This is a genomic window from Butyrivibrio proteoclasticus P6B7, assembly GCF_000622085.1.
GTDB classification, from domain to species: domain Bacteria; phylum Bacillota; class Clostridia; order Lachnospirales; family Lachnospiraceae; genus Butyrivibrio; species Butyrivibrio proteoclasticus_A.
Genome location: NZ_JHWL01000003.1, coordinates 56104 through 171446, shown reverse-complemented (window position 1 = coordinate 171446; position 115343 = coordinate 56104). Strand labels below are relative to the sequence as shown.

The following is a 115343-nucleotide window of genomic DNA, read 5'->3' as shown; positions in this document are numbered from 1 at the left end:
GCCCTGACATTCTTAAGCGCCACAACGGTGTGGTCACCAACGTTATAAGCGTGATGTGGGTTATTCTGCGGAGTCTCCATGCATCTGTCAAATTCAGGCAGAATAACGCTGGTAATTCCCAGCTCATAGGCATCCTTTATCTTCTCTGGATGAGCAGAAACCAGGAGTTTAACAAGCTCTGTCTGGACTCTCTCTGCGCTTATCTTCTTAAGTGTTGGCGCCAGCTCGCTGATGGCAGCCTTTGTCTCCTCTTCAATATCGTAGTCAAGCTGTGCTGAGAATCTTACCGCCCTCATTATCCTGAGAGCATCCTCAGAAAACCTCTCCTTCGCATTTCCAACACATCGTATAAGCTTATTATTTAGATCTTTTACCCCGTCAAAATTGTCGATAAGGCCCTCTTCATCGTTGTAGGCCATGGCATTTATGGTGAAATCTCTTCGCCTCATATCCTCCTTGAGGCTCTTGGTAAAGGTTACGTCCTTGGGATGTCTGCTGTCTTCGTATTTACCGTCAATTCTATAGGTGGTTACCTCGTAGCCCTCTTTTCCCATCATTATTGTGACGGTTCCGTGCTCTATACCGGTATCTATAGTTCTTTTAAAAAGAGCTTTCGTCTCCATCGGAAGTGCATTGGTGGTAATGTCCCAATCCTCTGGCTCTCGCCCTAAAAGCGCGTCTCTAACGCAGCCTCCCACAACGTAGGCTTCGTATCCTGCCTCGTGAAGGACGCTTAAAATCTTTTTTGCATTATCTGGAATATTTATCTTCATACCTAAATAATATCCTATCACATAGTAATTGTGAAGAATTCGCTGGGATTTTTCTTTACTTAGTTATATACTTAATATATGTAATTGAGGAGATAAAAATATGAAATATTGGCAAAATAGAAAAATACAGATCCCCCTCATTATATTGATTTTATTATTTCTAGTTCTTGGGCTCTTTAAACTGTCATCCTTTGCTCTTGTCAAAGTTCCGGATATTATTGACCTCGATGAGGGCTGGACCATTATGGTTAACGGTCAGACTTTGGAAGAAACTTCTCTTTCCAGGTCTGATGTTGGTGTCATTGATGAAAACGAAAGCGTCTCCATAATTCAAAGGCTTGACGACTTTGGCATAGATAATCCTTGTCTTGAGATCTACACTATTCAATCTGCCATTTATGTTTATCTTGATAGCAGTCTGATCTATTCCTTCGGCGATGAAGAATATAAAAATGATCATTTCGTTCCCAAAAAATACAACTTTATTCCTCTTGGGGATGATTATGCCGGCAAAATCCTTAAAATAAAGCTCTACGGATCCACCAATTCTTCCTTTTCAGGAATCAGCAAGGTTACTATAGGTGATAGAAGATCAATGTTTATCTCCCATATAGCCTTTTTGAGAATTCCTATGTTCTCTGGGGCATTCATGATCACTCTGGGAATTATCCTGATGATCCTGTCTCCTTATCTTGCAATCTATCACAACAATGACCTGCGCCTCTTCTTTTCAGGTCTTATTTCACTTTTACTTGGTGTTTATATCGCCGGCTTCTACGGCGTTCTGGACTTCTTTATCAATGCTCCAATGATCAATACCTACAGTGAATATATGGCCTTCTACAACATTCCAACGGCTATTTTGGGATATCTTTTCTGCGTTTATCAGGATAAGATAAAAAGGATATTCAGAGGCATGTTCCTTATGAATTTAGTTCTTTTTGCCTCTATCGTTATCATGGTTGTGCTTGATATATTTGATATTTCCGCCTTTGTTCCTCTCCTTCATGCGCTGGCTGGAGCGGAATGTCTTAGCGCCATCGTGATAATGATCTATGACTTCGTTAAAAAGAGAAAAGAAAATGGAGCAACAATTATTTCTGCAGACAATATATTCCTTATCGGACTTATTCTCTACATGATATGCTCCCTTTACGATGTAATCAGCTATAACTACATCAAATATACGACACCTCTTGGCGAATCCTATGCAAGACTAAACGGTTTTGCTATCGGTTCACTTATTTTCATTTCATCACTTTTGGTTAGTTACCTTATTTACAACATTTCCAGTCCGCTCTACGATTCACTTCAAAGTACCATCAAGAGTCTTGCCTATACAGATCCACTTACAGGCCTTGCCAACCGAGCCCGCTGTGAGCAGATGTTTGAGACTCTGACTGAAGAACACGGCACATACACCATCATAAGTTTGGATCTTAATAAACTAAAACAGGTCAATGATACTCTGGGCCATCACGAGGGCGATCGTCTTCTCACCGGCTTTTCCACAATCCTTACCGATTGCTTCTGGGATGCTACCCTGGTTGGAAGAATGGGTGGTGATGAGTTTGTTGTAATTCTTCTTGAAGACGGTGCCAGCAGCTGTACAAAGCGCATCCATGAGCTCTATGCCATGATCAGCGACTGGAACAAGAAAGAACAGCATTTCCAGTACAGCGCTTCTTACGGCTATGCTTACAGTTATGAAGTTCCTTCTGGTTCTGCCAGTGAAGTCTATATGCTGGCCGACAGCAGGATGTATGAGATGAAAAAGGAGCACAGGAGCACTGATTCTGAGAAGGAGGTGATAGAAAATGCGTAAACTACTCACTTTCCTTGGAAGTTCCACAACCATTCTCCTTCTTATCATGATCGCTTTATCCAGATTCTTTTCTTTTAACGCCGAATACCCGATGCTCACATTAGAAAAGGGCTGGACCGTAACCTATCAGAACCAGCAATTTATTAACACTAATCTCGAAGAACTAAACCGCCAGGTAGGATCTAGCTTTAATAGAGGTGAGTCCATTACACTTAGCTACGCCAAACCGCTTCCTCGCTTAGATTGTCCTTTCCCATATCTCTTTTTCAAAACGCAATTCTGCGCATATGAAATATTTATAGATGATGAGCTTATCAGTTCCAAATACGTTAACTACATCGATAATAACGACTTTATCGGTTTAGGCTACGACGCCGTTCCTCTCCCCAAGGAATGCTTTGGTAAAAAGCTTAAGATCAAGCTATACGTAACAGAGAACAACACAAAGGCCGATATCATCAATCCTATTGTGGGCAATTTCGATGACCTATACAGATATTTTTATCACAAGGTCATCTTCCCATTGTTCATTGGCATATTCCTGATTGTCTTTGGTCAGGTTTTCCTTATTATCTCAGGCATCTTATACTTTAAGACCAGCGGCGTTCTTACTCAGGTAATTTGCTCAATCATCAATATACTATTGGGCATCTGGGTCCTTACAATTTACGATGTCACCAACTTTATCATCAGTAAGCCCCTTGGAACCCTGGCGGAATACATGTCGATATACCTGCTGATTCCAATGCTTTATGCACTTATCCACAACCTGCACAAAAAACAGAACAACAAGGTTCTTATATTCACAGGCTATGGAACGCTTTTCTTTAGCATCAGTTTTATTGCATTACATATGATCAATCTTGTACATGTAAACCATTTTCAGATTCCTTTCTACTTGCTATCTTTCGTAGGAATCATGGTGCTTGTACTGTACATATATATGGACATCAAGAACAAGGTAAGGTCCTCTTCCGTTCAGATTCTTATGCTTGGACTTTCAGTTCTGGCCCTGGCCCTCACTATATATGCGATCATAGGAATCACTCTTCCTATCGTGGATTACAGACAGCTCCCAATCATGATATATCTTTTACCTGGCGGAAGCGTATTCTTCGTGGTTGCTCAGCTCCTTAACTACTTTATCTTTATGACCCACTCCTTTGCCCAGAAGCAGGAGTATGCATCCCTTAAACAGGTTGCCTACGAAGACAATCTTACAGGCCTTCCTAACAGAGTCAGCTGTGATAAAGAACTTGCCAAACTGAATGAATCCGAAGAAGAGTTCTGCCTTCTTAGCCTTGACCTTAACGGACTTAAGGAAGTTAATGATAACTCCGGACACCCGGCAGGTGACAGACTTCTTAAGTCCTTTGCAGAGACTCTTTCTGACGTATTCTCAGAAAAGGGAATGTGCTGCAGAATTGGCGGCGATGAATTCCTGGTATTGTTAAAAGATATCCCGTCTGATGAGCTGGATCACATGCTTAAGATATTGGATCTTCGGTTAAAAGAGCTGGATAAAAAAGATCCGGAAGCTAACCACAGCGTATCCTACGGTTACGCCTACAGATCTGAAACCAAAGAGCATGATACCCACTCAGTTTTCATGCTGGCGGATAAACGAATGTATGAATACAAGAGAAAATACTATAGCGACATGATGAAGAGATAAAAAACAGCTATCTGTCATAAAGGCAGATAGCTGTATTATTTTGATATTAATAAGCGCGGCCCCAATAAACCATCTTAGTTGCTGGCTTACCACAAACAACGCACTTATCAGAGATATTCTCCTGCTCGAATGGGATACAACGGCTTGTTACGTTGAACTCTTCCTTGATCTTGTCCTCACACTCGCGGCATCCACACCACATAGCCTTAACAAAACCTTTTGTCTCCTTGAAGTCCTCTGCGAACTCATCCTTATCATGAGCAACAAATGTATGTGCCTCAAGGTGCTTCTTAGCTCTGTCGTACATATCCTTCTGGATCTGATCAAGAAGCTCAGCCATCTTAGCTTGAACCTCATCAATAGCGCATTCAATCTTCTCTCTTGTATCACGGCGGCAAAGTACGCACTTGCCAGCCTCAAGATCCTTAGGTCCAATCTCAACACGAACTGGGATTCCTCTCATCTCCTGCTCAGCGAACTTAAATCCAGGTGTTCTGTCTGTATCATCAACCTTTACCCTGAAGTCTGAAAGGCTCTCTGCAATCTTATTAGCTGCCTCAAGAACGCCTTCCTTCTTCTGCTGAATAGGAATAACCACAACCTGAGTTGGAGCAATCTTAGGAGGAAGCACGAGACCTGAATTGTCTCCGTGAACCATGATCATAGCTCCGATCATACGTGTTGTAACACCCCATGATGTCTGGAATACATAGTGAAGCTGATTGTCCTTACCTGCATACTGAATGCCAAATGCCTTAGCAAAGCCATCACCGAAGTTGTGGCTGGTTCCGCTCTGAAGAGCACGACCATCATGCATAAGAGCCTCAACTGTGTATGTTGACTCAGCACCAGCAAATTTCTCTTTGTCAGTCTTCTGCCCCTTGATAACAGGAATAGCCATGTCATTCTCAAGGAAATCAGCATAAACATTAAGCATCTGCTGTGTACGCTCCTCAGCCTCTTCGAAGGTTGCGTGAGCTGTGTGACCTTCCTGCCAGAGGAACTCTCTACTTCTGAGGAAAGGTCTTGTCTCCTTCTCCCAACGAACAACGCTGCACCACTGGTTAAGAACCTGTGGAAGATCCTTGTAAGAGTGAATCTCACCCTTGTAATAATCACAGAAAAGAGTCTCAGATGTAGGACGAACGCAGTATCTCTCTGCAAGTGGCTCAAGTCCGCCGTGTGTTACCCAAGCAACCTCTGGCGCAAAGCCTTCTACATGATCCTTCTCCTTCTGAAGAAGTGACTCTGGAATAAACATTGGAAGATAAACGTTCTGAACGCCTGTCTTTTTGAATCTTGCATCAAGGTGCTTCTGAATAAGCTCCCAGATTGCATAGCCTGCTGGCTTAATAACCATACAGCCCTTAATGTTGGAATAGCTGATAAGATCAGCCTTAAGGCACACGTCTGTGTACCACTGTGTGAAATCCTCATCCATAGATGTGATCTCTGCAACAAGTTTCTTGTCTGCCATTTTCTTTCTCCTTTTCCCGAAAAACAAACTGTTTTAGGATCAAAAAATGCATTAAAAAAGCCGATGCACTTTGACCCCTGTAACAGGGACCGAAGATCATCGGCGGTACCACCCTATTTAAACCCATACGGAAAAGAACTATGGATTTCTCTTAATTACCCCTTAACGCGGGAAACGCTGTGCTTACGCGACTAATCGCTTTCGTACAGGACTCCAAGGCAGGTTCACCACTTGGTCGTAAGAGCTCTCACCAGCCGCTCTCTCTCTGAAACGCTTACGCAGTTACTATTCCTCTTCAACGTCTGTTTATTTATATAAAAGAGATTTTATTCACTATTTTGACACTTGTCAACCCATCACACCGACACGTCAAAGGAGCCACTAATTGTTGGAGCAACCATTTCTCCACCTGCTGCCGCCCCGGGCATAGCCACTCTCACTGTTACATCAGGCTTTGATGTTCCACCAAATAATGCTGATTGTGATGGGGTTCCGCCAGTTATTGCTCCCGCGCTGGCACCATCAGCTTTAGCCTTCTCGTGTTCCATGATACCCTTCAGATACTCTTTATCCGCCTCCGCGATCTCCTTGAGCTCTTTGTATCTGTGCTTGATCTTCAGCATCTTAAGGTCATCCTCAGACATATTTGGATCTGGCGCAAATGTGGACTCAGCCAGCTCAGACAGGTCCATATCTTCCAGCATCTGTGTCATCTCATCTGAGAGTTCCTGCATGAAATCTTCCATGGCCAGACTCTGCTGATCTGCAACCTCCATAGACTGTTCAGCTATTTCCTGCATCTGCTCCATCATTTCCTGTAGCTGGATCTGCATTTCATATTCTGCTTCTGCTATGGCCTGCTGAATCTCATACTGTATATCTGATTCTGGGAGGTACTCATCGTCTACATCCCAGTTATCTTCATCTGTTAAAAGAGCTTCCTCCTCACTATCCTCGGGTTCCTGCTCCTCTTTCTCCTCTTCAATCTCTTCAAGGGCTGCTCCAAAGCCATGTTGGTGCCTTTCCACCATCTCTTCCTGCTCAAGGTGGCTTACTTTCTTCTTGGCAACCTTCTCCATGGACTTAGCATGATCGATAGCCAGCTGAATCTCTTCTTCATCGTACTCACCGCTTCCCTTAAGGCGTTTTAAGCGGTTAATCTCTCGCTTGGCAGCCTGAACGGCCTTTCTTGCGCTTACACTATCTTTACTTCTCACTATCAGAGAAGAAATCTTCTTAAAGCTATACTGAACCTTCTTTTTTTCAAGAGCTGTATCCTTAGCCTTAGTCCTGGATGCCCGTAGCTGCTGAGCATAGCTGATGCTGGATTCCACAACACTATTCTTCTGAGCAGTTCTTTGCTCATACTCCATTTTGCGAACTGCTCCAATACTGTTAGAAGCTTCTTTTTCACTTTTTTTATTGTTCTGGGAAAAGAGCACAGAATTAGACTGGGAAGATTTTTGACTTCTCATATATGAATAATAATCATTCTTATTATTCAATACTTTCATGGAAACCGCATCCTCCTTGACGCTATGAACAAATCCGTTTACATATACTTCCTCATTTTGTATATCGACAAATAACTTTATATCTTTAGAGGGAAAAAAATTTATGAATTATTTATTTTTTGATAACACCATTAAAAGAATTATAGTGTATGATAATTAAAACAGTTGGTAAATCGTTTAAGTAAAGGGGGAGAGGGAGTTATGGACATGAGTAATAGCGAGACTTTTAAGAAAAATGAAGTAGTTATTGATGCTGTTAACTATAACGGCAAATACATTGAGTCTTCCGTCTTTAAAAAGAAAATTGTTTCCACTGTGCTGTGTGTTTTAGCAGCTGTTTGTGTTGGAATTTTAATCGTAGCTCTTTAAAACTGAATTAACTGAATAAAAAAATAACTCACACATATCTGTATGATATGTGTGAGTTTTTATTTGTCATAATCTTGATGTATCCTTGGAATTATATGGTGAAAGAACTATCTCACCTGTCTTAAGCGTCTCTTTTACATCGATGATCCTCTGGTTCTCTGATCCTCTGAATCGAAGCATCAGATTCTTTTTATCCAGCATAAATTCGCCATCCACCAGAATATCTGTCATTGAAAGGATCGCATCTGTATCCTCGCTGTGACAACGCTTATTGTCAGGATCTGTTAATTCTTCCCACAAATAGCCTGAATAAATCCAGACTGTGGCTCTTGGGACCTCTTTCTTAACCCGTTCAAGAAGTGGTCTAATCTCCTTCTGATTGACAACTTCCATTGGTTCTCCGCCAAGAATCGTAAGCCCCGCTATATATTCCGGCTTGAGAGATTCAATGATCTCATCCTCAACAGCCTTGGTGTATGGTTCTCCATAATTGAAGTCCCAGGTCATCTCGTTAAAGCAGCCTTTGCAGTGATGCGTGCATCCGCTGACAAAAAGAGCCGTTCTACACCCTATTCCATTTGCTACATCGTTATAATAAACCTGTCCGTAGTTCATAATTTCTCTCTCGTATAGAACAAGCCGGGAAATAATCCCGGCTTATATCTAATTCATAATTTCTCCCTTATACAAAAGATCAAAGCTTTGGATTACTCATATGGAGTACTCTCTCCTTAATTTCCTGAGTACGTCCCTGATTCCAGAACTGTGTTCCGATATATCCACATGTACGTCTTGCAACGTTCATCTTGTTCTGGTCTCTGTTACCGCAGTTAGGGCATTCCCAAATGAGCTTGCCGTCTGTATCAGTAACGATCTTGATCTCTCCATCATATCCGCAGCACTGACAGTAGTCAGACTTAGTATTAAGCTCTGCGTACATGATATTGTCGTAAATGTACTTCATTACAGAGATAACAGCTTCAATGTTGTTGTTCATATCAGGAACCTCAACATAGCTGATTGCTCCTCCTGGAGAAAGAGCCTGGAACTCAGATTCGAATTTAAGCTTTGTAAATGCATCGATCTGCTCTGTAACGTGTACGTGATAGCTGTTAGTAATATAGTTCTTATCTGTAACCTCAGGAATGATACCAAATCTCTTCTGAAGGCACTTAGCAAACTTGTAGGTTGTTGACTCAAGAGGTGTTCCATAAAGTGAGAAGGAGATATTAGTCTCTGCTCTCCACTTAGCACACTTATCATTAAGGAACTGCATTACCTTAAGCGCAAACTCTTTTCCTTTTGCATCTGTGTGAGATACACCCTTCATGTACTTAGTACACTCGCAAAGTCCTGCATATCCAAGAGAAATTGTTGAGTAGTTACCAAAAAGAAGTGGATCAATAGCTTCACCCTTGGCAAGTCTTGCAAGAGCTCCGTTCTGCCAAAGGATTGGTGCTACATCTGAAGGTGTTCCAAGGAGTCTGTTGTGTCTGCACATAAGTGCTCTCTTACAGAGCTCTGTTCTCTCTTCGAGAATCTCCCAGAACTTCTCCTCATCCTTGTATGAAGAACAAGCTACATCTACAAGGTTAAGAGTTACGACACCCTGGTTGAAACGGCCATAGTACTTGTGGTCACCCTCTTTGAAGTTAAGAGCATGAGCCTTATTGCCCTGGTTGCAAAGTCCCTCTGCGTTATCCTCACTATCTGGTGTAAGGAATGATCTGCATCCCATACATGGATATACATCACCCTTCTTAAGCTCTCTCATCTTCTTAGCTGAGATGTAGTCAGGAACAAGTCTCTTAGCTGTACACTTAGCTGCAAGCTCAGTAAGATACCAGTACTTGGAATCCTCATGGATATTGTCCTCATCAAGAACATAGATGAGCTTAGGGAATGCTGGTGTGATCAGCTGACCCTTCTCATTCTTAACGCCAAGGATTCTCTGCTTAAGCATCTCCTCGATAACCATGGCAAGATCATCTCTTGTCTGGCCATCCTCAACCTCGTCAAGATACATATATACTGTGATAAAAGGAGCCTGTCCATTAGTAGTCATAAGTGTTATGACCTGATACTGGATAACCTGGCATCCTCTCTCAATCTCTTTTCTTACACGCATCTCTGCGATCTCGTTAACCTGCTTCTTGTTGATCTTCATTCCAGCAGTCTCAAACTCAAGAGCAACTTCCTTACGGAACTTCTGTCTGCTGACATCAACAAAAGGAACAAGATGTGAAAGAGTAATACTCTGTCCACCATACTGTGAGCTTGCGATCTGGGCAATTGCCTGAGTTGCAATGTTGCAGGCTGTAGCAAAGCTGTGTGGTGTCTCGATCATTGTCTCAGAAATAACTGTGCCATTCTGAAGCATATCTTCAAGGTTTACAAGACAGCAGTTATGCATATGCTGAGCAAAGTAATCAGAGTCATGGAAGTGGATAAGACCATCTTCGTGAGCCTTAACTACATCCTCTGGTAAAAGAAATCTTCTGGTAATATCCTTAGATACCTCACCAGCCATGTAATCTCTCTGAACGCTGTTAACAGTAGGATTCTTGTTAGAATTCTCCTGCTTAACTTCCTCGTTATTGCACTCAATAAGAGACATAATCTGCTCATCTGTTGTGTTAGACTTTCTAACAAGAGCGTGCTTATAACGATATGTGATATATTTTCTGGCAACATCAAATTTGCCGGCTCTCATGAGGCCATCCTCAACCATATCCTGGATTTCCTCAACGCTTGCTGCACGAGTAAGAGTAGCGCACTGCTTTTCAACACTTGAGGCGATATCACTGATCTGGCCTTTAGTAAGCCTCTTTTCCTCAGTAACTTCGTTGTTAGCCTTCTCTATAGCTGCAGAAATCTTGCTAACGTCAAAAGCGACCTCTTTTCCGCTTCTCTTAATGATTTTCATAAGTAACCCCCTTCACATAAATCACATTTATAGACATATGTAACCACAAGAAAACTATATCTTGTGGTTACAATAAAATAATAATACAATATTTTGTTTAATTCAAGGCTAAAAGTATTAAAACTTTCTAACCTCTTCAAGACGATTATGCAGTCTTTTCAAGTGTTCAAGCGTCTTTTCGTCTTTTATAGATTTTTTAGAAAAATAATATTCCGTATTGTTATCATACAACATATTGTGCACGGTTTCAAAATAAACTTCTTTATCTTGTACCAGAGGAATACTTAATACATCTGCCAAGTGATGAATGGTACCATAATTGCCATCAACTAGCAAGATATCTTCTCCAAAATATTCTCTATATGCAGGCTTAAAATAGTTGAAATGCGTGCAACCAAGCACGATAGCACAATATTCATCTTTATTAAACTGTGAAAACTGCTGTCTTAAATACTCATGAACATCTTCTGAATCGAATTCTTCTCTCTCAGCAAACTCCACCAGCTTTGGCATAGCCAGAAGATCAACCCTGTGCTCACCATCAACCCTGTGTAAAAGATCTTTAAGCTTATCCTCCCTGATTGTGACAGGCGTTGCTATTACCATTATTCTCTTCCTGGAGGTTTCCTCAACAGCAGGTTTAACAGCCGGCTCCATTCCCAGAATCGGGATACTGTATCTTTTTCTAAGCTCCTTAATTGCAACACTTGTGGCTGTATTACAAGCTACAACTATAGCCTCAACATCTTTTTCCACAAGGAAATCCGCTATGTCTGTGGCATAGTCTATGATCTGCTCCGGAGTCTTAGTCCCATAGGGCACATGCTCTGTATCCGCATAGAATATATAGTTTTGCTGGGGAAGCATATGATAGGCCTCGTGTAATAAAGAAAGGCCGCCTATTCCCGAATCAAAAATACCGATTTTCATTTTGTATCCTTAGTCTCAGCCGTGCTATACTTAATTTATGGGTGAGATAAAAATTGATGAACTTCAAAAACTTTATGACAACAAAAAAGTAGGATCTCTTGTTCAAGAGATCTGTGAATACTATGCCACTAAAGAGGATTACGAGGACAACTCCTATCAGGACGAAATCGAACCTCCGGAAGTGGTAGAGTCTGTCTATATCCTGTTCTGCCTCCAATCAAGAGAGCAGATATTGGACGAGTTTGCCCTCATCCAAAAGAAATATCCCAACCTCTATGAATCTGTTAATCCAATCCACAACACAATTCTTATAAATATGGATTACAGACTCCTTGAAAACCAGTGCGCAGAAAAGCTCATGGGCCATGTTACAGACACTTCTCTCGAAGAAATCCTTGCCCATGTGGATTCTTTTACCCGCTCTAGTAATACTCTGTCAGAGGCTGTGGATAAATTCTATAGCTGGCTCCATTCAAGGAGCAGATAATCTTATTCCTTAAGATACTTCATGGATGCATAGACCTGCTGGCCTTCGTATTCTACGAGAGCCCAGGAACCATCCTCTGCTACAGCGATTCTCTTAAGCTGAGTTCCCTCATCTACTTTACCCATAATAGCACTGTCTGTGCCTGGGCCAGAGCGCAGGTTAAGTGATGATGCGCCTGAAACTGTGACAGTATCATTCTTTTCAACAAATCCTGCAGGGATTGCAGTAACTACTGTCTCCTGCTCGTCTGGATCTGGTGCCAGAACCTTATCAACCACCTTCACCTTAACTATAAAAGCGATGCATATCAGGATTATCAAACCTGTAATAATAGAGGCAATTCTTACAAGATGCTCTGGATTAAAGCCGCCTCTTGCTGGCTCCTCATCCTGGTAATAATCATCCTGATAATCACCGTAGTCGTCATCGTCATAATCAGCATCATACTGACCGTTGTACTGGTTATTATACTGATCAGCATACTGATTGTTGTATTGGTTATCATACTGGCCATTATACTGATTGCCATATTGATCATTGTACTGATAGCCATTTTGCCCGTTGTACTGTGCATTCTGGTTCATATACTGACCATTGTATTGCCCATAGCCCTGATTGTAATTGGGACCATATGACTGGTTATTGTTCTGGGTATAATTCTGGGCGTAGTTCTGATTATAATTTGGATTATTATTCTGAACTTGATTCTGTGCTGGTTTCTGGGCAGGTTTAACAGGCTGAGCAGGCTGTGGTCTATTTTCCTGTTCCTTCTGTCTTAGCTCTTTTTGCTGCTCTTTCTGCCTTTCGCGGAAGTATTCTTCTCTTTCCTCAGCATTAAAAAAGTTGTATGGATCCTCGATCTGGATGTCAATATCCGTTGTATCCCCGGGTTCTTTTTTCCTGTAGTCTTCAAATTTAGTAATCTTATCCGCCAACGTTTATCTCCTCAAATTAAAGTGCTGGCTATTAAGCCAGCACCTTATCTATAATCCCTTGTAATTTAGCCTTGTTAAGAGCTCCAACTGCTGTCTCAACAACCTCTCCGTTCTTAAAGAAAGCAAACATTGGAATCGACATAACATTGTACTTCTGAGCTACATCAGGTGACTGATCTACATTGATTTTACCGACTTTTAACTCGCCTTCATACTCTTCAGCGAATTCATCGATTATTGGCGCCATCATCTTGCATGGTCCGCACCAATCAGCTGAGAAATCTACCAAAACTGGTAATTTGCTCTTCAAAACTTCTTCTTCAAAATTCTGACTGCTTAAGTTGTAATCCATTATTTACTCCCCTTTCTGCTTACAATATATTTGTATATTGGGTTGCCAAGTGATGAGAACTTCTCTTCATACTCCGTCATCACATTGCCTTCGTTCATCTTGGCATCGTGGTGAAGATCGTATGTGACTGCATCCAGATCCCAGCCAGCTGGCTCAACCTCTTCGAGGGCGAACTGGAAAAGATCTTTGTTATCAGTCTTAAACTCTACACGGCCGTCAGCTTTAAGGATCTTGTCATACCTTCCAAGGAATTCCCTTGAGGGAAGCCTTCTCTTGGCATGTCTGTCCTTGGGCCATGGGTCCGAGAAGTTAAGGTAAATCCTATCCACTTCAGATGGTGCAAACACATCACAAATGTTCTCAGCATCCATGCGGATAAAGATTACATTGGGAAGGAGTCTTTGTTCCTGCTTTTGTATCGCACGAAGAAGTACACTTGAGTATTTCTCAATTCCTACATAGTTAATGTCCGGATTAAGCTCTGCCAGATCCATTAAAAATCTTCCCTTGCCCATTCCGATCTCAATATGGATTGGCTTGTCGTTGCCAAATACCTCTTTCTTCCAGAGGCCTTTTTTCTTCTCAGGATCCTTCACTGTAAACTTGCTATCAGCAATTACTTCTCTGGATCCGGCGATATTTCTTAAACGCATTTCTCTTCCTACCTAATGATACTTATACTAGAATTTTACAACATTTGTCATGAATTGGAAAGTCGGGAAATTTCTTTGCTATTGTCTAGGCTGCGCAGCTATTGTATTATTGTCATGTCATGAGAATTTCGAATTTCATTAATATAAGAAACTTCATATATAGATGTGGATCTCTTTTTCTCGTTGCATCATTGATTCTTGCTACTCCTATGACCGCCAGCGCGGAAACTGTAGATTATCAGGCACAGGCTCTTTTACAAAAAGAGCTACCTATTCAGTCCAACAAGATCTCCGGATGGCCGGAAGGTCCCGCAATAACTGCTCAGTCCGCCATTCTTATGGAGGCTGATACAGGTACCATCCTCTATGCCAAGAACATACACGAGGAGCATTATCCAGCCAGTACCACCAAGATAATGACATGTCTTTTGGCTGTAGAGAATGCCAGCCTTGATGATACCATTACCTTTTCCCACGATGCGGTTTTCTCTGTCCCAAGTGATGGATCAAGCATCGGAATGGATGTAGGCGAGTCAATTACTCTTGAGCAGGGTCTTTACGGGATCATGGTTGGTAGTGCCAACGAGGTTGCTAACGCTGTGGCAGAGCATGTCAGTGGAAGCATTGATGGCTTTATAGACCTTATGAACACTAGGGCCAAAGAGCTTGGTTGTACCAACACACATTTTGCCAACACCAACGGTCTTCAGGATGACAACCACTACACCAGCGTTTACGACCTGGCCCTTATTTCAAGACAGTTCTTTGAAAATGAGCTACTGTGTAAGATCGGTAATACACCTAGATACCACTTCACACCAACAGCGACTCAGCCAGATGACTTCTACCTTAATAACAAGCACAAGCTTATTACTGGTGAGATCAGCTACGAAGGCATCATTGGAGGCAAGACCGGTTATACAGATCAGGCAAGAGAGACCCTTGTAACCTGCGCAGAAAAGGATGGAATGCGTCTTATCTGCGTTGTATTTATGGAAGAGTCTCCAGCCCAGTTTACAGACACAGTTACTCTTTTTGATTACGGCTTTAACAACTTCCACTCAGTGAATGTCGCTGATAATGAGACCAGATATATGCCTAATGACTCCCTTTTCTTTGAGTCAGAGAACGATGTATTTGGAACTTCAGGCAATATCCTTAGGCTCGATGATGACTCCAAAGTGATCCTTCCTAAGACATCCACCATGGAAGATTCATCCTATGAGATCAGCTACGACTTAACTGACGAGGAAAAGGAAGACTACAAGGGTGCCATCGCCAAAGTAAGCTACTTCTTTAGCGGAGCAGCAATCGGAAATGCCTATGTCTGTTACACAGCCACTTCCAATAGTCAGGCCGATACATCAGGAAGCTCTCAGATAATCTACATCAACGTTAAGCACCTTTTCCTTGGCGCCATTATCCTTGTGATACTGATCACGCTTTCGGGCTTTGTAGCAACCCACGCCCACGCCAACAGGAAATTCGTTAGTAAGAGCGACAGGATCCGATACAACAGGCGTAAAAAAGATTTCAAAAAGAACAAGCTCAAAAAAGGCAAACGATAAAGAAAAAAGGCAAAGCCCTTATCCTGGGTTTTGCCTTTTCTTAACTTTCCTCTGTTTAGCCTTCATCTCCTCCATATCCTCCGGGGATATGAATCTGCAGGTCTTTACTACATACAACCTTCCGTTTTCAGCCTTCTTGATCCTGACCTTAGCCTTCATAAAGCCATGCTTTTCACAATAGGCCACTGCGTAGTAATGCTTACCATTTGGTGTAAACCACTTAACCTTTCTCCTTAGGTTCTTGTGGCAGTGATAACACCTGGTGCTCATTATCTCAATATTTTCAAGAATATCTTCCTTAGTATCAAACTCCCTTGAGATGTACTTCTCATAGGTATCAAATAAAATGCGGATCTCCTGCTTCTTGGTCTTAGGGGTCACGTAGGTATCAAAGGATACCTTCTGCATGATCCTTTCATTAAAGCCTCTGAAGACCTCAGCAGTATATATGGCATCTGATAACGCTCTGTGGAAAGGAATATCCATCTTTATACCAAGCTCATCTACAGCCGATGCCAGCGCTTTTCTGGACTTACCATCGTCGTAGGCTATGCTGAAAAGCTTCTGAACATCATAAAAGGCAATTGGCCTGTCTGATAAAAGAGGCATTCCAAAGAAATCCAAATTCCTCTGAAACTCTGTAAGATCTAGAGGTCCCCAGCTACAAAACTTAGGATCCTCACCGCACCACTCAAGGAAATCCCTGGCCACCTCCTGAAATGTATCTCCATTTTCAAGATCATCCATACTAAGGTGAATAAGCTTACCTGTAATATAGTGCATATGCTGATGAATCTGAGGCTTGATCAGTCTGGAAAACTCACCGACCTTCTGCCTTTTTTCATTTAGTTTGACAGCACCAATCTCTACAATCTCAAAGGTTAAAGTCTTACCGTTTCGCTCTGCCGGCGCATCACCCTGATTCCACTCAAGGTCAAAAACTATATAATCACCCATAAAATGTGTCTTTCTCCTATTAGAAGAATCTGTACATCCTTGTAAAGCGTCTTTCTTACTAAAACTATAAGGTGCAGAAAAAATTTTTGCAATAGGTATTGACATTTTAGATTGTGCACAATATAATTACGTTAAATCAAATGACATTAGCACTCGTAAATATAAATGAAACGGAGGTACATACAATGGGATTTTATGATTACACAGTAACTGATACAAATGGCAACGAAGTTTCTATGGCAGACTTCAAGGGCAAGGTTGTTCTCGTAGTTAATACAGCAACAGGATGTGGCTTCACTCCTCACTATAAGGACATCGAGGATATGTATGAGAAGTTCCACGATCAGGGCTTTGAAGTAGTTGATATTCCTTGCAACCAGTTTGCAGGCCAGACACCTGGTTCTGACGAAGAGATCCACGAATTCTGTCAACTTCACTATAACACCAAGTTCCCTCAGATGAAGAAGTCTGACGTTAACGGCGAGAACGCTCTTCCACTCTTTACTTATCTCAAGGAGCAGAAGAGATTCGAAGGCTTTGGTAAAGGCCCTGCTGCCCTTGCCATGAACGTAATGCTCAAAAAGATCGACAAGGATTACAAGAATAACCCAGACATCAAGTGGAACTTCACTAAATTTATCGTAGACAGAGACGGCAACGTTGTAGCACGTTTTGAGCCAACTCAGAAGATGGAAGACGTGGCTGACTGCGTAAGCAAGCTTATTTAAGTTTTCTCCATAATATTTTCATTCATATCATATCAAAATGGCTTCCCGGAGCATTATTCGGGAAGCCATTTTATTTGTAATTATGTCAAAAGAACTATCTCTTTTACCATTAGAATCTAAGAGCGTTAGTCCAATACTTCTGGCTATAGATATCTGTGAAGCAGTAGGTTTCAAGAACTTCTCCATCACCTACACTTACATTGCTGATAACCATCTCGGACATAGCCTTATTAACTGTCACCTGTTCTCCAAGATAATAGCTATCCTGATATTCCATATCGTAGGTGTAGTAATCGCAGATATAATCAATTGTGTCACCCTCTTGAAGCTCTGTCAGGTTCTTGGCAATTGTCTCTGTCTCGCCTTCCTTGTAATCATAGCATGCGCCAGCTACGTAGCCGTCTTCATTCTCTGAATCAAATACAAGGATAAGCTCAGCTCTTTCACCATTGATGTAACAAGGAACTCTTCCAGTTATTGCATAACTGTCATTGTCGCCCTGAACATCCACTACATAATAAGCAACCACCTGTCCGTCTATAGCTAGCCAGGTCTTATCTGTCTGAGCCTTTAGATTTCCTTCATCGTCAAACTCAAATACATTATCCATACCAAGATCTACATATCCTTCTCCGTCATCATAGAACATGTTAAGAGAAAGGTTCTGAACCTTGGACCACTGATCTTCTGAAAGAATGATCACTGCATCGTTTGCAGCGTTTGATGTCCAAACAAGAGCTGATGGATCAAAGTTATTGCTAGCAATATAATTTGCAGCCTGATCAACATCAAGTCCCTTACCAAGGAACTGTGTATTGGACGCATCAAGTCCAGAGATACTGCTAAAGTCACTGGATAAGAATGTTCCAAGAAGCTGTGTGATCATGTCTGCTGATGAGGCAGTTGACTGTGGTGATCCTCCAAGAAGTGAAGGAATAGGACTACTCTGTCCACCACCTGCTACCTGACCTGCGACCTCCAGGGAAGCAAAGTTCTGAATACACTTAGCATACTCCTCATCCATTCCAATATCTTCATAGGTGTCCACCATTGAATCAACTTTACTTGCCTTCTTGTATGGGAAGTAAATAGAAAGACCATAAGCATTAGTCATGTTCTGACTTGTTCTGTTATACTTGATGGCTCCCTTAAGAGCATCAGCAAGCTGCAATGACTCTTCGGTTCCCATTCTTGTAGCAAAGTCGATAAGATCTACCTGATCAATCTTAGCTCCGGCAAACTCTCTTGTACTGCTGCGGGCATTTGATACTGTAGCAAACTCATTGCCCTTTATCATCTCAGAGGTATCCTTTGAGAACTCTGCAAGCTCCTCTGGAACAGTCTCTGAAAGCTCTGCCAGGTCAATAAGAGAAAGTGTTGTCTTCTGACCAGGACAGGACTGCGCACAGGCCTCTGTAAAGGAATCTATGATGTTCTTACCAATCTGGATTGTCTCCATTGAAGTGTTCTGACCAAGAGCTGTAAGCCAGTCTGTGTAATACCAGCCAACACCTGGTTCTGTCTCTTCTGAAGCCACCAGATAATCACTATACTTAGATACTACAAGGGCATTCTCAACTGTTGCCATAAGGCAGGTATCAAAGCCTACAAAGTCAAATTCTACTCCGCCGTCCTTAAGAGCCTGATTAATTCCACCAAGGGACATAGCTCCTGCATTTGTAAACTTCTCATCATAGCCATATCCGCCTGTTGATCCTCCGCCGTGATCCCAGAAGATAAGGTCATATCTGTCAGCTGGGAAATTGTCTTTAGTCCAGCTGATAAATCCAGAAAGTGTTGATGGCTTAGTCATGGCTACACTTCCAAGGTCCTTCTGAAGAGCAATAAGCTGACCATTCTTAACCTGATAGATCTGGTTAGTCTGACTAGAAATCACGTTGTTCTGCCACTGCTTAGCACCACCGGTATATACGATAAGATTGATCTTATCTCCAAGCTTGGCATTAAGCATTTCCTGAAGATCTCTTGAAGCCATTCCGCTTCTGGACTCAAGGTCTGCTCCGCACATGTATACCATGATAGTAATGACATCTTCACCATTACCCTTTATGACAGTTCTTTTTGCTCTTGCCTTGTCAGATACGGTCTCATCAAACTTACCGATATTAGATTCGCCGCTCCAAGCTGCAGAAGTTGCACTTCCGCCTGAATAGTAGCTGCTTCCACCAAGGAGCTGGCCAAGCATAGAAAGACCTGACCCTGTGCTGCTACCAGAGTTAACTCCTGTACTTGTGGTCTGTGTTCCAACGTTCTGCGTAGGCACCGTTGTTGTGCCTGTGCCGCCACCTCCAAGAAGAGATGTAAGTCCTCCGCTACCTCCAAGAATCAGTACGAGAAGTACAAGGATCATGAACAGTGGGCTCTTTCCACCTGAGGAACGCTGTCCGCCTCCGTTTCCACCTCCGCCAGAGGAATAGCCTGAGCCGCCTCCTACTGGACCAGTGCCAAGACCTTCTCCTCTTTTGTGAACACCGGATCCGCCTTCTGTGACATTTTTCTTTCTTCCAACCGGCCTATTGTCCATAACTACCTCCAGTTTTACTTAATAATATAAGTTGTTATAGAGCTGCCCTTCATCACTGCGGTAAAAGAGCCAGCGCTCTCATCAAATACTATTCCATCACTGTCTGTAACATCTGCCCAGTTCTCACCATCTTCCATGGCTCCACTGGTCCTGATAGCTGTGATACTCTTTCCACTTACATCAAGATCAGAAAGATCAAATTCCCACTTAAGATCGTCGCTGTTAGTGTTGATAGCAACAATAACGATTGAACCATCCTCAGGATTATAAGCTGCTACCGAAGTATCGCTTGATTCAATTATGCAATAGCCTGGTCTGATATATCTTGAGAACTGGCCGTAGGCATAATATTTCTTGGTTAAAAGAAGTTCCTCTGTATCATGGTCAGCAATGGCAATTCCCCAGAAAGGTTCGCCGCTACTAACTATCTCATCGGCCTGCTGCCTTGTGCAGGTATCAAATCTATTATTGGAATCCACATGGACATCTACCGCATCCCACATGATCCATGCTGCTGGCTTAAGTCCGTTAAGGTCCTGAATGATTGCATCTGCAAAGCCAAGTGCCGCCTGCATTCCAGTTTCTTTTTTTCCAATTGAAAAGGTTCCGTCAACTTCACTCATCCACAGGTTCATGCCGTTTTCTTCAGCAAGTTGCCTTAGCATTTGACGTTCTGTTCCCTGATAGGTATGGGTGTCTATTCTTGTAACTACGCCCTTTGCTTCATCTGTAAGGCTCTTGTAACCCATGATCGCAGCTGAAAGGCTGGTCTCATCAGAAGCCGAGATGATCATGTCGATTCCCTTGTTCTGAAGCTCTTTGTTAAGCTCCACAAGGATCCTTGACTGTGACTCTCCCTGGGAGAAATGACATCCCTCCTGCTTCTCACTCCTTGCCTGCCAGTAGCTGGTTGCTGGCTCGTTCATTGGGTCAACACTCTGGAAGGTTACCACATTTTCTTTTGCCCAATGCTCGATTACATCTGCCATATACCAGGCAAAGGCTGTGTAGGAATCTTCACGTAAGTTATCCACAGAAGGGTCCTCTCCTCCTGATGAGCATCCACTAACTGTCATAAAGTATGGTGGAGAATTGGAAAAAGCCTCAGGAATGAATTCATCTCCTGCCTGCTCCATAGCCTTTGTAAGAACATTCATCTGGTTAACATCTGCATCCCAGTTATAGTTCCACGCAAAGCCGCATTCAAAGTTAGCTCTTTCAAAATTCTCTTCATAGTATTCCTTGGTATTAGTACTAAGATCGATCTTGGTAACGTCGGTGCAATAGCCTGGAACAACTGAGTCGGAACGTCTTATGTGTGACTCGTGGAGAAAAGGATTGTTCTCTCTGTCCTTGTCTGTGACAGTTCCCTCTGCCACGTTATCTCCGCCGCCCACGTTGTATCTTCCGATGTTCATTCCAAGGCCTGTATCCTTGTTAAAAAAGGCCTCTGCAGCTGCAGTAGTTAACTTATCGCTGTAGCCAACTCTGTTGGCCCACCAGCAAAGGCTTGTTCCCCAGCCCTCGAATTCGCCGTACCCATCGCCATTGGTGTCGTTTACCTTTTGAACATCCTCAAGGGATATTTTTATTGTTCTGGAAATCTCCATATTTGCTGCCTCGTTATCTATAGTCTCGCTTGTGGTCCCTGCATCTGCGGAATTAGATGATCCACTATTGTCAGGAGAACCCTGTGATCCACACCCCGCAATTGATGTCATTAACATAACCCCGGCAAGAGCTTTAGATAATAGACTTACATTTCTCTTTTTCATGTAAAAAAGCCTATCCTCCTTGGTCTTACTCCATCTAATTTTATCATATTGTCAGTATAATCAAATATTTAATAGAATTTTTTATTTTGTTTATAATAGTCCCAATAAGTTTATACATTGACAGATTTTTTATTGATAGAATGTAAGTGGATGCTGTACGTAATTACGTTTACTTAGAGGCAATATATGGATACCTTGAATTTAGTAGATGTTTTCGATAATATATTGTGCTTACTGCCACTTGGCGTCTTCTGGAAAGATAAGGAGAGGCGTTTTTTGGGTGCCAATCAGATGTTCCTGGATTACTATGGCCTTAGCTCTGTTGATGATATCATTGGTAAAACTGATGAAGACATGGGATGGCACATTGATCCTGAACCCTATAGAAGCGTAGAGCTTAAGGTTATTAATAACGGCGAGTCCGTGATGGATGTTCCCGGTCAGTGTATCGTAAAGGGCAAGGTCCGAGATATCACTGCTTCTAAAAAGCCTCTTTATTCTAACGGCGAGATTGTCGGTCTTGTTGGTTACTTTGTGGATGTGACAGAACAGCTTGCAGATCATAACAGACTTAATACCCTTTCCCTTACAGATGAACTTACCGGAGTCCTTAACAGGCGTGCCTTTAGTGACATCGTAGTTAAGTATGAGGAGCAATTTCACAAGGATGGTTCTGACTTTGCACTGTTCATGATCGATCTGGATGACTTTAAATCCATCAACGACAGCTATGGTCACGAGTTTGGTAACATCGTCCTTCAGTCAATCTGTAAGACTCTTACTGTGACTGCCGCTGACAACAGCGTATTATTTAGATATGGCGGCGATGAATTTGTAATTCTTCATCAGATAAAAGATATGTCTGATGTAGAGAAAACATCTAAGAGAATCATGGCAGCCATCGATTCTCCAAGAAATATAGAAGGAAGTAATATCTCAATACATGCTTCAATTGGATATGCACTATTCTCCGAGACCACATATCTGTCCTCCCTTATTGAAACGGCAGATATGCGAATGTATGAAATGAAAAAGAGACATAAAGCAAACAAACACCTGCCTTAAATGAACATAGGCAGGTGTTATATTTTTGTTTGATATTACGTTTAGTCGTTCCAGTTAAGTTTCACTCTAAGATAATGAGTTAGCTCTTTTGTAGCATTCTCATGGGACTTAAGTCCTGGATGCATGTGGGCTCCATAGGTTTCCATTGTGGTGTTTGGAAGCTGGAAGAAGGATACATTCTGATCTCCACTCTTACTTCTGTAGTTGTTAATTCCCTCTGTTATAGCCAGGTTAAGGTCTGATCCAAGCATTCCGTAGGCCCATACGATGTGGGCCTTTGGGCTGTGCTTTCTAAGCATGGTAAGGAAGTTCTCAACAGCTCCAACTATCTTAAGCTCATCCTCTCTGTTATATGAACCGTCTTCGTTAAGCCTCATCTTATAGGTCTTATCTTCCTCTGGAATATAGAGAGGTGGCTGGTTAAAAGAGGTAGCGTCATTAGTTCCAAGGTTGACGACAATAGCATCTGGCTGCCAGCTGTCAAAATCATATGGCTCCAGTGTTCCAAGCTCTGTAGCCACAGGATCTCCAAAGGCAAGACCGCAGACCTTCTCATAAACTGATGGGATGTTATGTCTTACATCGTTGTCCCATCCGCAGTAAACTCCCCATCCTCCCTGAGAGAAAATGTGGTAGTCAGCCTTTAGCTCTTTTGCCGTCATGGTTGCATAGTTGACGGAAGCACTCATGTACATTGCAAGCCAGTCCACATCAGTAACTGCGCCGTAGCTGCCTTCACCGGATGTTATGCTGTCTCCGATAAATTCAAGCTTTCTTGTATACTTTGGCACCTCACAGAATTCGCCGTCCAGTCTAAAGCCCTTAACAAGAACCTTACATCTGTTGGCTTCGCTCATGGCCTGAAGCTCTCTGTAGAATCTAACTCTCTTTGGAGTTGATGGTTCCATATTTCTAAAAAGACATATGCTGTGCTCACCAGGTAGCATCATCTGTCTGGACATGAATGCGCCATTTAGTTCATAGGCAATCCATGGCTCATGAAAATCTGAATCTGTCTCAATGTCGATCCAAAGATCTGACCCAGTAACTACGATTTCCACTCCACTTCCGTTAAAAAGAAGTGGCAGTGGCTGTCTTACTTTTCCAAGTCTTCCGAAGATGTTGATCTCCTTTGAAGGAATGTCTTTGATTTCTACTACTCTTAAGTTTTCCATTTTTATAATCCTTTTGCCTGATAATCTGATGGGGATTTGCCCGCCAGTTTTTTAAATGTATTTGAAAAGTAAGCTATGTCCTGATAGCCCACTTTATCAGCAACTTCGTAGACCTTAACGTTTACATCCTTAAGAAAGTCCATGGCCTTCCTGATACGATATCTGGTCACATAGTTGTTGATGCTGATATCGCACTCGGACTTAAAGAGTCTGCTGATATGTCCCTCGCTCACTGCAAGGGCCTCGGAAAGCCCACCAACACTAAAGTCTTTGCTTGCGTAGTTGTTCTCTATGTATTCTATAGCATTCTGAACGTATTTGTTAGTGATTTCTTCTTTTTTCTTAAGAGGAATCAGTTCGTTTTCAAGTTCATTCTCTTCAATTGATCCGTTGGGGTGAAGATGTAAAAGCTTTTGTATCGCCCCCTCAAGTTCGCCGTCCTGGAAGGGTTTTAAAAGATAATCCGACACTCCGATTCGAATCGCCTGTCTTGCGTACTCGAATTCGTTATAGGCTGTAAGGAAGATCACCTTAATGTTGGGATATTTATCTATGAGCTTTTCTGCCAGCTCTATGCCATCCATCTTGGGCATCTTGATATCAGAGATAACAAGATCAGGATGAACCTCCTCCGCCACCTTAAGAGCCTCTTCGCCGTTAGATGCTTCTCCAACAACCTCGCACCCTATCAGGGACCAGTCGGTCTCTCCCTTTATTCCCATTCTTACGTATTTTTCATCATCAACAATTAGAACTTTAATCATTTTTCACTCCCTGAGTCGGTTCTAACCGGCTCCTTTTCTGAGTATGGCAGCGTCACGATCATGACAGTTCCGCCTTCGCTTGGCCTGAACGCCATAACTCCATAATCCTTACCATAGTATAGCCTTATGATCGTATTTACATTGTTAAGACCAAGGTGTCCCTTAAGTGTCTCCACATCGTCGTTGTTAAGGGCCTGCATCATCTCATCGCTAATGCCCTTTCCATCATCCTGAATTGAGATCTTAAGAACATCCTGTCCCAGCAGCGTATTCTTAACAGCTGCCACGTAGATATGTCCATTTTCTGTTTCGTCCATTCCATGGATAATGGCGTTTTCTACAATGGGCTGCAATATCAGCTTAGGAATCACAGCTTCTTTTATTTCCTCAGGAACATCTATAGTAAGATCAAACTTATCTTCGAATCTGATCTTCTGAATCTCGCAATAATTCTCGATTAGCTCCAGCTCTTTTGACAGCCTACAGAACTGGTGCTCAGAGATACTGGTCCTAAGGATTCCAGCAAGGGATGCCGACATGGTGGCAACCTCCGGCACGTTGTTGGCCTTAGCCACCCACTTGATGGTATCTAAAGTGTTGTATAGGAAATGTGGATTGAGCTGAGCCTGCATCATCTGAATTCTGGTCTCGTTGATGGTGCGCTCTGCCTGAACTCGCTCATCCATGGTCTGCTTAAGCTGGGATGTCATCTTGTTAAAGCCAACAGCCAGCTGCTCGAATTCGTCGTCTCTGTTAAGCTCTATCTTGGTGTCAAAGTCACCCTTTCTAAATCGCTTCATTCCAAGAGCCAGCGTGTTTATGGGCTTTGAAAAATATACGCTAAGTCTGGATGCCACAATAAGACATATCACAACACTGAATATGATCTCGATGAAAAGAATCTGGTAACTGACTGTGGCTGCAGCTTCGCCCAGGGCTGGCGGTGTGATATAGATTCCAATAAGGCCTGTTGATCCGATTTCATCCATATAGACATTGTTGCTGATGTTGGCGTTGTAGGGTTGTCCGTTAAAGAGGTTGTCTCTTATTACATCCAGCTCATTACCATCCTCCGCAGTGCCAATGAGGCAGAAAGGCCTCAGGTACTTGTCTGTCAGCATGAATCCATCCTTGGCATTTATGTTTGTACGAAGTCTTTTTTCCAGTTCGCTCTTCTCAAATCTGATGATAACAAAGCCCGGTGTTTCGCCGCCCACGATCTGCTTTACCATCAAAAGAGCTGCTCCTGTCTCCGAAGATGTGGTTGGATCCAGAGAGTACACTATCTGAGAGCTGTTGGCACTTGCCTCCCTAAGTACTGAGTAGTTAAGAGGTAGCTCTTTTGACACAGACTTAGTATTGGTGCTGTACTTGCACTCGCTACCCTGGTAGATATCTACCGTAGCAAAGTCCCTGATCTCTCGAAGGGCCTTGTACAGCTCGGTGTAGATGGCAAGCGAATTATTCTTGGACGTAGTAAGGGCTTCTATTATTGTCTGGTTCCCCGACAGAGATAAAAGAGCTGTCTCTGCGATCTCCAGGTCGCTTTCCAGGTTCTGATCTATGGTCTGATTCTGCTCAATGTCTTTTTTCTCATAGTCGTACTTAAGACGAGCCTGGAATCCCTGGATGGTGGTGATACCGGTTATGGCCAGTAATATAAGTGTGACTGTAAGGAAGATTGCAAAGATCTGTCTTTTGAAGGACTGTCTGATAATGTTCATATCCTAGTCCTCCTTATTGGTCAGATCATTCCACAGGGAAAAGATCTGGGGCTCTTCTACGGCAGATTTCTTATAATCAAACTTGATAAGCTTAGCTATCTCATAATTGTTCGAAAGTGTGATGTCCGTCCTTACGGGTCTTCTATAGAAGTTCTCCATTGCGTAGTCCTGGGTATCGTAACCCACCACGAAGTCTATAAACTTACCCGCGTTGTATGAGTGGGGCGCATTCTTTACCATGGCGATTCCATCAGGTACTGCGCTGGTTCCATCTGACGGGTAGATCATTGATATGTCGTAGCCCATGGCAATGTACTTCTTAGCGGTCTCTTCAAGAGTTATTCCCACAAGATATGTGCCGTCTGATACTTCAGGAATTACAGAGCCTGAGGATGACAGGACATTTCCATCAAGCTGCTGGTAGAACCTTGGAAGCAGGGTGTCGTAGGATTCGCTAAATACCTGCTCCATGGTTGATATGATGGTATAGCTGGTTCCAGAATTATTGATGTCTGCAAAGGCAATCTTGCCCTTTAGATCAGGGTCAAAAAGATCGCTCCAGCTCCTAGGCGCCTTGGCTGGTGACAAAAGCTTTTTATTATAGATGAATACGATTGGAAGTTCTGTGAATGCAGTCCAGGTGCCTTCCTTGGAAACATAGGTGGTATCCAGGTTCTTGATCTCGCTACATACGTATGGCAAAAAGAGATCACTCTGGGCTTCATAGCTCTCAATACCACCACCAAACATGATGTCACACTTAGCCTCTTCTGAGGCCTCCCTTGCTTTCTGCATCATCTCGGCAGTTCCGCCAGCGTGGATCTCTACAAGGATTCCTGTTCTATTCTCGAATTCTCTTATTATGGGAAGATATACTTCCTCTTTATGGGATGTATAGACGATAAGCTGATTATCGGATGGTACGCTGTACTTCTCCGATATATAGTTAATTGATTCCTGTCTGGGACTTCCCTGACAGGCTGTAAGCAATAGCATAAGTGCCATTACCACAAAAGAGGTAACCCTTTTTTTCATCCCCAAAACCCTCACAAAACTTCTGCATTTTACTACATACTATCAAGTTTACTATCCTCTTGCCCCTTTTGTAAAATGATGTTAATATACTATTTGTCATGTTTCCGTAGCTCAGCAGGATAGAGCGTTCGCCTCCTAAGCGAAAGGTCGTGCGTTCGAATCGCATCGGGAACATTCGTAAAGGCTACAAGCCATGCAAAAAATGATACATAAAGCTCGTCGGGAGTTTACTCACGAAAGAACTTTATGTATCATTTTTTTATAGGGCGCCAGCCCGCGACGAAGGAAGCTCTGCTTCCTAGTTCGCGCATGGCTACAATGAATGGTCTCATGGGACGGGGTTAGTGTATCAGTCTTTAAATAATCTATTTGGGGGTAATAATCTATGCAATTCAAATTCTGTGCTGAATGCGGACATAAGCTTGATGACATCAAATGTGGAGATGATGATTGTAAGATATGTCCTTCTTGTAAAAGAATCTATGGAAGAAATCCAATTCCCGTTGTTGAAGTTTTAGTTGTAAATGAATTTAATGAGATACTTCTTTTGAAACAGAACTATATATCTAACGATAAGTGGACCGTTGTGTCAGGATATATGGTTGAGGGCGAGACAATTGAAGAAGCTGTCGCTAGAGAGGTAAAAGAAGAAACTGGACAGATAGTTACAAAGTGTCAGTACGTTTCCAGTTATTACTTTGAGCCAAAGCAGCTGATCATGATAGGATTCATCGCCTATGTGAATAAGGCTGAGTTCGCTGATTGCATCGAGGTGGATGACCATAAGTGGTACAAGATAGATGAAGTGGACGATGTAATTGCCAGAGTAAATAACTGCTCCGGAATGCACTTTGATAAGTGTAGGGAGTATTTGAAATAAGAACCTGAATGCAAGGAGTATTAACTAATGACTAAACCCAAGATGATACTTTTCGATTATGGTCAGACGCTTGTAGCAGAAGAACGGTTTGATGGCATCAAAGGAACTGCGGCAGTTATTAGCCATGCGGTAGAGAATAAATATAATCTCACTGCTGCAGAAGTTCAAAAAGAAGCTGAGGCTATCAACAAAGAACTTAAGCGCTTCGATCCGATTATGAGAGCTAAGAATACAGTTGAGATTCCAAACCACATGTTTACTAAATATCTATATGAATCTCAAGGTATTAAGCTTGATCTTTCTGCCGAAGAAATTGACCGTATCTTTTGGGACGCAGCTTCTCCAGGAAAACCATCCGATGGAATTCAAGAGTTCCTTGATTATCTTTGGGAAAATGATATAAGAACTGCGGTGCTTAGTAATATCACCTATGCTGGATCTGTTGTAGAAGAAAGAATCAACAGGTTGTTCCCAGATAATGTGTTATTCAGCTGTAATGTAAGTGTAGCAAAGAACAATGCCTAGTTACATATCAGGTTGAGAGAAAGATTATTCTCATTTTACAATAGGTATAGTTCTATTATAACGATTCTCTCTATTTGCTTACACTGTGGCTACTGCTATCATCATAATTGTAAAAGCGCTGATACGAAAGACACTACAAACATTACACAAGACAATTAGATGAGGACAACAACATGAATAGAGACATTTTTATTAGAAATCTTACAAAAGAAAAAATAGAGATGAGCCCAAAGGGCAGAAATGCAAATGAGCTTTCGCCTGAGGAATTTGAGAAGTGCTATGAAAGCTTTTTTGATATGATCTTCGAGATTGCAGCTACAGATGTATCTGAAGTTGATGGCTATGGCGAGTTTGATGAGAATAACAAGGCTCCATACAAAACTGTAGAAGCATTCATTCGCGCAGATATGGTGGATGAGCCAGAGGATGGCTACTGGAAGAACTGGAAGCAGATGTTTGGAACAACTTTCCTTAAGGAAGATTACTACAACGAGATCGCTAATAAGGCTTTTAAGTATGTTCCATTCTGCGAAGGCCAGAGATTCCTTGCAAACAACAATACCTTCTTTTGCAATATGATCGTAGGCGATGATGGAAAGACCTACTGTGCAGATTGGGGAAGAGCCGGAATCATGGATTTCATGATGGATTTTGCAATCCTTGATCTCAACAAGCCATATCTTTTAGTTCCAGAAAAGCTCTATGAGTATGCAAAGAAAAAGAATATAAAGATCGAGAATTTCAAAGAGCGTTTCCTGTGCATGGCTTACTATAAGGGAATCGTTACCCTTAGATGGCACGCATCAATTGATGATCTTGAGTCCTGCGAGTCAATCGTTAAATCTCTTAATGCCTTAGAAGGACGCATGGCAAAACTATAAGAAAAGCGTGGAATTTATTAGATGAAATATGAAAACGCCAAGAATATACTACCTGAAAAACTATTAAAAGAAGTTCAAAAGTATGCAGAAGGAAAAGTGATATATATCCCAAAGCAGGAATCTGCCAAGGGATGGGGTGAAGCATCCGGCTATCGTGACAGACTAAATAAGCGAAACGCCATGATTTGCAATCGCTACTCTGCCGGTCACTCAATCATGGAAATAGCTGAAGAGTTCTACCTTTCACCAGAAACCATCAAGAAGCTTGTTTACGGTAAGAAAGTGAATCTTCCGATGTTCTCCCCCACCATCACTTCTGCGGAACAATATGCGTCACAGGGGCTTGGAGAAGAATGGGTACGAACCTACTTAAGTTCTATGGATGAAGAGGTTCCTGATTACTCTGAATACTTCATGTCTGAGCTTGTCAGGATTCCACTAAGGCTCATCAAGAAAGAGAGCGATAAACCAGTGAATTTCGTTGCTGAAGAGCCCATAACGACTAACGCCGAGGATTATTCTGATCTTCCGTTGATAGTAATTTACGAAAACCACACATTTTCCACACCCTATCAGAATGAATGCTTACAATTCCTTAAACAGGAAAAAAGAAATTCTCATTATGCCTTTGTATTTGCAAGAAATGAAGAGTATGGATTTTTCTGGAATAACTTCGGAAAGAACTTCCAGCGATAAGCCTGTTGACAGATAATTCATCGTACTGTATAGTGACTTCAATACAATTTCAAGGAAGTAAAAATATGAATTTATTACTTACAAACAGCTTAAGACGCAGAGAAAGAAGACATAAGTTCTTGTAACTATCGTATTTATCCGCATGGTTACAGGAACGTATGTCTTGTTTCCTTGCGGTGCTGTTGATAAGTATTATATACAGAACCGTAATTGATTTAGCAGATTGCTTAAAATCCATTGCGGTTCTTTTTTTTATCCAAAAATAAAAATGTAAATGAAAGGATGCAAAAATGAAAGAAGAAATTAGTAAAGCTGTTGTAGAAGCATTGGGGTTATCGGAGGCGGAAGCCAGCGTCATTATCGAAACTCCACCGGATAGTAAGATGGGTGATCTGGCAATCCCCTGTTTTGGATTCGCCAAGGCCCTACATAAGAATCCGGCACTTATAGCTACTGAGTTAAAAGAGCTATTGGATCAGAAAAAGTCTTCTCTTGGCGTAGATGAAGTCATCTGCGTAGGTGGATACTGTAACCTTTTTGTTAATCGAGCTCATTATGTTAAGACCGCTCTAACGCAAATAAATACTGACAATCTTGGCGTTCAGAAGATTGGCACTGGCAAGACTATTTGCATGGACTACTCCTCTCCCAACATCGCCAAGAACTTCCACGTAGGGCACCTTCGCACCACAGTAATCGGGAATTCACTCTATAAGATTCATGACAAACTTGGCTATAACGTTGTTCGTATCAATCACTTGGGGGATTGGGGAACTCAGTTCGGAAAGCTGATCGTGGCATACAAGAACTGGAGTAGCAAGGAAGCTGTTGAGAAGAACGGAATTCAGGAGCTACTTGATATCTATGTTAAATTCAACAAAGAAAAAGATGACCATCCAGAGCTCATGGACGAGGCCCGCGCTTGGTTTGTAAAGATGGAGCAAGGCGACGAAGAGGCCCTTTCCATCTGGGAGTGGTTTAAGGATATCAGCATGGTAGAGTTCGAGCGGGTCTACAAGATGCTTGGTATCTCTTTTGACTCCTACACTGGCGAGAGCTTCTACCGCGAGAAGGTACCTGATCTTGCAGAGCTGTTAAAAGAGAAAAACCTCCTGGTAGAAAGTCAGGGTGCCAACGTTATCGACCTTTCCGAATATGGCATGCCACCATGCATGATCACTAAGACCGACGGCAGTTCTATCTACCATTCCCGTGATATAGCCGCCATCCTTTATCGTAAGGAAAAGTATCACTTCGACAAATGCCTGTATGTGACTGGCCTCGAGCAGTCCCTTCATTTCAAGCAGGTGTTTAAAGCTATTGAGCTCATGGGCTACGACTACTATACAGGACTAGTGCATGTTCCCTACGGTCTTGTAAGTCTCGATGGTGAGAAGCTTTCAACTCGAACCGGAAATATCATATACGCTGAGGATATTCTTAATGAAGCAGTGAAACGGGCTCTGGAACTTATTGAGGAGAAGAATCCTTCCCTTGAGAACAAGGAAGATGTCGCAGCAAAGGTTGGAATCGGCGCAGTTATCTTCCATGATCTATTCAACCAGCGAATTAAGAACATCAACTTCTCCTGGAAGGAAGTCCTTAGCTTTGATGGCACTACAGGTCCTTATGTTCAGTACACTTACGCTCGTGCTAAGAGTGTTCTTCGCAAGTACGGAAAAGAGCTGGATAATTCAGCGATAGACTATAATGCACTTACAGATGATAGCTCTTTTACCCTGGCCAAAACCATAGGCGGATATGAAAAGGCTGTATACTCAGCTGCAGAAAGCTATGAGCCATCTATAATTGCGCGTTATTTGATAAACCTGTGCACCGACTTCAATAAGTTCTATCAGGAATGTCCAATATTAAAGGAAGAAAATGACGCCGTAAAAGAAGCAAGGCTCCAGCTGGTCAATGTAACCTCTCAGATAATTTCAGACGCATGCAGTCTTCTCGGAATGGAATGTCCTGAAGAGATGTGATTTCATTTCTTGCCATATGCAAAAAGAGTGGACAAATTTGCCCACTCTTTTATCTATAGATACGCGTTATTTCTTTTCTTTCCTCATGGAGATTATAAGTGCAGTTGCTACAGCCAATGCAATTATGATCACAGCTGCTCTAGCAAATGGGTTTGCCTCGTCTCCTGTTCCAGCGTTTCTGCCTCCTAATGGAATATATCCATCATCTGCGGTTTCATCACCTAAGTACACACCCAGTACTTCTGGAAGATCCAAGTCGGAATTACCATTTGGATCTGCTACTGCTGCACTATCTGTGCTCTGTGAACCAGTTCCGCTGTAGTCTGATGCATTGTTGTTATTTCCAGATGCCTGTCCAGAGTTGTTGCCTGAACCGCTTCCGCTATTATTGTTATTATTGCCGCTGCCGTTATTATTACTACCATTACCAGTGTTACTGCCACTGCCATTTGTAGCTTCAGTACTGCCTGTTTCTGAACTATCTGATTCAGTGCTTTCTGTACTTCCAATATCTGAATCGTCGCTACCAATCTTCTCGTTATAAACGATCTCCGCATTATTCTTAGCAGTCGTAAGGCCCTTTCCTACAGCAGTAACTCTGATTCCCTTGCCTTCCTTAAGCTCATCCGGAATCACATAACCCTCAGGAGCCTTGGTCTCAACAAGAATATAATCCTTTCCATCTGTAAGATTTCCAACGAAGGTGATCTGTCCATTCTTACCTGTGATTTTCTCGCCCACAACCTCTGTTGTATCTGCATCAATTAGCTTGAATTCGCCGCCTTCAAGAACTTTTTCATCAACCTTATCTCGTAGCTCAGCGATCAGATATGTGTACTTACTAAAGCTTACATTAGAAAACTGGCTCTGCTTAAAGCTATGAGTTGCCTGATTGTTATCGGCACTTCCATAACCCACAAGTGACGCGCTGTTAGAAAGATCATTAGCAGAAAGATCCACCACATCAGCTGAATACTTAAGTACAAAAGCATTTCCATCCTGAGCCTTAGGAATCACAACTTCAAGGATAGTCTTTCCTCCCTCGGAAGTTACCTTAGTCTCTACGCCGGTAATCTCAGTTGTTGCACTAATCTTTCCATCCTTAGTTACTTCGCCGATGTACAGCTTAACGGATGTTGTATCAAGAACAAAGCTGGCTCCTAAAACATCCTTAATCTTTACTTCCTTTGTGTTACCTGTATAAAGCGTTTGCTTAGCCTGGTTGACACGTACTGTATAGCTTACTCTTCCGTCTTCGCCAGCTGAACCTTCCTTAGCAAGAACAGTATTCTTGATTGTTGTGTTTACAGGTGCTGTCTGCACACTCTCAGGATACTCAGCACTGGTAATAGAAGCCTTATTGCTGATTGTAAAGTTTCCAGTTGAGCTAAACTGCTCACCTTCTTTGAGTTTAACTGTAATCTTGATAGTTACAGGCCCACCAATTTTTTCAAAATAAAGCTCCAGGTTATTTCCCTTTGTCTTATCACTAAATCCAGACACATCTCCAGAAACATCAACGTCCCCAGCAAGTTCCAGCCTGTCGTCGAGAACATCGCTCACTGTGACCTTATTCATTTCCATGCCGTTCTTGTTAACAGTAAGTGTGTACTGAATTGTCTGAGTACTGTAGTCGTAGGAAGTAGCTTTTTTCTCAAGAACAGTACTCTTATACGCCTTGCTTACACTATCGCTTACAGGATCATTTCCATAGGAATTCATTGTGACTTCGTTCTCGTATGTAACGGTTTTGTTATTGGCCCACACATTGTTCTGGGTATCATCAAGCTTAGTCACAATGGTAAATGAAGCAGCCTTGCCATCAAGGGCATCACCAAAGTCAACGGTAACTGTGCCGTTTGTGGTATCTACACTTATCTTATCGTCTGCTATGGTAAAAGAGCTATCTCCTACCTTAACATCTTCAATTCTTACAAACTCATGTCCCTTTGGAAGTGTATCTGTTATTGTCACCTTCTTAAGTGGCTGAGCAGACTTGTTTGCCGTTACCTTCCAGGTCATTGTATGGTCTTTTGTATTGACTTCACCTGCAGTCTTCTCAATAGCAGCCTTGGAATGAATTCCTGTAAATGGCTTGTCCACTCCAGGTCCAACAACCGCTACAGCTGGTCCAACTCCTGTTGGGGTGTACTCATAAGTCATCCATGCTTTGTTCTTTGGAATCTCATGGTTGGTCTTAAGGTACTTTTCAAAATCTTCTATCTTTGTCTTGTAGGTTACTGTATAGACAGCATCCCCTGCCATATCGCCAAATACAAACTGGCTCTCAGCACCTTTTTCGCCCTTAACATACTTATAAGAAACAGCATTGCCATTCTGATCAACTACAGAAATATCTTTTACAGTTATTTTAGTTGATGAATCCACGCTGATCTGGTCATGAAGTACTACGTTACTTAAGTTAAATCCATTGTTTCTGATAGTAACGGTCCAGGTAGCCTCGCCTGTGACAGGATCCACATCTGTTCCGGTTTTGGCTGTCCACTCATCAATGTTTCTTGACGCGCTGGTCTTAGCAGATGCGCTTTCTGACAGGTTTCCGTATGTCTCGTCTTCAGCAGTAACACTTATCTTGTTTGAGATATCTTTTTTAACAGTCCTAGATTCGTTTGTATCCTTGGTAAGTGCCAGGAAATCCACATGAGTCTTATATGTAAATGTGGTAACTGCGCCAGCTGTATTGTCTTTGTAATTCCAGCTTACAGTATTACCGCTGACAGCCACTTCTGTATCCGCGCTGGAGCTTCCATTTATTTTAAAAGAGCCATCAACAAAAGTTTGTCCATCGCTGAATGAATCAGTAAATGAATAACCGTTTTCATACTCAATAGGCTTACCATTATTGGTAACTGTTACAGTCCAGGTTATATCGCCGTTCTCATCCACATCTGAGGAAGCTTTCTCAACCTTTGGTCCCTTAGGCATAAAGTCTGCAATCTTTACAGGAACCTTAGTATCACCTATTGAAAGTTCAAATTCCTCTTTGCCGCCGTTATCAATGCCATCAAAGTTCACTTCAAAATCATAAAAGAAGTACGCATCTTCTGCATTCTGAGGTTCTGTAAAACTGCTATCTACTGTGAATTTCGCAGAACCGTCCTCAGAAAATGTGGCGTTTCCCAGTACTACGCCGCCATTCTTAACTGTAATTGTGTCTCCACTTGTCCTTACACCATATGCTGGAACACCTGGAATAGAGTACTCATGGCCAGCTACAACATTGTAGGAAATATCAGCATACTGATTATCATCAGGAACAATTACTAACGGACTCTCAAATTCATACTTAGCTGAGATAACATCTCCGCTACTGATCACATCAGTTCCATCGCCTTTAAGCTGGATTCTTTCTCCATTTACAACCTTGTACAAAGTTATGCTCTTGATTATAGAGGAGCTCTTTTCCTCCAGACTTCCGCTAAGGCTAACTTTGTTTGAGGAAGTATTTGTCTGAACATTACTTACAGTAATCTGATCTTCAGAATATGGATCTGTTACATCATCATCTTCTTCAGTATCGCCCTCTGCAGCCTTCTCTGCTTCGGTTTCTTTCTCTTTTTCTTCTTTATCCTCTGTATCTTTATCAGAGGCCTCTTCGTTAGGAGACTCTTCGTTCTCCGACTCTTCAATAGGGATATCACTCTCGGCATAAGACACAAAACCGGGAGTTACAGACGTTACAAGAAATAAAAACCCCACTAACCCACTCAACAAACGCTTTTTCATCTTTTCCTCCGGACTGATAGTTTTGTCTTTTTGCAATTTATAAAATTTTTATAAACTGCATAACACATGATAACACCTAGGTTTTGGCGGGTAAATGGAGTTCACAATATCTTCACACGTTTTTACGTGCTCGTCTTTCTTCTTTAATTTAAGTCAGAAATGTCTTTTTTAAATTGTCGGAATTTTACAAATAATATCAGAATTGTCTGCTCAAATTTTTTATAAAGTTTTTCTAAAATGAAGTTATAAAAGCAAAGAACTGCTTGATACCCGCATTTCGCAGGTATTGGGGAAATGTAAAAAGGAGGAAAGAACGTGAAAAAGAAAGTATTATCATCAATCTTAACTTTCACAATGGTAGTTATGGCCCTCGCTGGTTGTGGTGGAAATAACGCAGGCCAGACTACTACAGACAACACACAGTCTACAGATCAGACACAGACTCAGACAGCTACAACTGACAATCAGACAGCAGCTGAGCCAGCAGCCGAGCTTACTGGCATCGACGCTATCATTGCAGAAGCTGAAGGTATGACAATGGAAGAACTTGCACAGAAGGCTATCGAAGAGTCTAACGGCAAGACATTCTACGGCGTAGGTAACTCAAGCCGTGGTAAATCAGCTCTTCCACTTTTCATCGAGTACTTACAGACAATTGATCCATCCTACACAATGGAATTTGAGTGGCAGCAGCCAAAGAACAATAAGATCTTCGAGCAGCTTCAGTCTGACTCACTTAAGAGCGAAGGCACATTTGCCATGACTCTTATCCAGGATGGTAACCAGATTCAGACCAAGATGGTTGATACAGATATTTTAAAGACCTTCATTCCTAAGGAGTGGGCAGAGGCTAACGGAACAACTGCAGATGCTTATACAGGATTCCTTCCTCTTCAGACACTTAACAAGGTATTCATGTACAACAACACAGGTAGTGCTGAGTTCACTAACTGCTGGGATTTCGTATATGAAGGTTCACATCCTCTTTTCATGGGTGTTGATTCTGAGATCGTAGGAAAGAACTTCCTTATGATGCTTACAGAAGATAAGTATGCTACATGGCTTAAAGAAGCTTACGATGCACTTGATGACACAAAGAAGGCTTACTTCGAGCCTACAATCAAGGAAATGCAGACAGATGCTAATGACCTTGGCCTTGGAGCAAACGGCGCTTACGCTCTTGCTTGGATCAAGCTTTGGGTTAACAACTACAACGAGCAGACTGATGATGGTCCTATCTGCAACACTCTTGTAGATGCTTCAGCTACAGATCAGTCAGGACTTCTTGTTTATTCTAAGCTTCGTTCCGTTGAGGAATCAGCTACAGTATCAGTTAACAACATCAACGTTGCAGCATATCAGGATGGCTACACAGGAATCGGCGGATATGGATATTGCCATTATCTCTTCTTAACAAAGAACAGTCCTCTTCCTTGGACAGCATGCGCATTCATCGCTTACATGACTTGCACAGAGCAGGGCTTCGAAGCTTGGGGTAAGGACATGGGCGGATATTCATCAAATCCTCAGGTTGCAGCAGAGATCGAAGAAACATTCCATCACTCACAGGGTGGCGGAGATGAGTTCCCAGCTAAGAACGACCGTGGATATGACTGGTGGACAACAGAGGGTCAGCTGGTTCTTGAAGATCCTGCTTACTGCTCAGAGGTTTCCTTCACAGTTGGTAGCTGGATTGATATCCTTGATCACTATTCACCTGGCGAATAACTTTATAACTCTTCATTTTAATAACGGGGACGCCGGTCAATCCGGTGTCCCCAATTCATAAGAAATATAAGAAAAGAGGATTAACATGGAAACAATCGCAAAACCAGACAAAAGTGCGATTTTTAAAAACAAGGTTAAGACTTGGTTCTCCCAGCCTCAGAACATAATACTTTTGCTGTTTGGGATTGTTCTTACCTTTAGTACCGTCGCACCAATTGTTGCTATCGTAAAAGATACCTTTGCTATCCATCCAGGTACCATCGACCAGCACTTAACTGGTAAAGCTACCGGATACTCTATAGTTAATTACACAGATCTTTTTACCAGCAGACTTGCTAAGACCAATCTCTGGTCTCCGCTTCTTAACACAGTTATCCTTTCTGTTCTGACCTGTGTAATATCAATCTTATTTGGTGGTCTGTTCGCATTCCTTGTAACCAGAACAGACATGAGATTCAAAAAATATTTAAGTTCAATTTTCATTTTCCCATACATCATGCCTCAGTGGACTTTGGCTGTTGTATGGCAGCACATGTTCTATTCAAACAAAGTAACTGGAACATCTGATGGACTTTTAGCAGCTATTTTTCATTTTTATTTTCCACACTGGTGGTGTCAGGGAGTATTCCCAAGTGCCGTTGTTCTCGGCCTTCACTATGCACCATTTGCTTACATCCTGATCGGTGGCATTTTCAAAAACATGGACGCCAACCTTGAGGAAGCCGCAACAATTCTTGATACTCCAAAATGGAAAATAATGTTTAAGGTTACTCTTCCAATGATCAAGCCAGCAATTCTTTCTACTATCCTTCTTGTATTTGGAAGTGCCATGGGTAGCTACCCTGTTCCACATTACTTAAACCTTACAACTCTTTCCACCAAGTACATTTCAATGAACAGTAAGTACACAGGTGAAGCAAGTATTCTTGCCATCATCATGATGATCTTTGGTGTACTGATCCTTGGAATGAACCAGCTTAGTTTAAAGAGCCGCAAGAACTACACCACAGTTACTGGTAAGTCAGGTCAGCTCACAAAGCTTTCAATTGGTAAGGCTGGCAAATATGTAGTAGGTATCATTTTTATCATCATTACTTTCTTCACAAGTATCTGGCCTATTATCTTATTTGCACTTGAGACATTCCTTCCTAACCCTGGTGACTACAGCTTCCTGTACAGCGGAAACCTTGCACATCTTACAACCAAGTGGTGGGTAACTAACGAAAACATAACAGAGAACGGAATGTATGGACAGTCCGGAATTCTGTACAACAAGACAATCTGGCATGCCTTCTTCGGAACATTGTTCCTGGCTGTTGTCTGCGCCCTTATTGCAGGTACCATCGGTACTCTCATCGGATACGCAGTTGCCAAAAAGAGAAGGAACAAATGGGCTAACTACGTTAACAACGTAGCCTTCCTTCCTTACCTTATGCCATCTATTGCCGTTGGTGCAGCCTTCTTTATCCTGTTCTCCAACGAATACGTAAATCTGTTTAATACTTATACTCTTCTGATAATCGCAGGTGTTGTTAAATACATACCTTTCGCTTCAAGAAGTTCACTGAACTCCATGCTTCAGATCAGTAACGAGCTTGAAGAAGCAGCAATTATTCAGAACACTTCCTGGATTAAGAGAATGACAAGAATCATCATTCCAATCCAGAAATCATCAATCATAAGTGGATATCTTCTTCCATTTATGACCTGCTTAAGAGAGCTTTCACTGTTCCTGCTTCTCTGTACTCAGGGCTTTATTCTTTCAACAACATTGGACTACTTCGATGAGATGGGCTTGTACGCATTCTCAAGTGCCATCAACCTGATCCTCATCGTAACAATTCTTGTATTTAACACATTAGTAAACAAGCTGACAGGCGCAAGTCTTGACAGTGGCATAGGAGGAAAGTAATCATGCCAGAAATCATTTTAGAAAATATAACAAAGCGTTGGGGTAAGTTTTTTGGCGTTGATAACGTTAGCCTTCGAATCCCCGATAATTCTTTTATCACACTTCTTGGACCTTCCGGATGCGGAAAGACAACAATCCTTAGAATGATTGCTGGTCTCGAAACTCCTACAGAAGGAAGAATCACAATCGGCGATAAAGTCGTATTTGACTCAAATGCAGGAATCAACGTTCCTGCCAATAAGCGTAAAGTTGGATTCCTTTTCCAGAACTATGCTCTTTGGCCTAACATGACCGTTTACGAGAATATTTCTTTTGGTCTTAAGAACATTCACGAGGAGATGCCTGTTATCGACGTTGCAGCCAAGCAGACTTCCGATATTATCAGAGCCCTCCAGAATGGTTCTAAGGTAAAAGAGCTTGTGGAGGAATGCCGCGACAAGAATGGAAAGCTTGACGAGAACAAGGCCTGCATCAAGCTTATTGATAACTATTCTCTTTCAATTTATAGCGCTAAGGAGCTCTTTGGTCTCAAGATTCATGAGGCTTCTGATCCTGACAATGCAGCTAAGACCAAGCTTTCAGAGTATGAAGCTAAGCTTTCTAATATCAAATCCAAGCTTCAGTCTGAGGGAAAAGAGCTAAATGATAAGAACCAGGTTACTAAGAACGGTCAGGTAATTCTTGAAAACAGAAAGCTCACAAAGGAAGAGATTGATTCCAGAGTACGTGCTTGCTCTCGTATCGTTAAAATTGGTATGTTCATGGACAGATATCCAGCAGAGCTTTCTGGTGGACAGCAGCAGAGAGTTGCTATCGCAAGAACTCTTGCCCCAGAGCCACAGGTTCTTTTCATGGATGAGCCTTTATCCAACCTTGATGCCAAGCTTAGACTTGAGATGAGATATGAGCTCCAGAGACTCCATGTTGAGACTGGTTCAACCTTCGTATACGTTACACATGATCAGATGGAAGCTATGACCCTGGCTACAAGGATCTGCCTTGTTAATAACGGTGTCCTTCAGCAGTACGCAGCTCCTCTTGATGTTTATAACAGGCCTGCAAACCTCTTTGTTGCTGACTTTGTAGGAAATCCTTCCATGAACTTTGTAGATGCTAAGGGCTCTCAGAATGATGACGGAAGCATTAGTCTTGGTATTCTTGGGGATTACAAGGCAAAGTTCGTTCCAACAGAAGAGATAACTCTTTCAAAATGGCGTGAAGAACTTGCTAAGGAAGAAGCTGACAAGCAAGAATATGAGCGTCAAAGACTTATGAAAAAGGGCGCTGTTGAAAAGAGCAATAAGGATGAGGTCTTCAAATATCATGTTCAGAAGGTTGAAGAACAGGATGACAGCCTTTTAGATGATCCTGTTATCACTGATGAGGATTTCGTACTTGGTATCAGACCTGAAGCTATTGATATAGAGCCAACTGGTAAGATTAACACTAAAATTTATGGCGCGATGCCTACTGGTATGGAATCTACTCTTAAGCTTAAGGTCGGAGAATTCCTTCTTACCAGCGTTATTTTCGGAAACTCAATTTATCTGATTGGCCAGGATGCCAGCATAGATATCAAGGGAAAAGATATTCTTCTCTTCGATCGCCGCTCAGGTAAGTTGATCACTGCAGGCACAATCGAAATTATCTAAACTTGCCCTTCTATTCATTTTCTATAAAAAATGATTCTCTAAAAAGAGCCCTCAGGTTTAATACCTGGGGGCTCTTGCTTTTAAATATGATCATGTTGAATTATTTTATATCAAATAATTCATGCAAATGATATGTGTTTCACGTTTTACAACTGGATTGCTGTCTTAAGTGCGATCTCCATCATATCTGTGAAGCTGTTCTGTCTCTGCTCTGCGCTAAGCTCCTCTGACTTGTAGAGGTGATCAGAAACTGTGAGAATTGTAAGTGCGTTCTTTCCTGCCTCTGCAGCGTTCATGTAAAGAGCTACTGTCTCCATCTCAACTGCGAGAGTCCCAAGGTTTCTATATCTGTCTGCTTCGTCACAGTTCTTTTTATAGAAAGCGTCTGAAGCAAGAACGTTACCTACGTGATATCTTACACCCTTATCCTTAGCGATATTAACAGCCTTCTCAAGGATATTGTAAGTTGCTGTAGGACAGAATGTGCCCTGAAGGCCAAACTGGAAGCCATAATTAGAATCTGTATGTGCTCCCATTGCAAAGATAATGTCTCTAACATTGACATAGTCCTGCATTCCACCTGCGCTACCAACTCTGATGATGTTATCCACATCATAGAAGTTGAAAAGCTCGTAAGTGTAAATTCCGATTGAAGGAATTCCCATTCCGTGTCCCATTACAGAGACCTCTTTTCCTTCATACTTACCTGTAAAGCCAAGCATTCCTCTAACTTCATTGAAGCATTTAACGTCTGTCAAAAAATTCTCTGCTATAAATTTAGCTCTAAGTGGATCTCCTGGCATAAGGACGGTCTTAGCGATATCGCCTTTTTCTGCACTATTGTGTGGTGTTGCCATAGATTATTCTCCTTTCATAATTAGGCCTGAGGGTAATTGATCATTCCCTGCATCCATATGTTTCCTTTAAATCTTCTTCCAACGGCTGGCTCTCCTAAAAGATCAGCTTCGTTGATACAAATATCAAACTCCAGGTCGTTACAATTGATTCTAATAATGTGGATTTTTTCACCAGTAAGGGAATTTGTAACTATCTTGGTCTGTGTGATCTCACCAAGAACCGAATACTGATCGCACTCTACTCCGTATGGCATAAAGTATGAATCAACAAGTGAGTACACATCCTGCTTTCTTATCTTACGTGACAATGTTGTGTAAAGATCCATGTCATCAAGGGTTAGTGACTCTATCGCGGTCTCATCTCCCTTTCTGGCATTATCGATCAGCTTGTTTCTGTAGTTGGTCTTTTTTCTGGCTACTTTCTTTTCTTCCTCAGTCTTGGCTATTGGCATCATTATCTGACCTTTTATAGACAAGCCTGATAAGCTAAGTGTGGTTCCTCTTATTGGGAAATTTTTCTCGTTTTCATATTTGATATACGGAACAATATCGTGAAGATAAAAAATCAGTGTTACTCCGACTCTGTTCTCGTTAACAACACCAGCATATGAATACTGGGCAGCATGTCTTTCAACACTGATATCTTCCTCAGTACTAATACCCGTAGGAACAAGATAAGGATAATAATATTCATATATGAATTTATCATCCTCATCGAATTCGCCGCAAACTGATAGACCTATTCCCTCAGCATAATCCTTCATGAACTCCGCCAGCATGATGTTGTCACCTGTTGTGACGTAACTTCTTTTGGTGGAGTTCTGAATGGATGCTGTGATTAGTTCTGTTAGTTCTCTTCTATTTTTAATTTTTGAAAATCCAACTGCTCTTAAAAACTTGTGCAATGAGATTTTACTCCTTTATTTTTCTTTTGGAACAAGTACTTCCTTGCCACCCATGTATGGACGAAGAACTTCTGGAATTCTTACGCTTCCATCAGCCTGAAGGTTGTTCTCAAGGAATGCGATAAGCATTCTTGGTGGAGCAACAACAGTATTGTTAAGGGTGTGAGCAAGGTAGTTACCATCCTTACCTTTAATTCTGATCTTAAGTCTTCTAGCCTGAGCGTCTCCAAGGTTAGAGCAGCTACCAACTTCGAAGTACTTCTTCTGTCTTGGTGACCAAGCCTCAACGTCGCAAGACTTGCACTTAAGATCTGCAAGATCTCCTGAGCAGCACTCAAGTGTTCTTACAGGAATATCAAGAGATCTGAAAAGATCTACTGTATTCTTCCAAAGCTTGTCATACCATTCCTTAGACTCTTCTGGTTTACATATAACAACCATTTCCTGCTTCTCGAACTGGTGTATTCTATATACGCCTCTCTCTTCGATTCCGTGAGCACCCTTCTCTTTTCTAAAGCAAGGTGAATAGCTTGTAAGAGCCTTAGGTACTTCATCCTCAGGAATGATCTGATCAATGAACTTACCGATCATTGAGTGCTCACTTGTACCGATAAGGTAAAGATCCTCGCCCTCAATCTTGTACATCATTGCTTCCATTTCTGGGAAACTCATAACGCCTGCTACAACATTTCCATGAATCATGAAAGGAGGTACGCAATATGTGAAGCCTCTGTCGATCATGAAATCTCTAGCATAAGAAATTACTGCAGAGTGAAGTCTTGCGATATCACCCATGAGATAATAGAATCCGTTACCTGCAACTCTTCTAGCTGCGTCAAGATCGATACCATCAAACTTCTCCATGATATCTGTGTGATAAGGGATTTCGAATTCAGGAACTACAGGCTCACCAAACTTCTCAATCTCAACGTTCTGTGAATCATCCTTACCGATTGGAACAGACTCATCGATAATCTGTGGGATGATCATCATCTTATTTGTTACTTCTTCATCAAGTCTCTTCTGGTTTTCTTCAAGCTCCTCAAGTCTCTTGGCTTCCTTGGCAACTTCATCCTTAAGGGTCATAGCCTCGTCCTTCTTACCCTGAGCCATAAGTCCACCGATTTCTTTTGAAATCTTATTCTTGTGAGCACGGATCTCATCAGCTTCCTGCTGGTTAGATCTTCTCTCTTCATCGAGCTTAATCACTTCATCAACAAGAGGAAGTTTCTCGTCCTGGAATTTTTTCTTGATGTTCTCTCTTACAACATCTGGGTTCTCACGTAAAAATTTAATGTCGATCATTTTGATCACTCCTCCAAATTTATATAAATATATTTTTTATCTTGATAATGCCTGGTCTAATGCCTTCTTTTCCTCAGCACCAAGCTCTGCGTCAGCAATTCCTGCTTTGATTTCTTTTGCATAGGAATAATTAAGTCCATCAGAGCTAAGAACAGAATTAAGAAGGAATCCGTTATTGTTCTGATCAAGGAGACAAAGAGCAAAACTAAGCTTTCCTCCCATCTGATTAAATGCATCGTACTTAACAAATCCAATTTTCTGGAAAGCAGAAAGCATTCTTCTATTAATATCCTGAATGTCCTTCCTATTCTTATCGTTGTCACTTCTGATAAGTCTGTTATCATGGAAAAGACCTACAATCTCATCCTCTAAGGATTCGGCCTCTTTTCCCTGCATGAACTTTTCATATTTCTTTTGAAGTTTACTAATCTTTCTGGATTGAACTATCAAAAGAACTATGCTGATAAGTAACAAAACTAAAACTGCGATAAAAAGAATTCCTGGATCAAGATTTCCAAGTCCAAGTGAATTAAAAATGTTGCTGTTCATTTATTCGTTCCGCCTTATTATATTATTCTTTGCAAAGTCTGTCAGTAATCTTTTCAAGATCATCGTTACTATAGAATTCAATTTCTATTTTGCCGACGCCATCTGATTTGCTACTGATCTCAACCTTTGTTCCAAGAGCCTGCTTACATTTCTCAGCAACGCTTGCATAAATCACATCAAGGCTCTCGCTTGTCTTGGAAGTCTTTTTAGGCTTGGATGTTTTACCAAGGTTCTTAACCAGCTTCTCAGTTTCTCTAACACTTAAATTCTCATCAACAATTTTCTGAGCGATTTCTTCCTGAGTAGCTTCGTTTTCTATGGAAATCAATGCTCTTGCATGTCCAGCTGAAATGAGTTCCTGAATAACCATCTCCTGAACCTTTTTGCAAAGCTTTAATAATCTGAGTGAATTAGTTACATAAACACGGCTCTTTGAAACTATGTTTGCAACCTGATCCTGCGTATATGAGAAAGCATCTATCAACTGCTTAAATGCAAATGCTTCTTCAATTGAATTGATGTCCTGTCTCTGTAAGTTATCTATGATTGATAACTCAGCAATTTCTTCATCAGAAAGTTCCTTGATGATTACTGGCACTTCCTTCAGCTTTAAGTTCATTGCTGCGCGCCATCTTCTCTCACCAGCAACGATCATGTATCCTTCATCTCTCTTAGTTACAATAAGAGGATTGATCATACCATGCTGTTTGATAGAATCTGCAAGTTCTAACAAAGCATCTTCATCAAATGTCTTTCTTGGCTGATTCTTATTTGGAAAAACTTCTGTGATCTTAACCTGAACTATCTGACCATCAACATGTTTCTCCTCAATTACTTCTTTCTTTGTAGAGGTTACCTTGGCTGGAATAATTGAATCCAAACCTTTTCCCAATCCTCTTTTTCCACCTTTTACTGCCATTTTCCCCTCCGATTAATCAAATTTCCTAGCGATTACTTCATCAGCCAATAATCTATATGCTTCAGCACCAGCTGACTTTGGTTCATAAAGATTGATAGGCAAACCATAACTTGGTGCCTCAGCTAAACGAATATTTCTTGGGATAATTGTCTTGTAGACATTCTCCTGAATGTGTTCCTTAACATTCTCTACTACCTGAAGTGAAAGATTTGTTCTGGAATCAAACATTGTAAATACAACACCTTCCATTTCAAGTTCAGGGTTAAGTCTGTCCTTTACCAAATTAACAGTATGAACCAACTGGCTTAATCCTTCAAGTGCATAATACTCACACTGAATTGGAACCAATACTGTATTTGCTGTTGTCATAGCATTTACTGTTAACATACTAAGAGATGGTGGACAATCTATCACGATAAAATCATAGTTATCTTTCACCTTGCTGATAGCATTTCTCAGAATATACTCTTTATTATCAGCATCAATAAGTTCTATTTCTACTGCGGCCAAATCTACATTAGAAGGAATAATATCTACTCCGTCTACAATGTCCTTGTTGATGACATCTTCTATAGCAGATTCTCCTATTAATAACTCATAGATGGTATTATCTAATTCATTTTTATCAAGTCCAAAGCCACTAGTTGTATTTCCCTGGGGATCTGTATCGATTACTAATACTTTTTTTCCTTTTTCAGCAAGAGCTGCTGACAGATTGATGGAAGTTGTAGTCTTACCTACACCTCCCTTTTGGTTTGCGATTGCAATTACTCTTCCCATTTCTCCTCCACTTTTCAAAACGCTAATTTGATTTTATCACAAATTAGCAACACGGATTATATATTTTACTCTTTCTTCAGTAAAAAATTTACGAATTACTATATCTTGTATTACAAATTGTCGGGTTTCACAGCGCAATTCAACGCTATATATTAATGTTTCACGATTTTGATACTAGATATAGATATTAATGTTTCACGTGAAACAATTCTTTGTATTTGGAATATACAAACAAATTAATGTTTCACGTGAAACAATTCATAATCAAAAATATTCAGACACAATATCTATGAAAGAGGTTGTTTAGAAGGCACACCCGCTTTTCGAGGATACTTTTTGGAAGTGTTTTCTACCTTATCAACAATACAAATTGTTCTGCTGATATCAGTATTAGGCAAAACAAATTCATTTACAGAATTAAGCTTTCCACCAAGAAGATGAATTGCACCCTTTGATGCTTTTAGCTCATCACTAGTCTTTTCACTTTTATAAGCAATAAACTTACCACCAACTTTAACATATGGAAGACAGTACTCAGATAATGTTGCCATATTTGCAACTGCTCTGGAAGTTGCAATATCAAAGTACTCTCTGTAGGTTCCATTTTTTCCAGAAGAAAAATCTTCTGCTCTTCCATGAAGGGTTAAAATACTACCCTCTTCATTAAGTCCAAGTTTTTCGATTACTTCATTAAGGAAGTTGAGTCTCTTGTTAAGAGAATCAAGTAATGTAATCTGAAGATGAGGGAACATAATCTTAAGAGGAATTCCAGGAAAACCTGCACCTGTTCCAACATCAATTAACTTATAATCTTTTTCTGTATAATTGAAATAATTACATGAAGAAATACTATCAACAAAATGAAGCTTACATACATCTTTAAATTCTGTGATAGCTGTAAGATTCATAACTTCATTCCACTTGATCAGAAGTTCATAATAATCATTAAATTGCTGGAGCTGTTTATCAGATAATTCAATACCTATAGTATTAAGATCATCAATAAACAAACTATACTTTTCTCTCATAGGATAATCCTCAATAATTATTTCTTATAAACAGTATCAAGATAAATAAGTAGTACTGAAACATCAGCTGGATTAACTCCACCAATTCTTGATGCCTGTCCAATATTTGTTGGTCTAAACTTTTCAAGCTTCTGTCTAGCTTCTAATCGAAGACTAGAAACATCATCATAATTTATATCAGCAGGAATTAGTTTCTTCTCCAACTTCTTAAACTGTTCCACCTGTCTTTCCTGACGTAAAATATATCCCTCATATCTGATAGTAATCTCAACCTGTTCAATCACATCTTTAGGAAGCTCTTTTCTATCAGGATCAATAGGAGCTAATGATTCATATGAAAACTCTGGTCGACATATTAATTCAGAAAGTGAAGTGGCAGTCTTTAAAGGTGAGCTGCCATTATCCTCCATAAATTTCTGGATATCTTTATTAGCACCAACCGTAGTATTCTTTAAACGAATAACCTCTTTTTCTATAGAATCTATCTTACTAAGAAGTCTATCATATCTTTCCTGATCTATCAGACCTACTTCATAACCTTTACTTCTAAGTCTAATATCAGCATTATCCTGACGGAGCAAAAGTCTATACTCAGCTCTGGATGTCATCATACGATATGGTTCAAGATTTTCTTTTGTAACAAGGTCATCAACAAGAACTCCAATATATCCTTCAGATCTATCAATGAAAAGATATGGCTTATTCATAATCTGCATTGCAGCATTAATACCAGCATAAAGTCCCTGAGCAGCAGCTTCTTCGTAGCCACTACTTCCATTAAACTGACCAGCACTGAACAATCCCTTAATATGTTTGATTTCAAGAAAAGGAGTAAGCTGCCCCGGACATAAGCAGTCATATTCAATGGCATATGCACTTTTTACAATCTTACAGTTTTCGAGACCAGGAACAGTTCTATACATCTGGATCTGTACATCCTCTGGAAGAGAAGATGACATTCCATCAATATACATCTCATTAGTAAAAGTTCCCTCAGGCTCTACAAACACCTGGTGTCTCTCATGATCTGGGAACTTAACTACTTTATCTTCTATAGATGGACAATATCTAGGACCTACACCCTCGATGATTCCAGCATATATAGGTGATCTATCTATGTTATTGCGTATTATTTCATGCGTTTTATCATTGGTATATGTCAACCAGCAAGACACCTGTGGCCTTTGAACGTCCTGTGGATCAGTGTCAAAAGAAAACGGAATTACAGGATCATCACCAAATTGCTCAGACATCTTGGAATAATCAATTGAATTACCATCCATTCTGGCTGGTGTTCCAGTTTTAAATCTTCTAAGTTCAATTCCAGCTTTAATCAGTGACTCTGATAATATGTTAGAAGGCTGAAGTCCATTTGGACCACTATAAGTAATAGCTTCACCAGTAAGACATCTACTCTTTAGATATGTTCCGGTACAAAGAATTACTTCTTTTGCTTCATAAACAATTCCGGAAAAAATCTTAACACCAGTTATCCTCTTAGTGTAATCGTCTTCACTATAGTCTTCAAAAAGAATCTCTGTTACTTCTGCCTGTTTGATTGTCAGATGTTCCTGATTCTCCAGAACCTTCTTCATAGCTTTAGAGTATTCCATCTTGTCAGCCTGGCAGCGAAGAGAATGAACAGCAGGTCCCTTAGAGGTGTTGAGCATCTTAGACTGCAAAAAAGTCTTATCAATATTTTTGCCCATCTCTCCACCAAGTGCATCTATTTCTCTAACAAGATGTCCCTTGGAAGAGCCACCAATATGAGGGTTACAAGGCATGAATGCAATATTGTCAGCACTCATAGTAAAAATAACAGTCTCAAGACCAAGTCTGGCGCAGGCAAGAGCAGCTTCGCAGCCAGCATGACCAGCACCTATTACAACAACATCAACTTTTTCAACGTAAGTATTCATATTATTTTCCCATACAGAACTTGGAGAAAATTTCCTCTACCAAGTCGTCACCAATTTCTTCACCAATTATTTCGCCTAAGAATTCATAGGCGCTTGTAAGATCAATTGTATAAAAATCTTCAGATATATTTTTAGAAATACTATCCTTAACAAGACTTAAACTTTCCAAAGCCTTCTCTAAAAGATCCTTGTGTCTGAGGTTAGTAATATATATTTCCTGCTTAGGCGCAATCTCTCCATTAAGGAAAAGATCTGACACTGCAGCTTTCAAATCATCAAGTCCATCTCCTTTAAGAAGAGAAGTACTTATGATAGGTAATTCCTTATCATCAGGCTCTGAAAAATGCATACGAACAATATCATCTGTTATCTTAATATCATTTTCCAGATCATTCTTATTTAAAAGAACTATCGTCTTCTTATCCTTGCAAAGTGATGCAATCTCTTTATCTTCATCAGAGAAAACATCAGTAGAATCAAGAATATAAAGAACCAGCTCCGCTTCCTCTACCGCCTTCTTGGCTTTATCCACACCAATTTTCTCAATAACATCATCAGTATCTCTGATACCGGCAGTATCTATAACATGTAAGATAATATCTCCAAGTCTCACAGTCTCTTCAATAATATCTCTTGTAGTGCCGGCAATATTAGTTACTATCGCTCTCTCATCACCAGTAAGTGCATTTAAAAGAGAAGATTTTCCGGCGTTAGGTTTTCCAACAATAACTGTTCGAATACCATCTTTTCGAATTTTACCCTCATTAGCAGAATCTACTAACTTTCTTATTTCTTCAGAAAGGTTATCCACAATTCCATCTAACTTTTCCGGGTATCCAGTAAGATCATAATTTTCAGGATCATCTAAAGCTGACTCTATAAAAGCCATCTCATAAATTATTTTTTTACGTATGTCTTTTATACAATCAGAGATCTTACCCTGAAGCTGCATACGGGAACTTTCAAGTGCGAAATTATTCTGGGCACTTATAATATCCATGATAGCTTCAGCTTTAGTCAAATCAATTCGGCCATTTAAGAAAGCTCTTTTTGTAAATTCTCCAGGTTCAGCTAATCGACAACCATTCTTAATAAGAAGCTCCATGATCTGATTCATGATCAGCATACCGCCATGAGAATTAATCTCGATAACATCTTCCCTGGTATAACTGTAAGGACCTTTCATAAAAGAAATCATGACTTCATCTATGATAGTATCTCCATCACAAACAAATCCATACTTAATAGTATTGGCTTCATGATCTTTTAACGTATGCTGTTTCTTAGGAGAAACAAAAATCTTGTCACAGATATCTACAGCATCGCTACCACTTACACGAATGATACCAATACCGGCATCAGACATTGCAGTAGCAATTGCACATATAGTATCTGAACTGTAATTGTTATAAATACTAGCCATGATCGATCCTCAAATAGTAATGAATAAAAAACTACCCCTCAAGACACGCTTAAGGGGTACAGTTAATTATTTCTTTAAAGTTACAACTACTCTTCTGAATGGTTCCTCACCCTCACTGTGAGTAGTTACAAATCTGTCGTTCTGAAGAGCTGAATGAATAATTCTTCTTTCATAAGGATTCATTGGCTCTAAAGCAACAGACTGTCTTGTCTTTCTAACCTTGTAAGAAATATTCTTGGCAAGATTTTCAAGAGTAGCTTTTCTTCTGTCTCTATAATTCTCAGTGTCAACCTTAACATGAATATACTCTGATGAATCGCGGTTAACTACTAAAGAAATAAGATACTGAAGAGAATCAAGTGTCTGACCTCTCTTACCAATAAGTACACCCATTTCAGCACCACTAAGTTCTACATTAAGTACATTATCCTTATCATTGAACTTAGCATCAACAACAACTTCCATCTTCATTGCATCGAAGACATCCTTAAGGAAAGCCTTTGCCTTTGCAATCATCTCATCAGAATTGATTTCTGACTTGGAAGAAGCGATTTCTTCTTTTACTTCCTTAACTTCTTTTTCTGATTTAACAGGCTTATCTTCCTTTACAGAAGAAATCTCTTCAACCTTCTCTTCAGGCTTATCTTCCTTAATTCTAGCCTTGATAACTGCTGGCTTAGACATAAGACCAAGAAGACCTGCAGATCCGTTTGAAACTACCTCATAATCTAATCTATCACTTGTTACGCAGAATGTCTCGCATGCTTCTGTAATAGCATCGTCTACATTCTTAGCTGTAAACTCTCTATACTCCATTTCATCCTCCCAATATTACTGCTTATCATTATATTCGTTATAGTCTCTGACCATATTAGCTTTTGCTAAAAGAGAATCCTTACGGATTTCATTGTTAAGATAAACGTCTCTGGAATGCTGAAGCTTCTCTTCTATCTCTTCTTCTGATAACTCTGATGACTTAGCAATGTTACTAATGTTCTTAGTAGACATGTTAGCATAAACATTAAGAGACTTAGAAGACTTCATCTTTTCCATCTTCTTCTGATACTTCTCAGAGTTCTTAGCAATCTCTGAATCAATATCAATCTTATCAATGTGCTTATTGATAAGAATCTGCTGAATAGATCTGATAACAGCACCGGCAATCCAGTAAAGACCCATACCTGCAGGAAGCTGTAAGCAGAAGATAGCTGACATGATAGGCATCATGATATTCATTGTCTTCATTGACTGTGCCATCTGAGCTGTTGGATCATCTGGATCTGGCTTTTCACCATTATTAGGCTGTGGCATAAGCTTAGTATTGATCCACTGAGTAAATGCAGCAAGGAAAGGAACAGCGATTCCTCCAATAAGGAGAAGGAAATTCTTGTCTGCAAATGCAGTTGTGATCATGTACTTTGGTGAGTTAGCAATATTAAGTCCAAGGAAAAAGTTATATGTATTGAGCTTCTCATGTGTTGATGCAATAAATGTAGAAAGATCTGGGAACTGAGAAGTAAGTGCATCCCAGTCTGCAGTATTAGCTTTATTTAATACATCAATAAAAGTGTTCTCAACATAGGTCTGGTCACCAGCTGTAAATAAAGCATTATTAAACTGACCTGAATAGCTCTTTGCACTTGAAATTGAATTCTGGATAAAATCTGTTGCGCCTGCTGTCTCTCTTAATTGCTCAACAAGAGGATAAAAGGCATTTTTAACAGTTCCAACATAAGCTGGAATAGAATAAATAACACGATAAAGTGAAAAAAGAATAGGCATCTGTATCAAAAGCTGAATACAACTACCTGTCTGTGAAACTCCATACTTAGCATAAAGCTCTTTGATTTCCTGATTCTGAGCAAGCATGGAATCCTGGTCTTTTTTGCCCTTATACTTAGCCTGAATAGCCTTAAGTTCAGGACTCATCTTAGACTGAAGTTTAGAAAACTTCTGCTGCTTGTAAGTTAAAGGCAACAAACATAAATAAATAACCAAAGTAAAGATAATAATTGCAAGACCAATGTTAGGAATGCCAATAGCATTGAGAACATTGAATATACCTTCCATAAGGTATCCAAGAAGTTTTGCAATAAGGGTAAACAATTTAAACTTACTCTGATACTGAGTTAAAACAACTCCACTCAAACTATACCTCCTCCAAAAGTTCACGGAACCGGATCATATCCCCCACTGGAAAAAGGATTACATCTAAGAATCCTCCATAGCGCCAAAAGTCCCCCTTTTAGTGCTCCGTACTTTTCTATTGCTTCTAGTCCATATTCTGAACAAGTTGGAATATATGGACATTTTGTTCTTTTCATTGGTGACAAATATTTCCTATATAATTTAATAAGGAAGATAAATATTTGTTTCATACTTCACCGCCATTTTTCGTTATGCGGGCCTTCCCTGCCAGGCGCATTATTGAATCTTCAATATCGAAATAACTTGCATCTCTTGCACAGGCTCTGGCAACGATTACTATGTTCAAACCACTATTGAACACATTTTCATGTAATCGGTACGTTTCTCGAACAAGTCTCGCAAATCTGTGCCTTACGACACTGTTCCCTATTTTTTTACTACATGATATTCCAAGTTTGTTAAAAGAACTCTGATTTTCCCACACATACAAAACTACATACTTATTAGCATAGCTTTTTCCGTTCTTATAAACATTCTGGAAATCACTTGTCTTTTTCATTGATTCTGAAAAAAGCATTTTTACATCCTTTTTAATTAAGAAGAAAAAAGGCCACATTAATTGCGGCCTTTAAATCATGCTGATAATCTCTTTCTTCCCTTTGCTCTTCTAGCAGCAAGTACTTTTCTGCCGCCCTTAGTAGCCATTCTTGCTCTGAAACCGTGAACTCTGGCTCTCTGGAGCTTATGAGGCTGGAATGTCATCTTCATATTGGAAACACCTCCTTCTTATACAAACTAACCTGATCAAGGTCTGTCAAATGAGATACATGTATCTCATAAATTTCAATTGATTACATCCTGTGTGGAAAAAATCTTTATAATTATAATAAATAAAAATACGTCAGTCAAGCCATAAAAGACCATAAATTATCGCTATTTAATTATAAAAAAAAATTGAAAAAATTATTAACTATATATGGTATTGAAAAAAGTTATCCACATCAAAATGTAGATTTTGTGGATAACATGTTGAAAATTATTTTTTTCCTACTTCTATCCACAATTTTTTCTATTTTTGTGGATAACATAGTTAATTAATGGTTGAAAAATATTAATAAATACCGTAATCAAGCCATTTATAACTGTAGATACCTTAAAGTGGATAAATAGGTGGTTATCCACAGGCTATTTTTTGAAGTCCTTTTTTGACCAAAATAAAAAAAGTTATCCACAAAATCACTAAGTTTGATATTTAAGTTCTTTTAATATAAAATAGTTAAAGTCTAAAATTATGCATTGTTGGGGAGTTTTTCATGGAATCATCTACAGAAATCACCAAAAGATTAAAAGAAAATTGGGAATCAATCAAGAATACTATTAAGAATGAGTCTGGAATTACTGACATTTCTTACAGAACCTGGATAGATCCTTTATCAGTTTATGAGTATAACGATAGAACAGCTACTGTTACTATTCTTATTCCATCTGATAATTCATTTGCTCTTACTTATATAACAAATCATTATCTTGATTTCTTTAAAGTTTCAGTGTCTGAATTTTTAGAATCAATGGTAGATGTAACATTTATATTAAATAAGGATGTTATTAATAAAGAAGAAACTCAAAAAGAAGAAAATTCAGATGATAATAATTCTTCCTATTCTAATATAAATTATGAGCATTCAAATCTTAATCCTAAATATAGATTTGATACTTTCGTTGTAGGAAGCAATAACAAATTTGCTCATTCAGCTTCTCTTGCAGTAGCTGAGTCACCAGGAATTTCCTATAATCCTCTCTTCCTCTATGGAGGACCAGGACTTGGTAAGACTCACCTTATGCATTCCATTGGCCATTTCATTATGGAACACAATCATAAAGCTAAGGTTTTATATGTAACATCTGAGCAGTTCACTAATGAAGTTATTGAATCAATCAGAAGTGGTAAGACAGAAAGTATGTCTAAGCTTCGTGAAAAATATAGAACAGTTGATGTTCTTATGGTCGATGACGTTCAGTTTATTATAGGAAAAGAATCAACTCAGGAAGAATTCTTCCACACCTTTAATGAGCTTCATCAGGCTGGTAAGCAGATTATTCTTTCATCTGATAAACCACCAAAGGAAATGGAAACACTTGAAGAGAGATTTAGATCCAGATTTGAAATGGGTCTTATCGCAGATATCCAGTCTCCTGACTATGAAACAAGAATGGCCATTCTTCGTAAAAACACTGAAGCATATGGCAAATCAATTGATGATGAAGTTATCAATTACATTGCTACCAATATTAAGTCAAACATCAGAGAGCTTGAAGGTGCATACAATAAGATAATTGCTTATTCAAGACTAAATAATGTGGATATTACTCTTGAAAATGCTATGGAAGCGTTAAAAGATATCATTTATCCAGATAAGTCTAAGGTTATTACACCGCAGCTTATTATTGATACAGTATGCGAACAGTATGGAACTAAGAAGGAAGATGTTTTATCCAAGAAGAGAAATTCTGAGATTGTTCTTCCAAGACAGGTTATTATGTATCTTTGCAGAGAACATACAGATGCTTCCCTGGAAGAAATTGGTAAGATTCTTGGTAAAAAAGATCACACAACAGTAATGAGTGGTATCAACAAAATCAAACAGAAAATGACCTTTGACGATGAACTCAATAAAAACATTGATATCATAATGAAAAAACTAAATCCTTCATTATAATAAGGGTTCTATTTTCACATAGTTTTCCACAAAATGTGGAAAACTATCTTGATAACTTTGTTATTTGTCTGGGGATTAATTGTTTATAAGGGGTGGATAAATTTTTTTGACCTCATTTGATAAAATTTGGCGTGTTTATAAGTTTTTAATTTTCAACACCTTATTTTTCATTTTCAACAATCAAAAATTTGTAAAAAAGCCTCATAAATTGTATAATAGAATAGGTTTTACACATATCAACACCTATTATTAATTCTTTTATTATTAATTTATAATTATTTTATAGTTTTGCTGGCGAAGGGAGTAATTAGATAAATGAAATTTGTTTGCTCTAAATCTAATCTTGTAAATGGATTACAGATTGTATCAAAGGCAGTTCCTTCTAAAACTACTATGTCCATACTTGAATGTATCTTAGTAGATACAACAGAAGGCATGATTAAATTCATGGCCAATGATATGGAGCTTGGCATACAAACTATTGTAGAAGGAAACATTGTTGACAGAGGTTTTATTGCAATAGATGCCAAGATCTTTTTTGATATTGTTAGAAAGCTTCCAGATAACGAAGTAACAATCGAGTCAGATAGTTCTAATAAAGTTACAATCAGCTGTGAAAAGGCTAAGTTCAACATCATTGGAAGAAAGGGTGATGATTTTACTCATCTTCCATCTATTGAGAGAATCGATGGCGTTACAGTTTCACAGTTCACTCTTAGAAATGTTATTCAACAGACAATCTTTTCAATTTCAGAGAATGATACCAACAAGATGATGGCTGGTGAATTGTTTGAGGTTGATGGCGATAATCTTAAACTTGTTTCCCTTGATGGACATAGAATTTCTATCAGAAAAGTTAAATTAGGCAATAACTATGCCTATAAGAAGGTGGTTGTTCCTGGAAAAGCACTTGGAGAAATAAGTAAGATTCTCGGTGACAGCACAGAGAAAATGGTAAACATTTTCTTTACTGACAAGCATGTTTTATTTGAGTTTGATAAGACAACTGTAGTATCAAGACTTATTGAAGGTGAATACTTCAGTATTGATCAGATGCTTTCAAGCGATTACGAGACCAAGATGACTATCAACAGAAAAGAGCTTCTTGAGTGTATTGATCGTGCTACTCTTCTCGTTAAGGAAGGCGATAAAAAACCAGTTATTATTTCTATCGTTGATGGAAAGATGGAACTTAAGATCAATTCTGCAATTGGTAGCATGGATGAAGAAATTGATATTGAGAAGCAGGGTAAGGATCTTCTTATCGGCTTTAATCCAAAGTTCCTCATTGATGCACTTAGAGTAATTGAGGATGAGGTTGTTGATATTTATCTTGTTAATCCTAAGGCTCCATGCTTTATCAGAGATAAGGAATCAACATACGTTTACCTTGTACTTCCAGTTAACTTCACAACAGTTGACTAAAAATTTGAAATATAGGATTTGATGTAATGGAAATAGTTAAGCTCAGAGAACAGGACGAATTTATCAAGCTTGGACAGGCACTTAAGAAAGCAGGACTTGAGGGCTCAGGTGTTGATGCCAAGATGGATATACAGAACGGCCTTGTAAAGGTTAATGGAGAAATTGAAGAAAGACGTGGTCGCAAGCTCTATGATGGAGACATCCTTGAATTTGACGGCATACAGGTAAAAATTGAAAAATGATAATTAAATCATTGGAATTGGCTGATTTCAGGAATTATGAACAACTAAAAATTGATTTCAGCAGCGGAACCAACATACTGTATGGCGACAATGCTCAGGGAAAGACCAATATTCTTGAGGCAATTTTTGTTTCCGCAACAACCAAGTCCCATAAGGGAAGTAAAGATAAAGAGATTATTAGATTTGGCAAAGATGAAGCTCATGTAAGAACTATCCTGGAAAAGGATAATGCTGAATATCGAGTAGACATGCACCTTAGGAAGAACAAATCCAAGGGAATAGCTTTAGATGGACAAAAGATAAAAAGAGCTTCTGATCTGATTGGAAGGTTGAATGTGGTTTTCTTTTCACCTGAAGATCTTAGTATTATTAAGAATGGTCCTTCAGAAAGGCGTAGATTCATGGATATGGAGCTATGCCAGCTGGATCAGATATATCTGAATAGTCTGTCTAAATATAACAAGTTAGTAGTCGAAAGAAATAAGGTTCTTAAGGATCTATTTGAACATCCTGAAAACAGCGTACTTCTTGATGTTCAGGATAAGCAGCTCTGCGAATATGGATCCATCATAATCAAAACAAGAGAAAAATTCATCAAAGACCTGAATGAAATAATTAGACCTATCCACGAGAAATTGACAGGAGGAAAGGAAATCCTGTCAGTTTATTATGAACCTAATGTGGCTGTAGGTGAGCTGGAAAGTAAGTTAAGAGAAGCCAGAAGAAAAGATACTTACCTGAAGCAGACCACTGTTGGACCTCATAAAGATGATTTTTCTTTTATCATCCAAAAGAAAAATGATGATGGAACCTTAAAAGAAGAAATCGATATAAGGAAATTTGGTTCTCAGGGACAGCAAAGGACTGCGTCATTATCTCTGAAATTGTCAGAAATAGAGATTGTCAAAAGAGAGAAAAAAGAAAATCCTGTTTTATTACTAGATGATGTTTTATCAGAACTAGATAGCAACAGACAGAATTATCTTTTAAATACAATTGGTGATATACAGACAATAATAACTTGTACAGGACTTGATGAGTTTGTAAATAACAGATTTGAAATAGACAAGTTATTTAGAGTCACTGAAGGAACAGTTGTCAGTGATAACTAATAGAATAAATCACTAGAAATGGAGAAAAAATGGGTAACGAAGAAGTACAATATGGTGCCGACCAAATTCAAATTCTTGAAGGACTTGAAGCGGTTAGAAAAAGACCAGGTATGTATATCGGAACTACAGCGAGCAGAGGACTTCATCATCTTGTTTATGAGATAGTTGACAACTCAGTAGATGAGGCGCTTGCTGGTTTTTGTGATCATATAGAGGTTACGATCAATGAGGACAATACTATTATTGTCAAAGATAATGGTAGAGGAATTCCTGTAGATGTTAACCATAAATCCGGTCTTACCGGTGTAGAAGTAGTATTTACAATTCTTCATGCTGGTGGAAAGTTCGGCGGTGGAGGATATAAGGTTTCTGGTGGTCTTCACGGCGTAGGAGCTTCTGTTGTTAATGCCCTCTCCGAATGGCTTGAGGTTCAGGTTACAAGAGATGGCAAGATTTACCAGCAGAGATATGAAAGAGGCAAGGTATGTTATGCCCTTAAAGAAGTTGGAACTGCTCCAGAAAATGAGTCAGGAACCAGAGTATATTTCAAGCCTGATGCAGAGATTTTCAGAGAGACAACCATCTTTGATTACAACGTCTTAAAGCAGAGACTTAGAGAAATGGCGTTCCTTACAAAGGGACTTAGAATTACTCTTTATGATCTCAGACCAGATGAAAATGGCGAGACCAAGAAGCAGACATTTCACTACGAAGGCGGAATTAAGGAGTTTGTAGAATATCTCAACAAGAGTAAGACAGCTCTTTATGAAGATATTATGTACTTCGAGGGTAATAAGAACAACGTTCAGGTTGAAGTATCTCTTCAGCACAACGATTCTTACACTGAGAGTATCTACACCTTTGTTAATAACATCAACACACCAGAGGGTGGTACACATCTTGAAGGATTCAAGGCAGCTCTTACCAAGACATTCAACGACTATGCCAAGACTAACAAGATGATAAAAGAAAATGAGGCTGCTCTTGTAGGTGAAGATATAAGAGAAGGTCTTACAGCTATCATCAGTGTTAAGATTGAGGATCCTCAGTTTGAGGGCCAGACTAAGCAGAAGCTTGGTAATTCAGAGGCAAGAGGCGCTGTTGCTTCAATCGTTGGAGAACAGCTTACATACTACCTTGAGCAGAATCCAAGCGTTGCCAAGCAGATAGTTGAGAAGGCAGTTTTAGCTCAGAGAGCAAGAGATGCAGCTAGAAAGGCAAGAGATCTTACAAGACGTAAATCAGCTCTTGATGGATTTGGACTTCCTGGAAAGCTCGCTGACTGTTCAGATACAGATCGTTCAAAGTGCGAAATCTTTATCGTAGAGGGAGATTCTGCGGGTGGTTCTGCTAAGACAGCCAGAAGCCGTGCAACTCAGGCTATCCTTCCTCTTAGAGGTAAGATCCTTAACGTAGAAAAAGCAAGACTTGATAGAATATACGGAAATGCTGAGATCAAGGCTATGATTACCGCATTTGGTACAGGTATTCACGAAGACTTTGATATCAGTAAGCTTCGCTATGACAAGATTATCATCATGACCGATGCCGATGTTGATGGTTCACACATCGCTACACTTATGCTCACATTCCTTTACAGATTTATGCCTGAGCTCATCAAACAGGGTCATGTATATCTTGCTCAGCCACCACTTTACAAGCTTGAGAAGAACAAGAAGGTTTGGTATGCATATAGCGATGAAGAGCTTAATAAGATTCTCTCTGATGTAGGAAGAGATCAGAATAATAAGATCCAGAGATATAAGGGTCTTGGTGAGATGGATCCTGAGCAGCTTTGGGAGACAACTATGGATCCAGAAAGACGAGTTCTTCTTAGAGTCAACATGGATGAAGAATCTGAGTCAGATATCGACGTAACATTCACAACTCTTATGGGCGATAAGGTAGAGCCTAGAAGAGAGTTCATTGAAAAGAATGCTAAGTTCGTTAAGAACCTGGATATCTGATAGCTCTTTTAACAAGAAATGCCAAAATTCGTAGGTATTCAAGAACGAAGGGAAAATATTTAAAATGGCTGAAAATAACAACAATAACAACAACGAAATGTCAGATGACGTTTTCGACAAAGTTACCACTGACAGAATAAAAGAAGTTGACCTTCAAAAGACAATGGAGTCCGACTATATTGATTACGCCATGAGTGTAATTGCTTCTCGTGCTCTTCCAGATGTCAGAGATGGTCTTAAGCCTGTTCAGAGAAGAATTCTCTTTTCCATGATCGAGCTTAATAATGGTCCTGATAAGCCACATCGTAAGTGTGCCCGTATCGTCGGTGATACAATGGGTAAATATCACCCACACGGAGATAGCTCAATCTATGGATCATTGGTAAATATGGCTCAGCCATGGTCAATGAGATACTGTCTTGTAGATGGACATGGTAACTTCGGTTCTGTGGATGGCGATGGCGCAGCTGCCATGAGATATACAGAGGCAAGACTTACCAAGATTTCCATGGAAATGATTGCTGACATCAACAAGGACACAGTAGACTTCACTCCTAACTTTGATGAGACAGAAAAAGAGCCAGTAGTACTTCCTAGCCGTTATCCTAACCTTTTGGTTAATGGTACAACTGGTATCGCCGTAGGTATGGCAACCAACATACCTCCTCATAACTTAAGAGAAGTAGTAAATGCTGTAGTTAAGATGATCGATAACAGAGTTTTAGAGGATAGAGAAACAGAAATCGAAGAAATCCTCGAGATCATCAAAGCTCCTGACTTCCCAACAGGTGGTATTATCCTTGGAACAAGGGGCGCTGAAGAAGCTTACAGAACAGGTAGAGGAAAAGTAATCGTAAGAGCCGTTACAAATATCGAGCCAATGCAGAATGGTAAGAACAGAATCGTTGTAACAGAGCTTCCTTACCTGGTAAATAAAGCCAACATGATTGCTAAGATTGCTGAGCTCGTTAAGCTTAAAAAGCTTGATGGAATCACAGCTCTTAGAGATGAGTCAGATAGAGAAGGTATGCGTGTTGTAATCGAGCTTCGTAACGATGTTAACCCTAACATCATGCTTAATAAGCTCTATAAGCATACTCAGATGCAGGATTCCTTCGGAATCATCATGCTTGCTCTTGTTAATAACGAGCCTAAGGTTCTTAACATCACAGAGATGCTTAAATACTACATTAAGCACCAGGAAGAGGTTGTTACTAGAAGAACCAAGTACGATCTTAACAAGGCAGAAGAAAGAAATCACATCTTAGAGGGTCTGCTTATTGCCCTTGATAATATTGATGAGGTTATCAAGATTATCAGAGGCAGTGAGACAGTTGCAATTGCTAAAGAGCAGTTGATGGGCCGTTTTGGTCTTTCTGATCTTCAGGCTCAGGCAATTGTAGATATGAGACTTCGTACTCTGACAGGTTTGGAAAGAGACAAGCTTGAACAGGAGCACGCAGAACTTCTTAAAAAGATTGAGGAGTTGAAGGCTATTCTTGCAGATGAAAAGCTCCTTCTTGGAGTAATCAGAACTGAAATAACTCAGATTTCTGACAAATACGGAGATGACAGAAAGTCACAGATAGGTCACGACGATTCTGATATCGACATTGAGGATCTTATCCCTAATGTTAATACAGTTATCGCAATGACAAGCCTTGGTTATATCAAGAGAATGTCTATTGATAACTTCAAGTCACAGAACCGTGGTGGAAAGGGAATCAAGGGTATTACTACCATCGATAATGATTACGTAGAAGATATTCTGATGACCACAACCCATAACTATATCATGTTCTTTACAAATACAGGACGTGTTTATAGATTAAAGGCATATCAGATTCCAGAGGCTTCAAGGACTTCAAGAGGAATGGCTATTGTTAACCTTCTTCAGCTTGCTCCTGGTGAGAAGATATCAGCTATGATTCCTGTTAAGGACTTTGAGGGCGAGGATAAGAGCCTGTTTATGGTAACTAAAAAGGGTACTGTAAAGAAGACTCCTATCACAGATTTCTCAAACGTAAGAAAGACAGGTCTTGCAGCAATCAACCTTAGAGATGATGACGAGCTTATTGAAGTTAAGACCGTTAAGAAGGATGCAGAAGTATTCCTCGTTACTAAGAACGGTATGTGTATCCACTTCGATGAGGACGACGTAAGATCTACAGGAAGATCATCTATCGGTGTAAGAGGTATGATGCTTGATGACACTGATGAGATAGTTGGAATGCAGCTTAATACTCAGGGAGATTCACTTCTCATTGTTTCTGAGAAAGGCTTTGGAAAGAGAACAACACTTGAAGAATTCCACAGCCAGTTCAGAGGTGGTAAGGGTGTTAAGTGCTACAAGATCACTGAGAAGACAGGAAACGTTGTTGGTGTAAAGGCCGTTAACGACGATAATGAAATCATGATGATCACAAGTGCCGGAACAATTATTCAGCTTCGAATGGATGAGATTACTATCCACGGACGAGTTACCTCTGGTGTTAAGATGATCAATTTGGATAAGGGTGTAACTGTTGCCAAGATTGCCAAAGTTAGAGAAAAGATTTCCGATGGAGACAAGGAATTAGACGACATCGATGATGTTCCAGAGGAAGCAGACGAAGAATAAGTGACAGAACCTGTTGATGGAAATGTAAGCGAGGGGATACATGAACATCGGACTATTGATTTCAGAATTAGAAGACAAAGAAGTTAAAAAAATCTGTGTAGGTGCCAGCATGGCAGCAAAAGACAAGGGAATTACCCTTGTCCTTCTGCCAGGCAGGTATCTGCTTTCAGATAAGGCTGGTGATACGGAGGATCCTTATGAGTATCAATATACAGCTCTTTTTGATTATGCAAAGACATCAAATTTTGATGCACTGATTATTGATATAGACAGAATCGGCAAAAAGATGCCTATCCTGAAAAAGGAAGCTCTTTTAAACAAGTTTGAAGGAATTCCGGTTTTAACTTTGACAGAACAGGAAGGATATCCTTTTGTTAATCAGGTTGAGTCCGACCATGACCAGCTTCAGCAGCAGGGATACGAAGCAGTTTGCGATGCAATTTACTATGCACATAACAATAAGCTTCCAGATCCTGAGCCCATCAAGAACTTTTCTTTTGTGGAGAAGTCTTCTGTAGAAGCACTTGAGAGCCTTTCAGATCTTGGTTATAAATTCCTGAAAAGGAAATATGCTGATGAAAAGGCTTATCAGATAATCGCAGCCAAGGCTAAAGAAAATGGAATCAATAACTTTGGCATACTTCTCTATGATAAAAAGGTTAAGAATACTATTAAATACAATTGGAAAAGGCCTGATCAGATCAGATTAAAGGGTGCCATCATTGGCGGCGAAGAGGAAGTTCTTGAAAAAGAAAAATCTCTTATCAGCACCGAAGATATCTTTTCCAAGTTTGCAAGTAATAAAGTAAATATACTTATAGCCGGTGTCATTTTTGTTGGAGAATATCAGCTGGGAATAATGGTGTCAGAGTTCTCTTCTAACATGATGACAGATAATTATTTTGAGAATCTGCTCAGTATTATTACCGGAGCTTCAAGAATTTCTTATCTTGAAAGAGAACTTAAGAATACTAGAGAAGAACTTATTGAGGTTCAGGAAGAGCTGGCAAGAGATGACTCTGTTCTTGATCATATTGGTGATCAGGATTATCTTACAGGCGGACTTAATAGGCGAGGCTTCTTTGCCAAGGCCTATGACCTTCTTAAGGATAATTTCATTCCTGGTACAAGTGCCATCGTTGCCTACATTCACATGGAATCCTTAAAGGGTATCAATGAGATGTTTGGCCATGAGGAAGGTGACAGAGCTGTCAAAAGAGTTTCTGAGATTTTGGAAAGCGTATTTGGAGATAGTATTTATGGCAGAATCAGAGGAGATGAATTTGCTGTAATTGATATCACCGATGAAATAGATAAAGCCGAAACCTTAAGACAGGAAATGACTACTCAGAACGCTAGACTTTTGGCGGAATCTGCAAGATATATGAATCATCTTAGATTTTCAATATGTGAATTTGGGTATGATGAGAATCTTTCTCTCAGAGATATGCTCAGAGAAACAGACGAAAGTCTGCAAAAGATAAAAAGTAATCTGAATTAAGGATGCGCAGGATAATCTAATACTTGGTTATCCTGCGTTTTATAAAATACTAAAGAAAAAGAGGATGCAAAGATGAGTAAAAAGCTGGTTTCATGGAATGTTAACGGACTTAGAGCATGCGTATCAAAGGGATGCTTTGAAGAGTTTATGAAAAAGGAAAATCCTGATGTAATCTGTCTTCAGGAGACCAAGCTTCAGGAAGGACAGATTGATCTGGATCTTCCAGGATATGAAATGTACTGGAACTATGCTGAGAAGAAGGGCTATTCAGGAACTGCTATTTTCACAAAAGAAAAACCTATTTCTGTAACCTATGGCCTTGGAATTGAGGAACATGACCATGAGGGAAGAGTTATCACTGCAGAATATGCAGACTACTTCCTTGTAACAGTCTATGTTCCAAACGCTAAGGAAGACTTATCAAGACTTGAATATAGACAGGTGTGGGAAGATGATTTTCTTTCATACATCAAGAAGCTTGAAGAGAAAAAGCCAGTAATATATTGTGGAGATCTTAACGTAGCCCATAAAGAGATCGACCTTAAGAATCCTAAGCCAAACAGAGGACACGCTGGATTTACCGATGAAGAAAGAGCTAAGTTTGACAACGTGGTTGGAAGCGGTCTTGTTGATACCTTTAGACACTTCTATCCTGACCTTGAGGGAGCATATTCCTGGTGGTCATATAGATTTAATTCAAGAGCTAAGAACGCAGGCTGGCGTATTGACTACTTCGTAGTATCAGAGAGCTTTATGCCAAATGTTGAGGATGCCAAGATCTATGCAGATGCTTTGGGATCAGATCACTGCCCTGTAGGACTGATTCTTAAATAATAAAATCAAGATTTTAATCAAAGAAGGCAAAGCAAAATGGAAAACCTGATATTTAGTTTAAATGCCACTCTCCCACTGTTTTTACTGATGGCACTTGGATATATTTTCAACAGAATTAACCTTATGGATGAAAGGGCTGCAAACTGGATGAATAAGTTTGTGTTCAAGGTAGCCCTTCCAGTGGTGGTCTTTGAGGATCTGGCGACTCAGGACTTCAGACAGAATTTCAATCTTAAGTTCATACTGTACTGCTTCATAACTACAGTGGTCAGTATTGCTCTGATATCACTTCTGGGACGTCTTTTAGTCAAGACTACTTCAAGAAGAGGCGAGTTTGTACAGGGAGCTTACAGAAGTAGTGCTGCTCTCCTTGGAATGGCATTTATTCACAATATCTATGGAGACGGAAGTACAGGAATGGCGCCGCTTATGATACTTGGAAGCGTTCCTTTGTATAACATCTTTGCAGTAATCATTCTTACATTAACAGTACCAAGAATAGAGACAGAAAAAGATGAACCAAAAGAAAAACTGGTAAAAAAGACTGTAATAGGAATTGTCACCAATCCTATCATTTTGGGAATATTATTAGGCCTCGTGTGGTCACTTATAAGAATACCAATGCCCAAGATAATGGGAACAGTTGTGGATAACGTTGGTTGTTTGGCAACTCCTCTGGGACTTATGTCCATGGGAGCCACCTTTAAGTTTAAAGAGGCCATAAAAGATATAAAGCCCGCCGTCGTGGCGAGCTTCATAAAACTTTTTGGTCTAGTTGCTTTGTTTATTCCGGTGGCTGTTTACCTTGGATTTGCAGGTGAGCAGATTGTAGCAATCCTTGTAATGCTCGGCTCAGCAACAACTGTAAGCAGCTTCATTATGGCCAAAAGTATGGGACACGAGGGAACATTATCAAGCAGTATTGTCATGATGACAACCTTCCTGTGCTCATTCTCTCTGACTTTTTGGCTATATCTTTTTAAAACCCTGGGACTTATCTAGGTTAGAACTCAATCTTATTAAGGAAAGCGTCAACTTTGTTCCAGTAATTAGTAGGATCTAAAACAGCGCCTTCAATATGTCCGGCGCCAAGAATGATGCAGTACTGCTTAGGACAAGCGGCTGCTTCATAGAGTCTTGAGCACATGTGAGGGTCGATAAATGTATCGTTGTCACCGTGCATAAAAAGTGTTGGAGTAACAGATCTTGAAACAGCTTCAAGACAGTTAACCTGATTGATATCAAAGCCTGACTTAAGATAGATAATGATTCTTGAGATGAAAAGAGCTATAGGAGTAGGAACGAAAGATCCCTTGAAGCTCTTGTAAGTTGCAGTGAACTGTTCCCTAAGTGTTGAGTAGGAGCTGTCTGAGATAGCTCCTTTTACATTTTCTGGAAGGTGCTCACCAGTTGTTAAAAGAGTTGTAGCTGCTCCCATAGACATTCCATGAAGAAGAATCTTAGCTTCTGGGTCGCGCTTGATGATCCAGTAGATCCATGACATTATGTCCAGCCTGTCATCGAAGCCGTAGCCAATGTACTGGCCTTCGCTGGTACCAAAGCCTCTAAGATCTGGTAAAAGAACATTGTAGCCTTTCTCAATGTAGTGCTTAGCGTAATAACCAACTGACTCGTGATCATCCCAGATGCCGTGAATTACGATTGCATAGTTGTGGCTGTCAGCTGCTGGAATATAGCTTGCGTGAAGTTTAAGCTCATCGAGAGAATCGATGTACATATCCTGTCTGTCAGGATGATTTCTGATATATTTTCTTCCATCTGTGATAACTGGAGAAAAGTCGCGCTCATCGCCATATTGGTGTGGGACTGAAGTAATCTTATAGATATAATTGCTAAATGCATATACTCCGCCGACTATGGCAGAAAAGATTCCAAGACGTACTAATTTATTACCTTTACTCATATTTATTGCTCCATGTATATTTTTAATACATATATACTAACATTTTTTATTTAATATTTGAAATTTTTCGTTTCCTTTTTGGAGAGATTAGTATATATTATTTATGTAACTATAAATTATTTTAGAGGTATGTAAAATGAAAAAGGGAAAAGTAGAAAACAAAGTTCAGGTTTGTATTGATCGTGACTTTAGCATCAGTAGAGTAGATGAGCGTATATTCGGCTCTTTTATAGAACACCTTGGAAGAGCTGTTTATGAAGGCATTTATCAGCCTGGTAATAAATTCGCAGATAAGAATGGATATCGTAAGGATGTTATGAAGCTTATCCAGGAGATCAACGTTCCTATCGTTCGTTATCCAGGTGGTAACTTCGTATCTGCATTTAACTGGGAAGACAGCGTTGGTCCTAAGAAGGACAGACCTCGTAGAATCGAACTTGCTTGGGGAGTTGTAGAGACTAACCAGTTTGGACTTGATGAGTTCATGGATTGGTGTAAGAAGTGCGGAACACAGCCTATGTACGCTGTTAACCTTGGTACAAGAGGAATTGAGGATGCCAAGAACGTAGTTGAGTACTGTAATGGTAAGGGTGGCACTAAGTACGCAGATATGCGTATCAAGAACGGTGTTAAGGAGCCACATAACGTTAAGTTATGGTGCCTTGGCAACGAAATGGATGGACCATGGCAGATGGGCCACATGACAGCTGAAGAATATGGTCGTAAGGCTGACAGAGCTGGTCAGATCATGAAGCTCGTTGACCCAACTATCGAGACAGTAGCTTGTGGTTCTTCAAACCTCACAATGCCTACATTTGGCAATTGGGAGAGAACAGTTCTTGAGAACGCTTATGACAATATCGATTATCTCTCACTTCACCAGTATTATGGAAATGCTGAGAATGATACACCTAACTTCCTTGCAAACAGTGTAGCTATGGATCAGTTCATCAGCCAGGTAGTTAGCATCTGTGATTATGTTAAGGCTATCAAGAGATCTAAGAAGCAGATCAACCTTTCATTTGATGAGTGGAACGTTTGGTATCACTCAAACGAGCAGGATAAGAAGCTTGATAAGTGGGTTGAGCACCCTCATCAGCTTGAGGATGTTTATAACTTTGAGGATGCCCTCCTTGTAGGTTCAATGCTTATCACAATGCTTCGTCATGCAGACAGAGTTAAGATTGCATGCCTTGCTCAGCTTGTTAACGTTATCGCACCTATCATGACATCAGATACAGGCGCTTGGAGACAGACAATCTTCTATCCATACATGCAGGCCAGCGTATATGGTCGTGGAGAAGTTCTTAACACAGTAGTTAAGTCTCCTACATACGAGAGTAAGCACGGCGACGCTCCTTACGTTGACTGCGTAGTAACATGCGACGATGAGAACGAGACAGTTACAGTCTTTGCAGTTAATAAGAACCTTGAGGATGATTTCGAGCTTACATGCGACCTTAGACAGTTCGCAGATTACAAGGTTGTTGAGCACAGCGTTCTTACACACAAGGACCTTCAGGCTGTTAACACAGAGAAGAACCCTGATAACGTTAAGCCTGTAGACATGATCAAGAACTCTAAGGTTACAAAGGGAATCCTTAACAGCTCACTTCCTGCAAGAAGCTGGAATGTAATCAGACTTTCAAAGTAATATTGTGGTATACTCTTCATAAATAGATTTATGGAGAACCTTAATGGGATTTAATTCGTTTACCTTTATATTACTGTTTTTGCCAGCTCTTTTAGCGGGCTGGTTCATACTTAACAGATCAAATTTAAATACAGTGGCAGACGCCTTTCTAGTGCTGATGTCACTGTATTTCTATTACTCTTTTGGAGTATCCTTTGTAATAATCCTTTTAGTCAGCATAGCAGTTAACTACTTTCTAAGCTTTCTCATTACCAGGGCAAAAGATAATACGACAAAGTTCATCAAAGTGTTTGGCGTTTTATTTAACTTAGGACTACTCTTCTATTTCAAGTATCTTGGGTTTTTCGTAGATAACATCAATGCAATTGCAAAATCTGGAATTCAGATAAAAGAAATCCTTATGCCCATAGGAATCAGCTTTTTTACTTTTGGACAGATATCATTTATCGTAGACAGGGCAAATGGAGAGGCTGAGCACTATAATTTCCTCGAATATGCCATGTATACAGTGTTCTTCCCTAAGCTGATTCAGGGTCCTATCGCTTTCCACAAGGAAATGATAGATCAGTTTAGGGACAAAACTAGAAGACAGTTTAACAGCGAAGTCTTCGTTAAGGGTGTTAGCTCTTTTATCATAGGTCTTTCCAAGAAAGTTCTTCTTGCAGACACCTTGTCATCAGTAGTTAATTATGGCTTTAAATACACATTTTACCTGGATACTATAACCGTAATAATGGTGATGTTGGCCTATGCCTTCCAGATCTATTTAGACTTCTCCGGATATTGCGACATGGCAAATGGCGTCAGCCTGATGCTGGGATTTGAACTTCCAGACAACTTCAATTCACCATACAAGGCAGCTACCGCAAAAGAGTTATGGCAAAGATGGCACATGACTCTCTCCAGGTTCTTCATTAAGTACGTGTATATTCCACTTGGTGGCAGCAGAAAAGGGAAAGCCAGAACGATCATCAACGTTCTTATTGTCTTCATCCTAAGCGGATTGTGGCATGGAGCAGGTTGGACCTACATTTGCTGGGGACTTATGCAGGGACTTCTTGTGGTCTTTAATGATATTGGAATTGTAGGAATTAAGAGCGAGGAAAGAAAAAGCAGATTTTTATTTAGAGATAAGCCCCTATTTATGGTTCCCAGAAGCGTTGGAAACGCCGTTACATTCTTCCTGTTTGTAGTGTCACTGGTATTTTTTAGATCACAGGATATGGCCTATGCCTTTGGCATGTTTAGAAGACTATTCTTCTTTACATATCCGGGATTTTTGTTTAAGACATCAGAGAATCTTAAGATTGCTGAGAACTACGTGTTTAGACAGCTCTTTTCACAGCTTGGCATGAACGGAGCGGTAACAGGCGTATTAGTGGCGACCTTTATAATCTTTCTTCTTATCTGTGCCTTTATTATGACCAGGAAGAATACTAAAGAGATTGTTAACGAAGCGGTTTATAGCAAAAAGAGACTTATTGGACTGGCTATTTTATTTGTACTTTCATTTATCTCACTTTCAAATGTAAGTACATTCATCTATTTCCAGTTCTAGAAAAAGAGATTTAGAAAGATTGAAATTATGACAGCATCGAAATTTTTAAAAAAGCTGATAATATGGATTCTTGTCTTGGTGGTGGCTGTGGGAGCTGTGGTCTATGCCTTTGACCCATTCTATCACTACCATAAGCCATGGTTTGGCCTTAAGGCAGTTCTCAATGACAAGGAATACCAGTGCATTGGAACATTAAGGCACTTTGATTATGACGCACTACTTGTAGGATCTTCAGTAATGGAGAACAATGACAACACCTGGTACGACGAAGCTTACGGTGTTAAGTCAATCAAAGCCATCAGATCCTATGGAGCCACAGCAGATCTTTGTTATCTTCTGGATGAGGCCTTTGACAACCAGGAAATTAGGTATGTCTTTTACAATATAGATCCGTCATCCCTGTCATCATCGGCTGAGACAACCTATGAATCCACAGGATGCCCAATGTATCTGTATGATAAGAACCCATTCAATGATGTACAGTATCTGTTTAATAAGGACGTTCTTTTTGAGAAGATTCCGTATCAGGTAGCTAACTCCTATATGGGAGATTATCAGGAAGGAAAGTCCTATAACTGGGCCCAGTGGAAGAACTTTAGCGAGAACGATGCCCTTGGATTATATTTTAGGCCAATCAAGGTCCATGAAATGTATGAAGAGACCTACTATCAGGATGAGCTTAATGCCAACATAGCTCTTTTAACCAAGAGAGTTGAGGATCATCCAGAGACACAGTTCATCTTCTTCTACCCTGCCTATTCTATGCTTTGGTGGGATGGAATATATAGGACAGGCGAAAGAGACGCATATATCTACAATGAGATTCAGATGACGAAAGCTCTTTTAACCTATGACAATGTCAGGATATTCTGCTTCCAGGATTTAGAAGAGGTAACAACTAATCTGAATTATTATATGGATTCAATTCATTTCTCACCTGAGATCAATAAGCTAATGCTGGATAAAATAGTTGCAGGAGAAAATGAAATGACTCTGGATAACTATGAGCAGATGCTATATGGGGTCAAGGACTTTTCTGACAGAGTTGTCAACGAACTGATTGTTCCCTATGAAGAGGCGGACCGTCTTAGCTATGAGATAGTGTATGACGAATAAAGGCATTGTGATATAATAGCCAAGGAAAAATAATTAGGTAGGTGATATTATGGTATATAAGACAAAGGGCACATGCTCAACACAGATTGATATTGAAGTTGAGAACGGAATTATAAAGGCAGTTAGCTTTACTAACGGATGTAATGGTAACCTTCAGGGAGTTTCAAGACTCGTTGAGGGAATGAAGTGCGAGGATGCTATTGCTAAGCTTCGCGGAATAAAGTGCGGTGCTAAGAATACATCTTGCCCTGACCAGCTTTCATATGCTATCGAGCAGGCTATGCAAGAGGCTTAAAAGAGCTAAAGAGAAGTAAAGAAGGTAATAAAGTTGAGTGAATCAAAGAAAATAGTACTTACAGGTGGCGGAAGTGCAGGCCACGTAACTCCAAATATAGCATTGATTCCAGCGCTTCAGAAGGAAGGGTTTGAAATCTATTATATTGGTTCCTATAACGGAATCGAGAAAAGGCTTATTGAGGACTATAACATTCCTTATTTTGGAATTGCCACAGGTAAGCTCAGAAGATATTTTGATCCTAAGAACTTCTCAGATCCTTTCAGAGTTCTTAAGGGATTTGGAGAGGCTGTTAAGCTTCTTAAGAAGATTAAACCAGATATTGTTTTTTCCAAGGGCGGATTTGTAAGTGTACCAGTTGTTCGCGCAGCTGGTTTTCTTAAGATTCCATATATTGTGCATGAATCAGACATGACTCCTGGACTTGCCAATAAGCTCAGCATGTCTGGAGCTAAGAAGATCTGTTGTAATTTCCCAGAGACTATGACACATCTTCCAGCTGACAAGGCGATCCTTACAGGAACACCTATCAGAGAAGAGCTTGGAATGGGCTCAAGAGATGCAGGAAGAAAGCTCTGCGGATTCACAGATGATAAGCCGGTTCTTATGGTAATCGGTGGAAGCCTTGGCGCACAGTCAGTTAACGAGACAGTTAGATATGCTCTTCCAAGACTCCTTCCAGATTTTAATGTTGTTCATATCTGTGGAAAAGAGAAAATGGATAACTTAAAGCTCACCGTACCAGGCTACAAACAGTTTGAGTATGTTAAGAACGAGCTTAAAGATATCTTTGCAATGGCTGATATCGTGGTTTCAAGAGCCGGGGCTAACTCCATTTGCGAACTTCTTGCTCTTAAGAAGCCAAATATTCTGATTCCTCTTTCAACTAAGTCAAGCCGTGGAGACCAGATGCTTAATGCAAGATCTTTTGAGCAGCAGGGATTTTCACTGGTAATTGATAATGACGATCTTGATGAGGATATTCTTGTTGAGACAATTCAGGATCTTTATGAGAACCGTGAGAAGTACATTGAGAACATGAGTAAGAGTAATCTTCACAGCGCAACTAATACTATTGTTAAGCTGCTTAGCGAAGAGATACAGTGAATATAAAAAGGACAAATTCAACATTTGTCCTTTTTTTGTGCATATAATCATTTAGTTTTCTATTATTACTTGGTCATTTCTTTCTTGTATGGATTATTATCTTTTGCATTGAATCCATCTAAAAGATATTCCTCCGGCATATATTTCTTGTAATCTATGTCCATAAAGTAGTTACAGAAGATCTCCTCTGCGTAGATAATACGGCTATTTCCGTCGGTTAAGGCATATACGAAGCCGTTGTAGGAGTCTGCGTAGATTGCAAGGAGTTCGTAGTCTGTTTCTCCTGTTACGCTATAATATCCAATATATTCTGTGGATTCATACTCTTTTAACCTATTAACCTCTGCCTCATAGGCTTCTGAATCATAATCTACTACAAGATATCCCAAATAATTAGGGTCCCAGGGGTTATAATAGATCATCTTAAAGTCTGCCACGTTCATGGAGTCTGTGATTTCCTGAGGCCAGATAGTCTCATCCATTCCGCATTTATGCCATATACTATCAGCATTATCTGAATCAAAGGACATGTAACTGCGGTAGTTTTCCACATCCTCATAAACTTCTACCTTAGAAGTAAAAGAATCAAAGAAAAGAAGTCCGACAGCCCCGATCACAACTATGGCATTGAACGCTCCCACAGCTATAAGAGCTATGGTAAGCACTTTAACGCCTGTTACAAGGGCTTTTATCTTAACCAGCTTCTCCAAAATACCATTTACATACAAGGTAATGATGATCAAAACTCCAAGGACAATTACTGATGTTATAAGAATAAAAAAGTAGTCCATGTCATTTTTAAAACACAGCAGCTGAAAGAATATAGAAATAACTGCAACTATAACTCCGACCATACTGGTCTGCTGAATGTTCGTTAATAATCTGCTCTTTTCTGCATTGGCATAATCAGCCATCTTGGTGGCTGTCTCTCTCACTTCATTATTCATCTCGCTTTTCCTCTCACCTTCAATTATTTCCCTGACATCCACGTCATAGAAATCCGCGATTTCTACAAGTAATGAAATATCAGGAAGGTTTCTTCCGGTCTCCCATCTTGAAACAGATCTGGTACTTACATTAAATTCTGTGGCCAGCTGTTCCTGGGTCAACTGTTTTTCATGTCTTAAGCTTTTTAGAAATTCACCTGTCTTTTGTTGATCCAATATTGACCTCCTTCGTTTGTCTATGCTTTAAGTGTAAAAAATGTATCCGGAAAGTACCACGACACAAAGCGAGAAATGCCGTATTTACGCACCGGACACGTTATGTCTAGCTATACTATAAAGGTTTTGATCCTATAAAAAAAGCCCTAAAACTGTGAAGATTTAATGGACAGAACATGATAAAATCTATGTACAGGTATAACTTATTTTTTCGGGGGATTATATTATGGGAGAGAATCAAAAACACAGCTATGGTTTGGGGTCAAGAATACTCTATGGCATGGCGGAATTCTATGGCGGAGGAGCCTTCGTCATCATCAACACTTTCTTTATTGTTTTTCTTACTACAGCAATCGGAATGCCAGCGGCACTTGCTGGAACTATTCCTCTTGTAGGTAAGATCTGGGATGCAATTTCTGATCCGATCATGGGTAACATTACAGACCGTACCAAATCCAAATTTGGATCAAAAAGATTTTATATCTTAATTGGTGGTATCGTGTCATCTGCAACCTTTATCACCATGTGGCTTAGCATTAAATCACAGTCCATGGCAATGCTTTATGTATTTTACCTGTTCATGTATTGCCTCTTCTCTACAGGATTCACAATCCTGATGGTACCTTACAATGGACTGTTGCCAGATATGATAGACAGCTATGCTATGCGTTCCAAGTTTTCCAGCATTCGTATGATCTGGTCTACACTTGGATCAATGGTATGCGGCCTGGTGCCAACACTTATTATCAAGACACCGACAGATAAGCGTGCTTACCTTCAGTGCGCAGTTCTTTTCGGAATACTATTTCTCATTACTTCAATGGTTACCTTCTTTGGAACATGGGAAAAGCAAAAAGAACCAGTAAAATCCAGCTTGTCAGAGAGCTTTCCACAGGCTGTTAGTGTATTTAAGAGTCACTCATTTAGAATGTTCCTGGGACTGTATCTGTTCGGACAGTGTGGAATGGACTTTGTGTCAGGAATGGCAGTTTACTATGTTAAGGAAGTTCTAAATGGCTATGAAAACGGCTATTTCACATATCTTATGGCAGTGCTGTTGCTGTCACAGCTCGTAGGTATGGTGGTATTTGCGCCAATTATGAGTAGTACTTCTAAGAGAACAACCATACTTATCGGTGCACCAATTAGACTCCTTGGTACATTAGGTCTTTTATTCTTCTCTTATGAAGGTGCTAACCTGATTCCAATCCTTGTAATGACTGCATTTATTGGATTTGGTAATGCAGGTACTCTTTCAGCAATCTTTGCCGCAATGGCTGATATGGCTGAGGTTGACGAGCTTATCACCTCTATTCACAGACCAGGAATAGTATCCGGAATGGCAACCTTTGCAAGAAAAATCTCATCAGGTTTGTCTGCAGCTGCGATAGGATTTCTTTTATCTGCTGTTGGTTATGACTCAGTTCTTGCTAATCAGGAGATTCGCCAGTCAGCAGCCACTCAGCGAGGCATTGCCCTTGTTTATATCATTGTTCCAGCCATTCTCATAACAGGACTTATTATTGTGGGAATCATCTTCCCTATTACTGCTAAAGAATTTGCTGTAATCCAGAAAGAGATTGCCAGAAGAAAGGGCGAAGATACCTCAAAGACCACACAGGAAGACATCGCAATCTGCGAGAAAGTTACTGGCCTTTCCTATGACCAGCTGTGGAATAAGAAAAATGCTACACTTAGTAAGAATAAATAATATAGAACTATAAAAAGAAATCAGTCTATATCAGAAAGGATATGCAATGAATTCACCACTTATTTGGGCTCACAGAGGAGCCAGCGGATATGCACCAGAAAACACACTTCCAGCCTTTAAGCTTGCTGCAGACATGGGAGCAGACGGCGTAGAGCTTGATGTTCAGCTTACTAAAGATAACGTAATTGTGGTCTGCCACGATGAACGCATTGACAGAACCAGTAATGGCGCTGGATTCATCAGAGACTATACGTTAAAAGAGCTAAAGGAATTCGATTTTAGTAATGGCAACGGAGCCTTTGAAGGCACAAAGATACCTACTATGGAAGAAGTCTTTGACCTTCTTGAGCCTACAGGACTTACCATCAACATCGAACTTAAGACAGGAGAATACTTCTACCCAGGCCTTGAGGAGGCTATTGTGGACCTAACCAGGAAGAAGGGCTGGATGGACAGAGTTATCTTCTCTTCCTTTAACCACTACTCCATCATTAAGATAAAAGAGCTAGCCCCTGAAGCTAAGGTTGGATTCTTATATGCTGATGGAACCCTGAACATGCCAGGATATGCTGCAGAGAATCAGGTTGATGCCCTGCATCCTGCATTTTATAACCTTCAGTACCCAGATTATATGGCTGATTGCAACATGTTCGACATTGACGTAAACGTATGGACAGTTAATTCTGAGAAGGACCTGCTTACCTGCAGAGATATGGGTGTAAACGCAGTTATAACCAATTATCCTAAGAAGGCAATTGAGATTTATTCACGATAAAAAGAAATAGAAATCGGGGAAACTTATGACAGATATAATTAAATTCCTGGGAGAGGATGAATTCCTCTCCGTAATGGATACAGAAAATAGAAAATGGCGCAAATCAGAAGTGGTTCGCGGTAGTTTATCAAGCTTTGATGGTACCAAGCTAAGCTACTACGTAGTTACTCCTGAAAATCCAAAGGCCAGCATAACCATCGTTCACGGCATGGGTGAATTCTTTGGTAAGTACCATGAATATATCTGGTATTTATATCAGGCGGGTTACAAGGTCTTTTTCATGGAGCAAAGGGGCCACGGATATTCTGAGGGTAAGTGCAAAGAGCCAGATCTTATCTATATTGATGACTATTCTACCTACGTTGAAGACCTTAACTGTTTTGTGGAAGATGTTGTTATTCCAGAAAGCGGTGATCTTACTATGCTACTATTTGCGCACTCCATGGGCGGAGCAGTAGCCACCTACTATCTGGAAAAGCATCCAGCATTCTTCAAGGCAGCAGTACTAAGCTCTCCTATGCTTAAGATGAAAGCTGGAAACATAAATGCTTTTGCTGAATTTGCACTGAGAGCCTACGTTTTCATGTTTAGAAAAGCTAAATCTCTTGCACCAAATCAAAAGCATTTTAATCCAGAGACACCATTTGAAACCAGCAGCGCCAAATCAAAACCACGCTTCGACTATCAGCTGAACCTTCGTAAAAAGGATGATCACTATCAGATGACCGGAGCAACCTTTGGTTGGGCCCTTGCCAGTCTTAAAGTTCACAGAGATATTTTTAGACACATTGACAGAATCAAGATTCCTGTAGATATCTTCACTGCCGGCCAGGATCACCTGATAGACCCTGTTGGCTACGATATGTTTAAAGAAAAGAAGCCGGATACTAAGATCCATGAATTCCCAGAGTCCAGGCATGAAATCTTTAACGCTGACGAGACATCCAGAATTAAGTATTTCAAAGAAATCTTTGAGGTATTGGATAGCGATTCTAAGCTGTGATACAATTTGGGGCTGGAAAAAATGATTTCTCATTTTTTCACAGCCCCTTTTTATATAATATAAACCTTCTCTGTTTAATTACTTGAAATATCTATCAAGGAGACCCTGGAATGCCTTGCCATGTCTAGCCTCATCTCTTCCAATCTCATGTACTGCGTCATGGATTGCATCAAGATCAAGAGCTTTTGCCTTCTTAGCAAGATCTGCTCTTCCCTGTGTTGCGCCATATTCAGCATCAGCACGGAGTTCAAGATTCTTCTTAGTAGAATCTGTAATAACCTCACCAAGCAACTCAGCAAAATGAGCAGCGTGCTCAGCTTCTTCCCAGGCAGCCTTCTCAAAGAATGCGCCAATTTCTGGATAACCCTCTCTGATAGCTACTCTTGACATTGCAAGATACATACCAACCTCTGAGCATTCTCCATTGAACATCTCGCGAAGACCGTTCTTGATTTCTTCAGGAGCAGTACTTGCTACACCAACTACATGCTCACAAGCCCATACCTTGTCGCCTTCCTGCTTTGTGAATTTCTCTGCAGGAGCCTTACATACAGGACAAGCCTCAGGTGGCTGATCTCCCTCATGTACATAACCACAAACCTGACATACCCATTTCATAAGTCATTCTCCTTTCTGCGATGTCGCAAAGTGCTTTTAGCACTGAAAAATATGCATAGAATTGAATCTACCTACTACTGAATATACCATAAAAGTCTGATAATTATGGCGTTTTTAGAAAAAATTTATAATAACTTTCAAAAACTTTTGAAAATTTATTTCGTTTTTTGTGCTTTTCTAAGTTATACTAAATATGTAGTATTAGGAGGCTACGTCACATGAATATTGTCAGTGAAAAGATTAAAAGTTGCTATAATTCTCTGCCAACTGCTGAAAGAAATGTTGCTGATTATGTTCTCAAAAACAAAGACGATCTGTTCCAATACCCGATAAAAGAACTAGCTAATAAATCCGGAACTACACAGGCTGCCTGGACAAGATTTGCTCAGGCGATTGGTTATAATGGCCTAAAAGACCTTAAGAATGCGTACTATTCAGAGGCTAACACTTCTCTTCAGCAAGCAGATAAAGGTGGACCAAAGATTGCATTTAAGGACGTTAACGAGTATACTTCTCTACAGTCGATTGTAGATAATATATGGGCTACCAGTGTTCAGGCGATTCAGACTACATACAGATTATTTGATGCCGGAACAATTGATGAAGTAGTAAATAAGATAATAAATGCTAAGCAGATACAGGTATTTGGCGTAGGTACTGCCAGCCTTGCTGCTTACGATCTATACTGTAAGCTTTGCAGAATCCATTACAATGTTGTATTTAACCACGATCACCATATGAACATGATGACATGTTCCCAGATAGGTCCTAGTGATGTGGCTATTTTCTTCTGCGATAACTCTAAGAATAAAGAGATAATGCAGATTTTCAACATTGCAAAAGAAAAGGGTGGCACCACAGTTGCTATCACTAAGCTTGGCAACAATCCACTTACAACAGGATGTGATCACGTTTTATTTACAACATCTCCAGAGATTGATAAAAAGAGTGGAATCACAAGTTCCAGATTTGCTCAGCTCTTCATGGTAGATACGCTCTATACTGCAATTGCTAACAGGGATTACAGCAGGATACACAAGTATCTTAAGGATTCCTACGAAGTATTTAATGAAACAGGAAGGGACTAAACCGTGGAGAAAATAGCTAGTTTTACAGTTAATCATTTGGATCTTGAGCCAGGTATTTACGTATCAAGAAAGGATAAGGTTGGCGCTGAAACAATTACAACCTTTGATCTTAGAATGACAGCACCTAATAAAGAGCCTGTAATGAACACAGCAGAGGTTCATACAATGGAACACCTTGGTGCAACATTCCTTAGAAATGACGAGGAATTCAAAGACAGGACAATTTACTTTGGACCAATGGGATGCAGAACAGGATTCTACGTAGTACTTGCTGGAGACCTTTCATCAAAGGATATTGTTCCACTTATTACCAGAATGTATGAGTTCATCAGAGATTTTAAGGGCGAAGTTCCAGGTGCAAGTGCAAGAGATTGTGGTAATTATCTTGATATGAATCTTGGAATGGCTAATTTCCTTGCAAAGAGATATCTCGATAATACTCTTTATAACATTGATGACAAGCATCTTGTTTATCCAGAATGATCATTTCAATTTGCACATGTCACTATGATATGTGCAAATATTTTGCACTGAAAAGGAGTATCAGACATGAAAATTGGAATTATTGGAGCTATGGAAGTTGAGGTCGAGACTCTTAAGAGCAACATGACCATTAAGAATACAGTAAAGAAAGCTTCTATGGAATTCTTTGAAGGAACTATTGGAAATACAGAAGTAGTTGTTGTTAGAAGCGGTATCTGTAAGGTTAATGCTGGAATCTGCGTGCAGATTCTTGTTGATACTTTTGGTGTTACCCACGTTATCAATACAGGAGCAGCAGGATCTCTCGATGCCAAGATCAACATTGGAGATATAGTTCTTTCTACAGATGCATGCTATCATGATGTTGATGCAACTGTATTCGGATATAAGAAGGGTGAAGTTCCACAGCTTGGAACAGCCGCATTTACAGCAGATGCATCACTTAGAGAAAAGGCAAAGGCCGCAATTAACAAGGCCGTTCCAGATGTAGGAGTATTTGAAGGAAGAGTTTGCAGCGGAGATCAGTTTATCTGCGATAAGGCTGTAAAGGATGCTATAGTCAAGGATTTTGGGGGTATGTGTTGTGAAATGGAAGGATGCGGAATTGCTCAGGCAAGCTTCCTTAACAACGTTCCATTTCTTATTATCCGTGCTATTTCTGATAAGGCTGATGGTAGCGAAATTATGGATTATCCAGAGTTTGAAGCAAAGGCAGCCAGAGACTGTGCAGCGGCTACTCTTGAATTATTAAAGAGCTTATGAATGAAAAAGGTCTTAGTAGAAGAGATTTAAAAATATTAGCAATCATAGCAATGGTTGTTGACCACACAGCGTGGGGATTTGTTGATTTCATGTCGCCGCTTGGTCAGATAATGCACATTTTTGGGAGGCTTACTATCCCAATTATGTGCTTTTTTATTGCTGAGGGCTATCGCCACACCTCTGACCTAAAGAACTATATCTCAAGAATGGCATCCTTTGCCATAATTTCTATCCTGCCCTTCTACGTATTCTTCCATGAAGAATACGACTTTAGGCAGAATATTATTTTTGATCTGCTACTAGCTCTTTTAGCCCTTTATATTGTGGATCACAAGACACTTCCAAAGGGTACCAAGGTAATAGGCATTGCACTTTTAATATGTATCTCAATGGTAATTGGTGGCTGGGTTGTTATGCCTATCGTCTATGTTCTGGTGTTTTATTATGGAAAAGACTTTAAGGCTAAGGCTAAAGGGTTCGTGATAACCACAATTATCATGGAAGTGACCCTGATAATAACAATAATTCTCAATCAGCAGTATCATTTCTCAAAATACAACTGGACTGTTCCTGAGAGGTTATATCTTCTTGGCTTTATCCTTGCGCTTATTCCGTTGTATTTCTACAACGGTCAGCTTGGTGAAAAGAAAACTGTCTTTTCCCAGTATTTCTTTTACGCCTTCTACCCTGCGCATTTCCTGGTGCTAACTGCCATCAAGTATCTCATTGGAACACCTAATGCCCAGACTATCTACATAATGGCCCATGTGGTGGCGCTGTTTATTGCTATCATTCTGCTGGGTTATGTACTGACCATCAATCCATCAAGAGCGCAAAACGCCGTGGCATGCTTTTTGATTTTCTCTATCATGTATATTTTTGGATTCTTGCTAGAGATTACCACCAGTGAGGTTGCAGGCGTATACACAGCTACCAAATTACAGTTCTTTTCCGAGTGTCTGATTTTCTTTTTCATAACCTATAGTATGCAGGAGCTGTGCCATACAAGAATTTCGCCGATAATATATGCGGCTGAAATGATAACTTCTATCTTCATAATGTACTGCACCTTCACTTATGAGAAGAACGGCCTCATGTACAAAGCGCTGACTATTAACCATAATGCAGGGAGCTTTCCACGAATGCAGGTGGTTGAATATGGCATTGCCTTTTATATATTCGTGGCCTATAGCGCCTTTGTCTGCCTGTACTGTGTTGGAATAGGCATTAAGAGCGCAAGGTTTGCTAATAATCTCCATAAAAAGAGATTGAGATTTTTGCTATACGCAATGATAGTAATGTGGCTTCCCTACCTCATAAAGGTATTAAATATGACAAACGGCTATGAGATCCCAGCCCTTGGAATCCCATTTGCAGCTCTTTTTGTTACAATCTCTCTTGTTAAATACAGCTATCTTGATTCTATAAGTCTTGACTTTGGAAATGCGCTGAATAAGGGAAATGAAGGCGTTATTGTAGTTGATACCACCCATAGGATCCTGTACTTTAACCAGTGGGTTAAATCCATATTTGGAGATTTCCGCAAATACGACGATGCCTACTCTATTCCAAGGTTAAAAGAGATATTTGTGGAGAAACAAAAATCCATTGAGATGGACGGTCATACCTATGAAATACGAGTCGAGCCTTTGATCGAGCAAAACCATATAACAGGCCAGATCATGTGGGTTCTGGATCTTACGGAGCACTACAATTACCTTAATCAGGTTGAGGAAAGTGCTAACAGAGACTCCCTTACAGGAATCTATAATAGAAGGTGGTTTGAGGATACCGTTAACAGTATCCTATCTGAGAAGAAAAGCGGCGCATTTATCATGGTTGACCTTGATAACTTTAAACAGGTCAACGACAGATTTGGACATAATACAGGCGACGCAGCCCTGGTTTCTCTTTCAACCATCATGAAGAATGCAGAAAAGAGTGTTAAGAAATACAGAGTTTATTCAGGTCGAATCGGCGGCGATGAGTTCTGTATGTTCATTGAAGGAAATGCCGACAGGAACTGGCTGACTGAATTTGGAAAGAAACAGATAAATGCCTTCGATCAGGAGCTTATCAAGATCAACTGCGAAGGAGTAACATCAATATCTCTTGGAATAGTTGAAATAACAGATGAGAGCTATAAGTCAGGAAGACCAAGCTACGAAGACCTGTATGTCAAAGCTGATAAAGCTCTTTATGTAGCTAAGGAACACGGCAAAAAGACCGTGGAGTTCTATAAAGAATAACAAAATAAAAATAAGGCGTGAAAAGAACTATTTCCTTTCACGCCTTTTATTATTGAATCAGAAATCTAAGATTATCAGATCTCAAGGAGCTTACTAAGCTCTGCAAGAGCACCATCTGTCTCGTGAGCAAGAACCTTCTTAGCAAGAACCTTACCAAGCTGAACACCTTCCTGGTCAAAGCTGTTTACATTCCATACAAATCCCTGGAACATAACCTTGTTCTCGAAGTGAGCAAGAAGAGCACCAAGTGACTCTGGTGTAAGCTCTTCGCCGATGATAATGCTTGAAGGACGACCACCCTTGAAGTTCTTGTTAGGGTTCTCATCGTTCTTACCGCAAGCAAATGCAACGATCTGAGCTGCTACGTTAGCGCAAAGCTTCTTCTGGCTTGTGCTGTTCTCGATAACTACGTCGTTAGCAAGCTGTGAGTTCTTGAAACCAATGAACTGCATTGGGATTACGTCTGTTCCCTGGTGAAGGAGCTGGTAGAATGAGTGCTGACCATTTGTGCCTGGCTCACCAAAGATAACAGGACCAGTTACATAGTTAATAGGCTCAGCGAAGCGGTTAACGCTCTTACCGTTTGACTCCATATCAAGCTGCTGTAAGTGAGCTGGGAAACGGCTAAGTCCCTGTGAGTAAGGAAGAACTGCTGTGCTTGGGTATCCAAGAACGTTTCTCTCATATACACCGATAAGTGCATCAAGCATAGCAGGGTTCTTCATCATATCAGCGTTTGCAGAAAGCTTATCCTCTTCTGCTGCGCCGTTTAAGAATCTAGCGAATACATCAGGACCAAATGCAAGTGAAAGAACTGCTCCACCAACGCCTGATGTTGATGAATAACGACCACCGATATAGTCGTCCATATAGAAAGCTTCAATGAAATCATCGCTCTTAGCAAGAGGAGATGTCTCTGAAGTAACTGCGATCATGTGCTTAGCAGGATCAAGACCAGCCTTCTTAAGTGCATCCATTACGAATGACTGATTAGTAAGTGTCTCAAGTGTTGTACCTGACTTAGATACAAGGATAAAGATTGAATGAGCAACATCTACTGAATTAAGAACTGCAGAAGCATCATCTGGATCTACGTTAGAGATGAACTTAGCTTCCATCTTGAATGTGCCATTCTTCTTAGCCCAGTTCTCAAGAGCAAGATACATAGCTCTAGGACCAAGGTCTGATCCACCGATACCAATCTGAACTACTGTTGTGAACTTCTCGCCCTTTGCGTTTGCAATCTCACCTGAGTGAACTTTGTTAGCAAAATCAGCGATTCTGTTCTGTTCATTTATATAAAACTCGCGCTTATCAACACCGTCAGCCATTACCTTATCTCCAAGCTGACCTCTTGTAAGCTGGTGAAGAACCATACGCTTTTCACCTGTATTGATAACTTCTCCATTGTAAAGAGCTTCAAACTTCTCTGTAAGCTGAGCTTCCTTAGCAAGCTTATCAAGAGCACTAAGAATACTGTCATCAATTTCCTTAGCTGCGTAGTTGTAATTAAGACCAGCTGCCATAGGAACTGAGTACTTCTTTACTCTTTCAGCACCGCTTTCGCCAGACATAGCTTTAACTAAGTCAATCTTATTAACGTTTTTGAGCTCTTCAAATGATTTGAGAGTGTCAAGGTTATTCCAATTAATCATCCTATGATTCCTCCTATATGTGTAAAAACAAAGTGGAAAACGTATTCCGCCATCCGCAATAAAGTGTATCAAAGTTATTTTCCTATATCAAGCAAAGAACTATAAAAATTTAGCAAAAAAGTTATGTAATTGTGCAGTCTTTACCACTGTCAACACCCATCTGGTGTGGTATATTTGGTAAAAAGAACTATGAGTTTTGGAGGGACTATGAGCGCATATTTATTTGTACATTTCAAGGAAAAGTTCACCCCTGACGGAGAGCAGGTTTATTTTGGAGTCTCCAAAGACGGATTTAACTGGGAGATGGTCAACAATTCAGACCCTATTTTAGAGAGTACCTTAGGTGAAAAGGGCGTTAGAGACCACACGATCATCAGAAGAAAAGATGGCTCTTTTGTCATTCTGGCAACAGATCTGTGCATCGCCAGTAACTTCGAGCCAAAGTACCACAAGGACTGGAACACAGTAAACAGACAGGGAAGCAAATGCCTTTCCATGTGGGAATCAGAGGATCTTATCCACTGGTCAGATCAGAAGCTGATCAAGGTAGTAGATGACAACTACGGTTGTGCCTGGGCCCCAGATATTATCTACGATGAGGACGAGCAGGATTACATGGTTCACTTCTCTTCAAGATATCCTTACGATTCTCAGAACGAAATGGCTATCTACTACGTAAAGACTAAGGATTTTGTTACTTTTTCAGAGCCAAAGCTTCTTTGTAAGAAGTGTGATACCGGAATAATTGATTCCAATATCGTATACGAAGATGGCTATTACTACAGATTTACAAAGAGTGACTTCAATCCAGCCCACATCATTCTTGAAAGAGGCACTTCATTAACTGGAGAATACGAGAGAATGCCTGCCTTTGACGAGGAAATGAATAAGCTGGAGGATGGCCAGTACGAGGCGCCAACCTGCTACAAGCTTCCAGACGGCAGCTATTGTCTTATGCTTGATTTCTACGGCTGTGAAAAGGAGAAGCAGGGCTACGTTCCATTTGTGGCAAAAGATATCTCCACAGGTAGATTTGTACGCTCTGACAAGGAATTCAGCTTTCCATATGGATTTAAACATGGAACAGTTATACAAATTTCCGATAAAGAATATAATAGAATAAAGGACAACTATCCCAATAAGTAGGATTTTATGGTATACTTTAAATAAGGCTTAGGGGGTAATTATGCGATTCCGTACGAAACTCTTAATTACTTCGTTGGCAATTGTTCTAATCCCAGTTGTTTTGGCTATCGGAGCATACCTTGCAGTGGGGCGCTATCTAGCTTATCAGCAACAGGTTCCCGATGGCAGTACAATGGTTGATTATAATATGGTCTCAGATCCCAGTGGTACTTTTGCGGAGATGACCGGAGAACTTGAAAAAGAGATACTCCTTAGTAGGACCATAAGTCCGTATATTCTTGAGGATAGATCTTTTTTACAAGAAATTGACAACGAGATTTCTTCCAGATATTCCTATATTATAGTTACAAAAGGGGATGGCATTTATTATTCCGCCAGTACCGAGAAGGTTGATGCGGTTATAAATGAGCTCCCTGGATATGGCATGGGAATTCACGGAGTTTACTATACAGAGTCCAAGTTTTTGGTAAGGCAGATGGACTTTGATTTCTCCGATGGAAGCCCGGGAGTTTTGTATTTCATTTCTGGAATCAGAACAGAACTTACCACCTCCCTTGTTATTTACATGGGAATAGCAATCTTTTTGATACTTCTTTTAACCAGTGGACTTCTTACCACCTGGATAGGAAGAAGCTTCTTTAGACCAATAGATGAATTAAACGTTGCGATGCAGTACATCAAGGACGGCAATTTCGATTATATGCTTCCTACAGACGTCAAGGAAAAGGGCGAGATAGGAGCTATGTACCGCAACTATGAGGATATGAGACTAAGGCTAAAGGAATCAGCCGAGGAAAAGATCTTAAGAGAAAAGCAGAACAAAGAGCTTATTAGTAACATCTCCCACGATCTTAAAACACCTATCACAGCAATAAAGGGTTATTCACAGGGTCTTCTCGAGGGTGTCGCAGACAATCCTGAGAAGCAGATGAAATACATTAAGATCATTAACAGTAAGGCTAATGACATGAACAACCTTATCAATGAGCTTACATTGTATTCCAGCATTGATAATAACCGTATTCCATATAACTTTATCAAGTTAAACGTTGCAGATTATTTTAGAGACTGTATTGAGGAAATTGGAGCAGACCTTGAAAGTAAGTCAGTAAAGCTCAATTATTCCAACCTGACAACGCCTGACACGCAGATTGTTGCAGATCCTGAGCAGATTAAGAGGGTTATCAACAACGTGGTCAGCAACAGCGTCAAGTATCTGGAAAGAGATGACGGATCAGGGCAGATCGACATAAGGATTCTTGATGAGATCGATTCCATCCGTGTAGAGCTTGAGGACAACGGAAAAGGAATTGCTCAAAAAGATATACCTAATATTTTTGACAGATTCTATAGGACAGATGCTTCCCGAAACTCCAAGCAGGGCGGAAGCGGCATCGGACTATCCATCGTCAAAAAGATTATTGAAGATCATGGCGGATACATATGGGCTACCAGCCATGAGGGAGAAGGAACGTGCATGCACTTCGTATTGAGGAAATATGTAGAGTATGCAGATAATTCAGAAACAGTCACTGTCGAACATGTACAGAACAACTAAGAAAGGGAACAACGTGTATGAGCAGAATACTTATTGTTGAGGATGAAGAGGCTATTGCTGATCTCGAGAAGGATTATCTTGAACTTAGTGATTTTGAAGTGAAGATCGAGAACACAGGCGATGCAGGACTTCAGACGGCGCTTGCCGAGGATTTTGATCTTGTGATCCTTGATCTGATGCTCCCTGGAATGGATGGATTTGAGGTTTGTAAGCACATCAGAGAAAAGAAAGATGTGCCAATTCTTATGGTATCAGCTAAGAAGGATGATATTGATAAGATCAGAGGCCTTGGTCTTGGTGCTGACGACTATATTACTAAACCATTTAGCCCATCAGAGCTTGTTGCCAGAGTAAAGGCTCATATGGCAAGATATTCAAGACTTGTGGGTTCTGGCCATGAGAATAATGACTTTGTAGAGATCCGTGGTCTTAAGATTGATAAGACAGCAAGAAGAGTCTATGTTGATGATGAGGAAAAGAGCTTCACAACTAAGGAGTTTGATCTTCTTACCTTCCTTGCTGAGAATCCTAACCACGTATTTACAAAGGAAGAGCTTTTCCGCAAGATCTGGAACATGGATTCCATTGGCGATATCGCAACTGTAACAGTTCATATCAAAAAGATCCGTGAGAAGATCGAATACGATACTTCAAACCCTCAGTACATCGAGACTATCTGGGGCGTAGGCTATCGCTTCAAGGTTTGATATTGAACATTTGTAAATACAACAAATACTAAAAAAGAAAGCGGAGTTAGCTTTCTTTTTTATTGGAAAGATTGATGAATAAAGATTTTATTATATATGAAGACAATGACATAATCGTCTGCCACAAGAAGGCAGGAATTGCCACAGAAGGGGCCAGAGTTGGACGAACTGACCTTGTAAGTGAAGTCAGGAACTACCTTGCGAGAAGTAATCGTTCAGAGAATGGTAAAAGAGCTGCTGCTCCTTATGTTGCCACAGTTCATAGGCTTGATCAGCCTGTTGAGGGCGTTCTTGTAATGGCTAAGACCAAAAAGGCTGCCACTGACATAGCTGCCCAGATTAAGAACAGGACTACAGATAAGTATTATTATGCCCTTTGCATGGGGATTCTTGATCAGAAGGAGGGGCATCTATCCAACCTCCTTACAAGAAGAAAAGAAGATAATACGGCAGCAGTGCTTTCTCCTGATGAAAAGAACCAGGCCATTATCAGCGAGGCTAAGAAGGCGGAACTTGATTATAAAGTCATTGCTGAAAAGGATGGTTGTTCCCTTTTGGAAATCAAGCTTGGAACCGGAAGATTCCATCAGATCAGGGTTCAGCTCTCATACCTTGGACATCCTATTCTTGGGGATTCTAAGTACGGATCAGAGGCCTCAATAGAACTGTCCAAGCAGCTTGGAATTAAGAATGTGAGCCTTATCTGCTACAGATTCGGCTTTAAACATCCTTCCACCAAAAAGAAGGTGGAATTTAAAATCACTCCTTCTAATGAGAAAATATTGGAGATGCTGGAATGCAGTATATAAGCGTGCTGTACCTGTTATTATTATGTCTTTTATTACCTCTATATATGAAGAATGGCTATGGCGAGCTTGGAGAAGCCAAGGGAGTTGCCTTTCTTATTATTGGAGGTGTTTTTGCTGTTCTTGCACTTATTCATCTGTGTGCTAAACGTAAGTTTAGAAAAGATGGCTTTTCTTATGCTGTTCTTTTTATTCTATTAGCCAACGTGGCATCGATAGCTTTTTCTGCGGATATTCAAAGAAGCTTTTGGGGACTTCCTGGTTGGAGAACAGGATTTTTAACAGTAATTATCCTGATAATATCCTGCTATTATTTCTACGGGGGAAAAATTCTCATTAATAGATATGTGGTGGCAGCAGCTTTATCTGCGCCAATGCTCTGTTTCGTTCTTGGGATATTAAATAGATTCAGCATCTATCCTATAAAGATTTATGGCCAGAATCCGTCATTTCTTTCAACTCTTGGAAATATCGACTGGTACTCTGGATTTCTGTCAGTATTTGTGCCTTTAGGGCTAGCTCTTTTTATCCATGAAAAAGAAAAATCTATAGTTATCAGGATATTGCTTGCAATCTATACTATAGCAGGGCTACTTGCCATTGTGTCTCAGGGCAGTAATGGAGCCTATCTCATAGTGGCAGGAGCATATGTTGTACTTCTGCTTAGGCTTATCGAGACCAGAGATGGATTAAAGAGCTTTCTTCTGGGATTTTCATTTCTTGGAATAGCTCTTTTGATCTTTGAAGTTATGCTTCGTTTCATGGGAAGCTCCTACAACTACGAGGATAATTACAGCCTTGTGCTTGCAAGATACCATGTTGGTCTTGTGATACTTGCTCTTATCTTCTTCTTGTACCGAGTTGTCAGATTGCTGGAGGAAATAAAGCATGAGTATAAAGAAAAACTGGTTAAGAAGGTCTGTATTATTGCCGTGACGCTGGGTGCACTGGCAGGTCTTGTACTCATAGTCGCTAATTTTACTGATGATTTTGGAAATGGAAGAGGTATTATTTACAGAATCTCTGGGGATATGTATTTATCTCTTTCAAATTGGGAGAGAGTTGTGGGAGTTGGCCAGGACTGCTTTAGTAGTTACGGATACAGCGATCCTGTTTTTAGCACTTCTCTTTTAAATGTCTTTGGCAACAATATGCTGACTAATGCCCATAGCATTGTTCTTACAGCACTGATCGAGAAGGGAATCCTGGGCGTCATAGCCTATGCCGTTTTCTTTGGTTCATTCTTTTACACATCAAAAAAGGAACACATAGACTTAATCTATGTGCTCCCTGTAGTAACGTATTTAATCTATGGAATGATCTCTTTTAACACGGTTCTTAATCTTCCATATGTCTATATCCTGATGGGATTAGGCCTTAGAGGTCAACGTCAGGAATAGGAATATCGTTATCAAGTTCGTGGAAGAAGGTTCTGGTCTTGATGATTCCATAAAGAGCTTCCTTATATTCATAAAGAAATCTCTCGTTGATGTTTTCTTTACCATACATACGAACTCGTCCCATGTAGGCATTTATTGTAGAGACATAGCGCTTATCCTGATTGAACATGTGCAGGATTTCATCTTTTCTTCTACGTGGGTGCTTGGTGGCGAACTTTCTTATATCGAGCTGCAGGTCAACTGGCAGCTCTTTTTCACGTGTTCTTACAGCATGTAAGTACTCGTCGTAAGTCTTTTCATCGATTTTCTCAAAGCGATCTGTGAATTCAAGGCAACATGCATTATCCGGTAGATGAAGTCGTACTCTGTCAGGACCGCAGACATCCTCAATCTCAGCCACAACCTGCGGAATTAATGGCTTGTTGTTGTAGTCTAGAATAATTACTTTATCTCCTTTTTTATACATAGGCCCCTCCAAGATGAATTAAGATTTTTGATCGATAAAACAAACATGTGGAACTTAGTAGCATGAAAATATTATAACATAAACCAGCCAAAAAATGGCGTAACAATCGGCTTTTTAGAACTTTTTTCACAAAAATAATAATTCCTTATTTCGTTTTAAGTAATTTTTAGGTAGCCCATTTAGAATGGCATCATCAGATAAAGAGTTGTTCAAAGAAAGCGAGTAAAAAATGGCAGGATTTAAAGATGTTTTTCAGAGAATCGAAGTGAAATATCTGTTGGATGAAACGCAATACGCTGGGCTGAGAAAGAGACTTGAAGGAATGGCAGCCGTTGACAGCTATGGCGAGACATCCATCTTAAATATATATTTTGACACCCCGGATTTTAAGCTTATCGAAAGATCCCTTGAAAAGCCGGTGTACAAGGAAAAGCTAAGGCTTCGAACCTATGGCGTCGCCAGTGACGACACTAATGCATTTATCGAGATCAAGAAGAAGTATAAAGGCGTTGTATATAAGAGAAGGATTTCAATGCCATATAAAGACGCCATAGATTACCTTGTACATGACAAAGAGCTAAATAACAAATCTCAGATCTCCCAAGAGATAGATTACTTCAAGCAGTATTACAAGGGACTTAAACCGGCAATGGCGATTTCTTATGACCGAATAGCCATGGCAGGAGTTACGGATCCAGAGCTTAGAATTACCTTCGATAAGAATATCAGATGGAGAACCAACAATCTGAGTCTTTCCATGGGTAATGTGGGAAAAGATATTCTTCTTCCCGGCCAGGTCCTGATGGAGCTTAAAATCGCGGGGGCAATGTCAATTGAACTTGCCAGAATCTTAGATGAACTTAACATCAGGCAAACTTCTTTTTCTAAGTATGGAAGAGGCTATGTTGAATATATGTATGGACAGACCAATGAAATGGCTATGAAGGGAATTGTTCCAAATAATAAAGAAGAGGATGATTCCAAGATCACACTATTTCGTAGGGCAGTTTAAAGGAGTGTTTAAGCCATATTTGGCTTGTGAAAGGAGATCACGATGACAACAGATTTAATTTTTGGCTCAATTCTGAGCAGCGGTGATATTACAGTAACATCATTTCTTGTAGCAACAATTTGTTCCCTTGTAATCGGCTTATTTATCGCCTTTATGTATACACTTAAGAATAGCTATTCAAAGAGCTACATTATTACTTTAGCTCTTTTACCAGCGGTAGTTCAGATGGTTATCATGCTGGTCAATGGTAACATCGGCGCCGGTGTCGCTGTGGCAGGTGCGTTCTCACTGGTTAGATTCCGCTCTGCACCTGGATCAGGAAAAGAGATCACAAGTATCTTCCTTGCTATGGCAGTAGGCCTTGCAACTGGAATGGGATATGTGGTCATTGCGGCAATCTTTGCAGTTATTATCACAGCAGCTAATTATATCCTTAATAACAGTTCTTTTGGAGACAGCAAGAATGAAGAGAGATCTGTTAAGATCACTATTCCAGAGGGGCTTGATTTTGAAGGGATATTCGATGACATTTTCGAGAAGTACACATCAAGGGCTGAGCTCATTGAGGTTAAGACATCGGGAATGGGTAGCCTTTACAAGCTCAACTACAGTGTGATCATGAGGGAGAAGGCTTCCACAAAGGGTATGATCGATGAGATGCGTCAGCGCAACGGAAATCTTGAGATCAGCTGCTCAAGACCAGTTGCCATGAAGAGTGAAGAGCTGTGATAAGTGGCTATGAGGACGGGTGCTAACAATGTTAGCACCCTTTTTGTTTTGCCAAGGTATTACGAGTTCTTCGTTAAGCTTTTAGGCAGTAGCTTGGGTAGTGTTACTACGAATCTTATAATCTTGTCGCCGTCTCGAAGGGCCTCTATTGAGCCGCCATGGGAGTTGGCAATTGCTCTGGCAACGGAAAGACCTATGCCGTAGCCACCAGTTTCGCGGGCTCTAGAAGAGTCTGCCCGGTAGAAACGGTCGAATAGTCTGTCTAGATTACCAGATGGAATAGAATCGCAGGTGTTTGATACTTCAAAGGTAATGTATTTGCTACTTGAAAGGATTACATGGATGCTTCCTTTTTCAGAACAATACTTTGTGGCGTTATCCAAAAGCAGCGATTCAAGCTGATTGATGGAATTTTTATCTCCAGTAATGTGGATTCCATCTTCGATGTCCATTTGATATTTTAGCTCTTTTGACGTGGCGAGAGCCTCGAAGGAGCTGGCGGTTTCCTTAATTGTCGCGCTTAGATCAAAGTCAGAAAAGACAACGTGCATTCTCTCTTCGTCCATTCTGGACAGGGTCAGAAGGTTTTTGACAAGGCCGTTCATGCGCTTTGTCTGATTTCTTATACTGTCTGTCCATTCGCTTTTTCCGGATTCCAACTCAAGGACATCTACGTTTGCGGAGATTACTGCCAGTGGAGTCTTTAGTTCATGGCCTGCGTCGGTGATAAATCTCTTTTGCTTTTCAAGGGATTCAACAACGGGAGCCACAGCCTTTCCGGAGAACAGAAAGACTAGGATGAACATGGCAACCAGGGCACACATTCCGATAAGGACAGTCTGAAGAAGGAGCGTAAGCGCGTTGAGGATAGGGGTACTCATATCAGTGAAGATCACGAGAGCAGTTCCGTTATCCCAGCCATTTATCCTATATCTGTAGTTGTGATAAAAGCCTCTGTCCTTCTTGGAAGTAGCAAGTACTTCATCTGCGTAGCTAAGGGCAGTCTCTTCAGTTACAGTGGCGGTATGTTCTATATTTACAATGGTAGTATTGCTAAGCGGATTATATTTCACCCAGAAATAGCGGGACTGAAAGGGCATCTCCGCAGACCGGATGTTGTAGAGTCTGTCCAGCTGAAATGGGTTGCTCTGCTGGTTCTTATCAGGAGGAACGTTTGGGTCAGGGCCGCCATTAAAGTCTATCATCCCTGGGAAGTTGCCATCATTATCAGACAGCATGGTTAGGAGATTATCGGCATCCGATATCATATGGTGCAGATTGGCAAGATTAATGACTCCGATCATTACTAATAGAATGACCAGAAGTGCCAGCATAGAAGTCAAAATGAATTTTTTCCTGAGTTTATTGACCATTATGATGCTCCTTATTTTTGTGTTTCAGAAATAGAATAGCCAACTCCTCTTGAAGCTCTTATTTCACAGGTTGCTTCCAGTGAAGCAAGCTTTTTCCTAAGATTTGAAATGTACACCCATACTACGTTGATGTCCGCCTCTCCATCGGCCCAGATACGGTCCATAAAGGTGTCGACAGAAACAATTCTTCCTGGGGATGTCATCAGCATCTCCATCATCTGGAATTCTCTTCCTGCCAGGCGAATCTTTTCATGGCCAGGTGTTGATAACTCATAACCGGCCCTGTCCAAAGTAAGATTTCCGCAGGAAAGGTTAGTTGGAGCAAAGTCTTCTTTCCTTCTAAGCATAGCTCTGACTCTGGCAAGGAGTTCTCCCATGTCAAAGGGCTTTGGAAGATAATCATCGGCGCCAAGATCAAGGCCCTTAATTCTGTCTTCCACCTCAGTTTTGGCAGTAAGGAAAAGAACTGGTGTGGATAGGCCCCTTTCTCTAATCTTTTTTAATACTTCGGTTCCTTCCATGCCAGGCATCATAATGTCCAGAATGATGCCGTCGTATTCGCCTGTAAGAGCATAGTCTAAGGCGTCTGTTCCGGTGTATACGGCGTCAACAGTATAGTTGCTGTGCTTTAATATCGCTACCAGTGCATTAGACAGCTCTTTTTCATCATCTGCTAATAATAATCTCATGGGCGTTCTCACCTTCCGTTTATAATACATTAATTCTACCACAGCAGCGGGTTTCAAGAGAATTAATATGTGTACAAATTATGAACAATTTCCCGCAGTTTTAGTCATTTCCAGTACATATTTATGGGATAAAATCATTTATACATAAACGTTTTGGGGTGGATGTTTTATGAAGAGAGGGAAAAGAGGATTTATTCCTATTATTGCAGTCTTGGCTATCTGCATTATTCTTAATGTGACCGCATGGAAAAGTGCGGCCTTTTCTGACTTTTATGCCAATAATATCTTTCCATATGTGACAAGTATTCTTTCAAGGATTAACAGTGTGATCCCATTTTCTGTTGGAGAATGGTTGTTGGTTGCACTTGTCCTTTTTGTGGCGTTCACGGTAACTTTCATCTTTGTTCATTCAATCTTTTTACTGTATTTCAAGATCAAGAAGCCTGCTGGCAGAGGAATGCTCAGAGCCAAGAAGGTTTTTGATAAGATTTCTGACAGTCTTTACAGGTTTACACCAGTTCTTTTGACAGCCACTATGCTCATCATGACACTTAACTGCTTCATTATCTATCACTGCTCTTCTATTAAAGAGCTTCAGGATAGCAGCGATGATTATGATCTTCAGCAGCTCGCAGATCTTAGGGATTATGTAGTAAAAAAGTGCAATTCTCTTTCTGCAAAGGTTCCACACGACGAGGATGGAAATGTTGTTTACGAGGGGGACATGGCTGCCACAGCTGTTGAGGCTATGAAGGTTCTTTCAGAAGACTTTCCAAGGCTTAGCGGATTCTACACAACTCCTAAGGCGCTGTACTTCTCAGACTTTATGTGTCAGCAGTATATGCAGGGGTATTATTTCCCATTCTCTATGGAAGCTAACTACAATGACATGATGTCTATCATGAATAAGCCATTTACCATGTGCCATGAGCTTGCCCATACAAAGGGATTTATATATGAGGACGAGGCTAATTACCTTGCGTTCCTGGCCTGCATTAATTCTGATGATGTGGTTTTCCAGTACAGTGGCTATCTTGGTGTGCTCAACTACATCAACAATGATTTCTATAATGCTGTGGAAAAAGATATCTATAATTCCCACGTTAAGATCTGTGACAGAGTTAAGTATGATAACCAGTTTGTGACCAAGGAGAATTGGATTCATATAGAAGAAAAAGCTATCATCAAAACTGCAACTGTAAAAAAGGCAGCAGCTAAATATGTAGATTCTACACTAAAGATGAACGGAGTTCTTTCAGGAAGCGTCAGCTACTGTCAGGTTGTAGGTCTGATCATGGATTATTACTATAGTGGAGTAGAAAATCCTTGTAATGCGGAATTCCTTGTTATGACACAGTGATTATTAGTGTATAATCTTCTTGTGTGACAAGGAGAATACTATGAAAAAGACAAAAACTATTATTGCATCATTAATCATGTTTCTTACAGTGGTTCTTGTAGCCTGCGGACCATCAGATGAAAAGCTTAGCGAGGCAGAGACTGCAAGAAATCTTTTAATTCAGGCCAAGGCTTCTGCAGAAGAGGTGTATCTTGATATTACCGATTCTTCAATGAAAGATCAGTTGGATGCACTGGCTGAGGAGGAAGCCAAGATCGAGGCCATGGATTTCACCAAATTAAGTGACAAAAAGATCGACGAGATTCTTCCTACTATTACTGAGCTTACAGAAAAGTATCAGAGTATGAAGACTACTCTTGATGGTACTTATCAGGCGGAAACCTCTCAGAAAGAGGAGGCTGCCAAGAATGTGGGCCTTGGAAGCTATATCATCAACAGTACAGGAATGAATATAACTGAGATCATTCTTCATGACATTACCAGAGATACCTATTCTGAGAATATCCTGGGTGATGGAGTGACATTGGAAGCTGGCTATACTCTGATGGGTATTTCCCTGGATGTATATTCTGACAGTACAGAGTGGGAATTCCAGATAAAAGATGAGAATAATACAACCTACACATTGCCATGTGAGAGCCTTTCTGGCCTTGCAGACAGTGGAGCATCCCTGGAATTTAAGTACGACAAAGCAGAAGGAACAGGTAGTGTTGTGGTCGGTGGATACACCACAAACTGATAAAAAAGTGCTCATTTTTGTGAAATGTGCACAAAATATTAAAAAAATATTAAGATAAAATGAACATCTTCATTCATGACAATTTAATTTTCACAGTATATAATCTTTCTTTGTACTGAAGCAATTGGCTTGCAATATAATTGCAAAGTATAAACAGAAGAGGAGAATTAAATATTATGAAGAAGAATATCGTAACATTACTTTCAGTTTTAACACTTTCAGCTGCAGTTCTTGCTGGTTGCGGCGAGGCAAAGGCAGACAACGCTGTTGAGGAGACATCTGTAGAGGCTTCTGTAGAAGTTTCTGTAGAGGCTGCTGACGAGGCTTCATCTGAGGATGCTGCTGTAGAGGCATCATCTGAGGACGCTGCTGCAGAGGCTTCATCTGAGGATGAGGATGCTGCTGCTGAGGCTTCATCTGAGGATGCTGCTGCTGAGGCTTCATCTGAGGACGCAGCTGCTGAGGCTTCATCAAACAACTAATTCAATTAGATTTTTACATCAAGTAGTAACTAGATAATAATCAATTGCTTTAGTCGGTACATAAAAAGGCTCACGGATTTATCCGTGGGCCTTTCTTATTGGTATTTTTTATTGTTTTGAGCAATTCTCACAATACCCTGTAAGTTCCATTTGATGTCCAGTAACTTTAAAGCCGGGAATCGACTTTGCCAGTTCATCTATAATGTCGTGCATCGGGCATGTGCTAATAGGTATCTTTTTATGACACTTAAGGCAAACAGCGTAGTGCTTGTGGGTCTCATTTCTATATTCATATACAGCATTATCTTCAGTTGTAAGAACTGTCTTAACTATTGTTCCAGCTTTTTCAAATGCTGATAAGCTTCTATATATAGTAGAAAAAGCATATCCATTATCTTTGTGCTCAGAGTTGAGCTTTTCATATATCTCTGCAGCAGATAAAGGTGTCTTGCTGTGATATAAGATCCTGAGGATATCGAGTCGTTGATGGGTCTTTTTAATGCTATCAGGAAATATATCATCAAGTTCATCATAAGAGTGAGCATGTATCTTACAAATCATAACAACCTCCCTATCAGATCGTGATGTGTAAAAGGTCTATAAGAAGTCCTGAAACAGTACCAATAACAAAGAGTAAAAGAGCTATATTGATATTCTCTTTTTTGTTATTGTTTACCCTAAATAGGATCAGAAGACCAATTCCGGCTCCAACTAACAGTCCAGACATCATAGTTCCTAAGGTTATCATGTTCTCTAAGTAAAGCTCTGTAATAATAACTGACGCAGCACAGTTTGGAATAAGACCAATAATACCTGATAATATGTGACTTGCCACAGGGTTTGTCTTAAGCAGGTTAGACAGGTTCTCTTTTCCAATGAATTCAATAACAAATCCAAGTACCATTGTCAGAATAAGAACAAAAACAAATATATGGAAAGTATGAACAAGGGCAGATTTAATAATTCCCCATACACCATGACTTTCGTCTTCGTCGCAGTGGCAGTGCTCTTTTTCACAGAGCTCGCCAATCTTTATAGGATCATTAAGGCTCTTGTTGTGGGCCTTATGATAAGCGTGAACAACAAAATCAATGATGAATCCGGCAACAATACCAATGATAGCTTTTATCAAAAGAACTTTTGCCATAGTAGCTAAAGGTACCTGTTCAGATATAAAAAGAGGAATCATCTCATCTGAGGTAGAAAGGTATATGGCAATTAAAGTTCCAAGTGTGATTACGCGGCCTGCATAAAGATTAGAGGCAGCAGCGGAGAATCCACATTGTGGGAAAACTCCAATAAGTCCGCCCCAGAGTGGGCCAAAGTATTCAGTTTTTTCTACTATCTTAGAGGAGTATTCCTGAGTCTTATGCTCTAAGAATTCCATAATAAGATAAGTAATAAATAAGAACGGAAGAATTTTAAGTGAGTCGATCAAAGCATCAATTACTACATCCAGTACCATTTCCATAATGTCTCCTTTTTGCAAATGCGAATCATTTGCATTTAAAATTTGGCAAAAAAAATATCAGTAAGCGGGTGATGGGAATCGAACCCACGTATCCAGCTTGGAAGGCTGGTGTTCTACCATTGAACTACACCCGCATGGTGCTGACAAGATTGTATTTTACTCAAGTTTCAGTGGTATGTCAAGCGCTTTTATGATAAACTACTAATGTTTGCGGAAAAACCAGAAATTGAGTATTTCTGCGATTTGACAATGCAATTTTGCGGTGCTATTATTTCCCTACTAGTTTAGTAGGAATTGAAACTAGCAGCGCTTATTGTTGTATTAGAAATCCTAATATCATTAGTCATATTGGAAAGGAATTAAATATATGTCAGAGCAGTCTTTATTACAGGTGAAGAATTTATCAGTTTCTATTGATAATGAGCTTCCTATTCTTAATAACATCAATTTGGATATCAAGCCAGGTGAGACCCATGTACTTATGGGCCCTAACGGTGCTGGTAAGTCAACTCTTGGTTTTACACTGATGGGTAATTCTCATTATTGTGTAACTGAGGGTAATATTCTTTTCGAGGGACAGGATATTACAACAGCTTCAGCAGATAAAAGAGCTAAGGCTGGTATGTTCCTTTCTTTCCAGAATCCATACGAAGTTCCAGGAATTTCACTTAGCAGTTTTATAAGAAATGCATATCATGCACAGACAGGAGCGCCAGTTAAGCTTATGGCATTCCAGAAGTCACTTAAGGCAGCCATGGAGATCCTTTCTATGGACGAGTCTTATGCAGATAGAGATCTCAATGTTGGATTCTCTGGTGGTGAGAAGAAAAAGGCAGAGATCTTACAGCTTCTTATGCTCAATCCTAAATTTGCTATTCTCGATGAGACAGACTCAGGTCTTGATGTAGACGCTGTACGTACTGTTTCTAAGGGTATCGAAGAGTATCAGAAAAAGAAGGATGGAGCTCTTTTGATCATCACACATAGCACCAAGATCTTAGAATCACTCCACGTTGATTATACACATGTACTTGTTAAAGGTAACATTGTTCATACTGGAGATGGAACTTTAGTAGATGAGATCAATGCAAACGGATTTGAGAGATTTTTATAATCAAAGATCCCTGGAGGAAAGTGACACATGAGTGAGAATAAACAGGTTGTGAATGAAATAGATCACAGCATGTATGACTTTAAAGATGTAGAGAATGAACAGGACTTCTACAGACTTAAGGAAGGTCTCTCTAAGGAGACAGTACTTAAGGTTTCTGAGGAAAAGAACGATCCTGATTGGATGAGAGATTTCAGACTTAAATGTCTTGATATCTATAACGAGATCAAAATGCCAGATTGGGGTCCAAGCATTGAAGGCCTGGATATGGACAGAATCTCCTCCTATGTTAGACATAAGTCTGACATGAAGGGCAAGTGGGAGGATGTTCCAGAGGATATTAAGAACACTTTTGAAAGACTTGGTATTCCTCAGGCTGAACGTGAGTCTTTAGCTGGTGTAGGAGCTCAGTATGATTCAGAGCTTGTTTACCATAATGTTAAAGATGAAGTGGCTGCTCAGGGCGTAATCTATACAGACCTTGAGAGTGCCCTTAGAAGCGAATATGCAGATATGATCAAGGAACACTTTATGAAGCTTGTTCCTCCTACAGATCATAAATTTGCTGCTCTTCATGGAGCAGTTTGGTCAGGCGGATCATTTGTTTATGTGCCTAAGGGAGTAAAGGTGGAAATCCCACTTCAGTCCTACTTTAGACTTAATGCTGCAGGAGCTGGTCAGTTTGAGCACACTCTCATCATTGTTGATGAAGGCGCAGATCTTCACTTTATTGAAGGATGTTCAGCCCCTAAGTATAACGTAGCCAATCTCCATGCCGGTTGCGTAGAATTATTTGTTGGAAAGAATGCAAGACTTCGTTACTCAACAATTGAGAACTGGTCTAAGAATATGTACAACCTTAACACCAAAAGAGCTGTTGTTGAGGAGAATGGAATCATGGAGTGGGTATCAGGTTCCTTCGGATCCCACACATCATACCTTTATCCTATGACTATTCTTAAGGGTGACAATTCCAAGATGGAGTTCACAGGTATCACATTTGCTGGTAAGGGCCAGAATCTTGATACTGGAGCCAAGGTTGTTCATCAGGGTAAAAAGACATCTTCTGTTATCTCCACTAAGTCTATTTCTAAGGACGGTGGTATAGGAACCTACAGAAGTAGCGTTGTTATCCAGAATAGTGCTAAGAAGGCGAAGGCATCTGTTTCCTGTGATTCACTTATGCTTGATAGTATTTCAAGAGCAGATACTATTCCTGCTATGGATATTCGTACTAACGATGCAGATGTAGGACACGAGGCTAAGATTGGTAGAATTAGCGATGAGGCAGTATTTTATTTAATGTCCCGTGGAATTTCTGAGGAAGATGCAAAGGCTATGATCGTAAGCGGCTTTGCAAATCCTGTATCTAAGGAGCTTCCACTTGAATATGCAGTAGAGATGAACAATCTTATCAAACTCGAGATGAGCGGACATTAAGAAGGAGCATGTTACATGAATAAAGATTTAAACATGAAGGTTAATGTACTGCCTGTTCTTACCTATAATTTTTTAAGACTTAATGACAGTACTATATTAGCTTCAGATATCAGAATAGATTCTTTTGAGTCACCAAAGCTTAATGTTGTTCCAGCCGGAGTAACTGTAGAAAGTAGCGTTGATTTCGAAAAGGCTGGAGAAGTATTTAGAGCCTACAAAGAAAGAATCCAGGTAACCACTGGAGTTCCTGGAGATCCAAATGGTGATACATCCTATAGAGATAAGGATCAGGTCCTCAGAACTGGAATGGGCATAGATGTGGATGAGTTTATGACAGAGGTTTCTGCCAAGGCTGATATCTACACAGTGGATGAAGGCGTTAAGGTTTCAGAGCCTTTGGTTCTTCACTATGACCTTAAGGATGGAGATGGAAATGTCTCTGCCCAGGTAATTCATGCTAAGAAGAATTCAGAGATCACACTTATCATGGACTACAACTCAGATAAGGATGCGTCAGGTTTTCTTGGAATCAGTACAAGAATTCTTGCTGAGGAAGGTGCTAAGGTCAACATCGTAAAATCACAGCTTCTTGGTAACGGATTTTTACATTTTGACGATATGGGTGGTGCCTGCTTTGAAAAGGGTGCTATCAATGTAATTGCAGTTGAACTTGGTGCTTATAAAGCATGGAATGGCTGTTATATTAACCTTTCTGAAAAGGAAGCAGATTTTAACAGCAATATTGCATATCTTTCAAGAGATGATCACGAGCTTGATATTAACTATGTGGCTGATCATAGAGGAAAGAAGACTAATGCACTTATGCAGTTTAAGGGTGTTTTGATGGGAGAAGCCAAAAAGACACTTAGATTTACCATTGATTTTAAAAATGGAAGTTCTGGATCTGCTGGAGATGAGCAGGAGGACACACTTCTTCTTAGTGATAATGTTGTTAATCGTACTATGCCAGTCATTCTTTGTCAGGAAGAAGACGTAGATGGAAGACACGGAGCAACTATTGGACAGCTTGGGGAAGATCTTCTTTTCTACATGCAGACAAGAGGAATTGACGAGGAAGAGGCAAAGCGCATCATGATCAAGGCAAGACTTGAGAGCGTTGCCAGAATGATTCCTGATCCTGAGCTTATGCAGAAGGTAATTTATTTTATTCAGGGCATAGTATAATTTGCGCTAGAAGGAGATTTAATGGCTACTATAGACGAGATTCGCAAGGATTTTGAAATAATAAATGCCGGCGAGTATGTATATTTTGACAATGCGGCAACATCTCAGAGACCAAGACAGGTCCTTGAGGCAGTTTCCTCTTTTTATAAAACAACAAATGCTAACCCGCTTCGTGGTCTGTATGACTGGAGCATGGGAGCAACAGAAGAATATGAGAATGCCAGAAAAGCTGTTGCTGCGTTTATTGGAAATGTAAAGCCTGAGGAGATTATTTTTACCAGAAATACAACAGAATCCCTTAACCTTGTGGCTTATAGTTACGGAATGGATAATGTAAATGAGGGAGATGAGATTGTCGTTACTGTTATGGAGCACCACAGCAATTTGCTTCCATGGCAGATGGTAGCCAAAAAGAAAAAAGCTAAGCTTGTTTTCTTAGAGCCAGACGAAGAGGGCTTTATCTCAAAGGATGAGTATACTTCAAAGATCACAGATAAGGCAAAAATTGTTGCTGTAGGACACGTATCTAACGTAATGGGTGTAACAAACCCTGTTAAGGAAATCGCTGAATATGCTCACGAAAAGGGCGCTATCGTCGTTGTTGATGGCGCTCAGTCAACTCCACATATGGAAGTTAATGTCAAAGATCTTGGTGCAGATTTCTTTGCTTTTTCTGGACACAAGATGCTGGCACCTATGGGAATTGGCGCACTGTATGGCAGACTAGAACTACTTGAAAATATGCAGCCATTTCTTACTGGTGGAGAGATGATCGAGTATGTCACAAGAGAAGATGCGACATACGCTGAGCTTCCACATAAGTTCGAGGCTGGAACAGTAAATGCTGGTGATGCAGTAGGTCTTAAGGCAGCTATTGATTATATTCAGAATATTGGCTTTGATTTTATTAAAGAGAGAGAAGAAAAGCTCACCACTCTTTTGATGGAAGGTCTTGCTAAAATGCCATATATCAAAGTATATGGACCAAAGGATCCCAAGAAGCACTGTGGTATTGTTACATTTACAATGGATGGAGTTCACCCACATGATATGTCATCTGTACTAAATGATGATAAAATATGTATTAGGGCAGGACATCATTGTGCACAGCCACTGATGCAGTTTATTGGTGCTGGTTCAACGGCAAGGGCCAGTGTCTACTTCTACAACACTGAAGAGGAAGTAGAGAGATTTTTGGACAAGCTTTCAAAGGTAAGAGAGGTTATGGGCTATGGAGCTTAAACAGTTATATCGTGAAATTGTAAATGAACACAATTTACATCCAGTTCACAAGAAGGTTATGGAGAATCCTGATCTGGTACTCCGCGGAGTTAATCCAAGTTGTGGTGATGATATTACCCTTTCTCTTAAGATTGAGAACGGAGTAATCACAGATGCATCATACGATGGAAGCGGATGCGCTATTTCACAGGCATCTGTTGATATGATGGCAGATCAGATTATTGGTAAGAACAAAGAAGAAGCAATTAAGCTTGCTGGAACATTCATGGGAATGATCAAGGGCGAGATTACCGATGAAGAGAGTCTTGAGGCTCTTGATGAGGCAGCAGCACTCCAGGATGTGGCTCATATGCCTGCGCGAGTTAAATGTGCTGTTCTTGGTTGGCATACAATGCAGGAGATGCTTGAGCACCCTGAGAAGGCTACAGGGGATAAATAATAAATTCTTTGTGGATAAATATCTGAAAAATGAAACGCTCGGTGGATAACTTTCCACCGAGTTTTTTGCATAAGAATTGGAGATGCCATTGAATATAGAACTAATACGCAGCAAAAGAAGAACATTAGCAATAGAAGTGACCAAGGATTTAAGGGTCATAGTAAGAGCTCCATTAAGAATGCCAGAAAAGGAAATCAATAAGTTTCTTGGGGAAAAGTCCGACTGGATAACAAGAAGCCTTAAAAAGATGCAGGAAAGACAAAATAACAGCGCTCAGAAACAAGAGTTTAATGAACTGGATATCAAGGTTTTTGTGGATAAGGCAAAAAGGATATTACCGCCTAAGGTAGATCGTTTTTCAAAGGAAATAGGTGTTAACTACGGAAGAATAACCATTAGAATACAAAAGAGCAGATGGGGAAGCTGTTCTTCTAAGGGAAACCTTAACTTTAACTGTCTGCTTATGAATGCTCCGGAGGAGATAATTGATTATGTGGTTGTCCATGAGCTTTGTCATAGAAAAGAGATGAACCATTCTGAAAGGTTCTGGGCTGAAGTGGAAAAGGTGATCCCTGATTATAAAGAGAGAAGAAAATGGCTACGGGATCATGAGAATGAGCTGATGATGAAGTAAGTGGGTGGTGAAGAAATTGATCCATGCCGACAGACTCGGAACAGCTCCGCTTGTGCATGGCTCAATTTACACACAAAAAAAGTACCATCCCCATAGGATATACCTACGAAAACAGTACTCGGCGTGCGCTGCCAGGGTCTCGAACCCTGGACAACCTGATTAAGAGTCAGGTGCTCTACCAACTGAGCTAGCAGCGCATTTACAATATTCAGTGGGCGTTTCTTTCGTGCCCGTGTCTTAACGACAAGTGATATATTACTACGTCAAAAAGAGAAATGCAAGCTTTTTTTTGAAAAAAATTAAAAAAATTTTAGAATTCAGTGTTTATGCGGTTTTCACGAGTATTTTTTTATGTTATTCTTTATTGGTCGGAATACTTTTTTGAGTTTTTGGAGTAAAAAATGATTTTTGATACACATGCTCATTATGATGATGAGCAATTTGACGCAGATAGAGAAGCTCTTTTATCACAGATGAAAGAGAATGGCATCGAGAGAATTGCCGATATTGGAGCAAGCATGGCTTCAAGTAAGGAAGCTCTTTTGCTTTCAGAGAAATACGATTTTATTTATGCTGTCGTTGGCGTTCATCCAAGTGAGGTTGAGGAACTTAATGATGATAAGCTCGAAGAACTGCGCATTATGAGTAGAAAACCAAAGTGCGTAGCCATCGGAGAGATTGGTCTAGATTATCATTGGCCTGAGCCATCTAGAGAGCTTCAGCAGCATTGGTTTTCTAGACAGCTCAGTCTTGCAAGAGAAGAACATAAGCCAGTAGTGATTCATTCAAGAGAAGCGGCAGAAGATACCCTTCGCATCATGAAAGAGCAAAAGGCAGAGGAAATAGGCGGCGTTGTTCACTGCTTTTCATATTCCAAGGAAATAGCAAGAATATGCGCAGACATGGGCTTTTACATTGGAGTAGGCGGTGTTATTACCTTCAAAAATGGTAAAAAGCTAAAGGAAACAGTCGCAGATCTTCCCCTTGATAAGATCCTTCTTGAGACAGATTGTCCTTATCTTGCGCCAGAGCCTTATAGAGGAAAAAGAAATAGCTCTTTATTCTTACCCTATGTGGTAGAGGCTATTGCAGATATCAAGGGCATTTCTAAAGAGGAAGTCATGGACGTGACTTATAATAACGCATTAAGGTTTTATGGATTATAAAGGAGATATGCTATGGCATATTTAGGAAACAGTGCCCGTACCAAAGAGGTACTTGCCAAGTTTAATATGAGCGCCAAGAAGAAGTTTGGCCAGAACTTTCTTATAGATTCAAATGTTCTTGCGGGAATAGTTGAGGCTTCAAAGGTCACTGACAATGACTGTGTCCTTGAGATTGGACCAGGAATTGGAAGTCTTACACAGTATCTTGCAGAAAGTGCCAAGAGAGTAATAGCTGTGGAAATAGACAGATCTCTTTTGCCTGTTCTTGATCACACCCTCTCGGACTATAACAATGTGACAATCATAAATGAAGATATCCTTAAAGTGGATATTGGAGAGATTGTAGCTAAGTACAATGACAACAAGCCTATAAAGGTAGTAGCTAATCTTCCTTACTACATCACAACTCCAATCATCATGAAGCTATTTGAAAGTGGAGCGCCTATCGAGAGCGTGACTGTAATGGTTCAGAAGGAAGTGGCTGACAGAATGGTCATGGGACCTGGAAATAAGGATTATGGTTCATTGTCACTGGCTGTTGGTTTCTACGCTAAGGCAGAGGCTGTGATGGATGTTCCTCCAAGCAGCTTTATTCCTCAGCCCAATGTTGGTTCTGCTGTGGTAAGGCTTGAGCGATATGAAGAAAGACCTGTAGAAGTACAGGATGATAAATATATGTTTGAAATCATCAGGACTGCATTTAATCAAAGGAGAAAGACTTTGTCTAATTCTCTTGCAAACAACCCGGCATTAAAGGTGTCCAGACAACAAGTTGTTGATGCGCTGCTTGAAATGGGACTTGATGAAAAAGTAAGGGGCGAAGTGCTTAGTCTTGAGCAGTTTGCAGCCCTTTCAGATATTTTACAAAGGTAAGGTGCTATGTTAAACTAAACACTAGATATAGTAGTAAAGCACCAAAGAGGTGGGGATTTTGGATAAAGTCGAATACAGAATTCGAGCCGATGAAATTAAGGCTTTGATTGGGGAAGGCAGATTTGCCGAAGCAGTTAAAATTGCTGATACAATCGACTGGAAACGTGTTAAAAACGTTACCATGTTGTGTAAAATAAGTGACCTGTACAAGATAAATAGACGATATGAGGAAAGTAGAGATGTTCTGCTTATGGCCTATGACAGACATCCCACAGGAAGAGCAATCGTCTATTCTCTTTGTGAACTTGCAATTAAAATGGGCGAGTTCGTACAGGCTGTCGAGTATTATAAAGAATTCGTAAGAATCGCCCCAAGAGATACGGGCAGATACATCTTGCAGTATAAGCTCTACGAAGCACAGGAAGTAAGTCTTGAAGAGCGAATAGCTGTCCTTGAAGAACTCAAAAAACACGATTATACAGAAAGATGGGCATATGAGCTGGCATACCTTTATCATAGGGTAGGCCTTACTACTGAGTGCATTGAAGAATGTGATGAAATGTTCCTTTGGTTTGGGGACGGAAGATATGTCATGAAGGCATTGGAGCTTAAGGCTCTTCATGAACCACTTTCTCCAGAGCAGCAGGATAGATATGTCCGCTATAAAGAGAATCACGGTGGATTCGTTTCAGCAAGCCAGCAGCCGGTTCAGGAAGAACAAGAACCTGCACAAGAGGCAGAGGAAACTCTGGTAGTTGAGGATTTAGATGCTCCAGTAGAGCCTAAGCAGCCTACAAAAGAGATGCCTCCTATCACAGATGAAGTGATCAGAGAATACAATATGACCAGAGATACTGCCAAGGCAGCGCCTGTGTCAGAAGAGCCTGTATATCAGGAACCAGTTTATCAGGAGCCTGTTTACGAAGAACAGACATATGAAGAGCCAGTCCCAGAGGATCCTGTTTATGAGGATACCTATGTTGGCGATGGTATGAGAGAGATTGGAGCAGTAACAGGTGATGTGACTGCAGATTCAGAGCCAGAGGCTTCAGAGGACAATATTGTTTATCCTCATATAAGTGAGATCAAGGAACCATCAGTAGATGTCAGCGCGTTTAACACCATGAACCTTCAGGAGGCGCTCGCAGAGGGCCTTAAAGAGGTTATTGGAGATGACGACACCCAGCCTGAGCTTGGCATTGATATTAAATATGGCGGAAATGGGCCAATTCTTGGATCCCAGACTGGTGTGGTCTATGAGAATAAGCCTCTTGAGGATGAAGTGCCTGGAGCAGTCATTCATCCAAACGCCAACTATCAGATGCCAACCCACTTTGAGAAGATCCTTTCTCAGGAATACGACGGACAGATCAGTATGGCAGTTGAGACTGAGCCAGAGGTTGAGAAGCAGATCACTGGACAGATCAGCATTGCTGATTATATGAACAACTGGGAACAGTTTAAAAAGGACCAGCAGCAGAAGCAGCTTGAAAGAGTTAAGAAGAGAGTTGCTGATGAGACAGGCAACATGTTTGCTGATTATGATCAGCAGCGTAAGGAAGGTCTTCAGGAAAAGATCGAGAAGTCTATCTCTGACGCTCTTAAGAAGGAAAGACATGACAAGGCTTCTGGAAGAGGAGACTGGTCTGTTAAGAGTGATGATGTAATCGCTGCAGCAGTGGATGAGACCATAGAAAGAGAAGGACTTATCCCAATGGAAGAGATTCCAGATGATGACATGGACGATGACATCACTCTTGAAACCGCAGAAACAGAGGCAGCAGTAGAAGAGACTGAATCTGAAGAAAAGGCAGCAGAATCAGAAGAGTCAGTAGATACTCCTGTAGAAGATGTTGAAGATGCAGAGGATACAGAAGAAGTAACCGAAGCATCAGAAGATACAGAAGAAAGCGAAGACTCTGTGGAGCCTACAGATAATTCAGAGCCTGAGACTCCAGAGGACGAAGAGGCGGAAGAATCTGAGGATCAGGGTGACGTAGAGGAATCCGATTCAGAAAAGGCAGAAGACTTAGAGAAGGCAGAGGATTCAGATACAGAAGAAGCAGAGGAATCCGCTAAGCCAGAAGAGCCTGCTAAAGCTAAGAAAGAGAATAAAGAAAAACAGCCGCATCACATTGGCAACAGAGAGCTCGAGGAACGAGTTAGAACAATGACTCCTGAGGAGAAAGAGCTCTTTGGACCATATATTCATCATAAGAAATCAAGAAGACAGATCATCAATGCCATAGACAATATGAGCATGGATGCCTTCAGTGGCAACGCAATTGTAACCGGTGAAGAGGGGGCAGGAACAGTTAACCTTGCCAAGGGACTTATTAAGGCTATGCAGGTTTCAGATTCCAACTTCAGCGGAAAGGTTGCCAAGATAACAGCTAATACTCTGAACAAGAAGAGTACTGCCAGCATCTTTGAGAAGCTTGCAAATGGTGCTCTTATCATCCAGAGAGCAGCTGACCTTGAGGCAGAGACAGTAAGCGAGCTTATCAAGATTCTTCAGGAAGAGAATAAGGGCCTTATCATCGTTATGGAAGACACCAAGGAAGATATGGACAAATTCCTTGATAAGAACCCATCTCTTAAGCAGAGTTTTAACGTAAGAGTAGATATTGAAGCCCTTGATGATGATTCCCTTGTGGCATATGCCAAGCAGTATGCTCTTGAGAGAGAGTACACCATCGACAACCTGGGAATTCTGGCGCTTCATACAAGAATTGCAGATAGACAGACCTTGGATCATGAAGTTACAGTTTCAGAAGTAAAAGACATTGTAGACGATGCCATCTACTACGCTGAAAAGAGAACTATCGGACATTTCATGGATGTGATAGTCAACAAGCGTTATGATGAGAACGATATGATCATTCTTAGAGAAAAAGATTTCATGCACTAATCATAGAAAGCATCGAGGGGGGCTAAAATGAGCGAAAAGGTATTTATATCTGAAGCAGATGAATATCTATTTGGACAGGGAACACATTACGACATCTATGATAAGTTAGGAGCGCACCCATCAGAAGAGAAGGGTAAAAAAGGTTATTTCTTCGCAGTTTGGGCGCCAAATGCTGCTGACGTGCATGTCGTTGGCTCTTTTAACGGATGGGACGAATATGCTCATCAGATGAAAAGAACTAAGACTGGAAATATATGGACAATCTTCATTCCAGGAGTAGGAATTGGAGAGTTGTACAAATTTCTTATTACAACACAGGATGGAAGAAAGCTGTATAAAGCTGATCCATATGCGAATTTTGCAGAGCTAAGACCTGGAAATGCGTCAAGAACCACTGACCTTAGCGGCTTTAAGTGGTCTGACTCCAAGTGGTACGAGAATTTTAAGGGAAAAGACATAAATAGAATGCCAATCGCAATCTATGAATGTCACATCGGTTCCTGGATGAAGCATCCAGATGGAACAGAAGACGGATTCTATACCTACAGACAGTTTGCAGATAGAATTGTTGAATATTTAAAAGAGATGAAGTATACCCACATTGAGCTTATTGGTATTGCGGAGCATCCCTTCGATGGCTCATGGGGATATCAGGTAACTGGCTACTACGCACCTACATCAAGATACGGCGAGCCATCAGACTTTATGTATCTTGTTAATAAGCTTCACAGGAACAATATCGGTATCATCCTTGACTGGGTTCCAGCCCATTTCTGTCCTGACGAATTCGGTCTTGCATGTTTTGATGGACAGTGCATCTACGAAGATCCAGACCCAAGAAAAGGAGAGCATCCTGACTGGGGAACCAAGATCTTTAACCTTGGAAAGCCAGAGGTTAAGAACTTCCTCATTGCCAATGCCCTTTATTGGATCAGGAAATTCCATATCGATGGTCTTAGAGTTGATGCTGTGGCTTCAATGCTATACCTTGACTATGGTAAAAAGGATGGACAGTGGGTTCCTAATAAGTATGGTGGACATGAGAACCTTGATGCTATAGAGTTCTTCAAGCACTTTAACAGTGTTGTCAGAGGCACATATCCTGAATTCCTTACAATTGCTGAGGAATCAACAGCATGGCCTAAGGTTACAGCAAGGCCAGAAGATGATGGTCTTGGATTTGCCTTTAAGTGGAACATGGGATGGATGCATGATTTCTGTGAATACATGAAACTGGATCCATACTTTAGACAGGGCGCTCATTATATGATGACCTTTGCCATGAGCTATAACAGCGCTGAGAAGTACATTCTTCCGCTGTCCCATGACGAAGTTGTTCATCTTAAGTGCTCAATGGTTGAGAAGATGCCTGGCTATCAGGTTGATAAATATGCCAACCTCCGTGTGGGCTACACTTACATGTTTGGCCACTCTGGCAAGAAGCTTCTCTTTATGGGACAGGACTTTGGCCAGGAGCGTGAGTGGAGTGAGAAAAGAGAGCTTGACTGGTTCCTTCTTGGCAACGACCTCAACAGAGGAATGAAGGATTACGTTGGTAAGCTCCTTGAGATCTACAGGAAGTATCCAGCTCTTTACGAAGTAGATGATGACTGGGGCGGATTCGAATGGATCAATCCAGATGATAAGGATAGAAGCATCTACAGCTTCTACAGAAGAGCCATAAATGGAAAAGACAATATTCTTTTCGTGCTTAACATGACTCCTATGGAGAGAAAGGGCTTTATGGTAGGTGTTCCATTTGCAGGAACCTACACACATATCCTGGATTCTCAGAAAGAGTGCTATGGCGGAATGGGTAGCAACATTCCGGACAAGATAAAGGCTGTGGAAGGGCTTTGCGACTATAAGGATTACAGTATTACCTTTGATCTGCCTCCTTACGGCGCTGAAGTTTTTGTATTCCAACAGGACAAAAAAATAACAAAGAAACGAACTTAAGATTTTGGGAGCGCAAGCCGAAATAGAAGGTGATGGATAATATGTCCATCACCTTTTTGTGTAGGTTAAATAAACTAAATGAGGCGTATATGAATATAACATTTCAGAACGTTTCAGATCAGAAAACCGGTGGTTTACCAGTCGGCACGGAAGTTGAAAGGTCTAACATAGGCAGCAGACCAGTAGATACTAAGAAAGCAGCCTATCAGGTTGATCTGAAAACCAGCATTTTTAGTAACGAAGCTTATGCGCAGCATACCAGATCCGCTGAAGATATCAGTGATTTGGCACAAGACACGGACGTTAAATGGCAGCATAATTATATGGCACTTTTATCAAATACACTCTCTGAGGAAGACTATGCCAAGGCAGCAGAGGATGGATTTGATCTTAAGGACCTTAATGATAAAGAAACAGTCACCATTCTTGATAAGATCAAGAGTGTTCTACTTATGTCCGGTAAGGAGATTACTGGATATAATGACGATATTTCTACTGACAAACTCAGCAAGATTGTTGGGAGTCAGTCCTTTGCAAATGCCCTTAAACAAAGCTTCAAAGAAAACGACATACCTCTGACGCCAGATAATGCCAAGTCTGCTAAGCAGGCCTATGAGCAGATCTCTGAAATATCAGAGCTTTCAGACGATGCAGTTAAGTACATGGTCCTTAATTCCATGTCTCCAACCATCGAAAATGTGTATCTTGCATCCCACAGCACCAATGGCGTTTCTGTAAATGGCAGAGGCTACTATGCTCAGGACGCAGGAGGATATTATGCCCAGAAGGCAGATAGTTTCGATTGGGAGCAGCTTTCCTCTCAGATAGAGAAGGTTGTTGAAGAGGCTGGACTTGACGTGACTGATGAAAGCGTCAAGGGAGAGGCCAAATGGATTGTTGAACAGGGAATTCCCCTTAATCCTGATAACCTGGTTCAATTAGATCAGATAAAAGAGATTTCTTTTCCTATATCAGAAGAACTGGCCGCAAAGGCAATAAGTGCAGCCATAGCAGATGGTAAGAAGCCGGTTATGGCAAACCTTTCAGATCCATCTTCAAACAGCACCAAGGCAAAAGAGATCCTTGAGCAAACAAGGCAGATAAGTGACGAAAACATCAAATCCGTTATAGCTTCAGAAAAAGAGCTAAACCTTCATAATCTCTTTTCCGCAGGCGCAGATAAAGATGTACCAAGCAGTGACCCTAAATTCTTAGAAGCAAGACTGCAGCTTGAAGAAGTTCGTCTAAGAATGACATTTGAAGCAAATAAGCAGCTTCTTAACAGCGGCTTTTCTATCGATACAGCGCCAATGCAGGAGCTTATCGATGCCCTTAAAGCACAGCTAGCAAGTGAATCAATAGAAGCAACCTCATCTGTCTTTGAAATGACAGTTTCAAGAGCCTCTACAATCGCCAAAGGTCCAGCTGATGTAATTGGATCAATGGCTTCAAGGCTTGCAACTGCCACCCTTACAGACATTAGCGTAGAATCAACACTTATCGCATCCCGCTATAAAAAAGCAGGCGAGAGCTATGAAGCGCTGATGACAGCCCCTCGTAAAGATCTTGGTGACAGGATCGAGAAGGCCTTCCAGAATGTTGATGACATATTAGAAGATCTTGAGCTTGAGGCAAATGATGACAACAGGCGAGCTGTCAGGATCCTTGGCTACAACAAACTGGAGATCAATCAGAAAGCCATAGAAGAAGTAAAGGGATGGGATCAGCTTGTAAGAGCTACAGTTGAAAGACTTAAACCTGGCGCAGTAATGGATCTTATTAAAGAGGGAAAGAATCCTCTTGGAATGACCATTGAACAACTAAGCCAGAGCCTTGATGAGCACCTGAATCAGGGAAATGATGGCGATGGTCAGGGTAAAGATAAGTCCAGAGAAAAGTATTCCAAGTTCCTCTATAAGCTTGAGAAAAAAGGCGATATCACAGAGGAAGAGAAGCAGTCATTCATTGGAATATACAGGCTTTTTAATACCATCAAAAAAGATGATTACAAAGCCATTGGTTCAGTCCTTAAGACCGGCCAGGAGATGAATATTAAGAATCTCCTGGAGGCAACAAGATCCTTTAAGAAATCCCAAAGAGGAATGGACTATGTAGTAGATGATGATTTCGGTGGGCTTTCCACCAGATCAAGAAGCCTTGGATTAAAAATTGATGAACAAATCAATTTAGCATTCAGATTTTATAGCGCCAAGGCCGATATAATATATGAGAATCTTGAGCCCGAAAAATTACAGGCTGCAAACCCGACAGAGAATACTCTTTTAACAGAACTTGCCGATAGGCTTGTGGAAACAGAATCCGATAAGGATCTGGATAAGCAGTACTATGCTGAGCAGGCAAGACATATAAGAGAGACCCTGTCAGGGAAAGAGGCTACTGGTGCGCTGGATGAAATGACAACACTCGATGTGGAAGTGACATTTAGCAATCTGGAGGCCATGATTGGAGCCAGAAGAGACAGGCGAAGTGGAAGCATCTGGGAAAAGACCAAGGATGTGGACGAAGAAGAGATTGAAAAGGAGCAACAATTGCTGGTTGACGCTCTTTCTGAAGATGATTATCCCAACCAGTATAAGGATTCTCTTCGGAACATCTCTGACAAGTTATCAGACGTTCTTATGAACGAAGATGACACCTACATCGATGTAAGGTCCATCACCCTGATGCAAAAGCAGCTTTCAGTTATGAGCAAATGCTCAGACAGAGGAAGCTTTGACGTACCAATCGACCTGGATGGGCAAAAGATATCCATGCACATCACTCTTAGGAGCGATGACAGCATGAACTCACGGATGGAAGCAAGTGTTCAGACATACGAATATGGGCTGATTACGGCTAGCCTCTACGTTAGTGATGGCATAATAAATGGCATACTAAGTACTACTAACGGCAACAGCTCAGAGGAGTCTGAATATCTTGAAGGCGTAAGAACCAAACTGTGCGACAAAATGGCGGAAAAATTAAAGGGCCTTGGTATCAACCAAGAGAGAATCGGAATCCTTTACCACGCTCAGATTAAACCTAGTTCCGTAGGACAGGTTAATGCTAATGCCAAGGATGGCAACTTAAAAGAATTTACCGACACTAAAGTGTTCTTGACGATGGCAAAAGCATTTATAGAGGCTCTATGAGCCAGATTTCCTAAGAAACGAGGTTTATTATGAAAGTTAACTACAACGTATCCGCTATGATCGCAAACAATGCACTCCAGAAAAATGACAATCTCCTTACTGAATCACTAGAGAGATTATCCAGCGGTCTTAAAATTGCAAATGCCAAGGATAACCCCTCTGGTCTTGCTATGTCCAGAAGAATGAATTCTCAGCTTGAAGGCCTGGGAGTTGCAGGAGATACCTCCAATGACGCAATCTCAATTGTACAGGTTGCAGACGGAACCCTCTCCGCGATCCAGGAGATGCTTCAGAGAATGAGCGAACTGGCAATTAAAGCAAGTACAGACACCTTAACAGATGGAGATAGAGAGACAATCCAGGATGAGGTAACCCTTCTCAAAGAAGAGATTGAGAGAATGGCCAACACCACTCAGTTCAATGGTCAGTCTATCTTAGACGGCTCTTTTGACCTAAGAGGCTATGCTACAGTCGGAAGCAGCTTCGATACAGCAGTTACCAATCCTAACATTAAGGTCAGCAGCTACTCAGACGTAGTTGATGGAGGCAGATATCAGATCACAGGTATCGACGTATCCTACCTGAACCTTACCGGAACAACAGGTGTTGATAAAAAAGCT

At 40.5% G+C, this 115343-nt stretch carries 98 protein-coding genes, 3 tRNA genes and 1 other annotated feature (2 of these 102 only partly in view); of the genes, 59 read left to right on the top strand and 42 right to left on the bottom strand.

Annotated elements, in window-relative coordinates:
* A protein-coding gene (locus T541_RS0103980; protein ID WP_026651462.1) for a CCA tRNA nucleotidyltransferase crosses the window boundary here: on the bottom strand, nt 1–773 show its 5' portion. 562 nt of this gene lie to the left of the window's left edge; only the first 773 of its 1335 coding nucleotides appear in the window; its start codon is at nt 771–773; its stop codon lies off the left edge, out of view.
* A 100-nt stretch (nt 774–873) separates the two neighbouring features.
* Between T541_RS0103980 and T541_RS0103975 the strand changes: the two genes are divergently transcribed.
* Nucleotides 874–2598, top strand: a complete 1725-nt coding sequence (locus tag T541_RS0103975; protein WP_026651460.1) for a diguanylate cyclase — start codon at nt 874–876, stop codon at nt 2596–2598.
* On the top strand, nt 2591–4273 hold the full coding sequence (locus T541_RS0103970) for a GGDEF domain-containing protein (RefSeq protein WP_026651459.1): 1683 nt from the start codon (nt 2591–2593) through the stop codon (nt 4271–4273). Before T541_RS0103975 ends, T541_RS0103970 begins: the two co-directional genes overlap by 8 nt.
* Before the next feature lie 46 nt (nt 4274–4319).
* Here T541_RS0103970 and proS read toward each other — a convergent pair whose 3' ends face one another.
* Complete coding sequence (gene proS / locus T541_RS0103965; RefSeq protein WP_026651458.1) at nt 4320–5750, bottom strand: proline--tRNA ligase; 1431 nt, start codon at nt 5748–5750, stop codon at nt 4320–4322.
* An 81-nt stretch (nt 5751–5831) separates the two neighbouring features.
* Nucleotides 5832–6058: a binding site (T-box leader), on the bottom strand.
* Nucleotides 6059–6106: 48 nt separating this feature from the next.
* Nucleotides 6107–7264, bottom strand: coding sequence for a hypothetical protein (locus tag T541_RS0103960; protein WP_026651457.1), 1158 nt, complete (start codon nt 7262–7264; stop codon nt 6107–6109).
* Nucleotides 7265–7465: 201 nt separating this feature from the next.
* Here T541_RS0103960 and T541_RS21335 point away from each other — a divergent pair, with 201 nt between their 5' ends.
* Nucleotides 7466–7633: a hypothetical protein gene (locus T541_RS21335; RefSeq protein WP_155839458.1), complete on the top strand. Its 168-nt coding sequence runs from the start codon at nt 7466–7468 to the stop codon at nt 7631–7633.
* 66 nt (nt 7634–7699) lie between these two features.
* On the opposite strand, the gene nrdG is transcribed toward T541_RS21335, so the two are convergent.
* From nrdG to murI, 3 genes are all read right to left on the bottom strand, one after another.
* Nucleotides 7700–8248 (bottom strand): anaerobic ribonucleoside-triphosphate reductase activating protein, encoded by a 549-nt coding sequence (gene nrdG, locus T541_RS0103950; RefSeq protein WP_026651456.1) that lies wholly within the window; start codon nt 8246–8248, stop codon nt 7700–7702.
* Nucleotides 8249–8327: 79 nt separating this feature from the next.
* Nucleotides 8328–10559: an anaerobic ribonucleoside-triphosphate reductase gene (nrdD, locus tag T541_RS0103945; protein ID WP_026651455.1), complete on the bottom strand. Its 2232-nt coding sequence runs from the start codon at nt 10557–10559 to the stop codon at nt 8328–8330.
* A gap of 117 nt (nt 10560–10676) precedes the next feature.
* A complete protein-coding gene (gene murI, locus T541_RS0103940) occupies nt 10677–11489 on the bottom strand; it encodes a glutamate racemase (RefSeq protein WP_026651454.1) in 813 nt (270 codons plus the stop codon).
* 37 nt (nt 11490–11526) lie between these two features.
* Here murI and T541_RS0103935 point away from each other — a divergent pair, with 37 nt between their 5' ends.
* On the top strand, nt 11527–11976 hold the full coding sequence (locus T541_RS0103935) for a hypothetical protein (protein WP_026651453.1): 450 nt from the start codon (nt 11527–11529) through the stop codon (nt 11974–11976).
* Nucleotides 11977–11978: 2 nt separating this feature from the next.
* On the opposite strand, the gene T541_RS0103930 is transcribed toward T541_RS0103935, so the two are convergent.
* The 3 genes from T541_RS0103930 to trmB are packed head-to-tail and all read right to left on the bottom strand — an operon-like array spanning nt 11979 to nt 13916.
* Nucleotides 11979–12911: an SH3 domain-containing protein gene (locus T541_RS0103930; protein ID WP_026651452.1), complete on the bottom strand. Its 933-nt coding sequence runs from the start codon at nt 12909–12911 to the stop codon at nt 11979–11981.
* 31 nt (nt 12912–12942) lie between these two features.
* Entirely contained in the window at nt 12943–13263 is a 321-nt protein-coding gene (trxA, locus tag T541_RS0103925) for a thioredoxin (protein WP_026651451.1), read from the bottom strand.
* A complete protein-coding gene (gene trmB, locus T541_RS0103920) occupies nt 13263–13916 on the bottom strand; it encodes a tRNA (guanosine(46)-N7)-methyltransferase TrmB (RefSeq protein WP_026651450.1) in 654 nt (217 codons plus the stop codon). Before trmB ends, trxA begins: the two co-directional genes overlap by 1 nt.
* A 191-nt stretch (nt 13917–14107) precedes the next feature.
* Here trmB and T541_RS0103915 point away from each other — a divergent pair, with 191 nt between their 5' ends.
* A complete protein-coding gene (locus tag T541_RS0103915) occupies nt 14108–15484 on the top strand; it encodes a D-alanyl-D-alanine carboxypeptidase family protein (RefSeq protein WP_242840746.1) in 1377 nt (458 codons plus the stop codon).
* A gap of 18 nt (nt 15485–15502) precedes the next feature.
* On the opposite strand, the gene T541_RS0103910 is transcribed toward T541_RS0103915, so the two are convergent.
* Nucleotides 15503–16441, bottom strand: coding sequence for a 3'-5' exonuclease (locus tag T541_RS0103910; protein ID WP_026651447.1), 939 nt, complete (start codon nt 16439–16441; stop codon nt 15503–15505).
* A 185-nt stretch (nt 16442–16626) separates the two neighbouring features.
* On the opposite strand from T541_RS0103910, the gene T541_RS0103905 reads away from it, so the two are divergent.
* Complete coding sequence (locus T541_RS0103905) at nt 16627–17169, top strand: glutathione peroxidase (protein ID WP_026651446.1); 543 nt, start codon at nt 16627–16629, stop codon at nt 17167–17169.
* 109 nt (nt 17170–17278) lie between these two features.
* Here the strand turns inward: T541_RS0103905 and T541_RS0103900 are convergent, their stop codons facing one another.
* Entirely contained in the window at nt 17279–19714 is a 2436-nt protein-coding gene (locus tag T541_RS0103900) for a clostripain-related cysteine peptidase (protein WP_026651445.1), read from the bottom strand.
* Nucleotides 19715–19728: 14 nt separating this feature from the next.
* Entirely contained in the window at nt 19729–21489 is a 1761-nt protein-coding gene (locus T541_RS0103895; protein ID WP_026651444.1) for a glycoside hydrolase, read from the bottom strand.
* A gap of 186 nt (nt 21490–21675) precedes the next feature.
* Here T541_RS0103895 and T541_RS0103890 point away from each other — a divergent pair, with 186 nt between their 5' ends.
* Nucleotides 21676–22554, top strand: coding sequence for a sensor domain-containing diguanylate cyclase (locus T541_RS0103890; RefSeq protein ID WP_026651443.1), 879 nt, complete (start codon nt 21676–21678; stop codon nt 22552–22554).
* A gap of 41 nt (nt 22555–22595) precedes the next feature.
* Here T541_RS0103890 and T541_RS0103885 read toward each other — a convergent pair whose 3' ends face one another.
* The 4 genes from T541_RS0103885 to T541_RS0103870 are packed head-to-tail and all read right to left on the bottom strand — an operon-like array spanning nt 22596 to nt 27252.
* A complete protein-coding gene (locus T541_RS0103885) occupies nt 22596–23729 on the bottom strand; it encodes an SGNH/GDSL hydrolase family protein (RefSeq protein ID WP_051538080.1) in 1134 nt (377 codons plus the stop codon).
* A 2-nt stretch (nt 23730–23731) separates the two neighbouring features.
* Complete coding sequence (locus T541_RS0103880) at nt 23732–24493, bottom strand: response regulator transcription factor (protein ID WP_026651441.1); 762 nt, start codon at nt 24491–24493, stop codon at nt 23732–23734.
* Nucleotides 24490–26217, bottom strand: a complete 1728-nt coding sequence (locus tag T541_RS18760; protein WP_051538079.1) for a sensor histidine kinase — start codon at nt 26215–26217, stop codon at nt 24490–24492. The genes T541_RS0103880 and T541_RS18760 overlap by 4 nt, the downstream gene beginning before the upstream one ends.
* 3 nt (nt 26218–26220) lie before the next feature.
* On the bottom strand, nt 26221–27252 hold the full coding sequence (locus tag T541_RS0103870; RefSeq protein ID WP_034465949.1) for an extracellular solute-binding protein: 1032 nt from the start codon (nt 27250–27252) through the stop codon (nt 26221–26223).
* A 100-nt stretch (nt 27253–27352) separates the two neighbouring features.
* Between T541_RS0103870 and T541_RS0103865 the strand changes: the two genes are divergently transcribed.
* The 6 genes from T541_RS0103865 (at nt 27353) to argS (ending at nt 32222) form a co-directional block, all read left to right on the top strand.
* Nucleotides 27353–27426 (top strand) — tRNA-Arg (locus T541_RS0103865).
* A 211-nt stretch (nt 27427–27637) separates the two neighbouring features.
* Nucleotides 27638–28132 carry an NAD(+) diphosphatase gene (locus T541_RS0103860; protein WP_026651439.1) on the top strand — a complete coding sequence of 165 codons (495 nt, stop codon included), beginning with the start codon at nt 27638–27640 and terminating at the stop codon, nt 28130–28132.
* A 27-nt stretch (nt 28133–28159) separates the two neighbouring features.
* Entirely contained in the window at nt 28160–28657 is a 498-nt protein-coding gene (locus tag T541_RS0103855; protein ID WP_026651438.1) for a hypothetical protein, read from the top strand.
* 173 nt (nt 28658–28830) lie between these two features.
* Nucleotides 28831–29538, top strand: a complete 708-nt coding sequence (locus T541_RS0103850; RefSeq protein ID WP_026651437.1) for a hypothetical protein — start codon at nt 28831–28833, stop codon at nt 29536–29538.
* 21 nt (nt 29539–29559) lie between these two features.
* Complete coding sequence (locus T541_RS22040; protein WP_197025127.1) at nt 29560–30234, top strand: CD3324 family protein; 675 nt, start codon at nt 29560–29562, stop codon at nt 30232–30234.
* 290 nt (nt 30235–30524) lie between these two features.
* The gene (gene argS / locus T541_RS0103840) at nt 30525–32222 is read left to right on the top strand and encodes an arginine--tRNA ligase (protein WP_026651436.1); all 1698 of its coding nucleotides are present in this window, start codon (nt 30525–30527) and stop codon (nt 32220–32222) included.
* A 66-nt stretch (nt 32223–32288) separates the two neighbouring features.
* On the opposite strand, the gene T541_RS0103835 is transcribed toward argS, so the two are convergent.
* Nucleotides 32289–35969 carry a SpaA isopeptide-forming pilin-related protein gene (locus T541_RS0103835; protein WP_081779840.1) on the bottom strand — a complete coding sequence of 1227 codons (3681 nt, stop codon included), beginning with the start codon at nt 35967–35969 and terminating at the stop codon, nt 32289–32291.
* A 315-nt stretch (nt 35970–36284) separates the two neighbouring features.
* Between T541_RS0103835 and T541_RS0103830 the strand changes: the two genes are divergently transcribed.
* The 3 genes from T541_RS0103830 (at nt 36285) to T541_RS0103820 (ending at nt 41261) form a co-directional block, all read left to right on the top strand.
* Nucleotides 36285–37697, top strand: coding sequence for a hypothetical protein (locus T541_RS0103830; RefSeq protein ID WP_026651433.1), 1413 nt, complete (start codon nt 36285–36287; stop codon nt 37695–37697).
* Between the two features lie 85 nt (nt 37698–37782).
* Nucleotides 37783–39609 carry an ABC transporter permease gene (locus T541_RS0103825; protein WP_026651432.1) on the top strand — a complete coding sequence of 609 codons (1827 nt, stop codon included), beginning with the start codon at nt 37783–37785 and terminating at the stop codon, nt 39607–39609.
* Nucleotides 39610–39611: 2 nt separating this feature from the next.
* Nucleotides 39612–41261, top strand: coding sequence for an ABC transporter ATP-binding protein (locus T541_RS0103820; RefSeq protein WP_026651431.1), 1650 nt, complete (start codon nt 39612–39614; stop codon nt 41259–41261).
* A 146-nt stretch (nt 41262–41407) separates the two neighbouring features.
* On the opposite strand, the gene deoD is transcribed toward T541_RS0103820, so the two are convergent.
* The 14 genes from deoD to rpmH form a co-directional block, all read right to left on the bottom strand.
* Nucleotides 41408–42118, bottom strand: a complete 711-nt coding sequence (deoD, locus tag T541_RS0103815) for a purine-nucleoside phosphorylase (protein WP_026651430.1) — start codon at nt 42116–42118, stop codon at nt 41408–41410.
* Nucleotides 42119–42138: 20 nt separating this feature from the next.
* On the bottom strand, nt 42139–43023 hold the full coding sequence (locus T541_RS0103810) for a DUF3881 family protein (protein ID WP_026651429.1): 885 nt from the start codon (nt 43021–43023) through the stop codon (nt 42139–42141).
* Nucleotides 43024–43038: 15 nt separating this feature from the next.
* Nucleotides 43039–44328 carry a serine--tRNA ligase gene (gene serS / locus T541_RS0103805; protein WP_026651428.1) on the bottom strand — a complete coding sequence of 430 codons (1290 nt, stop codon included), beginning with the start codon at nt 44326–44328 and terminating at the stop codon, nt 43039–43041.
* Between the two features lie 36 nt (nt 44329–44364).
* Nucleotides 44365–44877 (bottom strand): DUF4446 family protein, encoded by a 513-nt coding sequence (locus tag T541_RS0103800; protein WP_026651427.1) that lies wholly within the window; start codon nt 44875–44877, stop codon nt 44365–44367.
* Nucleotides 44878–44899: 22 nt separating this feature from the next.
* Nucleotides 44900–45796, bottom strand: a complete 897-nt coding sequence (locus tag T541_RS0103795) for a ParB/RepB/Spo0J family partition protein (RefSeq protein WP_026651426.1) — start codon at nt 45794–45796, stop codon at nt 44900–44902.
* Nucleotides 45797–45808: 12 nt separating this feature from the next.
* Entirely contained in the window at nt 45809–46576 is a 768-nt protein-coding gene (locus tag T541_RS0103790) for a ParA family protein (RefSeq protein WP_026651425.1), read from the bottom strand.
* Between the two features lie 287 nt (nt 46577–46863).
* Nucleotides 46864–47604: a 16S rRNA (guanine(527)-N(7))-methyltransferase RsmG gene (rsmG, locus tag T541_RS0103785; protein WP_026651423.1), complete on the bottom strand. Its 741-nt coding sequence runs from the start codon at nt 47602–47604 to the stop codon at nt 46864–46866.
* Nucleotides 47605–47621: 17 nt separating this feature from the next.
* On the bottom strand, nt 47622–49523 hold the full coding sequence (mnmG, locus tag T541_RS0103780) for a tRNA uridine-5-carboxymethylaminomethyl(34) synthesis enzyme MnmG (RefSeq protein WP_026651422.1): 1902 nt from the start codon (nt 49521–49523) through the stop codon (nt 47622–47624).
* A 1-nt stretch (nt 49524) separates the two neighbouring features.
* Nucleotides 49525–50946: a tRNA uridine-5-carboxymethylaminomethyl(34) synthesis GTPase MnmE gene (gene mnmE, locus T541_RS0103775; RefSeq protein WP_034465945.1), complete on the bottom strand. Its 1422-nt coding sequence runs from the start codon at nt 50944–50946 to the stop codon at nt 49525–49527.
* 66 nt (nt 50947–51012) lie between these two features.
* Complete coding sequence (gene jag, locus T541_RS0103770; protein ID WP_026651420.1) at nt 51013–51762, bottom strand: RNA-binding cell elongation regulator Jag/EloR; 750 nt, start codon at nt 51760–51762, stop codon at nt 51013–51015.
* Between the two features lie 15 nt (nt 51763–51777).
* Entirely contained in the window at nt 51778–53094 is a 1317-nt protein-coding gene (locus T541_RS0103765) for a YidC/Oxa1 family membrane protein insertase (protein WP_026651419.1), read from the bottom strand.
* 20 nt (nt 53095–53114) lie between these two features.
* Nucleotides 53115–53324, bottom strand: a complete 210-nt coding sequence (gene yidD / locus T541_RS0103760) for a membrane protein insertion efficiency factor YidD (protein WP_026651418.1) — start codon at nt 53322–53324, stop codon at nt 53115–53117.
* Nucleotides 53321–53671, bottom strand: a complete 351-nt coding sequence (rnpA, locus tag T541_RS0103755) for a ribonuclease P protein component (protein ID WP_026651417.1) — start codon at nt 53669–53671, stop codon at nt 53321–53323. The genes yidD and rnpA overlap by 4 nt, the downstream gene beginning before the upstream one ends.
* Before the next feature lie 56 nt (nt 53672–53727).
* The gene (rpmH, locus tag T541_RS0103750; protein ID WP_013282343.1) at nt 53728–53862 is read right to left on the bottom strand and encodes a 50S ribosomal protein L34; all 135 of its coding nucleotides are present in this window, start codon (nt 53860–53862) and stop codon (nt 53728–53730) included.
* A gap of 545 nt (nt 53863–54407) precedes the next feature.
* On the opposite strand from rpmH, the gene dnaA reads away from it, so the two are divergent.
* The 9 genes from dnaA to T541_RS0103705 all read left to right on the top strand — a co-directional run bounded on the left by dnaA (nt 54408) and on the right by T541_RS0103705 (nt 66514).
* The gene (dnaA, locus tag T541_RS0103745) at nt 54408–55811 is read left to right on the top strand and encodes a chromosomal replication initiator protein DnaA (protein WP_081779839.1); all 1404 of its coding nucleotides are present in this window, start codon (nt 54408–54410) and stop codon (nt 55809–55811) included.
* 315 nt (nt 55812–56126) lie between these two features.
* Nucleotides 56127–57236: a DNA polymerase III subunit beta gene (gene dnaN / locus T541_RS0103740; RefSeq protein ID WP_026651415.1), complete on the top strand. Its 1110-nt coding sequence runs from the start codon at nt 56127–56129 to the stop codon at nt 57234–57236.
* A 26-nt stretch (nt 57237–57262) separates the two neighbouring features.
* Entirely contained in the window at nt 57263–57478 is a 216-nt protein-coding gene (locus T541_RS0103735; RefSeq protein ID WP_026651413.1) for an RNA-binding S4 domain-containing protein, read from the top strand.
* Complete coding sequence (gene recF, locus T541_RS0103730) at nt 57475–58590, top strand: DNA replication/repair protein RecF (RefSeq protein ID WP_026651412.1); 1116 nt, start codon at nt 57475–57477, stop codon at nt 58588–58590. The genes T541_RS0103735 and recF overlap by 4 nt, the downstream gene beginning before the upstream one ends.
* 29 nt (nt 58591–58619) lie before the next feature.
* A complete protein-coding gene (gene gyrB / locus T541_RS0103725) occupies nt 58620–60557 on the top strand; it encodes a DNA topoisomerase (ATP-hydrolyzing) subunit B (protein ID WP_026651411.1) in 1938 nt (645 codons plus the stop codon).
* A 97-nt stretch (nt 60558–60654) separates the two neighbouring features.
* Nucleotides 60655–63177, top strand: coding sequence for a DNA gyrase subunit A (gene gyrA, locus T541_RS0103720; protein ID WP_026651410.1), 2523 nt, complete (start codon nt 60655–60657; stop codon nt 63175–63177).
* A gap of 40 nt (nt 63178–63217) precedes the next feature.
* Entirely contained in the window at nt 63218–64678 is a 1461-nt protein-coding gene (locus T541_RS0103715) for a GGDEF domain-containing protein (protein ID WP_026651409.1), read from the top strand.
* A gap of 72 nt (nt 64679–64750) precedes the next feature.
* Nucleotides 64751–65512: an exodeoxyribonuclease III gene (locus T541_RS0103710; protein ID WP_026651408.1), complete on the top strand. Its 762-nt coding sequence runs from the start codon at nt 64751–64753 to the stop codon at nt 65510–65512.
* Nucleotides 65513–65548: 36 nt separating this feature from the next.
* Nucleotides 65549–66514, top strand: a complete 966-nt coding sequence (locus T541_RS0103705; RefSeq protein ID WP_026651407.1) for an AEC family transporter — start codon at nt 65549–65551, stop codon at nt 66512–66514.
* A 1-nt stretch (nt 66515) separates the two neighbouring features.
* On the opposite strand, the gene T541_RS18750 is transcribed toward T541_RS0103705, so the two are convergent.
* Entirely contained in the window at nt 66516–67436 is a 921-nt protein-coding gene (locus T541_RS18750) for an alpha/beta hydrolase (protein WP_051538078.1), read from the bottom strand.
* 136 nt (nt 67437–67572) lie between these two features.
* Between T541_RS18750 and T541_RS0103695 the strand changes: the two genes are divergently transcribed.
* From T541_RS0103695 to T541_RS0103675, 5 genes are read left to right on the top strand one after another with little or no spacing between them, the layout of a single operon-like run.
* On the top strand, nt 67573–69090 hold the full coding sequence (locus T541_RS0103695) for an alpha-N-arabinofuranosidase (RefSeq protein ID WP_026651406.1): 1518 nt from the start codon (nt 67573–67575) through the stop codon (nt 69088–69090).
* Nucleotides 69091–69133: 43 nt separating this feature from the next.
* Nucleotides 69134–70648, top strand: a complete 1515-nt coding sequence (locus T541_RS0103690; protein ID WP_026651405.1) for an MBOAT family O-acyltransferase — start codon at nt 69134–69136, stop codon at nt 70646–70648.
* Between the two features lie 27 nt (nt 70649–70675).
* Complete coding sequence (locus T541_RS0103685) at nt 70676–71764, top strand: hypothetical protein (protein WP_034465941.1); 1089 nt, start codon at nt 70676–70678, stop codon at nt 71762–71764.
* Nucleotides 71765–71813: 49 nt separating this feature from the next.
* Nucleotides 71814–72059, top strand: a complete 246-nt coding sequence (locus tag T541_RS0103680; protein ID WP_026651403.1) for a TIGR03905 family TSCPD domain-containing protein — start codon at nt 71814–71816, stop codon at nt 72057–72059.
* 33 nt (nt 72060–72092) lie between these two features.
* Nucleotides 72093–73166 carry an undecaprenyldiphospho-muramoylpentapeptide beta-N-acetylglucosaminyltransferase gene (locus tag T541_RS0103675; protein WP_026651402.1) on the top strand — a complete coding sequence of 358 codons (1074 nt, stop codon included), beginning with the start codon at nt 72093–72095 and terminating at the stop codon, nt 73164–73166.
* 65 nt (nt 73167–73231) lie between these two features.
* Here T541_RS0103675 and T541_RS20520 read toward each other — a convergent pair whose 3' ends face one another.
* Nucleotides 73232–74329 carry a helix-turn-helix domain-containing protein gene (locus T541_RS20520; RefSeq protein WP_051538077.1) on the bottom strand — a complete coding sequence of 366 codons (1098 nt, stop codon included), beginning with the start codon at nt 74327–74329 and terminating at the stop codon, nt 73232–73234.
* A gap of 226 nt (nt 74330–74555) precedes the next feature.
* Here T541_RS20520 and T541_RS0103660 point away from each other — a divergent pair, with 226 nt between their 5' ends.
* The 3 genes from T541_RS0103660 to T541_RS18740 are packed head-to-tail and all read left to right on the top strand — an operon-like array spanning nt 74556 to nt 77818.
* Nucleotides 74556–76040, top strand: a complete 1485-nt coding sequence (locus T541_RS0103660) for an MFS transporter (RefSeq protein ID WP_034465937.1) — start codon at nt 74556–74558, stop codon at nt 76038–76040.
* Nucleotides 76041–76086: 46 nt separating this feature from the next.
* On the top strand, nt 76087–76815 hold the full coding sequence (locus T541_RS0103655; protein ID WP_026651399.1) for a glycerophosphodiester phosphodiesterase: 729 nt from the start codon (nt 76087–76089) through the stop codon (nt 76813–76815).
* A 25-nt stretch (nt 76816–76840) separates the two neighbouring features.
* Nucleotides 76841–77818, top strand: a complete 978-nt coding sequence (locus T541_RS18740; RefSeq protein ID WP_051538076.1) for an alpha/beta fold hydrolase — start codon at nt 76841–76843, stop codon at nt 77816–77818.
* A gap of 78 nt (nt 77819–77896) precedes the next feature.
* Here the strand turns inward: T541_RS18740 and T541_RS0103645 are convergent, their stop codons facing one another.
* The gene (locus T541_RS0103645) at nt 77897–78436 is read right to left on the bottom strand and encodes an NADH peroxidase (RefSeq protein WP_026651398.1); all 540 of its coding nucleotides are present in this window, start codon (nt 78434–78436) and stop codon (nt 77897–77899) included.
* A gap of 218 nt (nt 78437–78654) precedes the next feature.
* Between T541_RS0103645 and T541_RS0103640 the strand changes: the two genes are divergently transcribed.
* The 4 genes from T541_RS0103640 (at nt 78655) to T541_RS0103625 (ending at nt 83018) form a co-directional block, all read left to right on the top strand.
* Nucleotides 78655–79524 carry a MurR/RpiR family transcriptional regulator gene (locus T541_RS0103640; protein ID WP_026651397.1) on the top strand — a complete coding sequence of 290 codons (870 nt, stop codon included), beginning with the start codon at nt 78655–78657 and terminating at the stop codon, nt 79522–79524.
* A 3-nt stretch (nt 79525–79527) separates the two neighbouring features.
* Nucleotides 79528–80007 (top strand): S-ribosylhomocysteine lyase, encoded by a 480-nt coding sequence (locus T541_RS0103635; protein ID WP_026651396.1) that lies wholly within the window; start codon nt 79528–79530, stop codon nt 80005–80007.
* 66 nt (nt 80008–80073) lie between these two features.
* A complete protein-coding gene (locus T541_RS0103630; protein ID WP_026651395.1) occupies nt 80074–80769 on the top strand; it encodes a 5'-methylthioadenosine/adenosylhomocysteine nucleosidase in 696 nt (231 codons plus the stop codon).
* Nucleotides 80766–83018: a TraX family protein gene (locus T541_RS0103625; protein WP_026651394.1), complete on the top strand. Its 2253-nt coding sequence runs from the start codon at nt 80766–80768 to the stop codon at nt 83016–83018. The genes T541_RS0103630 and T541_RS0103625 overlap by 4 nt, the downstream gene beginning before the upstream one ends.
* 74 nt (nt 83019–83092) lie before the next feature.
* Here the strand turns inward: T541_RS0103625 and T541_RS0103620 are convergent, their stop codons facing one another.
* Complete coding sequence (locus T541_RS0103620; RefSeq protein WP_026651393.1) at nt 83093–84673, bottom strand: glucose-6-phosphate isomerase; 1581 nt, start codon at nt 84671–84673, stop codon at nt 83093–83095.
* A gap of 207 nt (nt 84674–84880) precedes the next feature.
* On the opposite strand from T541_RS0103620, the gene T541_RS0103615 reads away from it, so the two are divergent.
* The 5 genes from T541_RS0103615 to T541_RS0103595 all read left to right on the top strand — a co-directional run bounded on the left by T541_RS0103615 (nt 84881) and on the right by T541_RS0103595 (nt 90290).
* Complete coding sequence (locus tag T541_RS0103615) at nt 84881–85819, top strand: glycoside hydrolase family 43 protein (protein ID WP_026651392.1); 939 nt, start codon at nt 84881–84883, stop codon at nt 85817–85819.
* A gap of 40 nt (nt 85820–85859) precedes the next feature.
* Entirely contained in the window at nt 85860–87377 is a 1518-nt protein-coding gene (locus T541_RS0103610; protein WP_026651391.1) for a sensor histidine kinase, read from the top strand.
* A 17-nt stretch (nt 87378–87394) separates the two neighbouring features.
* On the top strand, nt 87395–88084 hold the full coding sequence (locus tag T541_RS0103605) for a response regulator transcription factor (RefSeq protein ID WP_026651390.1): 690 nt from the start codon (nt 87395–87397) through the stop codon (nt 88082–88084).
* A 74-nt stretch (nt 88085–88158) separates the two neighbouring features.
* The gene (locus tag T541_RS18735) at nt 88159–88893 is read left to right on the top strand and encodes an RluA family pseudouridine synthase (RefSeq protein ID WP_034465933.1); all 735 of its coding nucleotides are present in this window, start codon (nt 88159–88161) and stop codon (nt 88891–88893) included.
* Nucleotides 88881–90290 carry an O-antigen ligase family protein gene (locus T541_RS0103595; RefSeq protein WP_026651389.1) on the top strand — a complete coding sequence of 470 codons (1410 nt, stop codon included), beginning with the start codon at nt 88881–88883 and terminating at the stop codon, nt 90288–90290. Before T541_RS18735 ends, T541_RS0103595 begins: the two co-directional genes overlap by 13 nt.
* Here T541_RS0103595 and T541_RS0103590 read toward each other — a convergent pair.
* A complete protein-coding gene (locus tag T541_RS0103590) occupies nt 90268–90756 on the bottom strand; it encodes a hypothetical protein (RefSeq protein WP_026651388.1) in 489 nt (162 codons plus the stop codon). The two genes, T541_RS0103595 and T541_RS0103590, sit on opposite strands and share 23 nt — an antisense overlap.
* 229 nt (nt 90757–90985) lie before the next feature.
* Between T541_RS0103590 and T541_RS0103585 the strand changes: the two genes are divergently transcribed.
* On the top strand, nt 90986–91768 hold the full coding sequence (locus tag T541_RS0103585) for a polyphosphate polymerase domain-containing protein (protein WP_026651387.1): 783 nt from the start codon (nt 90986–90988) through the stop codon (nt 91766–91768).
* A 42-nt stretch (nt 91769–91810) separates the two neighbouring features.
* The gene (locus T541_RS0103580) at nt 91811–92497 is read left to right on the top strand and encodes a DUF4956 domain-containing protein (protein WP_026651385.1); all 687 of its coding nucleotides are present in this window, start codon (nt 91811–91813) and stop codon (nt 92495–92497) included.
* A 59-nt stretch (nt 92498–92556) separates the two neighbouring features.
* On the opposite strand, the gene T541_RS18730 is transcribed toward T541_RS0103580, so the two are convergent.
* Entirely contained in the window at nt 92557–93870 is a 1314-nt protein-coding gene (locus T541_RS18730) for a sensor histidine kinase (protein ID WP_051538075.1), read from the bottom strand.
* An 11-nt stretch (nt 93871–93881) separates the two neighbouring features.
* The gene (locus T541_RS0103570; protein WP_026651384.1) at nt 93882–94559 is read right to left on the bottom strand and encodes a response regulator transcription factor; all 678 of its coding nucleotides are present in this window, start codon (nt 94557–94559) and stop codon (nt 93882–93884) included.
* 169 nt (nt 94560–94728) lie between these two features.
* Between T541_RS0103570 and T541_RS18725 the strand changes: the two genes are divergently transcribed.
* The 3 genes from T541_RS18725 to T541_RS0103555 all read left to right on the top strand — a co-directional run bounded on the left by T541_RS18725 (nt 94729) and on the right by T541_RS0103555 (nt 97140).
* Nucleotides 94729–95919: a DUF3810 domain-containing protein gene (locus T541_RS18725; RefSeq protein WP_051538074.1), complete on the top strand. Its 1191-nt coding sequence runs from the start codon at nt 94729–94731 to the stop codon at nt 95917–95919.
* 40 nt (nt 95920–95959) lie between these two features.
* The gene (locus T541_RS0103560) at nt 95960–96658 is read left to right on the top strand and encodes a hypothetical protein (protein ID WP_026651383.1); all 699 of its coding nucleotides are present in this window, start codon (nt 95960–95962) and stop codon (nt 96656–96658) included.
* 176 nt (nt 96659–96834) lie between these two features.
* The gene (locus T541_RS0103555; protein WP_051538073.1) at nt 96835–97140 is read left to right on the top strand and encodes a hypothetical protein; all 306 of its coding nucleotides are present in this window, start codon (nt 96835–96837) and stop codon (nt 97138–97140) included.
* Between the two features lie 108 nt (nt 97141–97248).
* Here T541_RS0103555 and T541_RS0103550 read toward each other — a convergent pair whose 3' ends face one another.
* The 3 genes from T541_RS0103550 to T541_RS0103540 all read right to left on the bottom strand — a co-directional run bounded on the left by T541_RS0103550 (nt 97249) and on the right by T541_RS0103540 (nt 98745).
* Nucleotides 97249–97701, bottom strand: coding sequence for a Fur family transcriptional regulator (locus T541_RS0103550; RefSeq protein WP_051538072.1), 453 nt, complete (start codon nt 97699–97701; stop codon nt 97249–97251).
* 13 nt (nt 97702–97714) lie between these two features.
* Complete coding sequence (locus T541_RS0103545; RefSeq protein WP_051538071.1) at nt 97715–98611, bottom strand: putative manganese transporter; 897 nt, start codon at nt 98609–98611, stop codon at nt 97715–97717.
* A gap of 63 nt (nt 98612–98674) precedes the next feature.
* Nucleotides 98675–98745: transfer RNA gene (locus tag T541_RS0103540), tRNA-Gly, on the bottom strand.
* 233 nt (nt 98746–98978) lie between these two features.
* Between T541_RS0103540 and sufC the strand changes: the two genes are divergently transcribed.
* From sufC to T541_RS0103510, 6 genes are all read left to right on the top strand, one after another.
* On the top strand, nt 98979–99725 hold the full coding sequence (sufC, locus tag T541_RS0103535; RefSeq protein WP_026651379.1) for a Fe-S cluster assembly ATPase SufC: 747 nt from the start codon (nt 98979–98981) through the stop codon (nt 99723–99725).
* Nucleotides 99726–99752: 27 nt separating this feature from the next.
* Nucleotides 99753–101162, top strand: coding sequence for a Fe-S cluster assembly protein SufB (gene sufB, locus T541_RS0103530; RefSeq protein WP_026651378.1), 1410 nt, complete (start codon nt 99753–99755; stop codon nt 101160–101162).
* A gap of 15 nt (nt 101163–101177) precedes the next feature.
* On the top strand, nt 101178–102347 hold the full coding sequence (locus tag T541_RS0103525) for a SufB/SufD family protein (protein WP_026651377.1): 1170 nt from the start codon (nt 101178–101180) through the stop codon (nt 102345–102347).
* Nucleotides 102348–102368: 21 nt separating this feature from the next.
* The gene (locus tag T541_RS0103520) at nt 102369–103589 is read left to right on the top strand and encodes an aminotransferase class V-fold PLP-dependent enzyme (RefSeq protein ID WP_026651376.1); all 1221 of its coding nucleotides are present in this window, start codon (nt 102369–102371) and stop codon (nt 103587–103589) included.
* Nucleotides 103579–104028, top strand: a complete 450-nt coding sequence (sufU, locus tag T541_RS0103515; protein ID WP_026651375.1) for a Fe-S cluster assembly sulfur transfer protein SufU — start codon at nt 103579–103581, stop codon at nt 104026–104028. The genes T541_RS0103520 and sufU overlap by 11 nt, the downstream gene beginning before the upstream one ends.
* Before the next feature lie 88 nt (nt 104029–104116).
* Complete coding sequence (locus T541_RS0103510; protein WP_026651374.1) at nt 104117–104662, top strand: YgjP-like metallopeptidase domain-containing protein; 546 nt, start codon at nt 104117–104119, stop codon at nt 104660–104662.
* A 124-nt stretch (nt 104663–104786) separates the two neighbouring features.
* Here T541_RS0103510 and T541_RS0103505 read toward each other — a convergent pair.
* A tRNA-Lys gene (locus T541_RS0103505) sits at nt 104787–104859 on the bottom strand.
* A 204-nt stretch (nt 104860–105063) separates the two neighbouring features.
* Between T541_RS0103505 and T541_RS0103500 the strand changes: the two genes are divergently transcribed.
* From T541_RS0103500 to T541_RS0103475, 6 genes are all read left to right on the top strand, one after another.
* Nucleotides 105064–105828, top strand: coding sequence for a TatD family hydrolase (locus T541_RS0103500; protein WP_026651373.1), 765 nt, complete (start codon nt 105064–105066; stop codon nt 105826–105828).
* A gap of 12 nt (nt 105829–105840) precedes the next feature.
* Nucleotides 105841–106701, top strand: a complete 861-nt coding sequence (gene rsmA / locus T541_RS0103495) for a 16S rRNA (adenine(1518)-N(6)/adenine(1519)-N(6))-dimethyltransferase RsmA (protein ID WP_026651372.1) — start codon at nt 105841–105843, stop codon at nt 106699–106701.
* Nucleotides 106702–106759: 58 nt separating this feature from the next.
* Nucleotides 106760–109612 carry a hypothetical protein gene (locus tag T541_RS0103490; protein ID WP_026651371.1) on the top strand — a complete coding sequence of 951 codons (2853 nt, stop codon included), beginning with the start codon at nt 106760–106762 and terminating at the stop codon, nt 109610–109612.
* 27 nt (nt 109613–109639) lie between these two features.
* Complete coding sequence (gene glgB, locus T541_RS0103485; protein WP_026651370.1) at nt 109640–111571, top strand: 1,4-alpha-glucan branching protein GlgB; 1932 nt, start codon at nt 109640–109642, stop codon at nt 111569–111571.
* An 89-nt stretch (nt 111572–111660) separates the two neighbouring features.
* Nucleotides 111661–114723 carry a DUF6240 domain-containing protein gene (locus T541_RS0103480; protein WP_026651369.1) on the top strand — a complete coding sequence of 1021 codons (3063 nt, stop codon included), beginning with the start codon at nt 111661–111663 and terminating at the stop codon, nt 114721–114723.
* 29 nt (nt 114724–114752) lie between these two features.
* Nucleotides 114753–115343, top strand: partial view of a flagellin gene (locus T541_RS0103475; RefSeq protein ID WP_026651367.1) — the 5' end (the start) only. The gene runs 594 nt beyond the window's last position; the window shows 591 of its 1185 coding nt (coding positions 1–591); the start codon lies at nt 114753–114755; its stop codon lies beyond the right edge, outside the window.

Coding starts and splice junctions, on each gene's coding strand:
- T541_RS0103850 (WP_026651437.1), top strand. CDS start 28,831: ATGAATAGAGACATTTTTATTAGAAATCTTACAAAAGAAAAAATAGAG.
- dnaA (WP_081779839.1), top strand. CDS start 54,408: ATGGAATCATCTACAGAAATCACCAAAAGATTAAAAGAAAATTGGGAA.
- T541_RS0103545 (WP_051538071.1), bottom strand. CDS start 98,611: ATGGAAATGGTACTGGATGTAGTAATTGATGCTTTGATCGACTCACTT.
- T541_RS0103975 (WP_026651460.1), top strand. CDS start 874: ATGAAATATTGGCAAAATAGAAAAATACAGATCCCCCTCATTATATTG.
- sufU (WP_026651375.1), top strand. CDS start 103,579: ATGGAGCTTAAACAGTTATATCGTGAAATTGTAAATGAACACAATTTA.
- T541_RS18725 (WP_051538074.1), top strand. CDS start 94,729: ATGAAGAGAGGGAAAAGAGGATTTATTCCTATTATTGCAGTCTTGGCT.
- T541_RS0103615 (WP_026651392.1), top strand. CDS start 84,881: ATGAGCGCATATTTATTTGTACATTTCAAGGAAAAGTTCACCCCTGAC.
- T541_RS0103610 (WP_026651391.1), top strand. CDS start 85,860: ATGCGATTCCGTACGAAACTCTTAATTACTTCGTTGGCAATTGTTCTA.
- T541_RS0103800 (WP_026651427.1), bottom strand. CDS start 44,877: ATGAACAGCAACATTTTTAATTCACTTGGACTTGGAAATCTTGATCCA.
- T541_RS0103520 (WP_026651376.1), top strand. CDS start 102,369: ATGGCTACTATAGACGAGATTCGCAAGGATTTTGAAATAATAAATGCC.
- T541_RS0103585 (WP_026651387.1), top strand. CDS start 90,986: ATGGCAGGATTTAAAGATGTTTTTCAGAGAATCGAAGTGAAATATCTG.
- T541_RS18730 (WP_051538075.1), bottom strand. CDS start 93,870: ATGGTCAATAAACTCAGGAAAAAATTCATTTTGACTTCTATGCTGGCA.
- T541_RS0103715 (WP_026651409.1), top strand. CDS start 63,218: ATGAACATCGGACTATTGATTTCAGAATTAGAAGACAAAGAAGTTAAA.
- T541_RS0103960 (WP_026651457.1), bottom strand. CDS start 7,264: ATGAAAGTATTGAATAATAAGAATGATTATTATTCATATATGAGAAGT.
- T541_RS0103870 (WP_034465949.1), bottom strand. CDS start 27,252: ATGAAAAAAAGGGTTACCTCTTTTGTGGTAATGGCACTTATGCTATTG.
- sufC (WP_026651379.1), top strand. CDS start 98,979: ATGTCAGAGCAGTCTTTATTACAGGTGAAGAATTTATCAGTTTCTATT.
- T541_RS0103825 (WP_026651432.1), top strand. CDS start 37,783: ATGGAAACAATCGCAAAACCAGACAAAAGTGCGATTTTTAAAAACAAG.
- T541_RS0103480 (WP_026651369.1), top strand. CDS start 111,661: ATGAATATAACATTTCAGAACGTTTCAGATCAGAAAACCGGTGGTTTA.
- T541_RS0103790 (WP_026651425.1), bottom strand. CDS start 46,576: ATGGGAAGAGTAATTGCAATCGCAAACCAAAAGGGAGGTGTAGGTAAG.
- mnmG (WP_026651422.1), bottom strand. CDS start 49,523: ATGAATACTTACGTTGAAAAAGTTGATGTTGTTGTAATAGGTGCTGGT.
- T541_RS0103895 (WP_026651444.1), bottom strand. CDS start 21,489: ATGAAAAAGAGAAATGTAAGTCTATTATCTAAAGCTCTTGCCGGGGTT.
- T541_RS0103680 (WP_026651403.1), top strand. CDS start 71,814: ATGGTATATAAGACAAAGGGCACATGCTCAACACAGATTGATATTGAA.
- T541_RS0103525 (WP_026651377.1), top strand. CDS start 101,178: ATGAATAAAGATTTAAACATGAAGGTTAATGTACTGCCTGTTCTTACC.
- T541_RS0103555 (WP_051538073.1), top strand. CDS start 96,835: ATGAAGAAGAATATCGTAACATTACTTTCAGTTTTAACACTTTCAGCT.
- T541_RS0103580 (WP_026651385.1), top strand. CDS start 91,811: ATGACAACAGATTTAATTTTTGGCTCAATTCTGAGCAGCGGTGATATT.
- T541_RS0103690 (WP_026651405.1), top strand. CDS start 69,134: ATGGGATTTAATTCGTTTACCTTTATATTACTGTTTTTGCCAGCTCTT.
- T541_RS0103500 (WP_026651373.1), top strand. CDS start 105,064: ATGATTTTTGATACACATGCTCATTATGATGATGAGCAATTTGACGCA.
- T541_RS0103855 (WP_026651438.1), top strand. CDS start 28,160: ATGACTAAACCCAAGATGATACTTTTCGATTATGGTCAGACGCTTGTA.
- trxA (WP_026651451.1), bottom strand. CDS start 13,263: ATGGATTACAACTTAAGCAGTCAGAATTTTGAAGAAGAAGTTTTGAAG.
- T541_RS0103900 (WP_026651445.1), bottom strand. CDS start 19,714: ATGGACAATAGGCCGGTTGGAAGAAAGAAAAATGTCACAGAAGGCGGA.
- nrdG (WP_026651456.1), bottom strand. CDS start 8,248: ATGAACTACGGACAGGTTTATTATAACGATGTAGCAAATGGAATAGGG.
- rnpA (WP_026651417.1), bottom strand. CDS start 53,671: ATGCTTTTTTCAGAATCAATGAAAAAGACAAGTGATTTCCAGAATGTT.
- gyrB (WP_026651411.1), top strand. CDS start 58,620: ATGGGTAACGAAGAAGTACAATATGGTGCCGACCAAATTCAAATTCTT.
- glgB (WP_026651370.1), top strand. CDS start 109,640: ATGAGCGAAAAGGTATTTATATCTGAAGCAGATGAATATCTATTTGGA.
- T541_RS22040 (WP_197025127.1), top strand. CDS start 29,560: ATGAAATATGAAAACGCCAAGAATATACTACCTGAAAAACTATTAAAA.
- T541_RS0103735 (WP_026651413.1), top strand. CDS start 57,263: ATGGAAATAGTTAAGCTCAGAGAACAGGACGAATTTATCAAGCTTGGA.
- rsmG (WP_026651423.1), bottom strand. CDS start 47,604: ATGAGAGAAAAGTATAGTTTGTTTATTGATGATCTTAATACTATAGGT.
- T541_RS0103655 (WP_026651399.1), top strand. CDS start 76,087: ATGAATTCACCACTTATTTGGGCTCACAGAGGAGCCAGCGGATATGCA.
- T541_RS0103935 (WP_026651453.1), top strand. CDS start 11,527: ATGGGTGAGATAAAAATTGATGAACTTCAAAAACTTTATGACAACAAA.
- T541_RS0103550 (WP_051538072.1), bottom strand. CDS start 97,701: ATGATTTGTAAGATACATGCTCACTCTTATGATGAACTTGATGATATA.
- T541_RS18735 (WP_034465933.1), top strand. CDS start 88,159: ATGAATAAAGATTTTATTATATATGAAGACAATGACATAATCGTCTGC.
- T541_RS18740 (WP_051538076.1), top strand. CDS start 76,841: ATGACAGATATAATTAAATTCCTGGGAGAGGATGAATTCCTCTCCGTA.
- T541_RS0103860 (WP_026651439.1), top strand. CDS start 27,638: ATGCAATTCAAATTCTGTGCTGAATGCGGACATAAGCTTGATGACATC.
- gyrA (WP_026651410.1), top strand. CDS start 60,655: ATGTCAGATGACGTTTTCGACAAAGTTACCACTGACAGAATAAAAGAA.
- T541_RS0103645 (WP_026651398.1), bottom strand. CDS start 78,436: ATGAAATGGGTATGTCAGGTTTGTGGTTATGTACATGAGGGAGATCAG.
- T541_RS0103695 (WP_026651406.1), top strand. CDS start 67,573: ATGAAAAAGGGAAAAGTAGAAAACAAAGTTCAGGTTTGTATTGATCGT.
- rpmH (WP_013282343.1), bottom strand. CDS start 53,862: ATGAAGATGACATTCCAGCCTCATAAGCTCCAGAGAGCCAGAGTTCAC.
- dnaN (WP_026651415.1), top strand. CDS start 56,127: ATGAAATTTGTTTGCTCTAAATCTAATCTTGTAAATGGATTACAGATT.
- T541_RS0103705 (WP_026651407.1), top strand. CDS start 65,549: ATGGAAAACCTGATATTTAGTTTAAATGCCACTCTCCCACTGTTTTTA.
- T541_RS0103795 (WP_026651426.1), bottom strand. CDS start 45,796: ATGGCAGTAAAAGGTGGAAAAAGAGGATTGGGAAAAGGTTTGGATTCA.
- T541_RS0103890 (WP_026651443.1), top strand. CDS start 21,676: ATGGATACCTTGAATTTAGTAGATGTTTTCGATAATATATTGTGCTTA.
- T541_RS0103560 (WP_026651383.1), top strand. CDS start 95,960: ATGAAAAAGACAAAAACTATTATTGCATCATTAATCATGTTTCTTACA.
- jag (WP_026651420.1), bottom strand. CDS start 51,762: ATGGAGTATAGAGAGTTTACAGCTAAGAATGTAGACGATGCTATTACA.
- T541_RS0103710 (WP_026651408.1), top strand. CDS start 64,751: ATGAGTAAAAAGCTGGTTTCATGGAATGTTAACGGACTTAGAGCATGC.
- yidD (WP_026651418.1), bottom strand. CDS start 53,324: ATGAAACAAATATTTATCTTCCTTATTAAATTATATAGGAAATATTTG.
- rsmA (WP_026651372.1), top strand. CDS start 105,841: ATGGCATATTTAGGAAACAGTGCCCGTACCAAAGAGGTACTTGCCAAG.
- T541_RS0103605 (WP_026651390.1), top strand. CDS start 87,395: ATGAGCAGAATACTTATTGTTGAGGATGAAGAGGCTATTGCTGATCTC.
- recF (WP_026651412.1), top strand. CDS start 57,475: ATGATAATTAAATCATTGGAATTGGCTGATTTCAGGAATTATGAACAA.
- T541_RS0103620 (WP_026651393.1), bottom strand. CDS start 84,673: ATGATTAATTGGAATAACCTTGACACTCTCAAATCATTTGAAGAGCTC.
- serS (WP_026651428.1), bottom strand. CDS start 44,328: ATGATCGACATTAAATTTTTACGTGAGAACCCAGATGTTGTAAGAGAG.
- T541_RS0103835 (WP_081779840.1), bottom strand. CDS start 35,969: ATGAAAAAGCGTTTGTTGAGTGGGTTAGTGGGGTTTTTATTTCTTGTA.
- T541_RS0103820 (WP_026651431.1), top strand. CDS start 39,612: ATGCCAGAAATCATTTTAGAAAATATAACAAAGCGTTGGGGTAAGTTT.
- T541_RS0103885 (WP_051538080.1), bottom strand. CDS start 23,729: ATGGAAAACTTAAGAGTAGTAGAAATCAAAGACATTCCTTCAAAGGAG.
- nrdD (WP_026651455.1), bottom strand. CDS start 10,559: ATGAAAATCATTAAGAGAAGCGGAAAAGAGGTCGCTTTTGACGTTAGC.
- T541_RS18750 (WP_051538078.1), bottom strand. CDS start 67,436: ATGAGTAAAGGTAATAAATTAGTACGTCTTGGAATCTTTTCTGCCATA.
- trmB (WP_026651450.1), bottom strand. CDS start 13,916: ATGCGTTTAAGAAATATCGCCGGATCCAGAGAAGTAATTGCTGATAGC.
- T541_RS0103640 (WP_026651397.1), top strand. CDS start 78,655: ATGAATATTGTCAGTGAAAAGATTAAAAGTTGCTATAATTCTCTGCCA.
- T541_RS0103590 (WP_026651388.1), bottom strand. CDS start 90,756: ATGTATAAAAAAGGAGATAAAGTAATTATTCTAGACTACAACAACAAG.
- T541_RS0103905 (WP_026651446.1), top strand. CDS start 16,627: ATGGGATTTTATGATTACACAGTAACTGATACAAATGGCAACGAAGTT.
- T541_RS0103595 (WP_026651389.1), top strand. CDS start 88,881: ATGCAGTATATAAGCGTGCTGTACCTGTTATTATTATGTCTTTTATTA.
- T541_RS0103660 (WP_034465937.1), top strand. CDS start 74,556: ATGGGAGAGAATCAAAAACACAGCTATGGTTTGGGGTCAAGAATACTC.
- T541_RS0103570 (WP_026651384.1), bottom strand. CDS start 94,559: ATGAGATTATTATTAGCAGATGATGAAAAAGAGCTGTCTAATGCACTG.
- T541_RS0103910 (WP_026651447.1), bottom strand. CDS start 16,441: ATGGGTGATTATATAGTTTTTGACCTTGAGTGGAATCAGGGTGATGCG.
- T541_RS0103630 (WP_026651395.1), top strand. CDS start 80,074: ATGAAAATTGGAATTATTGGAGCTATGGAAGTTGAGGTCGAGACTCTT.
- mnmE (WP_034465945.1), bottom strand. CDS start 50,946: ATGGCTAGTATTTATAACAATTACAGTTCAGATACTATATGTGCAATT.
- T541_RS21335 (WP_155839458.1), top strand. CDS start 7,466: ATGGACATGAGTAATAGCGAGACTTTTAAGAAAAATGAAGTAGTTATT.
- argS (WP_026651436.1), top strand. CDS start 30,525: ATGAAAGAAGAAATTAGTAAAGCTGTTGTAGAAGCATTGGGGTTATCG.
- T541_RS0103970 (WP_026651459.1), top strand. CDS start 2,591: ATGCGTAAACTACTCACTTTCCTTGGAAGTTCCACAACCATTCTCCTT.
- proS (WP_026651458.1), bottom strand. CDS start 5,750: ATGGCAGACAAGAAACTTGTTGCAGAGATCACATCTATGGATGAGGAT.
- T541_RS18760 (WP_051538079.1), bottom strand. CDS start 26,217: ATGAACATTATCAGACAGTCCTTCAAAAGACAGATCTTTGCAATCTTC.
- murI (WP_026651454.1), bottom strand. CDS start 11,489: ATGAAAATCGGTATTTTTGATTCGGGAATAGGCGGCCTTTCTTTATTA.
- T541_RS0103880 (WP_026651441.1), bottom strand. CDS start 24,493: ATGATTAAAGTTCTAATTGTTGATGATGAAAAATACGTAAGAATGGGA.
- sufB (WP_026651378.1), top strand. CDS start 99,753: ATGAGTGAGAATAAACAGGTTGTGAATGAAATAGATCACAGCATGTAT.
- T541_RS0103685 (WP_034465941.1), top strand. CDS start 70,676: ATGACAGCATCGAAATTTTTAAAAAAGCTGATAATATGGATTCTTGTC.
- T541_RS0103625 (WP_026651394.1), top strand. CDS start 80,766: ATGAATGAAAAAGGTCTTAGTAGAAGAGATTTAAAAATATTAGCAATC.
- deoD (WP_026651430.1), bottom strand. CDS start 42,118: ATGGCAACACCACACAATAGTGCAGAAAAAGGCGATATCGCTAAGACC.